Here is a 112,508-nt window from a genome sequence, read left to right as displayed (position 1 = left end):
GTCGACGTCCAGCAGGCACAGCCCGCACTCGCCCTTGCGGCAGTCGTACATGAGGTCGAGGCCGGCGCGCGTCAGCGCCTCGAGGACGGTCTCGTCGGCGCGGACGACCGTCTCCACCTGCCGCTGCGGCACGCTGACCACGAACTCCTCGGGCCGGAACCAGCCGCTGCTGCCGAAGGTCTCGAAGCGCAGGTTGACCGACGGCAGCGAGGCCGCCTCCCACTCCCGGCGTACGGCGTCCATCAGCCGGATCGGCCCGCACATGTAGAGCTCGGTGACCCCGCCCAGCGGATGCCGGACGACAGATCCCACCAGCTCGGCCACGTCCAGTGGCGTCTGCTCGGCGTCGACATGGACGACGAGCCGGTCCCCGTGGAGCTCGGCGAGCTCGTCGACGTACGCCATCCGCTCCCGGCTGCGTCCGACGTAGACGAGCGTGTAGTCGGCACCCAGGCCGCGCAGCACGCGCGCCATCGCCGCCACCGCGGTGATGCCGATGCCCCCGGCCAGTAGCACGTGCCGCGGGGCGGCCACGTTGAGCGGGAAGTTCTGCAGCGGCTGCGTCACCTCGAGCTCGTCCCCAGGGACGAGCGTGTGCATGAAGACCGAGCCCCCGCGGGACTGTGGTAGCCGGAGCACGCTGATCGTCAGCAGCGATCCCTCGTCGTCGGACTCGACGATCGAGTAGGACCGGACGTCGGTGGAGTCGCCCACGGGCACCCGCACGTCGAGGTGGCTGCCCGGCGCCGCCCGGCCGCGCGCGAGACGCTGGATCGTGATTCGCTGGACGTCCCGCGCCACCGGGGTGGTGGCGACGACCCGGCCGGTGCTCCAGTCGGGCTGGGCGCTGGTGGTCACCGCTGCGACCCGACCAGGACGCGACCCTCCGCCTCGAGCATCCGGTCGAGGATCCGGCGCACCCACATGCCGCCCGCGTCGATGTTGAGGCTGTAGAACTCGTGGTCCGGGTTCGCGTCGATCGCCGCCTGCTGGGCCGCCAGCATCGCCTCGTCCTCGGCGAACACGCGCCGCACGCCCTCGCGCAGCTGGGTGGTGATCAGCTGGCTGTCGAGCCGGTAGTTGCGCATGAACGCCCAGAAGTAGTGGGATCTGCGGTCGGTCTCCGGGGTGATCGTGTTCATCACGTAGCCGTTCACGCCGTGGCTCCGATCGCCGTCGGGCGCGCCGCTCCCTGCCGGTGCGACTCCGACGTCGATGCAGATCGTCGACGGGGCGTAGTAGTGGATGATCTGCCAGCGGTCGACCCGACCCTCGAAGTCTGGGAACCGGTCGCGGATGTTCTTGCGCCAGAACGGCGGCGGCACCACGTCGAGCATCCACCGCTCGACGGTCACGCTGCCGTCGTCCTCGACCCGGGTCCGGAACTCCGACTCGCTCAGCTCCTCCTGCCCGATGCTGCTGCCGTGCACGAACTCCTCGTGGGTGAGGTCCATCAGGTTGTCGAGGATCAGCTGGTAGTTGCAGGGGGCCTCGATGGTGAGCCCGTCGCCCGCCCAGCCGGGATCGTCCATCTGGTGCATGTCGGGGATCAGGTCGGGGTCGGCCATCGTGATGTCGCCGGGCCAGACCCAGAGGTAGCGGTACCGCTCGACGACGGGGTACGACGGCACCATCGCGCTCGGGTTGACCGTCTCCTGCGCCGGCATCGCCGTGCACCGGCCCGCCGAGTTGTAGCGCAGCCCGTGGTAGGGGCACTGCACCTCGTCGCCACCGACCAGCTTGCCCATCGAGAGCGGCGCGAGCCGGTGCCAGCAGGCATCGGCCAGCGCGACCGGTCGGCCGTCCTGGGTGCGGTACAGCGCCATCGGCTTGCCGGCGATCGTCCGCGACATCAGGCCCTTGTTGGTCACCTCGTGGTCCCACGCCGCGGCGTACCAGGCGTTCAGCGGGTGCGGGAAGATCTTCGCCGTCACCTTGCCGGTGGGCAGCAGCTCGGTCATCTCACACCGCCTCCGGCACCGCCGCGTGCAGCCGGCGGCGCAGGGCGTCGACCAGGTCGCCCAGGATCTTCTGGCAGATCGCGGTGTGCGAGAGCCAGGTGCACGCGTGGAAGGCACCGGGGTAGACGTGCAGCTCGGTCGGCACCCCGAACCACAGCAGCTGTTGGGCATAGGCGATGCCCTCGTCGCGGAGCGCGTCGAACTCGTAGGCCGTGACCAGCGCGGGCGGCAGCCCGGCGAGGTCCGTGGCCCGTGCCGGCGCGGCGTACGGCGAGACCAGGTCGGTCCCGCGCACCCCCGCCCCGAGGTAGCTGTCCCAGCTGATCTCGCCGTTCGCACGAGTGGTGATGGGCGTGCCCTCACCGAGGTTGCGCATCGACTCGGTCTCGAGCCGGTCGTCGATCTCCGGGATGCCCAGGAACTGCAGGCACAGGCGCGGGCCGCCGCGGTCTCGAGCCAGGAGGGCGACGCCTGCGGCCAGCCCGCCACCGGCACTCTCACCGCCGACCGCGATCCGCTCCGGGTCGACGCCCAGCTCCCCTGCGTTCTCCGCGACCCAGACCAGTGTGGCGTAGCAGTCCTCGAGCCCGGCGGGGAACGGGTGCTCCGGAGCCAGGCGGTAGTCGACGGAGAACACCACCGCGCCGACCTCGGCCGAGATCCGCCGGCAGTCGGCGTCGTACAGGTCGAGGCTGCCGACGACGAACCCGCCGCCGTGGAGGTAGACGAGCGCGGGGAGCGGGCCGTCGTGGTCGGCGGGCTGGTAGCGGCGGACCCGGACCGCGGGACCGCCCTCAGGCCCCGGCACCAGCAGCTCGTGGACGTCCAGGGGAACCGGCGGGTCGTACGGCGGCAGCGCGGCGACCAGCTCTGCCTCTCCCGCGCGTGCCGCAGGGATGTCGGCGAAGGACAGCTCGGCGAAGGCGGGGGCCCAGGGGGCCAGCTCGTGGTCGTAGGCGTGGGTCATCAGGATCAGCCCTTGTAGTAGCGGTGGACCATCTGCGCGATGCAGACCGGCTTGTCGGCGCCCTCGGCCCGCATGACGGTGTCGATGGTCGCCTGGATGCCGCCGCCGGCGACCTCTTCGGCGTCCGCGAGGGTCGCGCTGACCTGGATCCGCGACCCGGCCGGCACCGGTGCGGGGAACCGGACCTTGTTGAGGCCGTAGTTCACGGCCATGTCCATGTCCTCGATCACGAGGATCTGTGACCACAGCGGGATCAGCAGCGACAGCGTCAGGTAGCCGTGCGCGATCGGCCCGCCGAACGGACCGGTCTTCGCCCGCTCCACGTCGACGTGGATCCACTGGTGGTCGTCGGTGGCGTCGGCGAACAGGTTGATGCGCTCCTGGCTGACGTCGAGCCAGGGGCTGCTGCCGAGGTCCTCGCCGATCATCGTCAGCAGGTCCTTGGGGTGGGCGATCGTGGTCATGGGGCCTCCGTGGGTTCGGTGGTCGTGCTGGGGTGGACGGACAGGGTCAGTGGGGAGTGGGATGGTCGTGGCGGGCCTGCTCGCGGAGCACCGACCGCAGGACCTTGCCCGTGGCGTTGCGGGGCAGGTCGTCGCACAGCTCGACGTAGCGGGGGATCTTGTAGCGGGCGAGTCGCTGCTCGAGGTGCGCGCGCAGGGCGATCTCGTCGAGATCGGCGCCGGCACCGAGCACGACGTACGCGCAGCCGACCTCGCCCCACTTCGGGTCCGGCACGGCGACGACGGCGGCAGCCGTGACGTCGGCGAGCTCGGTGATCGCGGCCTCGACCTCGGCGGGGTAGATGTTCTCGCCGCCGGAGATGATCAGGTCCTTGACCCGGTCGACGACGTACGCCCAGCCGTCGTCCTCGATCCGCACGACGTCGCCCGAGCGGTACCAGCCCTCGGCGAGGACCTGGGCGGTCTCCTCCGGCCGGTTCCAGTAGCCGGCGAAAACGTTCGGCCCGCGCACCAGGAGCTCTCCCGGGCCCGGACCCGGTACGACCTCCCCGTCGACCTCGAGCCGGACGTCGGTGAAGAAGTGGGGGACGCCGGCCGACACCGGGCGCGCCAGGGCCCCGCGGGGAAGGGCCATGAACACGCCCGGTGCGGCCTCGGTCATCCCGTAGCCCTGCTGCAGGACGATCCCCCGGTCGAGCCACGCCTGGGCGACGTCCTCGGCGATCGAGGATCCGCCGTAGATCACGTAGCGCAGCGACGACAGGTCCGCCGACTCCCAGTCCGGGTGCTCGCACAGCATCTGCAGCATGGTCGGCACCGCGGAGAAGCACGTGGCCCGGCGTCGGGCGATCAGCGCGAGGAAGCCGCCGGCGTCGAACTTGGGCACGACGACGACGGTGCCGCCCTTGAGGAGGGTCGGCATCGAGACCTGGCCCAGCCCGGTGACGTGGAAGAGCGGTGCCACGCAGAGCGCGACGTCGGTGCTCAGCACGTCGATGTGAGCCAGCTGGTTCACCGTGTTCCAGGTGATGTTGGCGTGGGTGAGCACCGCGCCCTTGGGTCGACCGGTGGTCCCCGACGTGTAGAGGATCAGCACCGGGTCGTCGAGCTCGACCGGGTCCTGCGCGTCGATCGGGTCCAGCAACGGGGACCCGGCCGCGGACTCCGGCCGGCTGGAGGGCCGGAGGTCCGCGGCGGGCAGCACGTGGGCCACGCCGTGCTCCGTCGGCTCGGCCGCGGTCGCGAGCTCCGCGCACTCCGGTCCGTGGACGAGCACGTGGCTGCCGCTGTCGGCGAGCATGTAGCCGATCTCGGGCGGGGCCAGCCGGATGTTGAGCGAGACGAAGATCCCGCCGGCGCGGGCCGTCGCGAAGAAGCAGACCCAGGTGTCGATGCTGTTGGGCCCGAGGTAGGCGACCCGGGTACCGGCGGAGACACCGAGCTCGCGCAGGCGCGTCGCGGTGTGCTCGACGCGGGCGGCGAGCTCGGCGTAGGTGAGCTCCTCGTGCTCGGTGCCCAGCGCCACCGTCGCCGGGTTCATCCGCGCCCGGCGGGCGGGCCAGCTCCCGATGCCCGGCCCGATCACGGCGTCCCTCCCCCGACGTCCGAAGTCGTCAGCCCCAGCGCCGAGACCGCGTTGTCCTTGAGGATGAGCGGCCGCACGTCGTCCTTGATCTCGAGCTTTTCGAAGTCCGCCAGCCAGCGGTCCGGGGAGATCAGTGGGAAGTCCGAGCCGAAGAGCACCTTGTGCTTCAGCAGGCTGTTGGCGTACCTGACCAGCTGCGGCGGGAAGTACTTCGGCGACCAGCCCGAGAGGTCGATGTAGACCTTCGGCTTGTGCGAGGCGACGGCCAGCGCCTCGTCCTGCCAGGGGAAGGACGGATGGGCGATGACGATGGTCAGGTCCGGGAAGTCGACGGCCACGTCGTCGAGGTGCAAGGGATTGGAGTACTTCAGTCGGATCCCTCCCCCGCCGGACAGGCCGGAGCCGATGCCGGTCTGGCCGCTGTGGAAGAGGGCGGGTACGCCGTACTCCTCCAGCACCTCGTAGAGGGGGTACGCCGAGCGGTCGTTCGGGTAGAACGCCTGCACGCTGGGGTGGAACTTGAAGCCGCGCACCCCGAGCTCCTCGATCAGCCGCCGCGCCTCCGTCACGCCGGCCTTCCCCTTCGCCGGGTCGATGCTCGCGAACGGGATCAGCACGTCAGCGTTGCGGCGCGCGCCCTCGACGACTGCCTCGTTGGCGATCCGGGTGTGGCCCAGCGCGGCCTCGGCGTCGACGGTGAAGACGACCGCGGCCATCTGCCGCTCGCGGTAGTACGCCGCGAGCTGGTCCATCGTGGGCGGTCCGCCCCCGTCGACGCCGAAGTACTTGTCGGCGCCGGCGCGAAGCTTCTCCGGGAGCGAGAAGTGACCGCACCCGTCGGTCTCGGCGTGCGTGTGCACGTCGATCGCGGTGAGGGCCGCGACGTCGATGCGGGGGGTGTAGGGCTCGGGCACAGCGACGACCTAGGCCTCTTGGGGCTGGAGCTCGGGGAGCTTGGGCGCGGGGATGCCGAAGGTCTCCGGGACCTCCGCCACGGTGGACTCGAACGCCTCCGCGATCACGTCGGCGGACCAGCCGCCGTCGCGGAAGGCGCTGCGGATCTCGGTCGGGTGCGACCACAACGAGAGTCGGTCGCCGCCGATGCCGATGGCCTGGCCGGTGACGCCCGCCGACGCGTCCGAGGCCAGGTAGACGATCAGGCCTGCCACGTCCTCCGCCGTACCGAACGAGGCCGCCCGGCGGACCACGGACGGGACCGGGAGACCCTGCTCCATCCGCTCCACGTAGGGCGCGAGGAACGGGATGGTCTCGGTCATCGCGGTGGCGGCGTTCGGGATCACCGCGTTGACGGTGACACCGGCCCGGCCCAGCTCCATCGCCCATGTGCGGGCCATCGCGACGATGCCGGCCTTCGCGGCGGCGTAGTTGGTCTGGCCGAAGTTTCCGCGCTGACCGGCCGGCGAGCCGGCGAGGATCACCCGGCCACCCTCACCCTGGGCCCGGAAGTGCCGGGCCGCCTCGCGGACGCATGTGAAGGTGCCGCGGAGGTGGACCTGGATGACGGTGTCGAAGTCGTCGTCGCTCATGTTCCACAGCACGCGGTCGCGGAGCACGCCGGCGTTGGTCACCATCACGTCGAGCCGGCCGAACGTGTTGACGGCCCTGTCCACGAGCCGCTGCGCCGATTCGGTGGTGCCGACAGGAACCACCTCCGCGACGGCGCGCCCGCCCGCGGCCGTGATCGCGTCGACCACGGCGGCGGCCGTCTCGTCGTTCATGTCGTTGACGACGACGGCGGCGCCGGCGTCGGCGAGGGCCGTGGCGTACGCACGGCCGAGGCCCTGCCCGGCGCCGGTGACGACGGCGACCTTTCCGGTGATGTCCATGTGCTGTGTGCTCCTGGTGGTTGGGTTGTCGGTCGGTCAGCCGAAGGTCAGGACCGGCTTGATGGTGGCGCCGCTCCTGACGTCTTCGACCGCCTGCTGGATGTCGGCGAAGTCGTAGGTGGTGATCAGCTCCGCGAGCGGCAGCCGCCCGTCCGCGACCATGGCGGCCAGCACGGGGATGAAGGTCTGCGTCTCGCTGTCACCGAGGGTGATGCCGACGATGTGCTTGCCGCCGAGGAGGCCGTTGACCTCGAGCCCGACCTCGGTGCCGAACGGCGGAGCGCCGACGACGACCGCGGTGCCACGGGCGGCGAGGCTGTCGACGGCCTGGCGCAGCACCTTCACGTTGCCGGTCGTCTCGATGACGCCGTCGCAGCCGGAGCCGCCGGTGATCTCGGCGATCCGCTCCGGGTAGTCCTCCCGCGCGGCGTCGATGACGTGGGTTGCCCCGAGCTTGCGGGCCAGGTCGAGCCGGTGGGACACCACGTCGACGGCGACGATCCGGTGGGCCGGGGTCAGGGCCGCGGCCATCACGGCGGACAGTCCCACGGCGCCGGCACCGGCGACCACCACGGTGCTGCCCGGGCCGGGCTTCAGCACGTTCCACACCGCACCCACCCCGGTCTGCACTCCGCAGCCGAGCGGGGCGAGCGTCTCCAACGGAGCGGTCGGGTCCACCTTCACAACGCTCCGCTCGTCGGCGACGGCCATCCGGGCGAACGAGGACTGACCGAAGAAGTGGCTTCCGAGCGGATCGCCGCCACGGGTGATGGTGGCGGACCCGTCCCGGCGGACACCGCCGATCAGGTTGTCCGGCAGCCAGGTGGCGCAGTACGCGGGGTGCCCGCCCCGGCAGTTGCCGCAGCCGCCGCACGAGGTGAAGGACAGGAGGACGTGGTCACCGGGCGCCACCGAGGTGACGGACGACCCGACCCGTACGACGACGCCGGCTCCCTCGTGGCCGAGCACGCCCGGCAGCGGGAACGGGAGGCCGCCGGAGGCGACACCGAGGTCGGTGTGGCACAGGCCGGCTGCGGTGACCCGGACGAGGACCTCGTCGGCGCGGGGCTCGTCGAGCTCGACGTCGACGAGCGTGAACGGAGCGCCGCCGGACTCGACGACGGCGGCCTGGGTGGTGATGGTCATGGGTTGCTCCTGCTCGCTGCTACTGAGGCTCGGGAAGGGAGACGACGACGGACTTGATCTTGGTGTAGGCCTCGAGCGCCTCGGGGCCGTACTCACGGCCGAAGCCGGAGTCCTTGACACCACCGAAGGGAATGGCCGGGTCGAGCATCGCCCAGTCGTTGACCCACACGATCCCGGCGTCGAGGCGGGCCGCTACCCGGTGCGCACGCGTGACGTCGCGGGTCTGCAGGCCGGCCGCGAGACCATAGGGCGTGCTGTTGGCGAGGGCCACGGCCTCGTCCTCGTCGTCGAACGGCTGCACCGTGAGCACCGGCCCGAAGACCTCCTCGGCGATCACCCGCGAGTCGGTGGGCAGGTCTGCGATCACCGTCGGGCGGTAGTAGTAGCCGCCGTCGAGGTCGAGCCGCTCGCCGCCACAGATGATCCGGCCGCCCTCCTTGCGGGCGAGCTCGACGTACTCCTCGACCTTCTTCAGCTGCCGCTCGCCGGCCATCGGGCCGATCACCGTCGCCGGGTCGCGCGGGTCGCCGATCGGCACCGTGGGCACGGCCTGCTCGAGGATCCCGAGGACGGTGTCGTGCAGGGCACGCGCGACGAGCAGCCGCGGACCGGCCATGCAGAACTGGCCGGAGTTGAAGACGAACGCCTTGATCACCGCGCCGATGGCGACGTCGAGGTCGGCGTCGTCGAAGACGAGGTGGGCGGCGTTGCCGCCGAGCTCCATGGTGACGGGCTTGAGGTGCTCGCCGGCCACGCTGGCCGCGTGGCGGCCGATCGCTGTGGACCCGGTGAAGGCGATCTTGTCCACGCCGGAGTGGCGCAGCAGCGCGTCGCCGACGATCTGGCCGCTGCCCGTGACGACGTTGAGCACGCCGTCCGGGACGCCGGCGTCCTTGAGCAGCTCGGCCATGAACAGCGCGCTGAGCGGGGTGTCGTCGGCGGGCTTGTGGACCACGACGTTGCCGGCGGCCAGCGCCGCGGCGATCTTGGTGCTCGACAGGATCAGCGGGAAGTTGAAGGGCGTGATGGCGGCGACGACACCAACCGGCACCCGCGTCGTGTAGGCCAGCGATGGGATCGGCGTGGAGCGGGTGGCGCCGTCGATGCCCTGCGCGAGCGCCGCGCAGTACTCGTACTGCTGGGCCGCGGTCTCGACGTCGACCGCGCGGCACAGCGACACCGGCTTGCCGACGTCGCGGCTCTCGAGGGCGACCAGCTCGTCGGCACGCTCCCGGATCAGGTCGGCTGCCCGGTGCAGGATGCGCGCCCGGTCGCGGGCCGGCATCCGCTGCCAGGGACCGTGGTCGAACGCCTCACGGGCGTTGCGTACGGCGACGTCGACGTCCGTGGCATCGGCCTCCACCACGGTGGTGAGGATCGCGCCGGTGGCCGGGTCGACCACGTCGCGGCGCATGCCGGTGCTTCCGTCGCGCCACGCGCCACCGACGAACAGCTGTCGGGGCGGGAGCTGCAGTTCCTCGTTGCTCATCATTGCCATCCCAGGTTATCAGGGTTCCTGTCGAAAGATCAGTCTGATGTGGCGCGGGTCACCTTGTCAATGGTCCGCTCCAGCGAATCCGAGCTCGACCGACTGAAGCACGTTTTGCGCTCAACAGAGCAGGTGAGAGCCATCTGAAGAAGGCTGTTGACAGCCTGTGTGACCGGGGTCATACTCCTCCATCAGGAAACCTGACAAACAGGAACCCTGACAATCAGCCTTCCCGGCCATACCCCCAGAGGTCACCATGATCAGTACACGACTCACCGCCCTGACCGTCGCCGGAGCGCTCAGCCTGACGGCATGCGCCTCCGCCGACGGAGGGACCGACGGCTCGGGCCCGATCAAGATCGGCGTGGTCGTCCCGCTCACCGGTCCCTACTCGCCGCTCGGGACCGGCGACAAGGCAGCCATCGAGCAGGCGGTCGACGCCATCAACGACGCCGGCGGTGTCCTGGGGCGCGACCTCGAGGTGACCATCAAGGACGACAAGACCGACGTACCTCAGTCGGTGACCGAGTTCAACCAGCTGGCCGCCGACCCCAGCTACACCGCGATCCTCTCGTCGTCGTTCGTCTCGGCCTCGACCGCCGCCGGACCGAGCGCCGAGAGCAACAAGATCCCGACCATCGCACTGGGACCGGTCAGCGCCTTCGCCGACGGCAGCAACCCCTACGCGTTCACGGGCGTGGCGATCCCCGAGGTCTACGCCCAGGCGATGGTCGACTACCTGGCCGCCCAGGACTACGACACGATCGCCGTCGGCTACTCGGGCGACGACGTCTACGGCGAGCTCGGGAACGACGCCACGGTCGACGCTGCCGAGGAGGCCGGCATCGACGTGGTGCTCGACGAGTCGTTCGACCAGTCGGCGACCGACTTCACCCCGCTGGTCTCCAAGGTCAAGGACGCCGCTCCCGACGCGTTCCTCGTGTGGGGCGCCGGCCCGGCGCCGGTGATCATCACCCAGCAGTTCGCCGACAGCGGCATCCCGCTGCTGATGACCGGGGCCCAGGCCTCACAGCTGTACGTCGAGCCCGCCGGCGACGCCGCGGAGGGCGTGACCCTGACCAGCAGCATCGCCGTGCCGGGCCGCGAGCTGCCGGACGGCCCGCTCAAGGCCGTGATCGACGAGTTCACCGGACCCTGGTTGGAGGCGCAGGACACCTACCCGCCGCAGTTCGCGTTCGACGGCGTCACCGCCGTCCAGCTGCTCGCGGCAGCGATCGAGGAGGCCGGCTCGGCGGACCGCGAGGCGGTCCGCGACGCGCTGGAGTCGCTGGACGTGCTGACCCCGACCGGACGGTTCACGTTCTCCGCCGACGACCACGCCGGGCTGGACACTGATGCCGTCGCGATCGTCGAGGTCGTCGACGGCGACTTCAAGGCCACGCCGTACTCGCGGGACCGGTTCGAGACCGACCTCCCCGAGTGATCGGGCACTGAGACCGAGGACGGCCACCATGCTCACGATCGACCGCGTTTCACGCCGCTTCGGCGGCGTCTACGCCAACCAGGACGTCACGCTCGAGGTGGCCGAGGGAGAGCTGCGCGGGATCATCGGGCCCAATGGTGCGGGCAAGTCGACCCTCTTCAACCTGATCGCCGGCCACGCCCGGCCGGACAGCGGGGCGATCCGCCTGAAGGGCCGGAGGATCGACCGGCTGCCGGCACACGTCCGTGCCCGTCTGGGCATCGGCATCGTGTTCCAGGGCGCCCGGACCTTCGCCGGGATGAGCCTGCTGGAGAACGTGATGGTGGGCGCGCACTCCCGCACGCGAGCGGGACTGGTCGCGGCGGCCGTGCGGCCGCCGTCCCAGCGCCGCGAGGAGCGGCGGATCAAGAGCACGGCGGAGGAGTGCCTCGAACGGGTCGGGCTCCTGGAGTGGGCGTCGCGGCCGGCCGACGGGCTGCCGCTGGGTCAGCAGCGACGGCTCCAGGTCGCCCGGGCACTCGCGGGTGAGCCACGGCTGCTGCTGCTGGACGAGCCGGCCTCCGGCCTGCGGGCCCGGGAGCGTCAGGACCTCGCCCAGCTGATCCGCGACCTGGCACGGTCCGGCGTGACCGTCCTCCTGGTCGAGCACGACGTCGGGATGGTCACCTCGCTGAGCGAGCGGATCACCGTCCTGGACCTCGGCCGGGTGATCGCCGACGGCACCCCGGCCGAGGTCACGTCCGACCCGGCAGTCGTCAAGGCCTACCTCGGAACAGGAGCGGACCATGCTGCACATCGATGACCTCGTGGTCCGCTACGGGTCCGCGGTCGCGATCGACGGGCTGTCGCTCCACGTCGAAGCCGGCGAGATGGTCGCCCTGGTCGGGCCGAACGGCGCCGGCAAGTCGACCCTGATCAACACTGTCACCGGACTGCTGTCGCCGGCGTCGGGCTCGGTGCGCTGCGAGGGCCGGGTCGCCCAGGTCCCCGAGGGCCGGCAGATGTTCGCGGACATGACCGTCGAGGACAACCTGCTGCTCGGCGGGTGGTCGATCCGCAACCGCGACCTCAGCGAGGTGTTCGACCTGCTGCCGGACCTGGCCGGGATGAGGCGGCGCAAGGCGGGCCGCTTGTCCGGCGGCCAGCAGCAGATGGTCGCTGTCGGCCGCGCGCTGATGGCTCGTCCCGACCTGCTGGCCATCGACGAGCTCTCGCTGGGGCTGGCGCCCCTCGTCGTCGCCGAGCTGGCCGGGCACCTGCGGGTGCTCAACCGCGAGCGCGGCACCGCGGTCCTGCTCGTCGAGCAGGAGGTCGGGCTCGCGTTCGACGTCTGTGCTCGGGCCTGCGTGCTGGAGGCCGGCCGGGTGGTTGCGTCCGGCCCGTCGGCCAGTGTGGCCAAGAGCGACGCCGTGCGGCGCGCGTACTTCGGCGACCTCGGCCAGGAAGAGGCCGGGCAAGCAACCATGACGGAGGCAGTCACGTGAAGGAGCTCGTCACCTACCTGGTGTCCGGCATCGCCCTGGGCTCGTCGTTCGCCCTGATCGGGAGCGGCTTCGTCGTGGTCCACCGGGTCACCCGGGTGGTCAACTTCGCCCAGGGCTCGATCGCCGTCGTCGGCGGGATGCTCTCGGCGACGCTGCTGGGCGGCCGGCTGCCCCACGGCGTTGCTGAGCCTGCGGCGGTCGCGATCTGCGGGGTGGTGGGCCTGACGGTCGGGTTCCTGGCGCTCGGTCGTCGGGGAACGCCGCCGCTGATCTCCCTGATCGTCACGCTGGGCGTCTCGATGCTGATCTCCGCCGCGATCATCTGGCTGTGGGGTCAGGATCCCGTCTCGCCGCCCGGCCTCGACGGCTCGGCGACGCTCCTCGGCGCGACCGTGGAGCGCCAGCGCCTGCTGGTCGTCGGCGCGACCGTGCTGGCCTTCGCGGCGCTGGCCCTCTTCTTCTCCCGGTCCTATGTCGGCAAGGCGCTGACCGCCAGCGCGTCGAACCCCTTCGCTGCCCGCATGGTCGGCATCGACGTACGACGGATGGGGCTGCTCGCGTTCGCTCTGGCCGGCATGCTCGGCGGGCTGGCCGGGGTGCTGGTCGCACCGACGAACGCGGTGTCGTTCTACTCCGACCTCCCGCTGGCGCTCAGCGGCTTCGCCGCCGCCGTGTTCGGCGGGCTCGTCAGCCCGCTGCGCACTCTCGTCGGCGGGCTCGGGCTCGGCATCGCCGGCCAGCTGACCGCCGGCTACCTGAACGGGTCCTACCAGACAGAGGTGGCCCTGCTGCTCATGCTCGTGATCATGATCGCGCGCAGCAGCACCTTCGTGCACGAGGAGGCCAAGTGATCCGGCGCATCCCGCCCAAGGCGTACCTGACCGCGCTGGCCGGGGCGGCCGCGCTCGTCGCCCCGCTGGTGATGAACGACCTCACCTTCCTGATGCGGATGGTGCTCGCCGCCATCGTCGTCACCGGGTTGTCGCTGCTGATGGGCTACGCCGGCCAGGCGTCGCTCGGCCACGGTGCGTTCGTCGCTGCCGGCGCCCTGACCGTCGCGCTCGGGACCACCCGGATGGGTCTGCCGCCGCTGGCGGTGCTGCTCGCCGCGCCCTTCGTCGCCGGGGCGTTCGCACTCGTCGTCGGACCGCCGCTGCTGCGGCTGCGTGGGCACTACCTGGCGTTCGGCACCCTCGCCCTGCTGCTGATCGTGCAGACCGCCATGAGCGCGTTCGACGCCCTGGGCGGCGCGTTCGGCATCAGCGGCATCCCTCCGTTCGGGGTCGGCAACAGCATCTTCGTCGGCCAGCTGCCCTACGTGTACCTGGCGCTCGGCTGCCTCGGCCTGGTGCTGGTGCTCACCCACCGGATCGTGCACAGCCGGTTCGGTCGCGGGGTGCGCGCGTTCGCGGGGAGCGAGACCGCCGCAGGATCCGCAGGCGTCCCGGTGATGCGCAGCAAGGTGGCGATCTTCGCGATCTCGGGAATGTACGCCGGGCTGGCCGGTGCGCTCTCGGCGTTCTTCACGCCCTACGTGAGCTCCGACTCCTTCCCGGCCGTAGAGTCGTTCACCTACGTCATCATGGCCGTGGTCGGAGGACTCGGCACCGTTTGGGGAGGTGTGGCCGGAGCTGTGCTGGTCTCGACGCTTCTGCAGGTTCTCAACACGGTGAGCAGCCAGCCCGGGCTGCCTCCGACGACCGGGCCGATCATGCAGTACGCGACGTACGGCGCGCTGCTCGTCCTGGCGCTGCTGTTCATGCCACGCGGAGTGGTCCCGACGCTCGACGGCGCCTTCGACCGGCTGGCCGCGCGCCGACGGGCCGGTGAGCCCGCGTGAGCAGTCCCGCTCCGTCGCCCTCTCCCCGGCACGACCGCGACGTCACCCTGCTCTACCTGATCAAGCAGGTGGAGCTGGCCGTCCGGCAAGCCCTCGACGACGTGGTGGCCACCGCTGACCTGACCACGCTGCAGTACACCGCGCTGACCGTGCTGGAGCGGCACCCCGGCATCACGTCGGCCGAGCTGGCGCGCAACTCGTTCGTCCGCGCCCAGTCGATGGCCGAGATGGTGACCTACCTCCTCGGCCGCGACCTGGTCACCCGCGAGAGAGACGAGACCAACCGCAAGCAGTACCTGTTGTCGCTGAGCGCCGACGGCCAGCGGGTCCTCGACGAGCTCCACGAGGCGGTCGCCGACATCGAGTCCCGGATGCTCGAGGGGTTCGACACCGGGCAGACCGAGATCCTGCGCACCTACCTCGTGCGTTGCCGCCACGCGCTGAGCGGCGACACTCCCCGCTGATCCGCGACGTCAGGCACCGCCGCTGATGCTGCGGCCGATGCCGTGCGCGGCGACCCGGAGCGCCGCCACCAGACGGGGCCGGTCGCGGCGGAGGCTCGGCACCACGATGCCGAGGGCCGCCACGACGTCGGCCTCGTTGCGCCGGACAGGGACGGCGACCGAGCACGCGCCCAGCGTCATCTCCTCGACTGTCGTGGCATAGCCCTCGCTCCGCACCCGCTCGAGCTGGGCCCGGAGCCGGGCCGGTTGGGTGATCGTGTGCGGCGTGATCCGTTTGAGCGAGGACAGCACCTTCGCCTGGACCTGCTCCGGTGCGTGCGCCAGCAGCACCTTGCCCACGCCGGTCGGGTAGAGCGGCAGGCGGGAGCCGACCGTGCTGACTACCGGCACCGACCGCTGGCCGGAGAGCCGGTCCAGGTAGAGAACCTCGGTGCCGTCGCGCACGGCGAGGTGCACGGTCGCCAGGGTGGCGGCGTACAAGTCGTGCAGGAACGGCGAGGCCGCCTCGAGGAGTCCCGTCTGCACCGGGGCGAGCACGCCCAGCGACCAGAGCTGCCGGCCGACGACGTACTCCCCCGACGGCGTGCGCGCGAGCGCACCGTGCGCGGTGAGCTCGCCGATCAGGCGGTGCGCGGTCGGGACCGGGAGCTCGGCCCTGCGGGCCAGCTCGGTGAGGGTGAGCCGGCGATGGTTCTCGTCGAACGCGCCGAGCAGGGCGAGGACGCGGGAGACGACGGTCGCTCCGGGGCGGGACGTGTTGCCGGCCATCACCCTCCTTCCGCTCAGTGGAAGCCTAGTCTCGACCGGCCGCACCGCGCGAGGTTGGCTTCACCCATGGAGTCCCAGGAGCTGATCAGCAAGGAGATCGCCGACCTCCAGGACTCCCGGCCCGGGCTGGGCCAGCCGTTGCTCGACTTCGCGCCGTACCGCAGCGCGGTGCTGCGGCACCCCACCAAGGACCCCCGACCTGCCGACCCCGAGGGCGCGGAGCTGGTGGCTCCGGTATTCGGCCACTCCGACGTCGACCCGCTCGAGGCGGACCTGACCATCCAGTCGGGCCAGTCGGGGGGTGAGCCGATCGGCGAGCGGATCGTGGTCACCGGTCGTGTCGTCGACGGCGACGGCCGCCCGGTGCGCGGCCAGCTCGTCGAGATCTGGCAGGCGAACGCCGCGGGTCGCTACGTCCACCAGCGCGACCAGCACCCGGCGCCGATCGACCCCCACTTCACCGGGCTGGGCCGCTGCCTCACCGACGACGACGGCGGCTACCGGTTCACCACGATCAAGCCCGGGCCGTACCCGTGGCGCAACCACCGCAACGCCTGGCGGCCCGCCCACATCCACTTCTCCCTGTTCGGCACGGACTTCACGCAGCGGCTGATCACCCAGATGTACTTCCCGGGCGATCCGCTCTTCGCTCTGGACCCGATCTACCAGTCGATCACCGACGAGGCCGCGCGGGCGCGGCTGGTGGCGTCGTACGACCACCACTTGTCCGAGCACGAGTGGCTCCTGGGCTACCGGTGGGACATCGTGCTGACCGGGAGCCACGCCACCTACGTCGAGCCCGAGGACGGCGACGATGACTGACCTTGCGGCTGACCTCGCCCCCACTCCCGGCCAGACGATCGGCCCGTTCTTCCACTACGCGCTGCCCTACGCCCACGACCGCGAGCTGGTGCCACCCGGCCGGGCGGGCGCCGTACGGCTCCACGGCCACGTGTACGACGGCGCCGGCAACGGCGTGCCCGATGCGCTCGTGGAGATCAGGCACGCGGATCCGTCCGGTGCCGTTCCGGCCGTCGAGGGATCGATCCGCCGCGAGGGCGGCGCGTTCACCGGCTGGGGGCGCAGCACCACCGACCGGACCGGTCGCTACTGGTTCAGCACCCTGGAGCCCGGTCCGACCCGGGCCGGGGGCGCGGCCTGCTTCGCGGTCACCGTCTTCGCACGCGGACTGCTCAACCGGCTCTTCACCCGGGTCTACGTGCCGGGCGACGACGCGGCCCTGGCCGCGGAGCCGCTGCTGGCTGGACTGCCGGCGGACGAGCGCACGAGGCTGGTCGCCGTACGGGAGCCGGGCGGCGACCTCTGGTTCGACGTCCACCTCCAGGGCGAGCGGGAGACGGTCTTTCTCTCCTTCCCCCGCCACCGGGACTGCACGTGAGCGGCGCGGGGCTCCTGGAGCCGGGCGCCCACCGGGCGCGCGGCGTCGCCGACGACGCCGCAGTGCTCGCCGCGATGTTGCGGGTCGAGGTCGCCTGGATGCAGGCGCTGGCCGACTGTGGCGCCGCGAAGGCCGACCACGTCGACGCGGTCGCCCGCGCCGTGGACGGGTGGCAGCCGACCCTGGACCCGACCGAGGTCGAGGACGCCGGCAACCCGGTGCCGGCGCTCCTGCGCGCGCTCCGCGCCAGGGTCGACGACCGCGACGCCGCCCGCCTGCTGCACGCTGGTCTGACCAGCCAGGACGTGCTCGACTCGGCGCTGATGCTGCTCGTGCGGAACGCGTCGTACCGGCTGCGGGTCGACCTGGACCGTACGGCGCAGACGCTGGCCGGGCTGGCCGGGCAGCACCGGGGATCGCTGATGGCAGGCAGGACTCTGACGCAGTACGCCGTCCCCACCACCTTCGGGCTCAAGGCCGCCCAGTGGTTGACCGGCGTGCTGGACGCTGCCGACCACCTCGACGCCGTACGACGCGGGCTCCCGGTCCAGTGCGGCGGCGCGGCGGGGACGCTCTCGAGGGCCGCGGACCTGGTGCCCGACCCGGCTCGTGCCGCGGAGGCGCTGGCGGACCGCCTGGGACTGTCGTCGCCGGGCCTGCCCTGGCACACACGGCGGGCACCAGTGACCAGGGTCGGCGACGCACTGGTGGAGGTCCTCGACGCGCTCGGCGTCGTCGCGGCCGACGTGCTGACCCTGGGGCGTCCCGAGATCGGGGAGGTGCGGGAGGCGCCGGCGCGAGGCCGCGGCGGATCGTCCACCATGCCGCACAAGCAGAACCCCGTCCTCGCCACGCTCGTGAACGCCGCCGCCCTGCAGGCGCCGCAGCTGGGCGCGCAGCTCCACCTCTGTGCGAGCCAGGCCGTCGACGAGCGCCCGCCGGGGGCATGGCACGCGGAGTGGCCCGCCCTGCGCCGGCTGCTGAGCCTGAGCGTGGTGGCGACCGCCCAGGCCGCCGAGCTGGTCGCCGGGCTCCGGGTCGACACCGAGGCGATGGACCGCCGGGCCCGCGCCGCGGCCGACCTGCTCCTCTCCGAGCGCGGCGACGCGAGCACGGGCGACCCCGCTGCCTACCTGGGCGCGACCGCCACCTTCATCGACGCCGCCCTCGCCCTTTTCCGAGGAGGCCGCCGTGAAGCCTGACCTGACCTTCTCGCACCTCGCCGGTGGAGCGGAGCTGCCCCACCTGCTGGTGGTCGGGCCGTCCCTCGGCACCGCCGTGACCGCGCTGTGGGGCGAGTGCGCCTCTCTGCTCGGCGACCGCTTCGAGGTCGTCGGCTGGGACCTTCCCGGACACGGCAGCAGCCCGGCCGCCGCGGGACCATACTCGGTCGCCGACCTCTCCGACGTCGTCCGCGACCGGGCGGCAGAGCTGGCCGACGGCCGGCCCGCGACGTACGCCGGCGTCTCCCTCGGCGGCGTCGTCGGGTTCGAGCTGGCCGCCCGGCCGGGACCGTTCGCGGCAGTCGCGAGCATCGCGGCCACGCCTCGGATCGGCGAGCCCGGGGCGTGGCACGAGCGCGCCGCACTGGTGCGCCGGGCCGGGACACCGGCGCTGGTCGCAAGCTCCGCCACCCGCTGGTTCGCACCCGCCTTCACCGACCGGCGTCCCGAGGTCACGGCGGCGCTGCTGACGTCCCTGTCCCATGCGGACCCGCGCTCCTACGCCTGGGCCTGCGAGGCACTCGCGGCCCTCGAGCGCGCGGAGGTGACGGCTTCCCGACCGTTGGTACCGCTGCTGGTGCTGGCGGGCGAGCACGACGTGGTCGTGCCCCCCGCGGCTGCCGAGTCGGCCACCAGCTGGCCCCTTCGCGCGGACTTCGAGGTCCTGACCGGGTGCGGCCATCTCCCGCCCGCGGAGGACCCGGCGGCGACCGCCGCTGCGGTGGCGGGGTTCCTGGTCGGACAGGAGGCGGCCCGATGAGCGACGAGCGGCACGACGCCGGCATGGCGGTCCGCCGGGCGGTGCTCGGCGACGAGCACGTCGACCGCGCGGAGGCGACGAAGAACGCCTTCACCGAGGACTTCCAGGACCTGATCACCCGCTACGCCTGGGGGGAGATCTGGACCCGTCCCGGGCTCGACCGGCGGATGCGCAGCGCGATCACGCTCACCGCGCTCATCGCGAACGGCCACTGGGAGGAGCTCGAGATGCACGTCGCCGCCGCCCGCCGCAACGGACTCACCGTCGAGGAGATCGGCGAGGTCATCCTGCAGTCCGCCGTCTACTGCGGCGTCCCGGCCGCGAACCACGCGTTCGCCGTGGCGGGGAGAGTCATCGACGAGGAGGGACGCCGGTGACGGTCTCCGACGTGTTCGTGTACGACGCGGTGCGCACGCCGTTCGGGCGGTACGGCGGCGCGCTGGCCGGTGTCCGGCCGGACGACCTCGCCGCCCACGTGGTGAAGGCGCTGCTGGACCGCTCCCCCGGCCTCGACCCCGCCCGGGTCGACGAGGTCGTGCTCGGCAACGCCAACGGCGCCGGCGAGGAGAACCGCAACGTCGCCCGGATGGCCGGGCTGCTGGCAGGTCTGCCCACGTCGGTGCCGGCGACCACTGTCAACCGGCTCTGCGGCTCCAGCCTCGATGCTGCCGTCATCGGCTCGCGGCAGATTGCCGTCGGTGAGGCCGACGTGGTCGTGGTCGGCGGCGTGGAGTCGATGAGCCGCGCGCCCTGGGTGCTGCCCAAGCCCGAGAAGGCGTTCCCGACGACCGACGCGAAGCTGGTGTCGACCACGCTCGGCTGGCGCTTGGTGAACCCCGCGATGCCCGCCGAGTGGACGGTCTCGCTGGGTGAGGCCACCGAGCAGCTGCGGGAGCGCGAGGGCGTGTCACGGGAGGATCAGGACGCGTTCGCCCTCCGCTCGCACCGACGAGCCGCCGAGGCCTGGGACCGCGGGTTCTACGACGACCAGGTGGTCGCCGTACCCGGGGTCGACCTGGACCGGGACGAGTCGATCAGGGCCGACACCACGCTGGAGAAGCTCGCCCGCCTCCGGCCGGTGTTCCGCCCCGACGGGACGGTCACGGCCGGCAACGCCTCACCGCTGAACGACGGCGCGTCGGCGGCCGTGCTCGGAAGCGCGGCAGCTGAAAACCTCGTCGGCGGCGCACCGCTCGCCCGGATCGCCGGCCGCGGTGCAGCGGCGAACGAGCCGCAGGACTTCGGGTTCGCGCCGGTCGCGGCCGCCGACCTCGCTCTCGAGCGCGCCGGCGTCGCCTGGAGCGACGTCGGCGCGGTCGAGCTCAACGAGGCCTTCGCCGCGCAGTCGCTCGCCTGCATCAGGGCCTGGGACATCGACCCCGAGATCGTCAACCCCCACGGCGGAGCCGTCGCGATCGGGCACCCGCTCGGCGCGTCCGGCACACGGATCCTCGGCACCCTGGCCCGCTCGCTGGCGGAGTCGGGACAGCGCTGGGGCGTGGCCGCCATCTGCATCGGCGTCGGCCAGGGCCTGGCTGTCGTCCTCGAGAACGCAAGGACGTGAGCAGTTGAGCAAGGTGACCTTCCACGACACGACCCTGGAGGCGGTGGCGGGGATCCCCACCGGGGCCACGGTGATGGTCAGCGGGTTCGGGTCGGCCGGCCAGCCCGTCGAGCTGGTCGAGGCGCTGATCGAGAGCGCCGCCACCGAGCTCACGATCGTGAGCAACAACGCCGGCGGGGGCGACGTCGGCCTGGCCGCTCTCATCCGCGAGGGACGGGTGCGCAAGGTGGTCTGCTCGTTCCCGCGCCAGGTGGACTCCTGGCACTTCGACGAGGCCTACCGGGCCGGGCGTCTTGAGCTGGAGCTGGTGCCCCAGGGCAACCTGGCCGAGCGGATCCGCGCCGCCGGGGCGGGGATCGGCGCCTTCTTCACGCCCACCGGCTACGGCACCCCGTTGGCCGAGGGCAAGGAGACCCGTGTCATCGACGGGCGTGGCTACGTGCTCGAGCACCCGCTTCGCGCCGAGGTCGCCCTCGTGGCCGCCCACCGCTCCGACCGGCTGGGCAACCTCGTCTACCGCAAGACCGCACGCAACTTCGGGCCGATCATGGCCGCAGCCGCCGAGACGACGATCGTGCAGGTCGACGAGGTCGTCCCGACGGGGTCGCTCGACCCGGAGAACGTGGTGACCCCCTGCGTCTACGTCGACCACGTGGTGCGCGTCGACCGCGACCGCGCCTCCCTGATCGGAGCCTTCAAGTGAGCGCCACCTTCACCGGCATCGACCGGGACACGCTGGCGGGGATCGTGGCTGCCGATATCCCGGCCGGCTCGTTCGTGAACCTCGGCATCGGCTTGCCCACCAAGGTGTCGAACTTCCTGACTCCGGGCAGCGGGGTCCAGCTGCACACCGAGAACGGCATGCTCGGCATGGGCCCCGAGGCCCTCGGCGACGAGGTCGACCCCGACCTGGTCAACGCCGGGAAGGTCGCCGTGACCGAGCTGCCGGGTGCGTCGTACTTCCACCACGCCGACTCCTTCGCGATGATGCGCGGCGGCCACCTCGACATCTGCGTGCTCGGCGCCTACCAGGTCTCTGCGCGCGGCGACCTGGCCAACTGGCACACCGGCCGACCGGACGACATCCCCGCCGTCGGCGGCGCGATGGACCTCGCCATCGGGGCCAAGCAGACGTTCGTGATGATGAGCCTGCTGACACGGGACGGGAGCGCCAAGCTGGTTCCCGAGTGCAGCTATCCGCTGACCGGGCTGCAGTGCGTGAGCCGGGTCTACACCGACCTCGCCGTGTTCCTGATCGAGCCCGACGGTGTCGTCGTACGCGACCTGTTCGGGATCGGGTACGACGACCTGGCCGCCCTCGTGGACGTCCCGCTCGTCGACGGCACCGGACGCTGAAGGGCGGACCCATGCAACCTCACCTCACCCGCACCACCGTCGGCATCGTCGGCGGCGGTCCCGCTGGCCTGATGCTCTCCCACCTGCTCGCGCTCAGCGGCATCGACTCGGTGGTGGTCGACCATCGCACCCGGCTGGAGATCGAGAACACCGTGCGAGCCGGCATCCTCGAAGCCGGCACCGTCCGGCTGCTCGTCGACTCTGGGGTCTCGGACCGGGTTCACCGCGAAGGGCACGCGCACGGCGGAATCGCCCTGCGGTTCGGCGGAGACAGCCATCGGGTCGACTTCAAGGCTCTGGCCGGCGAGTCGGCCTGGCTCTATCCCCAGACCGACGTGTTCATCGACCTCGCGGACGCTCGCAGCCGCGATGCGGGCGACGTCCGGTTCGGCGTCCGCGACACCCGCGTCGTCGACGTGACCGGCCCGAGTCCGGGCATCGTCTTCACGGACTCCGACGGCGTTGCCCAGGAGGTGCGCTGCGACTACCTCGTCGGCGCCGACGGGTCGCGGTCGATCTGTCGACAGGAGGTGCCCGAGGTCCAGCGCCGGCACTACTTCCGCGAGTACCCGTTCGCGTGGTTCGGGATCCTCACCGAGGCCGCGCCGAGCGCGCCGGAGCTGGTCTACAGCCACTCCGAGCGGGGCTTCGCGCTGATCAGCCAGCGCACCGAGACCCTCCAGCGGATGTACTTCCAGTGCGACCCCGACGAGGACGTCGACCGGTGGTCGGAGGACCGGATCTGGGCCGAGCTCCAGGCCCGGGTCGCCGGCCCCGACGGGTTCACCCTCAACGAGGGACCGATCACCGACAAGGCGGTGCTCCGGTTCCGCAGCTTCGTCGCCGAGCCGATGCGCCACGACCGCCTCCTCCTGGCGGGGGACGCCGCGCACACCGTCCCGCCGACCGGCGCGAAGGGGCTCAACCTCGCCCTCGCGGACGTGCGCGTCCTCGCGGAGCTGCTCGAGCAGGCGGTGCGCAAGAACGACGCCGATGCGCTCGACAGCTACGGCCCGCGCGCCCTCGACCGCGTCTGGCGCGCGCAGCACTTCTCGTACTGGATGACGACGATGCTCCACACGCTGCCCGGCGCCACCGACTTCGACGTACGACGCCAGCTCGGCGAGCTCGCGTCCGTGGTGGGCTCCACCGCCGCCTCCACCTACCTCGCCGAGGGCTACACCGGCTGGCCGTCCGGAGCGGATTCGGCCGTGAGGGGTCTGCTGCACGAAGGCTAGGCCGCGTGGTGGGTGGCCGCCTACTGGCTTACCCGCAATCGCCAATATCGGGAGGGTAGTCGTCGTGCCAGGCGCGCAGTACGTGCACGCGTGACAACCTGCTCAGACGCCGACGTGCGATCAATCTTGCGAAGGTTCGAGGCGGGCCCGGAACCCGGTGATCAGTGCCTCGAGGCCCACCTCGAAGGCGTGGTCGGCCCGGCGAACGCCGGTGGGGAGCGCTGCCAGGCAGCGACTCAGGCCGGGGTGTTGCTCGCCGTCCACCTCGATCATCCCGTCGGGCATGACCAGGTCGAGGGCGGACCCGAGGAGGAAGCTCTCCACGGCGACGATCAGAGCGAGCACGTCGCGGTCGCGGAATCCGGCGCGGAGCAACGCGGCGACGGCCATCTCGTAGACGTCGACCACCTCGGGCATCCGCACCGGTGCTGTCGCGAGCATCCGGATCGCTTTGGGATGCTGGGCGAAGAGGTCTCGATACGTCCGCGCCCACCGGTCGAGTCCCTCGTCCCACGGCTCCGTCTCCAGCAGCCTGTGGTCCAGCTGCTGGACGACCTCCGCCCGCAGCAGCTCGATGATCTCGGCCTTGCCTTCGACGTGGTGGTAGAGCGACGAGGGACGCACCCGCAGCGCAGCTGCCAGCTCGGGCATCGTGAAGTCACCCTTCTCGTCGACCAGTGCGAGAGCGGCTCGAGCTATCCCATTGCGGTCGAGCAGACGCTCCGGGGGGCGGGGCATGCGTCCTCCTTGTCGTCACGGGCAGAGAGCGAGCTGGGCGGTCGTCAGACCAAACTTACCGAATCCGATTCGATAAATCTCTTGTGGTCTCGCCGCGCCGCCCTTTAGCATCCTCTAAACCGAATGACGTTCGGTAAGCGAGTGGAAGGCCCGACATGACTCACGGGACGCGCGTGTCGCCAACGGCGCACACCGCGCTCCCCCAACGACAACGAAAGGACCACCGATGAACGACCAGCACCACGCCTCCATCATCGATCTCGGCTTGTTCACCGGGTCTCCGCAGCACGAGAACTTCTGCCGCGTCCAGGACCTGATGCCGACTCGAGAGATGCCGGCCGCGAGGACGCCGGCGCCCTGGCAGGTCGGGCCGGACCTGCAGCTCCCGGACAAGTACGAGCTCGACGGCGCGACCCACCTGGTCGAGGACTTCCTCGTCGACACCGACACCTCCGCGCTGCTCGTCCTGAGAGACGGCCGGATCCGCTACGAGAGGTACCTCCTCACGGGCGGCGTCGACGTGCCGTGGCTGTCGATGTCGGTGGCGAAGAGCTTCATCTCCGCGCTCATCGGCATCGCCGTGGCGGAGGGACACCTTCGCAGCATCGAGGACCTGATCAGCGACTACGTGCCGGTGGAGCCCGGCTCGGCGTACGACGGCATCTCGATCAAGGATGTCCTGCGGATGTCGTCCGGCGCACGCTGGAACGAGGACTACAGCGACCCTCGCTCGGACATCATCCAGCTCGCGGTCACCCTCTCGACGGCTGGCGGCTCGCTCGACGACTTCGTCGGCCGAATGGCCCGCGAGAGCGCACCGGGAACCGTGTGCCGCTACAACTCCGGGGAGACCCAGGTGCTGGGCACCCTGCTCGCGCGGGCGACCGGGCGCTCGGTCTCGGCGTACATGCACGACAAGCTCGTCGAACCGCTCGGCTTCGAGTCAGCCGGCCGCTGGATCCTCGACCCTGCCGGCACCGAGATCGCGTTCGCCGGGCTCAACCTCACCGTCCGCGACTATGCGCGGCTGGGCGAGCTGTACCGCAACGGCGGCGCATGGCACGGCCAGCAGATCGTGCCCGCTGCATGGGTCCGTGACTCCGTCACTGTCGCTGAACCTCACCTGGCCCCAGGCAACGTCATCGTCGGCGACCACCCGACCGAGCTCGGCTACGGCTACCAGTGGTGGATCCCCGAAGGCGACCGCGGCGAGTTCGCAGCGATCGGCGTCTACAACCAGTTCGTGTACGTCGACCCTCCCAGCGCCACGACGATCGTCAAGCTCTCCGCCAACCACAGGTACGGGACCACGTCGGACGAGGCCATGAACAGAGAGAACGAGACCCTCGCGGTCCTCCGCACCATCGCTCAGGAGGCGAATCCTTATGACCACCCAACGCTCCTCCTTCATGCCCCGACGCACGCTCGCCGCGGTTGCTATCGCCGTGTCCCTCGGCGCTCTCAGCGTCGTGCCCGTCGGACCGGCACGCAGTGCGCACGCATCCGTCAACGTTCGGACGGACATCGATCTACCCAATCCGACCCAGCCGTCCGAGTTCGGCAGGCTGCTGCCTTCGACCCCGATCGCACCGGCGCGCGACGTCCGGCCGCTCCGCCGCAGTCACGAGCAGATACCCGCAACGGTGCCCTGGGGCCGCGGACAACGAAAGACGGTCGCTGACTTCCTCACGACCACCCACACCCGAGCATTCGTGGTGCTGCACCGCGGTCGTCTGGTGACCGAGTGGTACGACGCCCACACCGGACCCACGACGAAGCTGGCGTCCTGGTCGGTGGCCAAGGCGATGGCCGGCCTGCTGACCGGTCAGGCGATCACCGAGGGCCGTCTCACTCTCGACACCCGGGTCGTCACGGTCCTGCCGTGGCTGCGCGTCGAACACCCGGCAGACGGTGATCCCCGGTTCAACACCATCACGGTTCGCCACCTGCTCGACATGACCAGCGGCATCGATGCCGCCGAGGGATATCAGGTGAACCCGCTCGAGGACCCCACTGCCGTGCTCTCGATGCTCACCGGTACCTACCTGATGCTGGTCCACCCGAACATGCACAGCTTCGCGTCGAGCCACCGGCGCATGGTGTTCGACCCCGGCACCCGGGGTGAGTACGTCAGCTACAACACCCAGCTCTTGTCGATGGTGCTGAGCGAGGTGTTCGGCACCGACTACATCACCGCGTTCGTGAACCGTCTCTGGAGACCCGCAGGCGCCCAGTACCCGGCAACCTGGAACCTCGACCACGGCGGCGGTATCGCCAAGGCATTCTGCTGCCTCAACGCTACCGCCCGTGACTTTGCCCGCCTCGGACTCCTCGTCGCCGAGGCAGGCGGCCCAGGCTCCCGCGTCAGCAGAGCCTGGCTCGACCGGATCCTCACGCCGCAGCCGAAACCGCTCGGGGGCTGGCCGTACTCGACCCAGTTCTGGCACGTGCCCGGTGACCAACGCGGCAAGCGCGCGAACGATGTCAGCGCCATCGGCGTCTTCGGCCAGTACATCTACCTCAACCGGCGCACCCAGACCGTGATCGTCAAGCTCAGCGACCACGGCATCGAGGAGGACGAAGCCCTCACCTTCCGCGCCATGCGCTCCATCGCCCGGTCCTGGCGCCACTGAGCCGGAGCACCCCGCGGCGCCCAGGATCCTGGGATGGCCGACAACTCCGCGCATCGACCGGCCGTTCAATACCTGACCCGCCAAGGAGGTCGACCTGCGCTTCGGCCGCACGGCGTCGAGAGTCCGACCGATGCCGACTACAAAGGCTGCCGCTCAGCTCGGCACCCCACCCCGGGCCCGAATTACTGCGGCTCGTTCGCGCCGCGGCCAGCCACGCAACGATGCCCCGGCCGATCCTGCTGTTGCCCCAGCGTTGCCCCAGCCAGACCCACACCGAGGTGCTGGGAGGACTTCCCCGACGTTTCCGCAGGTCAGAGAGCCACAATGGGAGATTGGTCGCCGTTGGCCGTTTCCGACGACTTCTGGACCACACGCCGGCCCGCCGGCCCCGCTGTCGTCCCTGGCGCTTCAGCGCTCGACCAGTGTCACCTCGAACGAGTACGCCTCGGGCCGGTAGCAGTGGTCGCCGTACTCGATCGCACGCCCGGAGTCGGCGTAGGCCGTGCGCTGCATCGTCAGCACCGCGTCGTTCTTCCGGCCGCCGAGCAGCCGTGCCTCCTGCGTGGTCGCGCCGCGGGCGCCGATTCGCTGGCGGGCGACCTGGACGTGTGTCCCGGCGTCCCGGATGAGTTGGTAGAGCCCGCCGTTCTCGAGTTCCTCGTCGGTCGGCCTGATCACGTTCGCGGGCAGCCAGTTGCGCAGGACGGCGAGCGGCTTCTCGTCGGCGAGGCGGAGCCGCTCCAGGTGGAGCACCTCGTCGCCCTCGGCGAAGCCGAGCTCGTCGGCAACCTCGGCGGGGGCCGGCTCGACCTGGTTGACGAGTACCTTGGTGGCGGGCTTCTGTCCCGTGGCCCGGAGGTCGTCGAAGAGGCTGGTGAGCTCGAGCTCGCGCCGCACCCGGCCGTGGACGACCTGGGTCCCGACACCGCGCTTGCGGACGAGCAGACCCTTGTCGACGAGTTCCTGGATCGCGCGGCGCATCGTCGGCCGGCTGAGGCCGAGCTGGTCGGCGAGGGAGATCTCGTTGTCGAGCTTGAACCCGGGCGAGAGCTGACCGCTGCCGATCGCCTGCTCGAGCTGCTCGGCAACCTGGTAGTAGAGCGGCACCGGGCTACGTCGGTCCACCGTCAGCCGCAAACTTTCTGCCATGGCCTCATCCTAACCGGCGATCGACCGAATGACCGTAAGACAGAATGTTAGGACAAAGTATTGACACCCCACCGTCAGACGGCTAGAAAACGTCATGTAACCCCCATCACATCCGGAAAGGCCACCTCATGCGGATCGGATTCCTTGGCGTGGGGCGGATCGGCGCCAGCCACGCCGCCGTCGTGGCCCGGCACGAGGGGGTGACATCCTTGGTCGTCGCCGACGCCGACCCGGCTCGGGCGCGCTCTGTCGCCGAAGGGCTGGGAGCGGAGAGCATGACCGATGCGGCCGCGGTCCTCGCCGCTGACATTGACGCTGTCGTCATCGCGACCGCCACCGACAGCCACGCCGAGCTGATCGCCGCCGGCGCCCGTGCCAGAGTTCCCGTGTTCTGTGAGAAGCCGGTTGCACTCGACGTGCCCGGCACCCTCAGCGTGCTGGAAGAAGTGCGTGCGGCCGGCACCCCGGTGCAGATCGGTTTCCAGCGTCGGTTCGATGCCGGGTACGTCGCCGTCCGCGAGGCGCTGCGCACCGGCCGCTTGGGCGAGCTGCGCAGGGTGCACGCCGTCACAGCCGACCCGGCACCCCCGCATCCGTCGTACATCTCGACCAGCGGCGGGATCTACCGCGACTGCCTGATCCACGACTTCGACATCGTCCGCTGGGTGACCGGCCGCGAAGTGGTCGACGTCATCGCTCTCGGCGCCAACCGAGGTGCGACGTTCTTCGTCGAGGCCGGTGACGTCGACGAGACGGTAGCGATCCTGACCCTCGACGACGGCACCCTCGTGAGCCTGCAGGGCTCCCGCTACAACGGTGCCGGCTACGACGTGCGGATGGAGGTCGCCGGCACCGAGGGGACTATCGCGGTCGGGCTGGACGAGCGCGCAGCGCTCCGTTCGGCAGAGCCGGACGTGGACTTCCCTTCCGGCACACCCAACCCCACGTTCTGGGAGCGGTTCGCGGACGCCTACGTGGCGGAGATCAACGCCTTCGTCGAGGTGGTTAGGGGTGAGCGTCCGAGTCCGTGCTCGGTCGAGGAGGCACTGGAGGCGTTGTACGTCGCCGAAGCCGCAACCCGGTCGCGCCTGGAGGGCCGGCGGGTCGAGATCGCGGAGGTGCGCAAGTGACCACGCCAGTGCAGTCGCGGTTCGCCGGCGCCCCAATCTCCTGGGGCGTGTGCGAGGTGCCCGGGTGGGGACACCAGATGGCACCGGAGCGGGTGCTGCGCGAGATGGCCGACCTCGGCCTAGCGGCCACTGAGTTCGGGCCCGAGGGCTTCCTCCCGGACGACCCGCACCAGGCGGCCGACCTTCTCGCCGCCCACGGGATGAAGGCGGTCGGCGGGTTCGTCCCGGTCGTGCTCTTCGATGATTCCCACGATCCCCTTCCCCAGGTCGAGCGGGCGCTGGCCCACTTCCGGGCGGCGAGCGCGACCAGCCTGGTGCTGGCCGCCGCCTCCGGCGTGGACGGGTACGACGCCCGGCCGGTGCTCGATGAGACGCAGTGGGATGTCCTCCTCGCCAACCTCGACCGGATCCGCGATGTCGCCGGCGAGCAGGGGATCGAGGCCACTCTCCACCCCCACGTCGGGACGATGGTCGAGAACGCCGAGGAGGTCGACCGGGTGCTCACCGGATGCACGATCGGGCTCACCCTCGACACCGGCCACCTGCTGGTCGGGGGCGCCGATCCGGTCGAGCTCGCCCGGACGGCCACCGACCGGATCCGCCACACGCACCTCAAGGACGTCCGCGCCGATGTGGCCGAGCGCGTCCGCGCCCGCGAGCTGACCTACACCCGCGGAGTGCAGGAGGGCCTGTACGTGCCGCTCGGACAGGGCGACGTCGACGTCGCCACGATCGTCCGGACCCTCGAGGACTCCGGCTACCAGGGCTGGTACGTCATGGAGCAGGACACCATCCTCGACGGCGAGCCGCGGCCGGGCGCCGGTCCGGCCGCCGACGTCCGCGCTGGGCTGGAGTTCCTCACCAAGGTGGCCTCATGAACCACGAGGTGCTCACCATGGGCCGGGTCGGGGTGGACATCTACCCCGAGCAGATCGGCGTGCCGCTCGAGGATGTCGCCTCGTTCGCCAAGTACCTCGGCGGCAGCGCCACCAACGTCGCCGTGGCCGCCGCCCGCCACGGCCGGCGCAGCGCTGTCATCACGCGCACCGGTCAGGATCCGTTCGGCCGGTTCGTGCACAAGGCGCTCGCCGGCTACGGCGTGAGCGACGAGTTCGTCACGGCCGTGCCGACCTTGCCGACCCCCGTCACGTTCTGCGAGATCTTCCCGCCCGACGACTTCCCGCTGTACTTCTACCGGACGCCCACCGCGCCCGACCTTCAGATCCGGGCCGACGAGCTCGACCTCGACGCGATCCGCGATGCCGACCTGTTCTGGGTCACCGTCACCGGCCTGTGCCAGGAGCCGAGCCGGGAGGCGACGCTGACCGCGCTCGAGGCGCGGGGCCGCCGGGGAATCACGGTGCTCGACCTCGACTACCGGCCGATGTTCTGGGCCCGCCCCGAGGAGGCCACCGAGCAGGTCGCCCGCGCGCTCGAGCATGTCACCATCGCCGTCGGCAACCGCGAGGAGTGCGAGGTCGCGGTCGGCGAGACGCAGCCCGCGGCCGCGGCGGAGGCGCTGCGGGGACGCGGCGTCGATCTGGCCATCGTGAAGCAGGGGCCCAAGGGCGTGCTGGCCGTCGACGACCACGGGCAGGTCGACGTACCACCGGTCCCCGTCGAGGTGGTCAACGGCCTCGGGGCCGGAGACGCCTTCGGTGGCGCGCTCTGCCACGGCCTGCTCTCCGGGTGGGAGCTGGGCCGGACCATCCGGTTCGCCAACGCGGCCGGGGCGATCGTCGCCGGCCAGCTGGCGTGCTCGGACGCCATGCCGACGACCAGTGAGGTCGACGCCGTTCTCGGGGAGGTTCTTGATGCCTGACTACTTGACCGCTACCGGAGAGGAGCTGGTGCGGGCGATGACGTCCACCCGGCTCCAGGACCCCGGGGCGATCCCGGCCGCAGCCGCCCGGCGCAAGCGCCGCGCTTCGCTGGTCGGCGAGAGCGGGCGGCTGATGATCATCGCGGCCGACCATCCGGCCCGGGGCGCGCTGCGGGTGGGTGAGGACCCGCTCGCGATGGCCGACCGCGGGGACCTGCTGCGCCGGCTCGCGGTCGCCCTCGACCGCCCTGGCGTCGATGGCTTCCTCGGCACGGCCGACATGGTGGAAGACCTGCTGCTGATGGGAGCGCTCGACGACAAGGTCGTCCTCGGCTCGATGAACCGCGGCGGCCTCGCCGGGACGGCGTTCGAGATCGACGACCGGATGACGGCGTACGACGCCGCAACCATCGCCGCGATGGGGTACGACGGCGGCAAGATGCTCACCCGCATCGACCCGGACGACCCCGCGACCGTGGCAACCCTCGAGGCATGCGCCCGCGCCGTCACCGAGCTGGCGGCGCACCACCTGATGGCCATGGTGGAGCCGTTCATCTCGCACCGCGTCGGCGGCCGGGTGCGCAACGACCTGAGCCCCGAGGCCGTGATCCGGTCGGCCACCGTGGCGGCCGGGCTCGGCGCGACGTCGGCGCACACCTGGCTCAAGCTGCCGGTGGTGGACGACATGGAACGGGTCGCCGCGGCCACCACGCTGCCGGTGCTGCTGCTCGGCGGTGAGGCAAGCGTCGACCAGCCGGAGACGTTCGAGCGGTGGCAGCGCGCGCTCAAGCAGCCCACGGTCGTGGGCATGATCGTCGGCCGGGCCCTGCTCTACCCGCCGGACGGCGACGTTGCCGCGGCGGTCGATCGGACGGTGGGCCTGCTGTGAAGCCGCGCCATCTTCCTTCTGTGGTCGAGGTGAGTCCCGCCGACGCGGGGTGGACCTACAGCGGCCTGCGCGTGGTCTCGCTGGCGCCGGGCGAGCGGCACACGCTCGCCACGGGCGAGGAGGAGATGCTGGTGCTGCCGCTGTCGGGCGGCTGCGTCGTGGAGTGCGACGGCGAGGTCGTCGAGCTCGAGGGACGTGCCAGCGTGTTCAGCCGGGTCAGCGACTTCGCCTACCTCCCCCGCGACTCCGAGGTGACCGTCAGCTCGGCCGCCGGCGGCCGGTTCGCGCTCCCGTCCGCACGGTGCGAACGCCGGCTTCTGTTCCGGTACGCGAAGGCGGAGGACGTCTCCGTCGAGCTCCGCGGCGCCGGCAGCTGCAGCCGTCAGGTCAACAACGTCGCCGCGGCGCACACGTTCGAGTGCGACCGCCTGATCGTGGTCGAGGTGCTCACGCCGGCAGGCAACTGGTCGTCGTACCCGCCCCACAAGCACGACGAGGACCGGCCAGGCGCCGAGAGCGTGCTGGAGGAGATCTACTACTTCGAGGTCGACGAGGGGCCGGACGGGCCGGGGGTCGGCTACCAGCGGGTGTACGGCACCGACGACCGTCCGGCGGACCTGCTCGCCGAGGTACGGACCGGCGACGTCGTCACCATCCCGCACGGCTGGCACGGACCGTCGATGGCGGCGCCCGGCTACGACCTGTACTACCTGAACGTGATGGCAGGCCCAGGCGCCGAGCGCGCCTGGCTGATCTGTGACGACCCGGCCCATGCCTGGGTGCGGAGCACCTGGGACGACGCGGCGGTCGACCCGCGCCTCCCCCTGACCACGACCGACGAGAGGAGCACGCGATGAGCGGCACGGTCCGGCTGACCGTCGCGCAGGCACTGGTGCGCTTCCTGGGCGTCCAGTACTCGGAGCGCGACGGGGTCGAGCACCGCCTGGTCGAGGGCTGCTTCGGGATCTTCGGCCACGGCAACCTCGCGGGCGTCGGCGAGGCGCTGCTCGAGGAGGAGCTGCGCGCACCCGGCCGACTGCCGTACTGGACCGGTCGCAACGAGCAGGGCATGGTGCACGCCGCCGTGGGCTACGCCCGGATGCGCAACCGGCTCTCAACGCTCGCGTGTACGGCGTCCATCGGCCCGGGCGCGACCAACATGGTCACCGGCGCCGCGCTCGCCACGATCAACCGGATCCCCGTGCTGCTCCTCCCCGGTGACGTGTTCGCGACCCGGGTGGCGTCCCCGGTGCTCCAGGAGCTCGAGCTGCCATCCAGCGGCGACGTCTCGGTCAACGACGCGTTCCGTCCGGTGTCGAGGTACTTCGACCGGGTGTGGCGCCCCGAGCAGCTGCCGTCGGCTCTGCTGGGCGCGATGCGGGTGTTGGCCGACCCGGTCGAGACCGGCGCGGTCACGCTCGCCCTGCCGCAGGACGTGCAGGCGGAGGCGTACGACTGGCCGGTGGAGCTGTTCGAGAGGCGAGTGTGGCACGTGGCTCGGCCGCAGCCCGAGGCCGCGCTGGTGGCCCGCGCCGTCGAGCTGCTGCGCGGCGCCCGCCGGCCGCTGATCGTCTCCGGCGGCGGGACCATCTACGCCGAGGCGACCGAGGAGCTGCGTGCCTTCGCCGAGGCGTCCGGCATCCCGGTTGCCGAGACCCAGGCCGGCAAGGGATCCCTGCCCTACGACCATCCGCTGGCACTCGGGGCGGTCGGTGCGACCGGCACCACCGCAGCCAACACGATCGCTCGTGAAGCGGACGTCGTCCTCGGGATAGGGACCCGCTACAGCGACTTCACCACCGCCTCGCGCAGCATCTTCGCCGACCCCGACGTCGCATTCGTCAACCTCAACGTCGCGAGCCTGGACGGGCACAAGCAGGCCGGACTGCCGCTGGTGGGAGACGCCCGCGAGGGCCTGAGGGCACTCACCGAGGCCCTCGCGGGTCACCAGACCGACGGCGACTACCGCGACCGGGTGCGCTCGCTGGCGGCGGACTGGGACGCCACTGTCGAGCGTGCCTACCACCTGGGCCACGGACCGCTGCCTGCGCAGTCGGAGGTCATCGGCGCCGTCAACGCCGCCGCCGACCCCCGCGACGTGGTCGTGTGCGCGGCCGGCTCGATGCCCGGCGACCTGCACAAGCTGTGGCGCACCCGGGACCCGAAGGGCTACCACGTCGAGTACGGCTTCTCGTGCATGGGCTATGAGATCGCCGGCGGACTCGGAGTCCGGATGGCTGCGCCCGACCGCGACGTGTTCGTCATGGTCGGTGACGGCTCCTACTTGATGATGGCCTCGGAGCTGGTCACGGCGGTCCAGGAGAACGTCAAGATCATCGTGGTCCTCGTGCAGAACCACGGGTTCGCCTCGATCGGCGCGCTCTCGGAGTCGCTCGGCTCCCAGCGCTACGGGACGGCGTACCGCCGTCGCAACCCGGCGACCGGGCGGCTCGACGGCGACAAGCTGCCGATCGACCTCGCGGCCAACGCGGAGAGCCTGGGCGCCCAGGTGCTCACCGCCAGCAGCATCGACGAGCTGCACCAAGCGCTGCGCAAGGCGAAGTCGCACGCGACCGGCCCCGTCGTGATCCACGTCGAGACCGACCCGTTGGTGCCCGCACCGAGCAGCGATGCCTGGTGGGACGTCCCGGTCGCCGAGGTCTCCGGGCTCGAGTCCACGACTGAGGCCCGAGCCCGTTACGACGCCGCGAAGCGTGATCAGCGGCGTCACCTCTGACCCACCCACTGCAGCACGAAGGAAGAGAACCCTGTGAGGACGATCGAACACTGGATCGGCGGCACCCGGAGCTCAGCTGGCTCGAGCCGCACCAGCCCGGTCTGGAATCCCGCGACCGGAGAGGAGCAGGCCGAGGTACTGCTCGCCTCAGCGGCGGACGTGGACCACGCTATCGCGGTGGCACGTGGTGCCTTCGACACCTGGTCGCAGAGCTCGCTGAGCGCCCGCACGAAGATCCTGTTCCGGTTCCAGCACCTGGTCGAGGCCAACCTGGACCGGCTGGCCGAGGCGATCACCGACGAGCACGGCAAGGTGCTGTCCGACGCTCGCGGCGAGGTGCAGCGCGGCCTGGAGGTCGTCGAGTTCGCATGCGGCATCCCGCAGCTGCTCAAGGGCGACTACTCCGACCAGGTGTCGACCGGCGTGGACGTGTTCTCCTTCCGCGAGCCGCTCGGCGTGGTCGCCGGGATCACGCCGTTCAACTTCCCGGCGATGGTGCCGATGTGGATGTTCCCGGTGGCGATCGCGTGCGGCAACACGTTCGTGCTCAAGCCCAGCGAGCGGGATCCTTCGGCGTCCGTCCTGCTCGCGGAGCTGTGGGCCGAAGCGGGGTTGCCGGAGGGCGTGTTCAACGTCGTGCACGGTGACAAGGAGGCGGTCGACGCGATCCTGGACCACCCCGACGTCGCCGCGGTGTCGTTCGTGGGCTCGACCCCGATCGCCCGCTACATCCACCAACGCGCCACCGAGAACGGCAAGCGGGTTCAGGCCCTCGGCGGGGCGAAGAACCACGCGATCGTGCTTCCGGACGCCGACCTCGACTTCGCCTCCGACCACCTGGTGGCTGCGGCGTTCGGGTCGGCGGGCGAGCGGTGCATGGCGATCTCGGCCGCGGTGGCGGTGGGCCGCACCGGCGACGCGTTGGTCGAGGCCGTGAACGCCAAGGCGCGTGCGGTGGTCGTCGGCTCGGGCCGGGACGCAGCGAGTGAGATGGGCCCGGTGGTCACTCCGGCCGCCCGCGAGCGGATCGTCGGCCTGATCGACGCCGGCGAGCGTCAGGGCGGGCGGGTCACGGTCGACGGGCGTCGTCTCGTCGTACCCGGCCACGAGGACGGGTTCTTCGTCGGGCCGACGGTGATCGACGGCGTGACGCCGCAGATGGACTGCTACACCGAGGAGATCTTCGGCCCGGTGCTGTCGGTGCTGCGCAGCGACGACGTCGACGAGGCGATCGCCCTGATCAACGCCAATCCCTATGGCAACGGCACGGCGATCTTCACCTCCAGCGGCGAGGCCGCGCGGCGGTTCCAGCGCGGCGTCAAGGTCGGGATGATCGGCGTCAACGTCCCCGTCCCCGTTCCGATGGCGTACTACTCCTTCGGCGGGTGGAAGGACTCCCTCTTCGGCGACAAGCACGTGCACGGCCCCGAGGGCGTTTCGTTCTACACCCGCGCCAAGGTGGTCACCTCACGCTGGCCCCACGTCGAGAACCCGATCGGCGCAAGCTTCCACTTCCCCACGAACGCCTGACCGGGCACGTCGTCCGACCGGGTCCGCAGAGAAAGGCACCACACATGAGGCACAGAAGGATCACCATCACCGGGCTGGCCGCGTCGGCCCTGTTGCTCGCCGCGTGCAGCGGCACCGGCAAGGAGGAGAGCGGGGCCCCGACGGACACGTCGGACCTCACCTACGCGGTCATCACCCACAGCGGTCCTGGCGATGCGTTCTGGGACCGGGTGAAGTCCGGCGCGGAACGCGCGGGTGACGACTACGGTGTCTCGGTCGAGTACTCAGCCGATCCCGATCCCTCCAAGCAGTCCGAGCTCATCGACGCCGCCGTCGCCGACGACGTCGACGGCATCGTCGTCTCGATGGCCAACCCGGACGGTCTCCAAGACAGCATCGAGGCGGCCGTGGAGGCGGGTGTCCCGGTCGTGACGATCAACTCCGGCTACGACCAGTGGCAGGACTTCGGAGCCATCACCCACGTCGGTCAGAGCGAGACGATTGCCGGCCATTCGGTCGGCGAGCGGCTCAAGGACGAGGGCTTCAGCAACATCCTCTGCGTCATCCAGGAGGCCGGAAACATCGCTCTCGAGGAGCGGTGTGCCGCGGTCGCCGAGACCGCCGGCGGGAATGTGGAGAACCTGCAGGTCGACGGCACCGACGAGAACGCCGTGACCTCGACGATCACGTCCAAGCTGCAGTCCGACGACTCGATCGACGTCGTGCTCACTCTCGGTGGTCAGTACGGCATCAACGCGGTGGCGGCCGTCGACCAGGCTGGCAGCGACGCCCAGGTCGCGACCTTCGACCTGAGCGAGGACGTCATCAACGAGATCAAGGCCGGCAACATCCTGTTCGCCGTCGACCAGCAGCCCTACGTGCAGGGCTACATCGGCGTCACCTCGCTCTACCTGAAGTCGATCAACGGCAACGACGTCGGGGGCGGCCAGGCCATCAACTCCGGCCCGGCGTTCATCACCCCCGACAATGCCGACGCGGTGCTCGATTTCGCCAAGAACGGCACCCGCTGAGTGGGGCGTGGGGCCTGCCGATTCGGGCGGGCCCCACCCCGGCTTCCAGGAAAGGAACCAGCACATGACAACCACTGCGGTCGCGGACGAACGCGTCGTCCGCACGTCTCCTGTCGCCAGCGTGATGAAGCGCCCCGAGATCGGCGCGCTCCTTGCAGCGGTCGCGATCTTCGCGTTCTTCGCCCTCACGACCGACACCTTCGCCACCGCTCAGGGAGCCAGCACCTGGCTGGACTCGGCCTCGACGATCGGCATCATGGCCGTCGCGGTCTCGCTTCTCATGATCGGCGGCGAGTTCGACCTCTCCGCCGGGGCGATCACCGGTTTCACCGGTCTGGTGGTCGGCGTCCTGACGACCGAGTACGGCCTGAACATCTGGGCCGCGATCCTCGTCTCGCTCGGCCTCGCTCTCGGGGTCGGCTTCCTCAACGGCCTGATGGTGATGAAGACGGGACTCCCGAGCTTCATCGTCACCCTCGGCACGTTCTTCGTGCTGCAGGGCATCGACCTCGCCGGGACGAAGGCGCTGATCGGCCAGGTCGCCATCCAGGGCATGCGCAACGTCCCGTACTACGACCAGCCCCAGAAGCTGTTCGGGTCGTCCTTCGAGCTGGCCGGCGGCACGGTCGTCGTCTCGATCCTCTGGTGGATCGCGGTCACCGCTGTCGCGACGTGGGTGCTGCTCCGTACCCGTGTCGGCAACTGGGTCTTCGCCGTGGGCGGGGCCAAGCAGTCCGCTCGGCAGGTCGGCGTGCCCGTCGTGGGCACCAAGATCGGGTTGTTCATGACGACCGCGGGCTGCGGCTGGCTGGTCGGGATGCTGCTGCTGTTCAGCAGCTCCACGGTGCAGAGCAACACCGGCGTGGGCCAGGAGTTCATCTACATCATCTGCGCCGTCGTCGGTGGCTGCCTGCTCACGGGTGGTTACGGCTCGGCGATCGGCGCGGCGTTCGGTGCGCTGATCTACGGCATGGCCAACCAGGGCATCGTCTACGCCGGCTGGGACAACAACTGGCTGAAGGCGTTCCTCGGCGCGATGCTGCTGGGGGCGGTCCTGCTCAACGAATGGGTGCGCAAGAGGGCGGAGGAGTCACGATGAGCGACGACGAGAAGGTGAGCGCGACGGGCAAGCGGATCGGCAGGGTCGCCCGCGAGTACGCGACGCAACAGGCCAAGGAAGCGGCGCGCCGCAAGGAGCAGGAAGCGGCCGAGACCCCGATCACCGCCGACGGTCCGGCGATTCCCCCGCGGGGAACCCCGATCATCGAGGTGACCGACATCGGCAAGTCCTACGGCCGGGTGATCGCGCTGAAGGACGTGACGACGTCGGTCAAGGCAGGCGAGGTCACCTGCGTCCTGGGTGACAACGGTGCCGGCAAGTCGACGTTCATCAAGATCCTCGCCGGGGCGCACCAGCACACGGAGGGCAAGTTCCTCGTCGACGGCGAGGAGCGCCACCTGTCCAGCCCGCGCGACGCCCTGGCGCTGGGGATCGCGACCGTCTACCAGGACCTTGCCGTGGTTCCCCTGATGCCGGTGTGGCGCAACTTCTTCCTCGGCTCGGAGCCGGTGAAGGGCATCTGGCCGGCCCGACGGCTGGACGTCGAGTTCATGAAGAAGACGACCCGCAGCGAGCTGCTCGCGATGGGCATCGACCTGCGCGACGTGGACCAGCCGATCGGCACCCTCTCGGGTGGTGAGCGGCAATGCGTCGCCATCGCGCGGGCCGTCTACTTCGGGGCCCGGGTGCTGATCCTGGACGAGCCGACCGCTGCGCTCGGGGTCAAGCAGTCCGGTGTGGTGCTCAAGTACATCGCCAAGGCCCGCGACCGCGGTCTGGGCGTCGTGTTCATCACCCACAACCCGCACCACGCCTATCCCGTCGGAGACCGGTTCATGCTCTTGAGGCGCGGTCGCAGCATGGGCGACTTCCCGAAGTCGGAGCTGACCGTGCAGGACCTGACGTCGATGATGGCCGGCGGCGCGGAGCTGGAGTCCCTGGCACACGAGCTGGAGCGCACCATGGGTGCCGACAGCGAGGTGGTCGCCGACCTCAAGGCCGAAGCCGAGGCGGAGGCGAGGTGACCGTCCGTATTGCCCTGGTGGGCGCCGGTCGCATCGGCGCCCACCACGCGGAGCTCATCGCCCGGCACGTCCCGGGCGCCTCCCTTGCCGCCGTCGTCGATCCGAGGCCCGGCGTCGCGTTCGCCCTGGCGGAACCACTCGGCACGCGCGCCGAGACGGAGACCGCCTCGGTGTTGGAGCCGACCGACGTCGACGCGGTCGTGATCGCGGCATCTTCCGTCGCCCACGCCGGTCTGGTCCGGGCGGCGGCCGAGGCCGGCAAACACGTCTTCTGCGAGAAGCCGGCCGGGATGAGCCTGGCCGAGATCGACGCAGGACGGAAGGCGACAGCGGCAGCTGGCGTGGCGTTCCAGGTGGGCTTCAACCGCCGTTTCGCACCCGACTTCGCGGCAGCGCACGACGCGATCACGACGGGTCGGCTCGGCGACGTACGGCTGATGCGCTCACTCACCCGGGACCCGGGCAGCGGCCTGGCCGACCCAGGTGCGATCCCGCCGTGGACGATCTTCACCCAGACGCTCATCCACGACTTCGACACCCTCAACTGGCTGAACCCTGGAGCCCGGGCCGTCGACGTCTCCGCGACGGCCGACGCCCTGATCGCGCCGGAGTTCAAGGACGCGGGCCTGCTCGACACAGCCGTGGTCGTCATCCGCTACGACAACGGCGCGATCGCCACCGCCGAGGCGAACTTCGCGGCGACGTACGGCTACGACGTCCGCGGCGAAGTCTTCGGCTCGCGCGGAATGGTCACCATCGGCGACGGCTCCAGCACCTCGATGCGCCTGCACGACGCCGCAGGCCGGCTCGCGTCGACCGCGCGGAGCGACACCGAGCTGCTCCGGGAGGCTTACCTCGGGGAGTTCGGCGAGTTCGTGGCGGCGATCGAGGAGGGCCGTGCGCCGCGCGTCGGCGGCGACGAGGCGTGGGCCGCTTTCGCCATCGCCGAGGCCGCGATCGAGTCCTTCCGCACGGGTGGGCGCGCCGAGGTCGCCGTACCCGTAACGTCTGACGGACGAGGAGCTTCTCGATGACCTTCACCCTGGCGGTGTGCTCGGAGATGGTCTACCTCGACGAGCCGCACCTCGACCGCGTCAAGCGCATCCACGACGCCGGTTTCGCGGTCGAGATCTGGGACTGGACGGCCAAGGACGCCGCAGCACTGGCAGCGACCGGTGCGCGGTTCACGTCGATGACGGGGTATGTCAGCGGCGACCTGACCAGCCCCGACGGGACCGCTGCGCTGCTCGCCTCGGCGGCGGAGTCGGTCGAGTTCGCCCGCCGGATCGGGTCACCCGCGCTGAACCTGCACGGGACCGGCCTCGGGGAGGGCGGACTGCCTCTCCGACCCGTCGAGGTCGTGACGGGCGAGATGTGGCTGGCCGCGCTGCGCACGCTCGAGCGGGTCGCGGAGCTCGGGCAGCAGCACGGGATGACGTTCGTGCTCGAGAACCTCAACACCGAGGTGGATCACCCGGGGACGCCGTTCGCTCGCGCGGCGGACACGCTCGCGCTGGTGCGGGCGGTCGGGAGTCCGCACCTGCGGATGAACCTCGACCTCTACCACGCCCAGATCGGCGAGGGGAACCTGATCGAGCTGATCCGCCGGGCGGCGCCGTACATCGGTGAGGTGCAGGTCGCGGACGTGCCTGGACGCTGCGAGCCGGGGACCGGCGAGGTCGCCTGGCCGGCGGTCGCCCGGACGCTCGCGGAGGCTGGATACGACGGCGTGGTGGCGTTGGAGGCCTTCGCCAGCAGGCCCGGCTTGGCCGGCTCCGACACGGCCCTCGCCGCGTTTCGAGATGCGTTCACGGTGTGACGCGCGTCCACCCGGACACGATCGATGTCCCGGCCGAGCTCGCGGCTGACTCGCTCCGAGCGCCGCTCGTGGCAGCCGCACCGGCGACTCTCGGCGCTCCTCAACCGCCAGAGCTTCGAGGACTGGAAGCCGACGATCGAACGCAACCTGGATCGCCTCAGCAGGCGGGTCACAGGTCAGCCGCACGAACGCAATCTCGACCGCTGGCGACAACTGGTCGACCGCGGCGACCTGCCGGGCCTGCATCGCGTGCTGACCGGTCTCGACCGCGACTCGATCGAGATGAGGGACGTCTCCCCCATGTCCGGACTGCTTCCTGACGACCAGCGCCGTGAAGCCCTGAAGGCGGCAGGCTGATGCGGCGCGATCAGCTGGAGCACGCGATCCGGACGGCCTGCCAGATCATCCAGCAGCCCGAGGTCATCGTGGTCGGCTCCCAGGCCGTCTTGGGCACGTACGACGAGTCGCAGCTCCCCGCTGCGGCGGCGATGTCGATCGAGGTGGACATCCTTCCGATCGCCGACAGCAACGAGGAGACGGCTCGACTGGCCGACCTGATCGAGGGCGTGGCTAATGATGATCTCCAGCGAAAATCCCAAGGCCACCGAGCGAGCACTCGCCTGGCTCAACTCGACACACAGAAGATCCGCCGGGCGGACTCTGGACTGACATGGGCAGAACGCCCGTAGATCGTCGCTCCAAGCCGGACGCGGTCGGACACCGGCGCGGCTGCAGGTCCGGCGCACGCGCTCGCACACCGAGAACCAGCAAGGGATCTGAACCAGCTAGGAGCGCCCGGCACGTACTCGAGGGTTCCGAGATGCTCAACACGGAGGTGGAAGCCGATTGCTGCACTCTCCTTGCCGAGGTTCTCCCCCGCCAAAGTTCAATGGGGAGAGTGCAACAGCGCTCGACGAGGAGGCCGCGTTGCGGGGCTCTGCTCACCGTCCCTGGACTCGAACCGTAGCGGCTGACTCACCCGGGAGGGCCTGTCGCCTGATCGTGCAGCAGACCCCAGCTCTGAGCGTGGCGTTGGCAAGGTCGGGGCCATCGCGACGGTCGGTGCGATCTAGAAAGTGCCGCCTGTCTAGGTGAATCTAGGTCGTGCGCTCGGGACTGGCCTTCAGCAAGGTGCATCAGCTTCTGTGTCAGTCGGGGTCCTCTATGCCTATGGTGCTCTGCGGCTCGCGGAGCGTCAGCGGCCTCAGCACGGAGCTGCCCATCGCCAGTTCCTTGGGTGTGGGGCATCGGTCCTCACCTCATGGGGGTGTCACGGGCGCTGAATGGCTCGGAATGGCACGCGACTCGCTCCCGTGTGAGCGCCATTTGGCGAGGAGTCCGTGTCGGGGGCTGAGCAGGTAGACCAGGAAGAACGCCGATCCCTGCACCACGACCACGAGCCCGCCGGAGGCCGCGTCGATCCAGTAGCTGAGGTAGATGCCGGCGACCGAGCATGCCACTGACGTGACAGGTGCGATGAGCAGCATCCGACGGAATCGGTCGGTGAGGAGGTAGGCGGTCGCTCCAGGGATGATGAGCATGGCCACCACCAGGACCACTCCTACGACCTGGAGGGACACCACTGCGGTCAGTGCGAGCATGCCCAGGAGCAGCGACCGTAGACGTCGGGTAGAGATGCCCAGTGCATGGCAGTGGATGGGGTCGAAGGCGTACAGCGTCAGGTCACGCCTTTTCAGGAGCAGGACCACCAGTCCGACGGCAGCCAGGCCAGCGACCTGGGCGAGGTCCGTCTCGGAGACACCAAGAATGTTGCCGAAGATGATGTGGTTGAGGTCGGTCTGGCTCGGCGTGACCGAGATCAGGACCAGCCCGAGCGCGAACAACGTGGTGAAGACGATCCCGATGGCCGCGTCCTCCTTGACGCGGCTGGTTGCGGAGATTGCCCCGATGGCGACGACCGCCAGTACGCCGAACCCGAGCGCGCCGATCACGAACGGGATGCCGGCGATGTAGGCGATGACCACGCCGGGAAGGACGGCGTGCGACACCGCGTCGCCCATGAGGGACCATCCGACCAGGACCAGCCAGCACGACAGCACGGCGCACAGGACCGCCGCGATGATCGTGGTCACCAGCGCGCGGACCATGAACTCGTACTGAAGCGGCTCCAAGATGAGATCAAGGAGATCCGGGTCGGCGCTCACGCCACACCGTCCAGGCTGGCGACGGCGGTCAAGCTGTGCGTCTCGAGCCCGAAGGCCCGGGCCAGTTGATGGGGCTGGAGCACATCCTCGACCGTTCCGTGGAGCAGCACATGACCCTTAAGAAGGACGGCCTCGTCAGCGAGCTGCGGAAGGCCGTGCAGGTCGTGCGTGGAGGTGAAGATCGTGCGACCGTCGGCGGCGAGTTCCCTCAGCAGTCGCGTGATGGTGGCCTCGGAGCGCTTGTCCACTCCGGCGAACGGCTCGTCGAGCAGGAGGACGTGAGCACCTTGGGCGATCCCTCGAGCGACGAACGCGCGCTTCTTCTGCCCGCCTGAGAGCTGGCCGATCTGCCGGTCGGCGAGGTCGGTCAGCTCTACCTGCGCGAGGGCGTCTGCCACTGCGGCGTGGTCGGCCCGGCGTGGCCGGCGTGTGAAGCCTTGATGGCCATAGCGACCCAGCATCACCACGTCACGCACCGACGTGGGGAAGGTCCAGTCCACGGCTTCGTTCTGAGGGACGTAGCTGATGAGGCCGCGACGACGCGCGGCGCCGGGAGTGAGGCCGCCGATCCTGACCTCGCCGGAGTGGGGCCGGACCAGCCCCATGATCGCCTTGAACAGGGTCGACTTTCCTGAGCCGTTCATGCCGATCAGGGCTGTCACGCGGCCGGCGTCGACGCGTAGTGTCACGCCGTCGAGGGCCGGTACCGCGCCGTAGCGAACGCCCAGGTCGTGGGCCTCGATCGCGGAAATCACGAGCCGCCTCCTGTTAGCGCCTCGACAATGGTGTCCGCGTCGTGGCGGAGAAGGTCGAGGTACGTCGGTACGGGCCCGTCGGCCTCGGAGAGCGAGTCCACGTACAAGGTTCCTCCGAAGGTTGCTCCGGTTGCGTCCACGACCTGCTGCATGGGCTCGCTCGACACCGTCGATTCGCAGAACACGGCTGGCACGTCGTTGGTCTCGACGAACTGGATGGCGGAGGTGATCTGTTGCGGCGTGGCCTGCTGCTCGGCATTGACCGGCCAGATGTACTTCTCCGTCATTCCTGTGTCGCGTGCGAGGTAGGAGAACGCTCCTTCGCAGGACACCAGGGCACGCTCGTTGTCAGGCAAGGACTCCAGCTTCGCGACCATCTCGCGGTGCACGTCCTGCAGCTTGCGCTTGTAGGTCTCTCCGTTGGCGGCGAACTCCTGCGCGTGGGCCGGCGCCAGCTCGGAGAATGCGTCGACCATGTTGTCGACGTAGATGCGGGCGTTGAGTGCACTCATCCAGGCGTGTGGGTTGGGCTTGCCCGCGTAGGCGTCCGCGGCGATGTCGATGGCATCGACGCCCTCCGAGACGACCACGTGCGGGACGTCGGCCGATTCGACGAACTGCGCGAACCAGGCCTCCAGGTTCAGCCCGTTGTCCAGGATGAGGTCGGCCTCCGACGCCTTGGCGACATCGCGTGGCGTCGGCTCGTAGCCGTGGATCTCCGCGCCGACCTTGGTGAGCGACTCCACGCGTAGGTGGTCACCCGCTACGTTCTCCGCGATGTCCTCGAGCACCGTGAAGGTGGTGAGCACCACCGGCCGGCCGTCTCCATCGTCGGAAAGGCGGTCAGCGAACGAACTGCACCCGGAGGACGTCAGCAGGAGCAGCACCGCGAAGGGGGCTGATCGGCTCCGGCGCCCGATCCGCCGAGTGGACATGGCCTCTCCCTGTGCGTGAGGGAGTGGCTGCTGGGGGTCGAAAACGTTTCGAACGGGGTCGACCCTGCCCACGACGCCGAATACTCCCAACATCGGCCGCCGCCCCATCGGTGCGCTGCTACCGGGCTGCATGGTCGGCCTCGCTCACCTGATCGTGGTGATGCGCGGTGCCGGTAACGCCCGCGGCGACGACCAGCGGAAGTGCTAGCGCAACAGCACCCGCAACCCAGCGCCGCACGCCTGGGCCCCCTCGTTCGCGGTTGCGGCTAGTCAACAACAGCCCCGGCGCGGCCGCGGCCACCATCCGCGAGACGACCCCCAGGAGGACGGGCCCGAGGTTGCCGACGAGACCGGTGGGAAGGAGCCGGCCGGTGGCGTCATACCTCATTGAGGCCGCCATCATGACGGGCGTCCGGCTGTGCTGATCGAGGCGACCACGCGGCCACGAATGACACCGACGAGCGTTCCGCTCAAGGAGTGGACCTCCCCCGCTGCGCGGACTGACATGACACCGGTATCGGTGGAGAACTGCTCGACGTCCAGCTCCGTGCCCGGCCCGATGCCGAGATGAGCCAACCGGCGAAGTGCCGCGCCGTCATGGTCGGACACCCGCTGCACCAGGAACTGGTCTCCGGGAACGGCGCTCGCGAGAGGCAGCTCCTGGTTCTCCAGGTGCAGCCCTGTCTTCGCAGGGATCGGGTCGCCGTGGGGGTCCCGGTCCGGAAAGCCAAGAGCCGCGTCGATAAGGTCCTCGACCCGCTCGCTCAGCCTGTGCTCGAGCACCTCGGCTTCAGCATGCACCTCGTCCCAGCCAAGCCCGAGGGCTTGATGCAGGAAGGTCTCGAGCAACCGATGGCGCCGTACGACGCTGCGGGCATGGGTCATACCGTGCTCGGTGAGCAGGACATGTCCCCACGTGGCCTGCTGGATGAGGTCGCCTACTCGTAGTCGGCCGATCATGGCCGACACCGACGGTGCAGCCACGTGCAGGCGCTCCGCGATGGCCGCGGTGCTGGCTGGCTCACCACTTGCTGTCAGCGTGAAGATCGCCTTCAGGTAGTTCTCCACCGTCTCGGTGTGCTCGATTGCGCAACAGGGACGGCTCATAGAATGTGTGTGGGCTCCGGACATGGCCCGAGATTAGGGCCGTCTAATTCGCATTCCTGTCGCAATTTGAGACCGACGTTTCAACGACGCGGCGGAATCAGTTTCAGCCGTCGCCGACACCGGTCGATCGCACAACACGGCGTGTCCCCTGGTTGCGTGGTATCTCCAGCCATGCGATGAAATTGGGGGCGTCAAACTCTGCGCTCTGTCTCAATGTGAGGTGGATTAGCGTCATCACGACATCAGGCAGAGGACACTCCCCATACCTACCGCGACTATCGCGAGGACAAAGGCCATCGTTGCGAACTTCTTGCCGACGTAGCAGGAAGCGCCGATGATGCCCCAGCCGATCAGCGGTTGTGCGTGCGACCGGCTTGCGGCATGGGGCGGCCGATTAGGTGCGATCCAATTGAGGCACAGCCCGCGCGCAACGAAAATGGCGATGAATACACTCCCAACGAGCGCTAACACATTGCCGAACTCGAGAGCGGTCATCATCAGCTTCCTTCAGAAATTGACGAACGGCCGGACCCCTGCCGCGTATCCGCGCGCAGTGACCGACCGTTCGGGTGGTGCAGCTTCGGTCAGTAGATGTTGGACGGGCGGACCATTCCCTCGGCGAGGTCACCGAAGCCGGGCGCCATGATGGCCCCCGGATTGCCCATGACTTCCTCGACGATCGCGGTCTCGGTCGTGATGAGGAGCGCGGCGATCGACGCCGCGCTCTCCAGGGCCGCGCGGGCTACCTTGAGCGGGTCCATCACGCCCTCGTCGAACATGTCACCGTACTGCCCGGTCAGCGCGTTGAAACCGTGTCCGAGCGGGAGCGACGCGACCACATCGACGACCTCTTCGCCCTCGTAGCCCGCGTTGATGGCAATCCAACGCAGTGGCTCCGGCAGAGCGCGAGCGACGACGTCTCGGCCGATCGCCTCGTCCCCGGTCAGCTCGATCTTGTTGATTACTCGGTGTGCCTGTGCCAGGGCCGTGCCGCCGCCGGCCACCAAGCCGTCTTCGAGAGCCGCTCGCGTCGCCGCGAGAGCGTCTTCGACACGCAGCATCCGTTCCTTCAGCTCGACGCTGGTCGCGCCTCCGACCCGGATGACGGCAACTCGTCCGGTGAGCCGCGCGATGCGCAGTTGCAGGCTGTCCTGGTCTGCGTCGATCCGCGCCCGCTCGACCTGGGTCTCCAGCTGTGCGATCCGTGCTTCGACCGAGGACTCGTCGCCGTGGCCTCCGACGATGGTCGTCTCGTTCTCGGTCACGGTGATCCGGTCGCAGGATCCGAGATGCTCGAGCGTGACCTCGGAGAGCTCGATGCCGGTGTCCTTGGCGATGACATGGCCGCCCAGAGCGACCGCAAGATCCTGCAGCTCCGCCACCCTTCGGTGACCGAAGCCGGGTGCACGGACGACGACCGACTGCATCGTCTTGTGCATGTTCCCGCCGACCAGCAGCTGCAGCGCGGGGCCGTCAACGTCCTCGGCGAGCACCACGAGCGGCCGGCCTGCGCGCTTGGCCGTCTCGATGGTCGGCATGATCTCCTGGACCTGGCTGATCTTCTTGTTCGTCAGCAGGATGACCGGGTTCTCGTGCACCGCCTCCATGCGCTCTGGGTCGGTGACCATGTAGCCGGAGATGTAGCCATGGTCGAACTCGATGCCGTCGACGACGTTGACCGACATGCCCAAAGTGTCGGACTCCTCGGTCGTCACGATGCCGGACTTCCCGACCCGGGTCACCGCCTCGGCGATGATCTGGCCGATGGTCTCGTCGTCGCTGGCGGCGAGGGTGGCCACGCGCTCGAGCTCGCGTTGGCCGGCGACCTGTGCCGACTGGCGCTTCAACGAGTCGACGACGACCGGAATGGTTCGCTCGATGCCGCGGCGCAGGCGCATCGGGTTGGCCCCGGCCTCTACTGCACGCATTCCCTCACGGACCATGGCCTGGGCGAGGACGGTGGCGGTCGTCGTGCCATCACCGACCACCCCGTTGGTCTTCATCGCGACTTCCTTCACCAGCTGGGCGCCCATGTTGGCGAAGGGCTCCCTGAGCTGGATCTCGCGCGCAATCGTCACGCCGTCATTGGTGATCGTGGGAGGTCCGGTGAGCTTTTCGAGCACCGCGTTGCGGCCCTTCGGGCCGAGCGTGACCTTGACCGCGTCGGCCAGGGCGTTGACCCCGGACTCCAACAGTCGTCGTGCGTCCTCGTTGAACCGCAGTTCCTTTGCCATGGTGAGCAACCCTTCACGTTTGTCTGAAATCGGTCTGTTGTTGGGGTGTTGCGGTGATGCGGTGGTGCGTGCTCCGGTCAGGGGACGAGAATCGCCCGGCCCCTGACCAGGCCGTTGTCGAGATCGTCGAGCGCCTGCTGGAAGTCCTCGAGCGCGTACTTCGTGGTGTGAAGCTTCACGCTGCCCCGGGCCGCGAGGACCATCAGCTCCTGCAGGTCGTTGTACGACCCGACCAGGTTCCCGATGAAGTTGATCTCGGTTGAGATCACGTCGATGGTCGGCACGTCGATGTTCTCGCCGTAACCGACCACGTAGTAGTTGCCTGCGCGGCGCAGCATCGCGATGCCCTGGGCGGTGGCGCCGCCCTCGCCGACGAAGTCCACGACTGCCTCGGCGCCGTGCCCCCCGGTGAGCTCCAGAACCTTCTCCACTTGGTGGCCGTCCGCCAGGATGGTGACGTCGGCACCGATCTCCCGGGCGAGATCGAGAGCCGCCTGGTTGCGGTCGACGACGACCAGGGTGACGGCAGAGATCGCCTTCATCACCTGGATGCCGATGTGGCCCAAGCCGCCGGCCCCGATCATGACGCAGACGTCACCGGGACGCGTGGCCCCCGCCGCTTTCGCAGCTGCGTGATAGGCAGTCAGGCCGGCGTCCGCGAGCGCGGCCACGTCCGCCGGCTCAAGGCCGGGGTCGATCTTGACAACGCTGCGGGCGCTGGTGAGCAGATACTGGGCATACCCGCCATGGACGTCGATGCCCGGGAACTGGCTGTTCTCGCAGTGGACGTCGTCCCCAAACCGGCACGCACGACACAGCCCACAGGTGATGAGCGGGTGCACGATCACCTTGTCCCCGTCCGCCACGTTGGTGACGGCATCACCTGTGGCGTGAACCCAGCCGGCGTTCTCGTGGCCGATCGTGTAGGGGAGCTCGACCCCTGTCTTCGCCTCCCACTGCCCCTCCAGCACGTGCAGGTCGGTGCGGCAAACACCAGCCCCGCCGATCTTGACGATCACATCGAGCGGGCCCTGGACCGTCGGCTCTGGGATCTCATTCAGCTGCAGCTTGGTGTGGTAGCCGATGACCTGTACTGCCTTCATGCCGTCCTCCTCGTGTTCGTGATGTGCAGGTCGAGCGACTCTTCGTCCTCGTAGCGGGTGGCCAGCAGTCCGCGACAGAAGTGACCGTTTCCGTCGATGGAGATCCGGACCGACTTGGCGAACCGCAGCCGCATCGGCACCTCATCGGGAGGCACGGGCGTGCCGTGCTCGTCAACGAAGACAGGCAGGTCGAGGCCGATGCCGAGGCCGATGGCCGCGCGTCGGCGCAGGAGCGCCTCCCTGGCGCGGCCAGCTGGCAGGTTGCGCAAGCGCAGACGATAGATGTCGGACACCGCCAGGCTCGTCGTCTTGAGCTGCATCTCGATGCAGCGCTCCATGGCGGCGAGGTGTGCCTTCCGCTGGAAGGTCAGTCGCAGCTCGTCGAGGCTGTCCTCGGCCTCGACACCGAACGTCCCGCGGTAGCCGGCGTCCGCCTCGAGCCCTGCGTTGATCTTGTCCGAGTCGTGGTGGTCGTCGAGCAGGACCCGGACCGCCCTGATGTCCTCCACGGACCGAAGCGCATCGACCGCGTCGGAGGCCATCAGATAGGCGAAATTCGGCGAGCAGAACGAGGTCGGCAACCGGAGGTGCACGGTGACTCCGCTGTCGTCGATGGCGACCGAACGAACGAAACCGAGATCGGTGATCGGCTCGTCCAGCTCGGGGTCGACCACAGTCCCCAAGGCCGTCAGAATGGCTGTCTCGAGAGTCGTGTCGACGCAGACGGCGACGGCCGTCATGACGCCACTGCCTCCTTCGCGCCGGCCGCCACCTCGACACCGGGGTCGGCAGCAGAAGTAGGAAGCCTGAGGCTCTCGGGAACGTTCAGGTCGTAGAGAGCTGCCGCATTGAGCCCGAGAATCTTCTTCTTCTGCTCGATGGTGATCGGCGCGTACTCCGTCATGTCCTCCGGGATCTGGAAGTCCACGAACTTCTCGATCAGCCACTTCGGCGTCCACAGCGCATAGTCGCTGGCGAAGAGGATCTTGTCCTCGCCGATCCAGTAGAGGAGTTCGCCGATGATCTGGGCGAAGTAGCGCGGGCGCGTGTGGATGAAGGGCATCGCCACGGCCAGTCCGCCGTAGACGTTGGACTCCTGGGTCGCGATCCAGCAGAAGTCCTCGAGGCGGGGCAGTCCCACGTGCTCGACGATGAAGTTCAGGTCAAGGTAGTCGGTGGCCACCTTGTCCACGTCTGCGACGTCGAAGGCGTCGCGGTCCAGGGGCCGGATCGTCGGACCCTTGTGCACGTGGATGTTCGTGATCCCGAGCTCGATGCACTCCTCGAGGTAGCGGCGCGACCACTTGTCGTCAAGCTTGTACCCGCGGGAGTCGCCGTGCCACTCCGCTGTGTACAGCTTGACGCCCCTGAGCTGCATCCGCTCGGCGTCCTTGCGCAGCTGCACAAGGCCGGCCTCCTCGTGACGAGGATCGTAGGCGTGGTTGTAGGTGAGCCGGTCCGGGTTGTTCTTCGTCAGCGCGAAGGCGTCCTCGGTCTGGCCAAAACCGTTGTGGTAGAAGTCCGAGAGCAGCGTGGCCTGGAAGATCGCGTGGTCGGCGTATCCCTCGTTGAAGACGTCCTTCATCAGCCGGTCGGCACCGTAGTAGGTGTAGGTGTCGTAGTCCCACACGACCTCCTCCGGACTGAGGTTCTTGTGGTAGTCGTAGAAGCAGTCGATGAACTGCTTACCCTGGAGGTTCTTCAGGTTCGACTCGCGGCCGTCCCACAGGTGAATGTGGGCGTCGCAGATGTAGTAGTCCTCGCCGTCCTTGCTGTACATGCCGTGCCTCGCTTCTGCTCGTCTGTTGCGGTCTGTCGTGGTCTGTTGTAGAAGTCCCGCCCGGGGCCACAGACCCGGGCCCCGGGCGGGACGGTCGTGGCGACTCAGCTCGCGGTGAGGTCGAAACCGATGAACTCGGCTGCGTCCTCAGGACTCGCGAACAACATGGTCTTCTCGTCGAGGTGGACCATCCGCCCGTAGTGGGTGGAACTGATCTCCTCGAAGGTCGAGCCGTCGAACTCGACGCCGAGGGCCTCGGTGAGCTCGTCGTAGTCGAACTCCAAGAGCCGGACGCCGTCGACGCGGATCATCGACGGGTACTCGGTCAGCTCGACGCCCTCCTTGTTCCCCATCACCTCCGCGACGACTCGGCCGATCGGGGTGTTCATCAGGGTGACGCCACACATGTTGGAGAACTCTGTGGCGGATCCGAACTGCATGGCGGTCACTGGTCAAGCTCCTTGGGGATGTCGAGCCCGAGGTCCTCGAGCACGAATGAGAATTTCGACTTGGCGTTCTCGAGGCTGGTCGCGAAGGTGACCGCCTTCTCGGCGGGCTGCGACCAGATCGGCTGGAGCGCCCGGACGGCCTCGAGGCACCGCGGCACCCAGGTGCTCATCCACTGGCCGAACAGCTCCTTGTTGGCCGCGCCGTGCTCCTCGTCCTGGGTGAGCAATCGGAAGAGCGCCCGCGTGTATCCGAGGTCGCGGTCGTAGTCGTGCTCGCCGGTACCGACGATCGTGGGCGTGATGTAGTCGCCGTTGCGGGCCGAGATCTGCATGACGAGCTCGGTCCGGAAGAGTGAGCCGACGAGCTGCTCGAAGATGATGTTCGTGGCGAACAGCAGCTCCGCCCAGTCACCCACGGCCGTGAGCTGCTCGACGACCTTTCGGGTCGGCTGCCACTCCGGCGCCTCCTGCCACACGGCACGGTGCGCCGCTCCGTCGAACTCGACGTCGGCTTCGGAAAGGTCCAGGTTGAACAGCGCGAGGTCCTGCGCGAAGCGCATCTTGTGGGCCGCGTTGACTGCGACGGCTGTGTTGATCATGTTGCTGGGGCCGGAACGCTGGACTGCGGTGAACACGTGTAGGGCCAGACCGTTCTCGGCGTGCATCCACGCACCGACGTTCCGTTCGATGAACTTCAACCACGAGGTGTTCCAGTTGTCGTAGACGCTGGCACGCTTGGCGTTCTTGAGGCACAGCTCGACCTGGTGGACGACCGCAGAGTTGTTGCGGTAGATCGACTGCTCCCACTCCTCATTCGGATCGAGGAAGGCGTGCCAGTTCGACGACTTCGCCTTCGTCCACTCCTGCGGGTAGCCGCCCGGGCCATCGCCGAAGCCGTAGATCCAACCCTGCGTCAGGTGGCGCTCCGGGTCGGGCTGCACGTCGACAGTGACGTCTTCGTACATCGTGGCCCGCAGCTTCGCCGGCTTGTAGTAGTTGTAGGTCCGGCTCTTCGAGCTGGGGAAGGTGAGCGCTCCCGCTTCCGAGTCCGTGAACTCGATCTTGGGAAAGCTGCGTTCCTTCTGGTCGGTGATGTCCGCCATGGGTGTCAACTCCTGCGTGGATGGGTTGGGATGGGTTGCTGCTCAGTCCGCGGTGAGCGGGCTGGTGAACGAGTCGTAGAAGACCTGGTCTGCCGGAACGCCTTGCTGATCGAGGAAGACCAGTGCGGCATCCACCATCGGCGGCGGACCGCACAGGTAGACCTCGGCCTTCGCCAGCGCCTCCTCGTGACGGGCGACCACGTCGGTTACGTTGCCGGGCTCGGCCCGGAAACCCAGCGAGGTCGGGTCCTCCGGCATCGACTCAGAGAGACAGACCGTGAACTCGAAGTCCCGGAGCTTCTCCCCGAGCGACGTGATCAGATCGACGTAGAACACGTCGTCTGGTGTCCGGGCTCCGTAGTAGAACCGCACCGGACGAGTGCTGCCCGTCTCGTTCAGGTGCTTGAGCAGGGACAGGATCGGAGCCATGCCGGCTCCCCCGCCGATGCACACGACCGGGAGGACGTGCGCGTCCTTGAGGGTGAACGAGCCGTAGGGTCCGGTGATGTCCACCCGGTCCCCGACTGCCAGGCCGTCGTCGAGGAGCGCGGCGAACCGGCCCCCCGGGTACTTCTTGATGAGGAACTCGACCTCGCCGGGAGTCGACTGGGTGCTCGCCATCGAGAATGAGCGGTGCTCGTCGGTGCCCGGAATCGTGATATCGGCGTACTGCCCCGGCTTGAACTCGTACGACGCCGGCTGGACCGCCGTCAGGCGCAGGGACACGATGTCACGCGTCATCGCTTCGATGGCGGTGACTCGGGTCTGCACGTCCTGGATCGGCACCCCGCCCAGCAACTCGTCCTCGTCGAAGTTGAGCAGCTCGATCGTGCAGTCGCTGAAGGCGTGCGAGCGGCAGAGCAGCACGTAGCCCTCGTCGACCTCGGCGTCGTTGCAGGCGAACGTCGAGTAGCGCTCCATCTGGATCTCGCCATCCAGCACGTAGGACTTGCAAGCCGAGCACTGGCCCTCACGGCACCCGTGCATCAAGTGGATGCCCTGCCGAAAGGCCGCGTCGAGGATGTTCTCGTCCTCGCCGACCTCCATTTCGATGTCGACCGGGTCAAACCTGATCGTGTGCTTGTCAGACACCCGGGCCCTCCTTCGTGGATGAGTGGTAGGACCCGGTGGCGTCGCCCCGCGGAACGACGCCACCGGATCATGAAGAGGTCAGGAGCTGGACTTGGTGCCGTTCGCCATGTAGTCCGCGATGTGCGCTACGCGCTCTTCGTCGGACATCTGGTTGAGAAGCACGTTCGGGCTCATGAAGTGGTTGCCGCGGACGTCGTCCAGGGTCCACATCTTCTTGGGATCATCGAGCTGCAGGTGCGGTTGACCGATGAGGGTCTTGCCGTCGTCGCGCACGTAGCCGAGGTCCTGGACGATGTCGGCGAGATCCTTGTCGTGGTGCAACGTCTCCCACTCACGGAACCCGGTGAGCCGGCCCATGTTGGGCGTGGGCCGGCCCTCGTACTCGGGCCGGAATGCCACCGCGTCGGTCCAGTAGCAGGTCTCCGAGCAGTACGTCCGCCACTGGTCGTCGACCTTCTCGGTGACCATGTCCTCGCGGATGAGGGCCGGAACCATGCAGGTCCAGCAGCGGTGCGGGTACTGGTAGCCAACGTCCTCGAATGCGATTGGCTTGTTGTTGCCCGGGTGGGCGAGCCGGCTGTACTCCTCCCACCACTTGCCGTACTTGGAGTACCAGCCCGGGTACTTGTCCTCGAACCACTCGAAGTCCGTGTCGGTCATGGCGTCGATCCGCCAGTAGTTGACCGGCCATCCCGTGGCGAAGAACCGTGCCACTTCGTGCACGTAGCCCTTGTTGACGATCCGGTTCCATGCTTCCTCCACGAGGTCGTGGGGGATGGTGAGGCCGTACTTCTCCAGCGGGATGAGGTAGCTGCGGTAGTAGTCGTCGTAGATCCACCGACGCCACATCTCCGCGTAGCTCTCCCGGTCCTTGCGGCGGTCCTTCGTGCCGTACTCGATGAAGGTGCCGATGGCGGCATCCACCACACAGTGGTTGTTCCACCACGCGTAGCGCATGTCGCGCTCGAGAAGCGGACGGTTGCGCTCGTCGGCCAGGGCCATCAGCAAGATGGAGTAGCCGTTGGAGATGTGGCGCGACTCATCGGACTGCACCGAGTGGAAGACCGTCGGCAGCAGGTAGTCACCGTTGGCCGCCGCCTCGTCGGGCATGGCCACGAACAGGGTGTTCGTGAACGCCGTCTCGGCCACCACCGTGAGGTAGATGTTCGCCGCCGTGATGGCATCACCGGTGATGAAGCCTTCACCGAACTGGCGCCCGATGGTGCCCGCGTAGTTGTTCGCGAACGCCTTCTCTGTCATGTCGAACCCGGCGGGGTCGATGTAGTTGTTCATGTAGAGCTTCTTGAGGTTCATCTGGATCGTCGAGTGACGGACCTCGTCGATCATCTGCACCGCAAGACCGTTGTGGATCTCGGGGTTCGGGACCGCGTCGATAGCCATCGGCATCGCACGGGCCGCCGAGATCTCCGGGAACGGGATGATGGACAGGAACAGCTTCTGCCACTCCAGCCAGCGCTGCTGAACCTGGCGAAACATGTTGCCCCGGATGGCGCCGTCCATGGCGCCGTAGACTCGGTTGTCCTTCTCTTCCTCCATCGGGAAGTAGGACCGCATGATCTGCTTCAGCGGGTCCTTCTTCGGCGCCTTCTCGAACGTGTAGTCAGTACCGAAACGAGTGGCAGGGGTCGCGAAGGTCGGTTCCCAGGTCAGTTCGCTGATCTTCGCGTGGGCTTTGGTGAGACTCTGGCGGCTCAAGGTTGCCTCCTTGGTCGGGGCCGGTGAGGTCACTGATCAAACTCGGCTCCGATCCAGCGGCCGGTCTCAATGTGAGACGTCAGTCACATCGCACGAATCTAAGGTCGGATTCGTGATGGAAACCCGTTCGTACATCCACGTCTCCTGGCAGCGGTCGAAGGAATCCCTGGTCGACATCGACCATCCGGACCCGACCTTTGTGGACGCGATCGACCGCGACTCATTGCTCCTGCGCGCCGCGCGCCCTGTGCTGTCCTCGCTCGCTGCCGAGCTCGCCAATGAGCCGGTCTGCCTGATCCTCACCGACAGCCACGGCGTCGTCCTGCTGCGCAGCGGTGGCGACAATGCGCTGATCGGCGCGCTCGACGCCGTCCGTCTGGCACCCGGTTTCCGCTACAGCGAGTCGGACGTCGGCACCAACGGCATCGGCACCGCCCTCGAGATCGGCGGGCCGATCCTGATCAATGGGCACGAGCACTACACCGGCAACCTGCGACGGTTCTCGTGCGCCGGCGCCCTCGTAACCCATCCCGTCAGCGGGGCCCTGCTCGGCGTCATCGACATCACCACCAAGGCCGAGAACACCAACCCCCTCCTGCTCTCCTTCGCAAAGCTCGCCGCTCGGCGGATCCAGGAACGGATCCTCGAAGAGGCCAACGAGCTCGACGCGGCGCTGCTCGGCGGCTACTACTCGGCCTGCAGGCACTCCGGCGGACCGGTGATCGCGGTCGGAAAGGAGGTGTTCATGATGAACTCGATTGCCCAACAGCACTTCGACGCCGGCGACCAGGCAGCGCTGCTCGACCAGACCAGGGAAACGATTGGTCGCATCGACCCGTGCACCCTGCTCGCCGACCTGCCGAGCGGTGTCGTTGCACGCCTGACCTACCAGCCGACGTTCGTGGGCGAGGCACTGGCCGGCGGAATCATCCGGGTCAAGCCGCAGGGCGCTCCGCGCACCAGCGAGACCCACGGTCCGGCCCTGCCGGGACTCGCCGGCACGAGCGCTGCATGGCGCCGGATCAGCCACGAGGTCAGCACCGCTGTCTCGCGGACCGAGTGGGTGCTGCTGCAGGGGGAGGAGGGCGCCGGGAAGCTGGCCCTCATCGTCGCAGCCCATGACTCCGTTGCCCGGGACCATCGCTTGGCCATCGCGGACGCGAGCGCTGACGACCTCGTCGAGCAGGTGACCGCCGACCTCGAGGGTGGCGCCGACATAGTCATCCGGCACGCCCATCTGCTGTCCAACGAGCAGCTGGACGATCTCGTCGAGCTGTTCCAGCGCGTCCAGGACAGCTCCGTAGCCCGAGACCCTTGGGTCGCCCTGACCACTTACCCGGACGACGGAAATCCCGAGGTCGGCGCGCACCTGCTGCACTTCTTCCCGCGCACGGTCTCCGTCCCGCCCCTACGGCACCACGTCGAGGACCTTCCTGCCCTGGTGCGATCGTTGCTCAATCGCGCCGGCGCCACCGACCTGGTCCTGTCGAAGCCAGCCCTGAACCAACTGATGCGCCTGCCATGGCCGGGGAACGTGTCCCACCTGCGCCAGACGCTGCACGCGATCTGCCGCACCCGGCGCTCCGGAATCGTCGACATGGCCGACCTGCCGGCGGAGTGTCGGGCGACGTCGCGGCGCAGCCTGACGCGCCTGGAGACACTGGAGCGCGACGCAATCATCGAGGCGCTCAAGGTCCACGGCGGCGACAAGGCCGCCGCATCGGAGTCTCTCGGGATGTCACGCGCGACGATCTACCGTCGGATCCGCGAGTACGGGATCGTCAACTGACCGGCCAGGATCCTTGTCCCTGACCGGTCACTGTTGGCGGCTCAGCTCTGATCTACCGAGAGCTCGCCGAGCTCGGACCAGTCAACGCCCGGAACGTCGAAGTTCACGATCCGCGGCGTCTCCACCAGGTGGGGTGGCAGCGTCATGCGAGCGTCCTTGAAGTGCTGCGAGCCGACGTGCTGGCCGCCTGCTTCGGGATCGCGGAAGGCCTCGACCAGGACGTACTCGGTCGGGTCGTCCAGGCTGCGCGACCAGTCGAACCAGAGGCAGCCCTCCTCGGCGCGCGTGGCCTCGGTGAACGCACCGACGATCTCGGGCCAGCGCTCGGCATCTGCGGGACGGACGCGGAACTTGGCGGTGATGAAGATCATTCCCCCAGCCAAGCACGCAGGCCGACCCCACTCGATCTCGATCTGAGACGTGCGCGTTCCGCAGGAGCGGTGCCTCACCAAGCGACGGCAGGGTTGAGCAGGTTGTGGGGGTCGAGTGCCGCCTTGATGGCGGTCTGCACGGCGTGCGAAGTCGGGTCGAGCTCGCGAACTAGCCACGCCCGCTTGAGCCGACCGGTGCCGTGCTCTCCCGTGATCGTCCCGCCGAGGTCCAGCGCCTTCTGTGTGATCGCGTCGAACGCCGCCAATGCCGCGGCCCTGCTCACCGGATCAGCGTCGTCAAAGATGACGGTGGGGTGCAGGTTTCCGTCCCCAGCGTGGCCGAAGACGCCGATCACGATGCCGAACTGATGGCTGATGTCCTCGATCGCCCCAATCAGGTCGACGATCCGGGACCGTGGCACGGCGACATCGTCCAGCAGCCAGTCGCCGAGGCGCTCGAGGGCAGGCAGGGCAAGTCGTCGGGCTTCCAGGAGGAGAGCGGCCTCTGTCGGGTCGGAGCTTCGCGCCACATCGAGGGCACCGCACTGCTGACAGATGTCCTCGATCAGGGTCAGCAGATCTGTCGCGTCCCGGTCGTCACTCTGGACCAGGAGCAGGGCAGCCACACCCCGCCCCAGCCCCATGTGCGACATTTCGTCGACCGCCTGCACGGTCGTGCGGTCGAGGATCTCCATCAACGACGGCGTCAAGCCGGCTCGGATCACGCCCGCGACCGCGGCACCGGCGTCGCTCAGGCCAGCGAACGACGCCACCAGCGTCTGCGCCGCGGGCGGCCCGGGAACCAGCCGGACGGTGATCTCCGTGATCACTCCGAGCGTGCCTTCGGAGCCGACGAAGAGCCGAGTGAGGTCGTAGCCCGCGACGCCCTTGACGGTGCGACGTCCCGTACGCATCACCCGCCCGTCGGCAAGGACGACCTCGAGCCCGATCACGAAGTCCCCGGTCACGCCGTACTTGATGCAACACATCCCACCGGCGTTGGTCGAGACGTTGCCGCCGACGGTGCACATCTCCACGCTTCCCGGATCGGGCGGGTAAAGTAGGCCGACGGCGCTGGCAGCGGCGCGCAGGCTCGCGGTGATCACCCCGGGCTGCACCACCGCGAGCCGGTCCTCCGCGTCTATCTCGAGGATCTCGTTCATCCGGTGCAGCGACAGCACGACGCAGCCGGGCGAGGCATTCGCCGCGCCGCTGAGACCGCTGCCCGCACCCCGCGCGACCGTCGGTATCCCGAGCTCGTGCAGCACCTTGAGAGAGCGCGAGACCTCGTCGGTCGTGCGGGGCATCACAACGGCGAGGGGGAGGCAGAAGTCGGTCAACCTCGACTGGTCCCGGGCGTAGGAGGCGATCACGTCGGGGTCCGCCACCACGATGTCGGCGGGAAGGAGCTCCTCCAGCACCCGGAGGGCGTCTTGCTCGCTCGTCGTCATCGCTATCCCCCACCTCCTCAGGGATCAGCGCGTGCGCTGTGTACGGCGTCGTATGGAGCTGTTGCTTGTCAGCTCGCGGAGTCATCCTGGGCAACGATGCGCCACGGCGGGACGAAGCCCTCGCCGATCCGCTTGTCCCAGGAACGGAACGACGCTAATACGCCGTCCGAGGTCTCTGCGTTGGTCTGGTTCTCCGGTCCGGACGCGATGGCGAGCAGCCCGTAGTAGAAGAGCGAACGCACCTGGGCCTCGGGGCCTTCCTTGTGCTGTTCGAGCTCGCCCACGGCGGCGGGGAGGAATCTCTTCACCAGCCTTTGCGCTCCGAGCCCACCGCTGCTTGCGAGTCGGTGAGCACCGTCCACCACCGCTTCACGTGCTGAGGTCGTCGTCTCGTACACGTTCCCGGATTCGAGCTCGGCGCCCACCACCGGCGCGTCCGCAACGGCGCGCAGCAGCAGGCTGGCGATCGTCACGGCATGCTCCATCGTGTACGGCGGCTCAGGGGCTTCCGGTCCGAGGAGATGAATGGCCAGTCCATCGAGATACAACAGCTCCATCGCAGGCATGGCGTCGGTCGTGAGCTGGCTCAGGCCGGCAACCGCCAGTCCCTGCCAGTCGGCAGTGGTCGTGTTCATGGCGTGACTCCATTCTGCGTCGCCAAGGCGGACGGGCATATTGACTGAACTGACGTGTTCACGGCGCCGTGCTCAGCGGGCACCCGTGCACGTGGTCGACGGGTACGGCGTCGTTCCACTCGGCAAGACAGATGCGACACAGGCGAACTCCCGGGCCTCGCTCGATCGAACGAATCACGGGCTCACCCCCTGCCAGCGCATTCTGCGCGAACGTGAAGATGCTGAACTCGTCTTCGGACATGTCCTCGCGCGGCTGGTCGACCAGCGTGCGGATCCGACTCAACGCGTAGCGCATCCAGGCCTCGCCGGTCACTGCCTCGCTGGTCACTCGTCGTCGGATTCGTCGCCGTGCCTGTCGACGACCCACGAGCCGTTTGATGCCAGGTGGACCTTCCCGCCCCAGTCTTCCGAGTCCCAGTCGATCATCGTCTTCCCCGTTCAGAGATGGGTGCGACGGTTGCTGTTCGCCAGGACCGCCGGTGATGCAATGACTCCATTCGACCGCTGTTCCGGCTCGCCGCGGGTCTCGATCTGAGACGTCCGTGATGGCCGTGGCGGCGGGTACGTGAACGCCGTTCTCCGACGTCCACGCACCCGGTCGTTCGTCCGGCCTCACTCACGCAGATGGCGCGGGTGTGGTCTCCGTTCGGCTCGGAGCCGGGAACACAGCCGCGAGAAAGCCCGCGACCTTTGTGGAGACCACTCCCAGCAGGACACCGCACAGGAGGGTGGCCGTGCACGAGAGGAATACCCATTCGATCGGCGTGGACAAGACCCCACCGAACGCGCCGCTGCCTGCGGTCGCGGGATCGCCGAGGGCATCGACGCTGTTGCCGACTCCGCCGCCGCCTTCCGCCCAGCCGTCCAGGCCAGTAGCGATCCACCAGAACACGATCGTGGCGAAGCCACCGAAGGTTCCGGGGATGAAGTACCAGTCACCGAGGCTGCCCGACGCGGTGACGATCAGCGCGAGAACTCCGGCCGTTGCAGCAATGCCCCAGAAGTCCGGCAGGTCGGCAACTGTCGGTGAGATCCACATGAGCAGGAGCCCGCTGAAGGCTCCGATCACCGAGGCAACGGCCACCTTGCCCGCCGCGGCTCGGTCGGCACCGGCAGCGAAGAACATCGCCCAGGAGACGAATGCTGCCGGTGGAATCAGGTGGAAGTTGTGCGGGAGCGACAGGCCGATCCCCAGGTCGCCATCACTGAACCAGTGGAAGCTGAAGTTGAGCGACACCTCCAGCCAGAGGAAGGCCAGCAGGCCTACGGCGACGCTGAGCGGCAACAGGGACTTCAGTCGCTGGGTCATGTGCGTGTTCCTTTGTCGAGACGATCCGACGAGCGGTCGCGCTCGTCGGGACAAGGCACGAAGCCGGTCGGAGGGCACGCGGGTCTTGACGCCGCGTCGACCGCTGTCGTGGCTGTCTTGCCGCGTCCCATTCGAGTCAGAACGGGTAGTGTGAGGTGTCTCACTTTGAGAAACTGACGGAGCGCACGGTGACAACAGACTCAGATGAGTGGGCCGTCGCGATTGAACGAGCTCGCGACCGCCTGCTGTCGGGCGCAGCGGTGTCACCCCAGGCATATGGGCCGCGCGACGAGATTCTTGCATCGTGGCGACGCTCCTACGACGACGGTGCCGGCGCGGACGAAATCAGCGCGCCGTACGACGCGAACCTCAACCTCGCCACGAAGCTCGTGAAAGCTGCCACCCCGGTGATCCAGCGGGTGCAGGAGGACATCATGGGCAGCCCGATAACGGTGATCCTGGCGGACAGCAGAGGCAAGATCCTCCTTCGCCGGTCGGGCGAGCGCCAGTTGGCGTCTGCCCTCGATCGGGTCCAGCTGGCACCCGGTTTCAACTACTCCGAGAAGTACGTCGGGACCAACGGGATCGGGACCGCCCTCGAAGGCCGGACCACCTCGCTGGTGCACGGAGTGGAGCACTTCAACGAAGTGCTCCGCACCTACGCGTGTGTGGGCGTTCCGCTGCGCGATCCCAACACCCACCGCATTCTCGGCGTCCTGGACATCACCACGTGGTCAGAACTGGCGAGCCCGGCGCTCACGGCGCTGGTCCGCCAAGCCGGTAGCGTCATCGAGGAAGGCCTCCTCGAGCTCAGCGGGCGCGGCGCGAAGGCCCTTATGGAGGAATACCTCCATGCGTCGCGCGTGCGCGGATCACACGTCCTCGCGGTCAGTGCCGAGGCACTGCTCGCCGCACCTACGGTCACCTCGCTGCTGGGCGACATGCGGCGCGACGACCTCTGGCCCTTGGCCCAAGAAGCCCTGGCGGCGGCCGAGCGGAACGACGTTCCCATCGTGCTTTCGAACGGCACGCAGACGTCCTTGCAGATGAGAGCGGTCTCGCGTGAGGGCCAGCTCGTCGGAGCGATCATCGAAGTCGTCCCGACGGAGAGGCTCCAATCCACCGCTGCCGCAGCGCCCCGCCAAGCAGCACCTGTCGCGGGCTTTGATGGACTCAGCCCGGCCACGATGGGCGCCGCAGTACTGGTGAGCCGTCATGCCGATGAGCGTCAGCCCGTGTGCCTGATCGGCGAAGGCGGCGTCGGCAAACAGATGACGGTCCGAGCCGTCGCGTCGCAGCACTTCCCGGCACGCAACCTGATCGTGGTCGACGAGGCGGAGACGCCACGCAGCGGGTCCGAGATTGTCACTGCCGTTCTGGAGGACCTGCGCCGCGGTTCGCCGGTCCTGGTCAAACGTGCGGAGATGCTCGCCGACGGAGTCCTCGCGAACCTGATGTCGACCGTCACCCGGCACGAAGAGCCCCTACCGGGCTGGCTCGCATTCAGTTTGCGGACGACCGCTGCCGAGGGCCAGGACCAGGCGACGTCCGCGCTGAGGGCCGCGCGCGTGCCCTTCGTTGCCGTGCCTCCCCTGCGGACGCGCGTCTCGGACCTTGAGAAGATCATCCCCGCGATGATCCGTCGCCACGCAGGGCGTCGACACGTCACTGCCACGCCGGCGCTGGTCTCGCGGCTCACACGACAAACGTGGCCGGGCAACCTCACCGAGGTCGACGGCGTCATCAAGCAAATGGTCAGGGAAGCCCGGGGCGACACGCTGGACGAGGCCGACCTGCCACCGGAACGCGGCGGGGGACTCAGGCGACACCTGACGCCGATCGAGTGGCTGACCCGGGAAGCCATCGTCGAAGCACTGCGGGCCAACGGCGGCGCCAAGGACAAGGCGGCCGAGTCATTGGGAATCTCCCGAGCATCGATATACCGCAAGATCAAGACCCTGGAGATCGACGTCGAAGCGATTGTCCCTGGCTGAGATAGTCCGGCCACGCTCCGACCTGATCCAACTCATTGCTGACCCCGAGCGAAATCCACGCACGCAGGAAGGTTGCCGACGCGGAACTCACCGAGATGTTCCAAACGTCGTAGCCCGCTGCACTTGGAAAGTCGGGCGACCAACCTGACCATGGACGTTGTCGGTCTGCGCGCTCATCGGTGCGGGGCTCAGGCGGGTTATCGCAACACCTCCGCTTGGCCACAGCTCGGCCTGAACCTGCTGTTGCCAAGTTGTTGCCACCACGGATGTCGAGACGGGCACCACGCAGTCCGACCTGTCACGGCTCAGCGGCGTGCGCCATCCGAGCATCAGCGGCTTCCTCTCCGGCAGGGTCGACCTCAGCGACGACCAGCTCGACCGGTTGCTGTCATGCATGGGCTTCCGCCTCGAGGTCGTACGACGGCCCGTCGTCCCGCAGCTGACTCGCTCCGAGCGCCGCTCGTGGCAGCTGCACCGGCGACTCTCGGCGCTCCTCAACCGCCAGAGCTTCAAGGACTGGAAGCCAACGATCGAACGCAACCTCGATCGCCTCAGCAAGCGGGTCACAGGTCAGCCGCACGAACGCAATCTCGACCGCTGGCGACAACTGGTCGACCGCGGCGACCTGCCGGGCCTGCATCGCGTGCTGACCGGTCTCGACCGCGACTCGATCGAGATGAGGGACGTCTCCCCCATGTCCGGACTGCTTCCTGACGACCAGCGCCGTGAAGTCCTGAAGGCGGCAGGCTGATGCGGCGCGATCAGCTGGAGCACGCGATCCGGACGGCCTGCCAGATCATCCAGCAGCCCGAGGTCATCGTGGTCGGCTCCCAGGCCGTCTTGGGCACGTACGACGAGTCGCAGCTCCCCGCTGCGGCGATGTCGATCGAGGTGGACAAACTTCCGATCGCGGCTCCAGGCCCCGTCGCCGATGACGGCGGACTCCCGCGTCAGTCTGTCACCAGTTCGTGAGGCAGACCCCGCGACTCGGATGGAGTCTTGGCGCTCTGGACCGGCGGTGATTGACGACGGCGGCGGATGCCGTTGTTGGTGAGACCGACAGCGATCAGTAGTGCGGCGCCGTTGAACAGGTCGGAGAGCCAGAAGGGCGCACCTGTCAGTTCGAGCCCCCTTCACGCCGACCGCGAGAGTGAAACCGCCAGGACCGTGCCCCAGACGTTGACGCGGCCAGGCTTGATCTGAGTCGAGCCGAGAAACGCTGCCGCGAAGGCCGGCAGCAGATAGGCGGGACCGGTACGTCTCGAGGGCGACGTCTACCAAGCCCCGGGAGCCGGACGCCTGGTCACTCCGCTCCGCGGCCGGCTTGAGCAGAGGCAGCGATATCTTGGCTGCTCGGCCCGCGGAACGAGTTGATGACGTCCTTCAGCCCCCGATTCACGATGCTCTGACGCACCTCAAGGACGGCGGGACTGAGGTGCAGGAGTGCGTCCATCTCCGCCCCGGCCATTGCCGCGGTCCGTGTCCCCATGGCCTCCATGGCCCGATTGATTGACGCCTTCTTCAGGGCCAGGACATCCGAGGGCACCAGCGCGATCCGCGCGGCGAGCGCTCGAACCGTGTCCAGGAGTGCGTCGGAGGGAACCGCGTGGTTTGCCCAACCCCACTCCACAGCGGTGCGCCCGTCGATCGTGTTGCCGGGAAGGAAGGCCAACTCCTTCGCCCTCTTCGGTCCCACGAGCGGAGCCCACATAGGAGCTATATAGCCGCCACCGAGCGGTATCGCCGGCTCTCCGATGCTCGCGTCGTCGGTCACGATAGTGATGTCGCAGTAGACGCACATCTGGGTGGCTCCGGCCAGACAGTACCCATGGACCGCAGCAATCACCGGCTTGGGATGGTCCCAGATCGCCAACCATCGGTCGATGTTCCCGCGCAGGCGCGCCCGGTCACCGACAGGGTCAGCGACACGGGGTGCGCCGACCTGGCCGATGTCGTATCCCGAGGAGAAGCCACGGCCCTCCCCGCGAATCGCCAGGACCGGCCCTCCCTCCTCGCGGAGCGATTCAAGAGCGTCGCTGAACTCATCGAGCATCCTCGTCGAAAGCGCATTCGCATGCTCCGGACGGTCGAGCACGATCCATGACAACGGCCCGTCGTGTTCGACGCGGACCGACGATCCATCGGGCATGGGCACTCCTCACGCGTTAGCTGACTTGCTGGCCGCCCCGGGGGACCCGCTCGAGCGTAGGCATTGCGGGGCGCCATGGTCAACTGTAACGTTGACGACAGCCGCACTTCGGCAGAACCCGTACGATCTGCCAGTCCCGGCAGCAGGCAGGAAGGACCGCGGTGCCCACCACGAACAACACCAGTCGGATTTCCCAGCGACGCAAGGCGGCGATTGCCGAAGGAGGTCCCGAGTACGCCGCAAAGCGCGCCAAGCTCGTCCAGACGGCGGCCGTGGTCTTCCGAGAGAAGGGGTACACGACCGCCACGCTCAACGACGTCGCCGAACGGTTCGGCACGGACCGCGCCTCGCTCTACTACTACGTCGGCAGCAAGGAGGATCTCCTCTACGAATGCATCTCCACGGTGCTCGACGCCAACCTCGAACAGGGCCGCAGGATCGCCGCGGGGCCGGGCACCGTTCGCGAGAAGCTCACCGAACTGGTAACCCTCACGCTGAAGTCCTACGAGGAGCACTATCCCTACGCGTTCGTGTACATCCAGGAGGACATGAGCCACATTGCCGGTAGATCGACCGAGTGGGCCGAGGAACTGGTGGGCAAGACCCACGAGTTCGAGAGGCTGGCCTTCGACCTCGTGAGCGCGGGTATCCAGGCAGGTGAGTTTCGTTCGGACCTGCCGACGGGCCTGGTCACCAATGGCCTCTTCGGGATGATGAACTGGACGCACCGGTGGTTCGTCCCTGGCCACAGCAAGCACGACGCCGCCGAGATCGCCGGGACGTTCCTGTCCATCTTCCTGGACGGCATGGCCCGTACCTGAGGCCCAGCAAGATCGGCGCCCAGATTCTTGATGGCCGCCCCGCGGTGGGCCGGAGCCCGAGGAGAGTCGTGGCCGCCTGGCTGCCACAGCACAGCCTCCCATCTCGGGCGGTTGTCAACATCCACGGTGACACACTTCAACCGCACATGTCAACAGAATCGTTGATCGTCAACTCGAGCGTTGACAGAGGTGATGTTCGTGTGCGACCTTGTTTCACAGAGGTGGAACGACGCTGAGGTGGTGAGCGCAAATGGCCGCTCCGATTGAGTTGGAGAGCTGGACTGAGGTTTCCCCTTTAGGGGACCTCCTCGTCCGGGCTTTCAGGATCGCCCCCACGCGCGCCGCGCTGGTGATCCCGGATCATCGCTGGACCTACGCCGACCTATACGACCGCGCGCTCCAGGTTGCTCGTGGACTGCTCGGCCTTGGCGTCCGCCGAGGAGATTCAGTCGGCATCCTGGCGCACAACGGCATCGAGATCGCGGAAGGGATTTTCGGCGCTGGCCTCATGGGCGCGGTAGCCGTGCCGATCAACGCCCGACACCGCAGGAGCGAGGTCAGCTACATCGCAGCGAACGCACAACTCGCCGCCATCCTGACCGTAGGCTCGGCCCCTGGCGACTACACAGACTTCCCCCGCCTGCTAGCCGAGTCCCTTCTCGGCCTGGAGGAATCCAGTCGCCCGGACCGCCTGACTCTCCCCGAACACCGGGAACTACGTGCGGTCATCTCGCTCTCCGGGGAAGGACGCCATGGACTGCTGAGTCGCAGCGAGTTCAACGCGGTCGCGGCAACCGTCCCCGTGGAAGCCGTTCACGAGCAGCGCTTCAGGATTCGACTGCAGGACCCGGCCTTGATGCTCTACACCTCAGGTACAACGGCGGACCCCAAGGGCTGCGTCCTCAACCACGAAGCGGTCGTCAGGGGCACCGTCCAACGCGCCCGACACAGGTACAACGGCGACGTCACCTGGGGAGCGGGACCGCTCTTCCACGTGGGCTGCCTAAGCCCCTTCATCGGCTCCGTCGGCAACGCCGGGACTTACGTTACGGATGTGTACTTCGAGGCTGGACGAGCGATTCGACTCCTCGTGGAGGAGAAAGTCAGCGTTGCCTTCCCGTGGTTCCCCGCACTGATCCAGCCGGTCCTGGACCACCCCGACTTCGATGCGTCAGCGATGGGCTCCCTCCGGTCGATCTTGGTCATCGGCCCACGTCCCCTGATCGAGCGAGTCCAGGCCACCTTCCCGGGGGCCGAGATGCTGGCTGCCTGCGGCATGACCGAAACGGCGGGCATCTATGCCCTGTCAACGCCGGATGAGACTGTGGCCGAACGCAGCCAGGGGCAGGGCAAGGCGGTGCCAGGGATCGAATTGCGGATCGTCGACATCGTTACTGGCGAGGACATCACGGATCAGTCGATGGGCGAGATTCTCGTACGCGGCCACTGTGTGATGTCGGAGTACTACCGGGATCCCGAGAAGACGGCTTCCGCGCTCGACGCCGACGGCTGGCTGCACACCGGCGATCTGTACAGTCGGACTGCGGATGGCCGGCTTGTCTTCCACGGTCGCCTGAAAGACATGCTGAAGGTAGGCGGCGAGAACGTCGCCACCATCGAGATCGAGTCGTTCCTGTGCCGCCATCCGGCCGTCAAGATGGCCTCCGTGGTAGGCAGGCCAGACGCTCGTCTGGATGAGGTACCCGTAGCCTTCGTCGAGGTTTTCGATGGAGAGCACCTTACGGAGCAGGAGCTCATCGACTTCTGCGACGGCGAGATCTCGCGCTACAAGGTACCTAGGGAGATCCTGTTCCTTAAGGCCGAGGAATGGCCGATGTCGACCACGAAGATTGACAAGCGGGGCCTGCGCGCCCGCCTCGAGGAGTCAACCCGACCGTGAGCGGTCCCGGTCGCCCGAAGTGCCGAGGGAGGGGTACGGCGGTGCCTGTATTGCGGCGTGGCGAATCGAGAACCGGTACTGACAGCTGGTCCGATCGAGCATCCGAGACGGGGCTCACCGCCAGGTTCGACCCTGACCCAGTGAAATTCCTGCCACGCGTGTCGGCAATAGCCACCAAGCCCCTTGGTGAGGCGGCGCCACCGCCCTCGACTCACCCACCAGGACAGAGGACGTCTTGGTGGGTGAGTCGACCGCCTTCCTCACCGACGCCGTCTTCCTGCACCCGACGCCAACGACGAGCGGGCGTCAGAACCCTGCGAGTGGCAGCAAGCTGACCCCGCATCCGGCGTCAAGGAGTGGAGGTACGCGTCTCGACGGTGGCCGGGCGCACCGTGTAGTTCTCGAGGTCGGTCCGGTTCGTCATCTCCCAGTACTCGAGGTTGAGGAACGGCATCACGAAGACGACCCTCCCCCGCGAGTTCCGGTAGTAGGTCGACATGCCGGGGTGCGTCCAGACAGTGCGCTCATGAAGGTCGTCAACCATCTGGTTGTACCGCTCGTTCGCTTCGTGGGTGGCGTCGAGTGCTCCCAGGCCCTGGTTGAACATGTCCTCCATCAGGCCGCGGAGATAGCGCATCTGCACCTCCATGAAATACATGAAGCTGCCGCTGCCGGGAAATGAGTTAGGCCCGCCGAGCATGAAGAAGTTGGGGAAGTCCGGAACGGACATCCCGAGATACGCCCGCGGGTTGTCCTCCTCCCACACGTCACGCAGCCGCACCTCGTCGACGCCGTACACGTCGATGGACTGCAGGAATTTGGCCGCCTCGAAGCCCGTTGCCCAGATGATGACGTCGAAGTCACGATGCTCGCCGTCTGCTGTCACCAAGCCCTTCTGGGTGACCTCCGCGACCGCCTCGGTCACGAGCTCGACGTTGTCGCGGCGAAGCGTCTGGTACCACCCGTTGTCGAGCAGGATGCGCTTGCCGAAGGGGGGGTAGTCCGGAAGCACTTTGGGCAGCAGATCCTCCCGACCAGCCAGCTGTTCCTCGATGTACTTGGTGAAGAACACTCGGTGACCGTCGTTTCGCGCGTTCACGGCGCGCTGCGGATGCGGCCAGTCCGGGTCAACCCGCAGCGCCTCGATGACCTTGTCCCCGAACTGCCAGAAGAGGCGAAGCCAGTACCAACCGCGGTACAAGGTGCACGACTGCAGCAGGAGCCGGAGCTCTCGGGGGATCCGCGCCTGGAACTTGTCGAACGGCGCCACCCATTGCGGGGATCGCTGGAAGATCGTCAGGCTTTCTACCTTGTCGGCGATGGCGGGCGCGATCTGCATCGAGCTGGCGCCGGTGCCGACGATCGCGACCCGCTTGTCTGCAGGGTCGAATTCGCTAGGCCACTCCGCGGAGTGAAATGACTTCCCCTCAAAGGTGCCCATCCCGGGGATGTCAAGCATCCGGGGGCGATTGAGGACACCGACGGCGCTGATGAGCACGGTGCACCGCAGCTTCTCCTCGCGCCCTTGCTCATTGCGCACCGTAAGCTCCCAGGCGCCTTCGGCCTCGAGGAAACGCGCAGTGAGCACCTCGACCCCGAACCGGATCCGGTCGCGCACACCAAGGTGCTCGATGACCTGGTGGAAGTAGTGCTGGATGTTGTCCCTGAGTTCGAAGTGCTTCGTCCAGTCGTTCTGGGCGAACGAGAACGAGTAGAGGTGGCTGGGAGTGTCGACGCCGCAGCCGGGGTAGGTGTTCTGCCACCAGTTGCCGCCGGAGTCGGGCTGCTTCTCGAGAATGACGTAGTCCACGCCCATTTCCTCGAGTTGGTGCGCGCCCGCGATGCCTGCCACTCCCGCACCGATCAGTACAACTTTGAAGTCCTTCGGGGGCGGGACCGCTTCGTGATCGGTTCGATCCTGGGTGACTCGACGTGCGAACTCACTGCTGAGCATTTCACCGTAGCCGTCGGGAATCTCCTCGCCCATGCATACCGACATCATGCGCGTGAACAGGGCGGGCGACGGGGTGGGGATGGCGGGGTGCCGACCTTCCTGCAGACCGCGGATGGCCTGGACCGCAGCCTCGCGGATCGTCTCCTGGACGTCCTCAGCGAGCCCGCCGGAGTCGTGATCCCCTAGCCCCTTGCCGCGCGTGGGCTGGAAGGGGGGCTCCAGCCAGGCCTCGTCACCTGTCATCTGGAAGACGAGCATGAGCAGCGCAGGGACGTTCGCAATCGACACGGCCGTGCGGATCTCGTCAGCAGTCAGGCGGACGCCCTCCCGGATCAACCCGCCCGTGCGCTCGGTCTCCTCTAGTGCATGCACTGTCAGTCCTCTCAGCGACCCGTCCACACGGGCGCGCGCTTTTCCTGGAACGCCCGGCGGCCCTCCTGGACGTCGTACGAGGTGGCGTACGCCTCGATTGGTTCGTACCTGGTGTTCAAGGCCACCTCGAGCGAATGGGCCAGACCCACATGGGCAGCGAGCTTGGCGGCCTGGGCGGCCAGTGGCGATACCCCTGCGAGCTTCTTCGCCCACCGTTCGGCGGCGTTTCCCAGCTCAGGCAGGGAGACGACCTCGTTGACAAGCCCATGGCGCAAGGCCTCGTCGGCCGGCAACCGGTCGCCCGTCAGTATCAGGGCCATGGCGATGTGGTGCGGCAGCTGCCGCACGGCTCGATGCACGACGCCGCACTCACCGATGATCCCGGCCTTGACTTCGGGGAGTCCGAACTGTGCGTTGTCTGCGGCGACGACCACGTCGCCGCACATCGCCAGCTCGAAGCCTCCGCCGAGTGCGTAGCCTTGGACGGCCACCACCAGCGGCTTCGACAGTGTCCGAACCGGGCCGCCGATCCCCGTCAGTCCGCCTCCTAGCGCGAGGCGTGAGGCGTCCGCGTCGGTGCCCCCGCTGATGTCGGCGCCGGCGCAGAACGCCTTCTCGCCTGATGCGGACAGCACGGCGACCCAGATGTCTGGATCTGTGTCGATCGTGTCCCACACCTTGGCCAACTCGACGTCGAGCTCATGCGAGATCGAGTTCAGGGCCTTCGGCCTGTTCAGGGTGACGAATGCGATGTGGTCGCGAGTTTCGACCAGCAGTTCATCGCTCACGGTCGGGTTCCTCTCGAGTGGGTTGTTTGTCACGCCTGGGTTCGGCGCGGGATGGGGTTCAGCGCGTCGCCCTTGGCGTGATAGGACTCGGTGCCCACGGTCTTGAGCTCCCGGCGCTTGATGCGCCAGCCATCAGCAGTGCGCACGACGATGTCGTGGTACTGGCCCATGAGGATCCCGTCCGCCCGCTCCCGGTTGTACCTGTGCCACGCGTAGAGCTGAGAACGAACCCGGGCCTCGTCCTCGCTGATGAAGTCGATGACGACGTTGGAGACGTGGTGGCTGGTACCGGCGAAGAAGGCACCCACACCGAACTTCTCGTTCTCCAGCGTCCCCTGGTACGCCTCGATGCCGTCGGCACCGTGGTCAGACCCGTAGGCGATGTGGCAATCCTCGGTGAACAGCTCGGTGAGGCTCTTGATCTCGTTGTGGTCGAGAAAGTGCGCGTACTCGAACAGCACACGCTTGATGTCGGCCTCGTCGATGAGTCGCTGCACTGATGCCAGCACGTTCGCCTGTTCGACCTTCATGGGAAGTCCTTCCGGGGATGCGTTGATGTTGATTCAGTCTACGTCCGCGTTGACTGAGTCGTCAACACGCATGTAGACGCGTCCCAGCGTGATCGCCCGCTGAGATCTGCGACGGCGGAGAGGCCCTAACCGAAGGTGGCGACCAGGCGACCGACGACCTCACCGCGCTCGAGCTTGCCGATTCCATCGCCGATGTCCTCAAAGCCGATCGCGGTGATCCGGGAAGCGATCCGACGGGCGGCGACCAGCTCAAGCACCGCGGCACAGTCCTCCTTAGTGCCGGCCTGCGACCCGATCAGCTCGACCTCGTTCAGCGTCAGGGCCTGAAGGTCGATCTCTGCTCGCGCAAGCCCCAACCCGACGAGGATCACGCGACCACCGCGGCGGACAGCATGGATGGCGCCGTCGGTCGTGGTCCCGAAGCCCGCGAAGTCGACGACCACGTCGAACTCCAGGTCGCGCAAGTCATTGATGTCGCTGACGACCGCGTCGACACCGAGGGATCGCGCGAAGTCGTGGACCCGCTCGTTCTTCTCCGCGACGTGGACGGTGGCCCCGAGGGCGAGCGCGATCTGTGCGCCGACCGAGCCAAGCCCCCCGAGCCCGACGACCGCCACGCGTGTGCCGGCGCCGACCTGCCCCTGGATCGCGACGGCGTGGTAGGAGGTGAGACCGGCATCGGTGGCTGCGGCCGCTTGGTCGAACGGCACGCCATCGGGCATGGGGACGACGAGCCGGGCCGGCACGGCGACAAAATCGGCGAAGCCACCGTCCATGGACGTCCCGGGGCCTTCGATCGCCGCGGGAATGACGACCTGTTGGCCGACTTCGAACTCTTCCACGTTGGCACCGACCGTAGCCACGATGCCGGCGATCTCATGACCCAGCGTGATGGGCCGGAACGGGAGGAGCGGGGTCAGGGTGCCGTCGAGAAAGCCAATGTCGCTGTGACACAGTCCGGCGGCCCGGACCTGCACAACGATCTCGCCGGCGGTCGGGGTCGGGGCTGGTACCTCCCGCAGGCTGAGGGGTTCTCCGACCTCGGTGAACTGCCATGCACGCATCGTCATCTCCGCTTCTTGAGGGGCGGCCTACGCCGGGCGGCGCATGACCCGGAACAGATACCTGACGTCACTGCCGCCCGGCGAGCTCAGCGCCCCCCATGTGTGCGGTGACTTCCTTCGCAGCAGTCACGAGCCGATCGCCGTAGCGAAGGACCTCCGCTCCCGAGAGCTCACGCGGAAGCTGGTAGAGGCTCAGCACCACGGTGACGTCGCCGCTCTCCTCGAACACAGGTGCGGTGATCAACCGGACACTGTACGTCGCATCTGGATCGATCATTCCCGGCTCGTAGTTGTCCAAGCGCAAGCCCCTGGTCGCGTCGTTGACCTCGGCGATCTTCTCAGCGGTGGCGTCCAGCAGCGGAAGGTCGGCCACCGCACGCTCGAATCGAACCTGCTCCGGGCTCCGCAGGACCAATGACCACCCGCGATTGCGGACGCGCGTGACCATCTCAGACAACTGGCTCGCGCTGATGGCCTCATCTGCACGGTCGATCCAACGCTGGATCTCGCGCTCGCCGCGCCATGCGATCAAAGGCATGGCAAGCGGAGGCCGGAACGGCATGCGCTGCCCGAGTCGGAGATAGAACGGCGAGCTGATGCCAGTCGCCTGGCTGCTGCCGACCAACACCAACTGGTCACCGATCGAGGTCGACGCCAGCACCTCTACCCCGAGGTCGTCTGCCGCCGCCTGCATGGCAGGGAAGGCCTGGTCGACGATGCGCAGGGGGTGATAGAGGTCCGCTTCAGCAGGGGCGGCGAGGGAGGTAGAGGCAAATCGGCCGTACCCGCCACGCAGAAAGATCAACGGTGAGTCGCGGTGGTCGGCGCGCAGTGAGTCGACCGCGCCGACAACAATGAAGTGGTCCCCGGCATCGTGGATGTCACTAATGGTGCAGTCGATCCAGCCGATGGCGCCGGCCAGGTGAGGAGTGCCGAGCGCCGACTCCTGCCAGCGCAGCCGCGCAAACTTGTCAACACCCTTCAACGACAGCTGACGGCAGACGTCCTCCTGGTTGGCAGTGAGGATGTTGGCGCAGAACCGGCCCGACTCACGGATCTTGGGAAACGTGCTGGAGGACTTGTCCGGCAGGAAGGCCACGAGCGGAGGATCAAGCGAGACGGAGATAAACGACCCCACGGTCATCCCGGTGGGTTGACCGTCGACGTCCATCGCAGTGATCGCGACGACGGCAGTGGGAACGTTACCGAGCACGTCACGGAAGTAGCGAGAGTTGTTCGCACTCTCGTAACGCGGATCGCTGGTGGCCACGTCAGTTCCTCCGGTCGCCGTGTCAACGTTCATGTAGATTGACTGTAGGCGTGACTCCGGTCGCTGTCAACTGCAGTGTTGACCGGGCGTGCTCCCGCCGACTGGCCCTCCGGGATCACCCGCCCGAAGCACATCATCGAGCCACGCAACCCGCCCGCAGAACCTCCGGAGACTGGATCGCCGGACCCACCGGTAGGCATCGTGCTCCCAGTTGAGCTCGAGCCGCCTCCGGGTCGTATCGGCCCTGAAGGTGTGGACAACCCACAGCACCTCACCGTCGAGCAGTTCGAGGGCCGGGCCCTGCTCGAACGCTGTGAGGTCGGCGATTCCAAGCCCGGTCTCCTCGTAGAGCTCGACGAGAGCTTGGCGCCGCGGCGCCCCGGCCGCATCCGGATCGTCGAGATACCCGGTGACGCAGTGCCACAGTCCGCGATCGTGATCCACCAGATTGCTGCGTTTGAAGAGGGCGAGGCGTTCTCGCCACGAGAGCACCACCGCCACGACGTCCTTGCGGACTGCCACACCGCGGCACACTGACGCTGCGGCACTTCCCTCGCTGGCCAACCCGGCCATGTCCGTCTCCTGTTGAAGCCTTCTCAGGTTCGTCGAGCGGCATCCACGAAGGGCCGCACTCAGGTGGTGAGTGCGACCCTTTGTGGCGTGACCCCCCTCGACGGGTCAGTGCGCCAGCATGCCGGCGTCGACAAGGTGCTCCGCGCCGGTGATATAGGAGGAAGCGTCCGAAGCAAGAAAGAGCACCAGCTCGGTCACTTCCTCCGGTTCGGCGATGCGCCCCAGCGGGATGTCCCGGAGCGCGTCCCCCCCGCCCTCGTCCGTGGCCTCCACCATCATCGGCGTCATGATGAAGCCCGGGTGCACGGAGTTCACACGGATGTTGTTGCGGCCGTACTCCATCGCCGTGGCCTTGGTCATTCCTCGAACGGCGAACTTCGAGGCGACGTAGGCGAGGCTCGGGAACCCGTAGTTCGCGGCAATGCCGGCGATCGACGAGATGTTCACAATCGAGCCTCTTGAGGCCTTGAGCATCGACGGAAGGACGTGCTTCATGCCGAGGAACACGGAGTGTTGGTTGACAGCACAGACGGCGAGGTAGGCGTCCTCCTCCAGCTTCTCGGTGGTGGCGATCGGCCCCAGGATGCCTGCGTTGTTGACCAGGACGTCCACGGGTCCGAACTTCTCCTCGGCCAGCGACACGACCTGCCGCCAGCCATCTGCGGAGGTCACGTCGTGCTCGACTGCGATGGCATTCTCGCCACACTCGGCCGCAAGCTTCTCGATCGCCTCGAGGTTGATGTCAGTCATCACAACGCGCGCGCCCTCCTGGGCGAATCTGCGCGCATGGGACTCGCCCATGCCGCGGCCCGCGCCGGTCACAACGGCGACCTTGCCTGCCAGTCTTCCTTCGTTCATGTCAACTCCCGGATCAGGTGTAAAAGGTGTCGTAGGCGTGTTTGGTGTCCAGGAACTCCTTGACCTTCTGGACCTTCCCGTCCCGGATCACGAACAGGTAGTGGTAGTCACACCCGTACGTCTTGCCGTTCTTGAGCTCTGCGAACGATTCGGCCTCGGCGGCGACCCTGTTTCCCTCCGCGGTCATCTCCTTCGGAGTGAGCGCCAAGGCCCCATTGGTGTACACCTGCGTCACCCCGGACAACAGCTGACCGAGCGCGGCCTTGTCGTAGGAGCCGGACATGCCCTCGATCTTGCCGGAGATCCAGTACTCCGCGTCGTCGGTCAGGCAAGCCAGGATCTTGTCCACATCGCCGGTGGAGAACGCCGCCATGAAGTCGCGTACGACCTGCTTGTTGGCCTCCAGCTGATCGTGGGTACTCATGACGCCGCCGCTACCTTTTCCGGCAGGGCGATCTTGGGCGCCACCTCGTTCGCGATGAGCTCCAGGGACTCGAACCACGGGGTCGGGTTGTCGATGTAGTCGTGAGACTCGACCTGGAGCGTGCCCCAGCCGCCGGTGAACTCGAACAGCTTGTTCATCTTCTCGACAACGGTCTCCGGGGAGCCAACGATCCAGACGTTGTCGCACATCCACTCGAGGTTGACGTCGGACATCTCGGCGCCCGCGTCCTTCACGAAACCCTCAATCATGCCGAACCGCTCCCAGATCGGCATCAGGTAACGCTCGAAGCAGTAGCCGATGCCACCCTCGAGCGCGAGCTTGCGCGCTTCCTTGTCGGTCTCGGCGACGAAGACGGTCTGAGAGACGTGGTAGCGCGAACGGTCCGGCACGTGGCTGTTCTCCAGGGCCGCCTTCTCGTAGGTCTCCCAGTGCGTCTTGAGGATCGAAGATCCCGAGTAGATCGACACCGGCTTGAAGCCCCGCTCGCCCGCGAACCGGATGGAGGGCGAGTTCGGGCTGAGCCCCGTGACGGCGATGTCCAGCTTGCCGCCGTAGGGGCTGTAGTCCGCGAGCTTGTGCTGGTCGTCGTCGTGGCCATCCTCGACTTCCTCGGGGTAGCCAGCCGACCAGTACTTGCCCTCCATGAAGAAAGGCTCGCGCTTCCAGACCTTCTCCATGATGTCGAGCGCCTCTCGAACCATCTCGTTAAGAGACTGGCTGTCGGCATCCCTGATGCCATGCACGTACGACGACTGTGGATAGGCGCCAGCGCCGACGCCAAGGAAATACCGGCCTTCCAGGATCTGCGAGAGCCAGCCGACCTGGATCGCGAGCCCTGCAGGGTGGTGTTGGGGCAGCAGGTGCGCCATCGGCGCGAACTTGATGCGCTCAGTCTGGGCCGCTGCTGCCGCGATCACGAGCTCGGGGTTCGGGATGCACTCCCACTTCTGGGTGGCGTGCTCCGCGACCATCATGGAGTCGAAGCCCCGCTTGTCGGCCTCGCGAGCGTTCGCCAGCGCCCAGTCGAACGTCTCTCGACTCGTCCGCTCTGGGCGCATGTACGGGATGTGGATGAGACCGGATTCCATGAGTGTTTCTCCTCGTCCGATTGGTGTTGTGGTCCTGCTCACAGAGTCGCAGGGATAAGCCGGCCTGTCAACGTCAACGCTGACGTTGCTTGACTTAGCTGCGCTCCTTCCACCAAAGGTCGACGCCACGGCACGGTGGTCCGCCGCGCGGTCGCCGACGGCTGGCCCCGGCCAAGCTGCCGCGAATGCCGTCGTCACGCTCGCCCGCGCTACCCGCTTGTGGTTGACCCGCTCCCCCAAGGTTTGGATTCAAGCGTGACCAAGACCAGGGTCAGGCCCCGATCGACGCCTTCCCCCGACCCGGCGCCTCCAGAGGTGGCGCGACGCGACCACCCCTCGACGGTAAATTCTCAACGTCAACGTTGACATGGAATGAGCTGCTGCCTATGCTCCGAAGTTATGTCGGTCATCACACCTTCAGTAGGGGTGCGAATGTAAGTTCACGCCGCAGGGTTCCAAGGGAAATCACTTAGCTGAAGTCGCAGTTGGTGAGTGCGGTATTCAAGACCAAGTTCTCCGCATCCAGTGGCGCGACGCGGCTAGAACCTTCGCCTGGGTCGGGGGCGAGGCGAAGGTCGTGTCTGCTCATTAGCTCGTATCAAACTGTCTCCATTCCCCTCTCTTGGACCGTACTGGCGAGTACAACCAATTAGTAGCTGCTACCCCTAGTACACAGTCCATTCGGTTCAATGACTGATCAGTCAATCGAGAGGCCGGCTCAAGTCGAAAGAGCCCACAGAATTTCAGGAAGGCGTCAAGTCTCATGCTCCAGATTCACGCGAACTCCGCGTTCACAAAAGTTGCAGCGATCGTCACCGTTGCCGCGGCGGCAGCTGCGCTGACGAGTTGTAATCGCGACGACGTCGCCTCTGCGAGGGGCGACACGCCACAGGCCAATATTGACAAGGCCCAAGCGGCGGTCGATGAAGCACTTCAGCCGCCCGATAAGATCACCCAGACACAGCCTCTTCCGGAGGCGCCCGAAAAGGGTGGCAGGGTGGTAGTAACCACCGACGGCCTGCCTGACTCCCTTCGGATCAACGAGGGTGTGGAGCAAGCGGCCGAGGCGGTCGGCTGGGAGTTTGTGTCCGTACCCAAGGACGCGGCTAACCCCGCCTCCCTTCAGTCCTCGCTCATGAACGCGTTGGCCGAGAACCCCACTGTTGTCACCGAGTCGGGAAACCCTCAATCACAATTCAGCGAATCGGTGCTGAACGCGTATGCCAAGGCCGACGTGCCTATCGTGTTGGATAGCACGCATCCGGTGGAAGCGACTGACGTGATCATCGGCTCATCCGAGAACATCCCCGACGGCTATGAGTACAACAAGGCGCTGGGTAAGACTCTGGCGGACTGGTTCATCGCGGACTCTGAGGGCCAAGGGACCGCAATCATCGAAAACGTGTCTGGATATCCGAGCTTGACCGGCGTGCCCGATGGTTTCAAGGCCGAGGTTGACGCTCTTTGCCCCGGCTGCCATGTGAAGGTGGTCGATGTGAGCCTCGCCGACTTGGGGGCGGGCAAGCTCCAGGACACAGTTATCAGCGCGATTCGGCGTGAGAACGCAGATTACGTCTTCTTTGACAATGGAGCGTTCGCGACCGGCATCAACAGCCAGATGCGGGCGGCAGGACTTGGTGACGTCAAGATCGGCGGCGTCTCTCCGCAGGCGGAGTCGATTCAAGCTCTGAAGGACGGCACTCAGCATGCCTGGATGGGGATTGGGTTCAATTACGTTGGGTGGGCCGCGATGGATTTGGTTTTCCGGCACCTCCAGGGTGTAGATCTCACCACCAACAACGCGGTGCAGCCCACGCAGCTCCTTACGAAAGACAATGCAGAGGAGGGCCTGTGGGAGCTTCCCAGCGACGGCCTCGAACAATTCAAGGTGTTGTGGCAGGTCAGTGAGGCGGGCGAGCAATGATCATCGATCGAGCGCGGAAGGTCCTGCCACCAGGCGTTCCGCTCACAGCGTCAGTGCCCGGGAAGTGGCACGCCGGCTAGGCCGGCCACCACGAGGGAGTGATGACATGAATCGGGACCTGCCTCGCGGCAAGGGCACCGTGGACGCTCAGGCCCCACTGGCAGCAGGAGGGCCCTTCGCGTTAGAGGTGAGGCACCTCTCGAAGTCCTTCGCAGGCAAGACAGTGCTCCGTGACTTCACCCTGAGCCTGAGGCCTGGAGAGATCCACGTGCTGCTCGGAGCCAACGGCTCAGGCAAGTCGACGCTGATCAAGGCACTCGCTGGGTACCACGAGCCCGACGCGGGCGCCTGGGTAAGCGTCGGGGGAATGGAGCTGCCGTTCGGTTCACCGAGCACGTCCTACCGGCTCGGGTGTCGCTTTGTTCACCAGGACCTGGGCCTGATCCAGTCCATGTCGGCGCTGGACAACATCTTCCTGACAAGTGGGTTTCCGACGAAGGGGGGCGCCGTCGATCGCCGTGAGGCCAGGCGGCAGGCGCGCGCCGCGCTGGACAGAATCGGTCTGGACATCGATCTCACCAGTGTGGTCTCGTCATTCGGTCCCGCAGAGCAGACGGCGTTAGCCATCGCGCGCGCGCTGTTGGCCCACGGCGGCCCTCCGCCCTCTCTATTGGTGCTGGACGAGCCGACGGCTTCACTTCCTGGACACGAAGTCCAGACCTTGCTTGACACGCTGCGCACGACAGCGGCGGCCGGGGTGGCCATTGTTTATGTCACACATCACCTGGACGAGATCCCAGCGTTTGCTCACCGAGTCAGCGTCCTGCGTGAGGGGCGATTGATCGATACCTGGGACGCCGATGCCGTCGACCGCCAAGAGTTGGTGACGCACTTGATCGGCTCTGAACTTGTGGCTGAGCTCGTGGGCGCCAAAGAAGCGCAAGCGCAACGCCGCGTGGACAATCACACCGAACCGATCCTGTCTGTCCGGGGGGTCCGCTTCCGGCAACTCGTCGATCTCACGCTCGACGTGTGGCCCGGCGAGATCGTTGGAATGTACGGACTTACGGGTTCCGGTCGCGAGGACGCACTCGCAGTCATCTTTGGCTCCAAGTCCCGGGACGGCGGCACGGTGAGGGCGCATGGTCACGACTTGCCGCCCGGTCGCCCTATCGAGTCCATTAGAAAGGCGATCGGCTACCTGCCAGCGGACCGTAAGGTACTCAGCGGCATCATGGATATGTCCGCCCGTCAGAACATGACTCTTGTGAATGTGCGCCCGTTCTGGCGTTGGGGGCTGCTCCGTTCTAAACCTGAATTGAGCGAGGTTGCCAAGTGGTTCACGAACTTGGGCATTCGCCCTGCGGACGGTGAATCCGCTCCACTTAGCACGTTTAGCGGCGGCAACCAGCAGAAGGTCCTTTTGGCCAAGTGGCTGCGGCAAGAACCCCAAGTGCTCCTCCTGGATGAGCCAACCCAAGGTGTCGATGTCGGAGCCAAGGTGGAGGTGCATCGACAGGTCCAGCATGCCGCTCAGGCAGGGACCGCAGTCGTGGTGAGCTCCACAGATGTCGAGGAGCTCGCGGCGATCTGCACAAAGGTCTTGATCATCCGTAACGGAAGAGTCGTTGACGAACTTGTAGGCCCAAGGGTCACCGTTCCCGAGATTAACCGTAGTTTCCATGCAGAAGCGCCAATGGATGAGTTAGTGGTGAATAATGCGCAAGTCGATTCCTAATCTAGGTATGGACCGCTTTAGCGGTATCTACCTCGGTATACTCTTTATCCTCATTTTCACGATCGCGACGCCACTTTTCCTCACGGAATCGACGTTCCATGTAATTGCCTCGAGTCAGGCAGTCGCAGGCATGATCGCGATAGCCGTCCTCATCCCGATGATATGCGGCCAGTTTGACCTCTCAGTGGGCGCTAACGCGAACTTCGCCGGATTAGTCGCCGTCGTGCTGCTCAACGACGGCTGGTCTTTCCTTGCTGCCTTTTTGGCTAGTGTTGCTCTCGGTTTGTTCGTGGGGTTTGTAAACGGTTTTATCGTCGTGCGCCTCAAGGTCAGCTCTTTCATTGCGACGCTTGGCGTTTCGTCGATACTCACGGCATTGGCCGTTATTGTTACTGAGTCGATCGTTCCCCCTCCTCCATCGTCGCAGGCGTGGACGAAAATGACGCAGTTTGAGGTCGGTGGCTTCCAGATTATTATCGTGTACTTGTTCGTGTTGGCTCTGCTCGTCTGGTGGATGCTTGAGTGGACTCCAGCCGGTCGTTATCTTCGGGCAATTGGTGGAAACACCGAGGCCTCTCGTCTGGCCGGTGTGCACGTGGATCGGTGGGCATGGATCTCGCTCGTTCTTGCCGGAGGCATCTCCGGGCTTGGCGGGGTTCTCTACACCTCCCTCACGGGTCCCTCGTTCACTTTCGGAGCCACCCTCTTGCTTCCCGCGTTCGCGGCCGTATTTCTCGGGTCAACCCAGTTGCAGCCCGGCAGGTTCAATGTGTGGGGCACTCTGATCGCGATCTTCGTTCTCGCGATCGGTGTACAGGGACTGCAGTTGCTTTCCAGCGTTCTGTGGCTGAGCGCGATGTTCAACGGAGTCGCGCTGATCGCAGCCGTGGCGCTCGCGGTCAATAGGACTTCTCGAGCCAATCCCCGCCCGTCTCGCCTCCGCCTTAACCAAACTGATGAGGACGCCGTCATCAACGCCGCATCAGGCACCGTCGGCCAGGAAGGCAGCAAGCAGCCGGCAGTGTGAGCGGTGCCCGACCCGCTGCACTAACGAGGGCACAGTCGTGGGCGCCGGGTCCGCTTAGGAGACGAAGGACCCGTGCCGCAGGGCGACCCGCGCTTGACCCCTCCGTGGCGCGTCGAAGTGCAGCAGATGCCGTCCAGGGTCGTCGATCAGCTGCACGGCAAGCTCAAGCGCCGTCAGCTGCTGAACCGGTGACGCCTCGATCCAGGCGATCACGGTGAGTTTGCTCGGAACATCCGCTGTGCAGAGTTCGATCGCAAGAGTAGACGGAGCGCCTGATGACGCTCGCGGTACGCGGCGACGACAGTGACCTCGTGCATCCAGCGCTCACGGGTGCACACGTCCGATGGCGGCTCGTCGAGTCGGCGTACCCAGGGGTCGCGACGGCGTACGGCGTCTTCTCCCAGAGTCACGACCCGCATTCGGATCAGGTCCTCACGTTCGCCGACCGCTCTCGCGTACTCCGCCTTCATCGGGCCGCGGGCAGCAGGGATGAACCCGGCGATCCGGTCTTGCCTGCAGCCAGCCTTGCGATCGCCAGCGGAGCCGACGTCAAGGTCGTCCAGCAGATGCTCGGCCACAGGCTGTCGTCAACTTCCCAAGCTGGACCTGCTGTGGCCCAACGGCATCTCAGAGGGTTGACGCCCCTGGCGCCCGGCCGGCGTTTCCGCAGGTGAGAGCCGCTTTTCGTACTTGCACCCCCGACCGGATTCGAACCGGCGCTACCGCCGTGAAAGGGCGGGGTCCTGGGCCGCTAGACGACGGGGGCCCGCTGCCGCCGGCACCGCCGGTTGCAGCCCGGACAGCATAGTGGCGGAGCCCCTCCCCGGGCCTAACCGAGACCGCCACTTTCGTACGACGGGCATCGCTCCGGTATTGTGTGCGACTGCTCGGGCAGGTAGCTCAGTTGGTACGAGCGATCGCCTGAAAAGTGATAGGTCGGCGGTTCGACCCCGCCCCTGCCCACCGAGCGAACGCAGGTCATCGACCTGCAAGAACACCCCCGCCGGAGACCGGCGGGGGTGTTCTGCATCTCAGGCAAGCCGCGCCGATCAGCCCCGGGCGAGCCAGGGCGTGAACTCGCGGCGGTCGCCCACCCAGTCGGTCAGGCCGTGGCGAGTGCCGTCGGTGCGGGTGCCCGAGGCGCGGACCGCGACGCGGACCTCCTCGGGGTTGCCGAGGGCGGCGCGCGAGACGATGAGCTGGACGCGGTCGCGCCGGTAGCTGACCCGCAGGGTGTAGTCGCCGTGCTCGACCGGGTCGCCCCACTGGCCGGCGTGGAAGCCCTCCGTCTCGACGAGCACGTAGTCGGTGCCCTCGAAGTAACCGCCGGTGAAGACGTACTCGGGGCCGCGGTCGGCGGGGTCGGTGTCGAAGAAGACGGACCCGCCGGACCCGGTGGCAGGATCCCGACGCAGGTTGGAGTGGATGGTCGTCACGCGGACGTTCTCGTCGCCGTTGCGGAACTGCAGGGCGAGGATGTCGGAGCCGTGGTGGGTGTCGACCGGGTCGTCGATGCCGAACTGGTCGGCGTGCGCCGGACCGGCGAGGCCGAGGGTGGCGGCGGCGGCCAGGGCGGCGGCGGTCGTGGCGATGGCGGTGCGCATGTTCTTCTCTCTCCTGTGAGTGGTGGTGGCCTCGCGATCACGGGTCGCCGTGTCGGGCACGCCAGGAGGACGCCAACTCCGTCGAGAAGGTTGCAATTGATCGCGGCGTCGTGACGACGACGCCGAGGATGCTGCCGGACTCAGTCGCCAGACGCGGGGAGGTCGCCCTCGATCTCGTCGCCGGGGGGCCCGTCCTCGGCGGTCTCGGGCGGGCCCTCGGTCTCGGTCTCCTCCTCGTCGGTCGCCGCCATGATCTGGGCGATCCGGGCGCGGTCGGCGACGGACGGATAGCCCCAGCCGGGCTCATAGCCGTAGATCTGGTCGAGCAGCCGTGCGTCAGAGATCGTGTCGACGATCTCGACCGCGCGCGGCCCGATCAGCGCGGGGTGCGGCACGCCGCAGGTCTCGGCCACCTTCAGCAGGTCGCGGCGCAGCGTGCGGATGTAGTTCGCGACCCGCTTGCCCTTCGCGACCGGGTCGAGCCCGCGGGTCAGCCACGGGTTCTGGGTGGCGACGCCGGTCGGGCAGCCGCCGGTGTGGCAGCGCTGGGCCTGGATGCAGCCGGCGGCGAGCATCGCCTCCCGGCCGACGTTGACCAGGTCGGCGCCGAGGGCGAAGGCCACCACGGCGTTGTCGGGCAGCCCGAGCTTCCCGGCGCCGATGAAACTGACGTCCTCATGCAGCCCCCGCCGGGCGAACTCGCCGTATGCACGGGCGAAGCCGAGCCGGAAGGGCTGTGCCACCGCGTCGGTGAAGATCAACGGGGACGCGCCGGTGCCGCCCTCGCCGCCGTCGATGGTGACGAAGTCGACCCCTCGGTCGCCGCGCGCCATCAGGTCGGTCAGCTTCTGCCAGAACCCGAGGTCGCCGACGGCGCTCTTGATCCCCACCGGCAGTCCCGTCGCCTCGGCGAGCATCTCGACGAAGTCGAGCATCGAGTCCGCGTCGCTGAACTCGGCGTGCCGCGAGGGACTGAGACAGTCACGGCCGACGGGGACGCCGCGGGTCTCTGCGATCTCCGGGGAGACCTTCGCCGCGGGCAGCACGCCGCCGAGTCCCGGCTTCGCCCCCTGGCTGAGCTTGATCTCGAGCGCCCGGATGGGGGAAGCAGCGACGAGCTCCTGGAGTCGCGGGAGGCTGAACCGGCCGTCCTCGTCGCGGCAGCCGAAGTACGCCGTACCGATCTGGAAGACCAGCTCACCGCCGTGCCGGTGGTACGGCGACACCCCGCCCTCCCCCGTGTTGTGCAGGCAGCCCGCGTCCGCTGCACCGCGGTTGATCGCCTCGATCGCCCTGCCGGACAGCGAGCCGAAGCTCATCGCCGAGACGTTGACGACCGACTCCGGGCGGAAGGCGTGGCGGCGGCCCCGCGGCCCGCCGAGCACCTTCGCCGAGGGCAGCCGAGCCTCCTGACCGACGGCACCGTGCGTGGGGTACTCGTCGCTGAACGTCCGGTGGTTGACGATCACGTTGCCCGCCGTGCGCTCGAAGTCGTTGTCGGTGCCGAACCCGAAGTAGTTGTTCTGCAGCTTTGCCGATGCGTAGACCCAGCGCCGCTGGTCCCGGCTGAACGGGCGCTCCTCGTCGTTCCCCGCCACGATGTACTGCCGCAGCTCGGGGCCGATCGTCTCCAAGAGGTACCGGGCGTGCCCGACCACCGGGAAGTTGCGCAGGATGGCGTGCTCCCGCTGGAGCAGGTCCCGGGCCGCGACGACCCCGAGAGCCGCGAGCGGAGCGAGGGCAAAGGACTTCCTCATGGGTGCACCGGTACCCAACGCCGAGCGGGGTACCGCGGCACCGGGTCAGACGTGGCCGGCCAGCTGCGCCATCCGGGCCTCGAGCGCGGCAAGGTAGGCGTCGCGCCGCTTGGCCGTCACGGGGCTGCCCTGGGCGGGGTGGCTGCAGGCGGGGAGCACGTCGACCGAGAGCTTGGCGCCACCTGCCAGCGCGCGGAGCTCGTCGAGACGGTCGCCGAACGGCGTGCCGCTGCCGGGCGAGTAGGAGCGCACCACCTCGTCGACGTCGTCCGGGTAGAGGTCGACCTTGGTCACGACCACGATCAGCCACGTGGGCTGGCTGCGGCGGACGGCCATCGAGGCGATCCGGTGCGCGGTCACCGTCCAGTCCTCGAGCTCCCGCTGGCGCTGGTCCTCCCGCGCCGCCTCGACGTTGCCCGTCGTCCCGGCCGGCCGGCGGCCGGTGGCGAAGCCGTTGGCCACGACGTGCAGCACGCCGTCGACCGGGTCGTCGTGGAAGACCTCGTCCAGCGCCCCGAGGCGGGTCGCCGCGTTCTCGCCCGGGACCACCCGGAACCGGAAGCCCCGGATCCGCCGGTCGCGGCGTACCCGTCGCTCCATCACGGCCGAGCCGGACTCCGGCACGCCGCCGGGACGGGGCCGGCCGCTCAGGTGGTCGACCAGCTCGGTCTTGCCGACGCCCGTCATCCCGGTGACGGCCACCGTCGGATAGCGGTGCTGGAACACACCGGTCAGCCGTTCCCGGCCCCGGCCGATCGCGGCAGGTACGCCGCGCAGGCCCGTTCGCCGTGGTCGCAGGTCGGTCATCCAGGCTCCCGTGGTCGGCTTCGAGGTGCTGCGCCGAAAGTACCCGAGGACCGTGCCCCGAGGACGCGACGGTCGTTAGGGAGTCCAGATACGTGCGGACGATCAGGAGGACGCGACCATGGGCTCAACCTTCTTGGTTCTCTACGCCAGCGTGATGCTCGCGGTGTCGATCGGCATGACCGCGTGGCGGCTGTCGGCCGCTCACGGGAAGGTCGCCGGACAGGTCGACGGGATGCTCGGCACCTGCCTGGTCGGGTCGGGCGCGCTCTACGTGGCGGCCATCCTCCCCGGCGCCCAGCTGCCCTGACGGTCTAGGTGGCGGAATGGCTCTGCGACTCACCGGTGTCACGCCGTCCCCACTGCTCAACCAACCGGCCTTCGCCGCGGACGGGTCCGAGGCGCGGCTGCGGACCTACAGCGGCGATATCACGATCGCCCAGGACTCCGGCGTGATCATGTACCGCGCCGGCCAGGTCGACGCGATGCCCATGAGCTTCGTCCCGCCGGATGCCGAGCCGCTGAAGGCCGGGGTGGAGCCGGCGCTGGCAGCGGAGGTCACGATCGCTCAGATCCTGACGACGGGGAGCGTCGAGCACTTCAGCGGCGCCGGTGCCGCCGGGGTGAGCGTGGCACTGCAGCCCGACCAGAACGACGCTGCGTGGTGCTGGCCGCACCTGTCCTTCCAGGCGCTCGGCACCCGGCCGATGGTGCTGCGCTACCGGTTGACGGTGCTGACCTCGCTCTCCCGGGCGGCCGGCGACGTGCCGTGACTCACGCATCCGATTCCGATAAACGGCAGGTGAACGGGGGATCGACAGCGTAAATTTCGTTTGTGTTGTCGTTTCCCCTCCTCCGCTGGCTCTGGGCGACCGCTGCGGTCGTCATCGCCGGGCACGTGGTCTCCCTTGTCGTCTGGCCCGAGTACGTGATCCGGGACAACAGCATCCCGCGGCAGTTCGACCTCAACGGCGAGGGCAACTTCGCATCCTGGTTCCAGTCGTTCCCGCTCCTCATCTGCGCGCTGCTGACGCTCCTCATCGCTGCCCACTACCGCGGCCAGCTGTCGCCGCTGGCCGGCCGCTGGGTCGCCGCGTCGGCGCTGTTCCTGTTCATGGCGGTCGACGAGGCCTCGCAGCTGCACGACCTGTTCACCGGTCCGCTGCGCGGGGGGCTGGAGATCGACTTCGGAGTCTTCTACTTCGCCTGGCTGCTGCCGGCGGTGTGCTTCCTCGCGTTCTGCGCGTGGTACTTCGCACCCCTGGCGCTCTCGCTCCCCGGCGTCGCGCGCAACCGGCTGCTCGGCGCCCTGGCGGTCTACTTCGGCGGCGCCATCGTGGTGGAGATGATCAGCGGGTTCGCGGTGGAGCACGGCCGGCGGTCCACGCCGTACCTCGCCGTCCTGACGTTCGAGGAGATCTGCGAGCTCGCCGGTGTGCTCCTGGTCGTCGGAGCCCTGGTCGCGCTGCTCCGGACGGTCCAGCCGCGGACCACCATCGCCCTGCTCTCGGACGGCGGCACGATCGGGCTCACTCCCGGCGCACCCGCGTCCCTCCCGACGGAACCGAGGGCCGAGCAGCTACCCTGACCCAGAACAAGAACACGTTCTACTAAGGGAGCAGTCATGGCAGCCGACCGGGATCAGGTCCTCGAGACCATCCAGAGCTACGTGGACCTCGTCGGCAAGGGCACCGCCGACGACATCCTGGCGCTGTACGCCGAAGGCGCGACGGTCGAGGACCCGGTCGGCACCGAGGTGCGGACGACTCGGGAGTCGATCCGCGAGTTCTACGCGGCCATCGAGCCGCTCGAGCAGGAGAGCCGACTGGTGTCCGCACGCGTCGCCGGTAACGAGGCAGCCTTCCAGTTCGAGCTGATCACCCGGGTCGGTGAGCAGACCTACACGCTCGCCCCGATCGACGTGATGACCTTCGACGACGCCGCGAAGATCACGACCATGCGGGCGTTCTGGAGCAACGCCGACATGGATATCAGCGGCTGACAGGTTCCGCCGCTCGGCGGTATGCGGCCCGGCCGGGTGGGGTAACGGCCGCTGATGACGACCACGCTCCAGGCGGCACCATGAGCACCCATCGCCGTACCGTCCGGGCCTCGGCCGATCGGGTCTGGGCGGTGCTGTCGGACGGCTGGCTCTATCCACTGTTCGTCGTCGGCGCCTCACGGATGCGCGACGTCGATGCCGGTTGGCCGGCAGCCGGCTCGCGCCTCCACCACTCGGTCGGCGTCTGGCCCGCCCTGATCGACGACACGACCTCCGTGGTCGCGTGCGACCCGCCGACCGTGCTGCGCCTGCGCGCCCGGGCGTGGCCGACCGGCGAGGCCGACGTGACCTTCCGGCTGGAGCCGCGTGGGGAGGACACCGAGGTGGTGATCGAGGAGGACGCCGCGGTCGGACTCGCCCGGATGATCCCCAAGCCCGTACGGGATCCCCTGCTGACGTGGCGCAACAGCGAGACGCTTCGCCGTCTGGCCCTCCTCGCCGAGCGGCGCGCCGCCCCGCTCTAGCCGCGCCGACGGGATCGGATCGCGCCGCCGCGTGGGCGTACCGGCGTCAACGTCCTATCGTTGGACACATCGGCGGGCACCACCCCCGCACGCCGGTGACAACCCCGCCACACCACCCCCGTGGCTGAACAAGAAAGCGGCTTCTCATGTCCGAGCGCAGCAGCACCCCGACCCTGCCCGACGTACCCGCCACCGACCTCCTCGAGCACGGTCTCGAGCACGAGCAGGTCGTCTTCGCCACCGATCCGGCCAGCGGCCTCCGCGCGATCATCGCGATCCACTCCACCGCCCTCGGACCCTCGCTCGGTGGCACCCGCTTCCACCCCTACCCCTCGACCGCAGCCGCGCTCGCCGACGTGCTGGCGCTGTCCCGGGGCATGTCCTACAAGGCCGCGGTCGCCGGGCTCGATCTCGGTGGCGGCAAGGCAGTGATCATCGGCGACCCGGCGAAGCACAAGACCGAGGCCCTGTTGCGTGCCTACGGCCGGTTCGTGGAGTCCCTCGGCGGGCGCTACATCACCGCGTGCGACGTCGGGACGTTCAGCGAGGACATGGACGTGGTGGCGCGCGAGTCCTCCCACGTCACCGGTCGCACCGAGGCACACGGCGGTGCGGGCGACAGCAGCGTTCTGACGGCGTACGGCGTCTTCTGCGGCCTGCGTGCCGCCGCCGAGTCGGTCTGGGGCGACGCCGACCCGGCTGACGTGCTGACCGGGCGGACCGTCGGCGTGGCGGGTGTGGGCAAGGTCGGGCGCCATCTCGTCACCCACCTGGTCGACGCCGGGGCCGACGTGGTGATCACCGACGTGACCCCGGCCGCGATCGACCGGGTCCGCGACGAGCACCCGGGCGTCCGGGTCGCGGAGTCGACCGAGGCGATGGTGGCCGCACCCCTCGACATCTACGCCCCCTGCGCGCTCGGCGGCGCGCTGACCGACGCTGTCGTCGGCGAGCTGACGGCGCGCATCGTCTGCGGCGCTGCCAACAACCAGCTCGCGCACCCCGGCGTCGAGAAGCTCGTCGAGGACCGCGGCATCGTCTACGCCCCCGACTACGTCGTCAACGCCGGCGGCCTGATCCAGGTCGCTGACGAGTTCGAGGGCTTCAGCTTCGAGCGTGCCCGGCTGCGGTCAGCGCGCATCTACGACACCACCCGCGCGATCCTCGAGCGCGCCAAGACCGACGGCGTGCCGACGGCCACCGCGGCCGACCGGATCGCCGAGCAACGGATGCTCGAGGTCGGCCGGCTGCGGGGCATCTGGTTGGGCTGACGGCGCGGCGCACCACTCAGGGCGACCCGGCCGTGGTGATCATGGCCGGGTCGTCTGTCCCGTCAGGGGCGAGAGGTCAGTCGCGCTGAGGGCCGGTGTAATCCGACCACTTGTCGAGTTCTTCGACATCCACCGCTTCGGACTCGCCCTCGTCGCCATGGAGCTCTCGCGCCAGGGCACTGAGGTCGGTCTCGTGAGTGCGGTACTTCAGGTCGCGCGCGACCTTCGTCTGCTTCGCTTTAGCTCGGCCGCGGCCCATAGGGTCCAGCCCCCTCGCACACTTGGCCGGGACGCGCGGCGCCCCGGACTACTGATACATAGTCTTCGTGGGGCCAACGCTACCTGCTGGGTGGGTGTTCCCGCACACCGAGATGCCATCTCGGCGCGGAATGTCTCCCAGATCACCAACCGGGGTGCTGGCCCTCCAGCCTGACAGTGCCCTTCAGATCCGGATCGACGTCGACCTCGCCGGCCACCCAGGCGTCGATCCCGAAGTCCGCCAACCGGGCCAGCGCAGCGTCGACGGAGTCCGGGGCGGTCAGGGCGACCATGCCGACGCCGCAGTTGAGCGTGGCCTCCAGGTCGGCCTGCGACACGTCGCCGAGGGTGCGGACCACGTCGAAGACGGGTGCGGGCTGCCAGGTGGCGCGGTCGAGGGTCGCGCGCAGTTCGGGGGGCATCACCCGGGCCAGGTTGTTGGCCAGCCCGCCCCCGGTGACGTGTGCCATCGCGTGGGTCCGGGTCTCGCGGGCCAGCGCGAGACCGGCCTTCGTGTAGATCCGGGTGGGCTCGAGCAGCTCCTCGCCGAGCGTCCGGCCGAGGTCGTCGACGTGCCGGTCGACGGTCCAGCCGGCCTGCGTGAAGAAGACGTGCCGCGCCAGGGAGTAGCCGTTGGAGTGCAGGCCGCTGGACGCCATGGCGATCACCACGTCGCCGGGCCGCACCCGGCCCGGCCCGAGGAGGGCGTCGGCCTCGACCACGCCGGTGGTGGCGCCGGCGACGTCGTACTCGTCAGGCGCCAGCAGGCCGGGGTGCTCGGCGGTCTCCCCGCCGACGAGGGCGCAGCCGGCCTCCACGCACGCCTCCGCGATGCCCTTGACGATGGCCGCGATCCGCTCGGGCACGACCTTGCCCGTGGCGATGTAGTCGGTCATGAAGAGCGGCTCGGCACCGCACACGACGAGGTCGTCGACGACCATGCCGACCAGGTCGAAGCCGATCGTGTCGTGCTTGGCCATCATCTGCGCCACGGCGACCTTGGTGCCGACGCCGTCGGTGGAGGTCGCCAGCAGCGGCCGCTTGTACGACGTCAGCGCGCTCGCGTCGAACAGGCCGGCGAAGCCACCGAGACCGCCCAGCATCTCCGGGCGCCGTGCCTTCTCGACCCAGACCTTCATCAGGTCGACGGCCCGGTCGGCGGCGTCGATGTCGACGCCGGCGCGGGCGTACGCCCCAGAGCTGGACTGGTCTGCTGAGTCGGCCGGGTTGGGCAAGGCGCGGATCCTTACGGGTTGTTGTAGACGGGCAGCGCCTCGCCGTGGACGTTCGACGTGAGCGTCGCCTCGAGGAGGTGCTTGCCGAGCAGGTTCTCGTCGGGGAGCGCGATCGGGTACTCGCCGGTGAAGCAGGCGGTGCACAGGCTCTGCTGCTCCTGGCCGGTCGCCTCCACCATCCCCTCGAGCGAGATGTAGCCGAGGCTGTCGGCGCCGACGCTCGAGGCGATCTCGTCGACGTCGAGCCCGTTGGCGATGAGCTCGGCGCGGGTGGCGAAGTCGATGCCGTAGAAGCACGGCCACTTCACCGGCGGGCTCGAGATCCGCACGTGGACCTCGGCCGCACCCGCCTCGCGGAGCATCCGGATCTGGGCCCGCTGGGTGTTGCCGCGGACGATCGAGTCGTCGACGACCACGATCCGCTTGCCGCGGATCATGTGCTCGAGAGCGTTGAGCTTGAGCCGGATGCCGAGCTGGCGGAGGGTCTGGCTGGGCTGGATGAAGGTGCGTCCGACGTAGGCGTTCTTGACGAAGCCCTGGCCGAACGGGATCCCGCTCTCCAGCGCGTAGCCGGAGGCCGCGGGCGTGCCGGACTCGGGCACCGGGATGACCAGGTCGGCCTCGACCGGGAACTCCCTGGCCAGCCGCCGCCCCATCTCGACCCGTCCCTCGTGGACGCTACGACCGGCGATCGTGGCGTCGGGGCGGGCGAGGTAGACGTACTCGAACACGCAGCCCTTGCGCCGCGGCTCGGCGAACTTGTGGGAGCGCAGGCCGCCCTCGTTGATCACGAGCAGCTCGCCGGGCTCGACCTCGCGGACCACGCTGGCACCGATCGTGGCGAGCGCAGCGCTCTCGCTCGCGACGACCCAGCCGCGGTCGAGGCGGCCCAGGACGAGCGGGCGGATGCCCTCGGGGTCGCGCGCGGCGTACAGCGTGTCCTCGTTCATGAAGACGAAGCAGAACGCGCCGTCGACCTTGGGCAGCAGCTCGAGCGCCCGGGCCTCGAGGGACTGGTCGGGGTGGTGGGCGAGGAGCGCGGTCACCAGGCCGGTGTCGTTGGTCTCGGCCTCGAGGTTGCGCGCGTGGATGTCGAGCTCACCCTCGTCGCTCGGCAGGTCGGCGACCATCTCGGCGAGCGCGGCGGTGTTGATCAGGTTGCCGTTGTGACCGAGCGCGATCGAGCCGTGCTCGGTGGGACGGAACGTCGGCTGCGCGTTCTGCCAGGTGCTCGCACCGGTGGTGGAGTAGCGGCAGTGGCCGACGGCGAGGTGGCCGGCGAACGACTCGAGCGTGTTCTCGTCGAACACCTGGGAGACCAGGCCCATGTCCTTGTAGACGAGGATCTGGCGCCCGTTGCTCACCGAGATGCCCGCTGACTCCTGGCCGCGGTGCTGGAGCGCGTAGAGGCCGAAATAGGTGAGCTTCGCAACGTCCTCACCGGGGGCCCAGACGCCGAATACGCCGCACACGTGCTGGAGTCTAACGACCGGACGGCCTCATCCCCGCTTCGGCGCACGCGTGGGATGGACCACGCCTTGACGAATCAGGCGCCGAGGTTCCTCAGCAGCAGCGCCTCGGCGACCAGGACCTTCTCGAACTCGGCCAGGTGGAGGCCCTCGTTGGCGCCGTGCGCGCGGGTGTCGGGGTCCTCGACGCCGGTGACCAGCACGCTCGCGCTGGGCATCGCGTCGAGGAACTCCGCAATGAACGGGATGGACCCGCCGACGCCCATGTCGACCGGCTCGGTGCCGCCCCAGGCCTCGGCGAAGGCCGAGCGGGCTGCGTCGTACGCCGGGCCGGTGACGTCGAGCGCGATCGGCTCGCCGGTGTCGACGACCTCGATCGACAGCTGCGCGCCCCACGGGACGTGCTTCTCGAGGTGCTGCTGGAGGCAGGCGACGGCGTTCGCGGACGTCTCCCCCGGCGCGGTGCGGAGCGCGAGCCGGGCGCGCGCGGCCGGGATCAGGGTGTTGGAGGAGCCGTCGACCTTGGGGGCGTCGAGGCCGATGACCGAGAGCGCCGGCTGGGTCCACAGCCGCTCGACCTTCGGGCCGGAGCCGATCCACTCGACGCCGGGCCCGACGCCGGACTCGGTGCGGAGCCGCTCCTCCGGGTAGTCGACGTCAGCGGCGGGCCCGCTCACCAGGCCCTCGACGGCCAGGTTGCCGTCGTCGTCGTGCAGGGAGGCGATCAGCCGCGCGAGGGTCATGACGGCGTCGGGCACCAGCCCGCCCCACATGCCCTGGTGGACGGCGTGGGTGAGGGTGCGCACCTCGACGTTGACCCGGACCAGGCCCCGCAGGCTGGTCGTCAGCGCCGGGACGCCGATGTCCCAGTTGCCGGAGTCGGCGATGATGATGACGTCGGCACGGAGGTCGTCGAGGTACTGCTCGAGCAGCTGCGGGAGGGTCGCGCTGGCGACCTCCTCCTCGCCCTCGATGAAGAGCCGGACCGTGACCGGCAGCTCGTCACCGAGCACCCGGAGCGCGGCGATGTGGGTCATGATCCCGGCCTTGTCGTCGGCCGCGCCGCGGCCGTAGAGGCGCCCGTCGCGCTCGGTCGGCTCCCACGGCGGGCTGTCCCAGTCGGCGGGGTCGTTCTCGGGCTGCACGTCGTGGTGGGCGTAGAGGAGTACGACGGGAGCCCCCTCGGGACCGCGCTTCTCGCCGATCACCGCGGGCGGCGCGCCGTCGTACGCGCGGACGATGCGGGCGTCGACGCCCTCGGCCCGGAACAGCGCCGCGGTGGCCTGCGCGCTGCGCTCGACCTCGTCCAGCCGCTCGGGGTCCGCGCTCACCGACTGGATCCGGACCAGGTCCTCGAGATCCTTGCGAACGCCCGGGAGCACGCTGGCGACCCGGGTCCGGATTTCGTCACTCGCCATCGTCATGGCGTCACGTTAACCGAGGGGGAGGTACGGCGAGAGGTCGGTGCGCTCGCCACTGGCCTGCGCCCGGCCGCTCGCGAGGGCGTCGGCCCAGGCGAGCTCACCGGTGGCGAGCGCGACCCAGGTCTCGGCGTCCGTCTCGATCACCGCGGGCGGCGTGCCGCGGGTGTGCCGGACGCCCTCGATCACCTGCACGGCGGCGAAGGGCGGCACCCGCACCTCAACCGACCGGCCCGGCGCCCGCTCCTCGAGGAGGGCGAGGAAGTGCTTGGTCAGCAGCCGCAGCTCGGCGCGGTCCGCCGTACCCCCGGAGACGCCGGCCAACGCCCGGGAGACGTCCACAGGATCGGCAGGACGCAGTCGGGAGGGCACGGGAGCGAGCCTACAAAGGGGACGTCCGCAACAATGGGCAGCATGCAGGCGCGCGCAGTCATCGGCTCGTTCGTCCTCGTGCTGACCTCGCTGCTCGCAGCGTGCAACGAGGAATCGCAGGCCCCCGAGGCCGGCGACGTCATCCAGGCCCGGGCGGACAACCAGTTCGAGGACGGCCAGGAGGCCGACGTGGCACTCCCGACCGGTCGGCTGCTGATCCACGCCGCCGAGCCCGTCGACAGCGCAACAGCCGACGAGACCCGCATCCGGGAGGAGGTCGACGCCCCGGCGGGGACGGTCCTGGTGCCGATCACCTGGCAGTACGACCCCTGGAGCTCGGACCGGCTCGACGGCATCTTCGCCACCAACCAGACGCCGATCGTCGAGCTGGTGACCGACGACGAGCAGTACCGACTGCGCCCGCCCGACCCGGCGGCGGAGGGTGGCGAGTCCTTCTACGTCGTCGTCGACGGCAACGCCGAGGAGCGGTCGCTGGAGATCGAGTTCGACGGCGTCACCCAGTCGATCGACCTCGAGACCGGATCGCGCGACGAGGACCGGGCGGCCCCGCTCTACGACATCGAGGACGAGAAGCTGCGCAAGAAGCCGTGCGACGAGGCGGATTGGTTCGACACCCGCACCGTCAACGCCGAGTTCATCTGCGACCTGGTCGGGCCGGTGCTGACGCCGTACGCCGCCGGCGAGTGGGCCCCCGAGGGCAGCATGTGGCTCGCCCTGACCGTGTCGACGGAGCTGGGCGTCTATGCAGAGACCGACCTGTTCGGGAGCGGCGCTCGCTACGCCGGCCGGAACGCCAAGCTGAAGGCCGAGATCGACGGCGAGGAGCCCGCGTACCGGCTGTCGACCGAGGACGAGAGCGACCAGTGCCCGAGCGGCTTCGGCTGCAATGCCGCCGCCCACGTGGTCTTCGAGGTTCCGGAGGACGACGTCGAGCAGGGTCCGCTCGTCGTCAAGCTCACCTACAAGCTGACGATGCTCAACAGCTGGGGAACCTGGGACGGACGGGAACGGCTCACCGTGACCGCTGACGAGAAGCTCAAGCTGTGGGAGACGGAGAAGAAGAAGAAGGACGCCGAGGACTGAGCACCTCGGCGACGGCTGACAGGCCGGCGGCGACCTCGGCGAACGAGGTGCTCAACGGAGACAGGCCGACCCGCAGGCTGTGCGGCGGACGGAAGTCCGGAATCACGCCGCGACGCCACAGCTCGGCGGTCACCTGACGAAAGTCCGGGTGGTCCAGGGTGACGTGGCTGCCGCGCACCCGGGGGTCGCGCGGCGAGGCGAGGCGGACGCCGTACGGCGACAGCAGCGCGTCGGCTGCCTCGACCGCGAAGCCGGTCAGGGCAACCGACTTCCGGCGGACGGCGGGCATCCCGGCCTCGTCGATCAGCGCCAGCATGTCCCGCATCGGCAGCATCCCGACGATCGGCGGGGTGCCGCTGAGGAGCTGGCGGATGCCGTCGTCCGGCTGGTAGCGCTCGGCCATCGCGAACACGTCGGCAGCGCCCATCCAGCCCTGGACGGGTTGCCGGAGCCGGCCGTGGTGGCGCTGCGCGAGGTAGGCGAACGCGGGCGCCCCGGGCCCGCCGTTGAGGTACTTGTAGGTGCAGCCGACGGCCAGGTCGACCTGGTGCTCGTCGAGGGCGACCTCGACCGAGCCGACCGAGTGGCAGAGGTCCCAGAGCACGAGCGCGCCGGCCTGGTGGGCGATCTCGGTGATGGCGCGGACGTCGGCGATCTGCCCCGAGCGATAGGCGACGTGGCTCAGCAGGACCAGCGCCGTACGCTCCGAGACGGCCGCCCGGACCTGCTCTGGCGTGACACCTGCGTCGGGGTCGGGACGGATCCAGCTCAGCTCGAGGCCGCGCTCGGCCGCCACGCCCTCGACGACGAACCGGTCGGTCGGGAAGTTGTCGGTGTCGATGACGATCCCGGTCCGGCCCGGCTCCGCACCGACCTGGGCGTCGACCGCGGCCCGCACCAGCTTGTAGAGCAGCACCGTCGTCGAGTCCGCGACCACGGTCTGGCCGGGCGCCGCGCCGAGGCACACCCGGCCGATGGTGTCGCCGAGCTCGGTCGGGGCGGCCATCCAGCCCTCGTCCCAGCCGCGGATCAGTCGGTCGCCCCAGGGCCCGTCGACGAACCCGGCGAGTCGCTCGCGGGTGGCGCGGAGGGGTCGACCGAGCGAGTTGCCGTCGAGGTAGGCGATCACTTCGCCGGTCGTGACGAAGGCGTCGCGGTACGACGCGAGCGGGTCGGCGGCGTCCAGCGCGGCTGCCCGGGCAGCCCAGTCGACTCCGTCGGTCACGACGTGCCGATCGTGGTGCGCACCGTGATCAGCTCCGGGAAGAAGGTGAGGTCGAGCGCGCGGCGGAGGAACGCGACGCCGGACGAGCCGCCCGTGCCCGGCTTGAACCCGATGGTGCGCTGCACGGTCCGGAGGTGGCGGAACCGCCACAGCTGGAACGCGTCCTCGAGGTCGACGAGGTCCTCGGAGGTCTCGTAGAGGTCCCAGTGCCCGGTGGTGTCCTCGTAGACCTCGCGGAACACGGGCACCAGCTCGGGCTGCTCCACCCACGGCCGGCTCACGTCGCGCTCGAGCACGGTCGCCGGGACCGGGAGCCCGCGGCGGGCGACGAGCCGCAGGAACGCGTCGTAGACGGTGTGCGTCTCCAGCACCTCGGTCAGGAAGGTGTGCGCGGTGGGGTTGCCGGCGAACACCTTCAGCACCTGGGCGTTCTTGTTGCCGAGCAGGAACTCGACGGCGCGGTACTGCACCGACTGGAAGCCCGATGCGGGACCGAGCACGTGTCGGAACTCGGCGTACTCGCTCGGGGTCAGCGTCGCGAGCACGGACCACTGCTCGGTGATGGTCCGCAGGATGTGCTTGACCCGCGCCAGGCTCTTGCGCGCCCGGGCGAGGTCGTCCGTGTCGAGGAACCCACGCGCTCCCACGAGCTCGTGCACCATCAGCTTCAACCACAGCTCGGTGGTCTGGTGCTGGATGACGAAGAGCAGCTCGTCGGGGTGCTGCGGGTCGCTCAGCGGGTGCTGCGCCGAGAGCAGGGTGTCGAGGTGGAGGTAGCCCGCGTAGTCGAGCTCCTGGGTGAAGTCCGTGCGCACACCCGGCTCGAGCGGTCGGTAGCCCTCCTCGATCGACACGCGCTCACCGTATCTCGCGGTCAGCGGACGCCGTCGATGATCGAGCGCACCGCCGCCCAGGCGGGGTGGGACCCGTCGACGACGCCGAAGTGGCCGCCGGTGACCTCCACCAGCTCGGCCGTCGCGCCGGCAGCGCTGGCGCGCGCGACGTAGTCGGTGGACTGGCTGAACGGCACGACGTCGTCGTCGGGGGCGTGCACGCACCAGACGGGTACGTCGAGCGGCAGCTGCTGGGTCGGGTCCAGCGCCGCGTCCTCGGGCCCCGGGGTGTGGCCGAGGAACGCCTCCACCGCGCCGTCGCCGAGCCGGTCGCGCGACGCAGCGACCAGGTCCATCACCGGCGCCTGGCCGACGACGTGGGTGAGGGGCACCAGCGGCGGGCCCCAGGGCGCGTGTCGTCCGCGACCGGCCGCCCAGGCCACGAGGTGACCGCCCGCCGAGTGGCCGAGCCCGACCACCCGGTCGAGCGCTCGCCGCGGCAGCAGGCCGTCGTCGGCGAGCCGCGCGAGGTGGTCGATGCCGGTCGCGATGTCGTCGAACGTGGCCGGGACGCCCCCGCCGCCGCCCGGTCCCGGGCCGACCCGGCGATACTCCAGGTTCCAGGTCACCCAGCCACGCTCGGTGAGGTCACGGGCCAGCGGCTGTCCGAGCGACAGGTCGTACCGCGACCGCCAGAAGCCGCCGTGCACCACGACGACGACGCCGCGCGGCTCCCCGGCGGGGACCCGCAGCTCTCCGAACTGGTTGGGGTCCTCGCCGTAGGCCTGGCGCACCTCCATCGGACGCCGCGCTCAGGAGCCGAGGGCCGCCGGCAGGGTCGATGTCCAGGCGGACCGGAGCTCGTCCAGGGGCAGGTCGAACGCCCCCTCCACCACCAGTGCGTCGCCGCCGGTCGTCCCGATCTCGGCCATCGGCACGTCGTGGCGGGCGCAGAGCGCACGGAGCTCCTCGAGCCCCTCCGCCGGCACGGTCACGATCGCGCGGGCAGCCGACTCGGAGAAGAGGCCGACGAAGGCACTGGCGGCGACACCCTCGAGCGTGATCGTGGCACCGACCCCCTCGCCGAGGCAGGACTCGGCCAGCGCCTGGGCGAGTCCGCCGTCGGAGAGGTCGTGTGCGCTGGTGGCGACGCCGACCAGGTCGGCGAGCAGCCGGGCCAGGTCGCGCTCGGCGGCCAGGTCGACCTGCGGCGGCCGGCCGCCGAGGTGGCCGTGGACGACGTGGGCCCACTCGCTGCCGGACAGCTCCTCACGGGTGGTGCCGAGCAGCACCACGCGCTCGTCCGCCCCCGGGAACGACGTGGGCGTGCGGCGTCGTACGTCATCGATCACGCCGAGCACCGCGACCACCGGGGTGGGCAGGATCGCCGTATCGCCGGTCTGGTTGTAGAGGCTCACGTTGCCGCCCGTCACCGGGATGCCGAGCTCGACGCAGGCGTCCTTGAGGCCACGGCAGGCCTCGGCGAACTGCCACATCACGCCGGTGTCCTCGGGCGACCCGAAGTTGAGGCAGTCGCTGACCGCGAGCGGCCGGGCGCCGCCGGTGGCGACGTTGCGGTAGGCCTCGGCGAGCGCGAGCTGGGCGCCGGCGTACGGGTCGAGCTTGGCGAACCGGCCGTTGCAGTCGGTCGCGACGGAGACGCCGAGGTGGGTGTCCTCGTCGACCCGGATCATGCCGCTGTCGGCCGGCTGCGCGAGGACGGTGTTGCCCTGCACGTAGCGGTCGTACTGGTCGGTGATCCAGGACTTGTCGCAGAGGTTGGGGCTGGCCACCAGCCGGAGCAGCGTCTCGCGGAGCTCGTCGCCGGAGCTGGGCCGCGGGAGCGCCTCGGCGCCGTCGGCCTGGAGGGCGTCCTGCCAGTCCGGGCGCTCGAACGGGCGCTCGTAGACGGGGCCGTCGTGGGCGACCGTCCGCGGGGGTACGTCGACGACGGTCTCGCCGTGCCAGGTGATCTCGAGCCGGCCGCTGTCGGTGACCTCGCCGATGACGACGGCCTCGACGTCCCACTTCGCGCAGATCGCCATGAAGCCGTCGACGTCGCCGGGCTCGACGACCGCCATCATCCGCTCCTGGCTCTCGCTCATGAGGATCTCCTCGGGAGCGAGCGTGGAGTCGCGCAACGGCACCCGGTCGAGCTCGCAACGCATGCCGCCGTCGCCGGCCGAGGCGAGCTCGGAGGTCGCGCAGGACAGGCCCGCGCCGCCGAGGTCCTGGATGCCGGCGACCACGCCGGCCTGGAAGAGCTCGAGCGTGCACTCGATGAGCAGCTTCTCCATGAACGGGTCGCCGACCTGGACGCTGGGCCGCTTGGCCGGGCCGTCCGCGTCGAAGGTCTCGCTGGCCAGCACGGACACGCCGCCGATGCCGTCGCCGCCGGTGCGGGCGCCGTACAGGATCACCTTGTTGCCCGTGCCGGACGCCTTGGCCAGGTGCAGGTCCTCGTGCCGCAGCACGCCCACGCACAGGGCGTTGACCAGCGGGTTGCCGAGATAGGTCGCGTCGAAGACCGCCTCGCCGCCGATGTTGGGCAGTCCGAGGCAGTTGCCGTAGCCGCCCACGCCGGCCACGATCCCGGGCAGCACCCGGTGCGTGTCCTCGGCGTCGAGCGGGCCGAACCGCAGCGGGTCCATCACGGCCACCGGCCGGGCGCCCATGGCGAGGATGTCGCGGACGATGCCGCCGACGCCGGTCGCGGCGCCCTGGTAGGGCTCGACGTACGACGGGTGGTTGTGGCTCTCGACCTTGAAGGTCACGGCGTAGCCCTGGCCGATGTCGATCACGCCGGCGTTCTCGCCGATGCCGGCCAGCATCTTGCCGACCGGGGTCTCCTGGGGAATCTCGCCGAACTGCTTCAGGTGCACCTTGGACGACTTGTAGGAGCAGTGCTCGCTCCACATGACCGAGTACATCGCCAGCTCCGAGCTGGTCGGGCGACGACCGAGGATCTCGCGGATCCGGTCGTACTCGTCGGCCTTGAGCCCCAGGTCAGCCCACGGCTGCTCGCGGTCGGGGTCGGTCGCAGCGAGGGAGACGGTGTCCAGCACGGCGCAAATCTATCGGTCTCTCACCGCACGGTTAGGTTTGCCCCCATGCGGCAGACGTCCCCGATCAGGCCGAGCGCGACGGCGGCGACGTTGGCTCTGGTCGCGCTCGTCGTCGCCATCGCCGCCGGCGGACTGTGGTGGGTGCGGCACCAGGACGAACCGGCCGGGGCTGGCGGGGGCACGACCAGCACCTCCGGCACCGGCGGCACCGACGAACCGCGGGATCGCGGAGGCAACGGCGGCAGCGACGGCACTGGTGACGGCGGAGGCCGCGGCGACGGGTCGGACGCCAACCCCGGGCTCGGGGAGGCAGCCGAGGAGATCGCCGGCCAGGACTTCCCGGACGACCCGCGGGTCGTGGTGATCTCCGTCGACGGGCTCGGGTCGCTGTGGGTGTCCAAGGAGTCGACGCCGGCGCTGGCGGACCTGCTGGCCCAGGGCGCCGGCACCCTCAACGCGCGCACCGAGGTGGAGAAGACGGTGACCCTGCCGAACCACACCGGGATGGTCACCGGGCTGCGGGTCGACGCCAGCCAGGGCGGCCACGGCGTCACGTGGAACTACACCTCGCACCAGTCGGTCGCGCCGGGCACCGAGTCGGTCTTCTCGACCATCGACGACGCGGGCGGCGAGAGCGCGGTGTTCGCCGGCAAGGAGAAGTTCGAGATGTGGGGCCGAGCCTGGCCGCGGGCGATCGACCAGCTCGTGATCAACCCGAGGCAGCCCGCGCTGGTGACCGCTGCGATCACCGACCTGCACAAGCAGGAGCACGACCTGGTGTTCCTCCACCTGGCCGGACCGGACTCCGCGGGGCACAAGAAGGGCTGGGGCAGCGCGTCGTACCTCACTGCGGTCGCGCGGGCCGACGCCGACGTCGACAGGGTCGTGTCCGCGATCGTCGCCGACCCCGAGCTGGCGGCGGAGACGGTCGTGATCGTGACCGCGGACCACGGCGGCCTACCGGGCACGAGAACCCACAGCGACCGCACGCGACCGGAGAACTACACGGTCCCGTTCGTCGTCTGGGGCCCGGGCATCACCCCGGGTGACCTCTACGCGCTGAACCCCGACTACCGCGATCCCGGCGACGGGCAGCCCGGGTACGGCGGTCCGCAGCCGGTGCGCAACGGCGACGTCGCCAACCTGGTCACGGACCTGCTCGGCCTCGGCGCCGTGCGCGGAAGCGAGTTCGACCTCGCGCACGACCTGGACGTGGAGCAGCTCGAGTAGCGCGTCACTCCCGTTCGCCGCGCAGCTGACGGAACGGGCGGGCCTCGAGCAGGTCGACCGCGGCGAGGTACTGCGCCTCGTCCGCGGCATAGATCGTCACCGACCAGACAGCCGTCGAGTCGGCGTAGTAGACGGCGACCTTGTAGCCCACGTCGGAGGCGCGGGACTCCACGCGCGCAGCGGTCAGGTCGCCGCGGCCCCCGGGAGAGGCGATCGTGGCGACGGTGTTGCCGCCGTAGTAGGTCTCCAGCGCCGCCCGTGAGCGCCACTCGCTGTAGTGGAACCGCACGGGGTCACCGTCGACGAGCGGCGAGCAGTCGACCTCGGCCGCCCGCTGGACGCCCACGCTCGGGGAACAGGTGCTCTCGTCCGAGGACGGGAACACCCATGCGAGCCCGGCCGCCCCGCTCGGCGGTGCGCAGTCCACGAGCCGGGTGACGGGCGGGCCTCCGTGCCAGCAGCGGTACGACGCGGGCTCGGCGCTCTCCGACTCCGTCGCCGTCGTGGTCGCAGTGGTCGCCTCGCCTTGGGTCGTCGTGTCGGTCGTCGTGTCGGTCGTCGCGTCGACCCCGTCGCCGCGGTCCTCCGCCGAGGTGTCCGACGCCCGGTCGTCGTCATCGCTGCCGAAGAGGAGGACGACGCCGCCGGCTCCGATCAGCGCGGCGACCACTGCTGCCACGGCGAGCAGGAGGACCGGTGTCCGTCGGCGGTTGCGCCGGCCGTCGTCGTAGGCCGGGAGCGGCGGCTGGGGCACCGGGGCCGGTTGCTGCGGGGGCACGGCGGCGTACGCCGGGACGGGCGGAGGCGGCTGCTGGCCTCCCGGTGCCGGGCGCGTGGTCGACGGGTCGTCGGCGAACAGCGGACCGGTCACGCGCGCCGGGGGGTGATAGGCCGGCGGCGGCTCGACCCCGGGCCGGGTCGCAGCAGCCAGATCGCCGCCGCAGTTCCCGCAGAACCGCTGGTCAGCGTGGACGCTCGGGGTTCCGCAGTGCGAACAGTTCATGGTGGCGGCACTCTATTCGAGGGAATCGGTCAGTAGTCGTAGTCGTCGCTGCCGTCGAACTCGTCCTCGAGCGCGTCGATGATCTCGTCGACCATGTCGTCGCTGAAGTTCTCGATCGCGAGTCCGGCGTACTCGACCAAGGTCGCCGTCGGGTCGACCTGGTAGCCCCCGTCGACCTCGGTGACCACGAAGAAGAACTCGTCGATGCCGAGGTCGGCGGCGTACTCCTCGTCGCTGAGGCAGCCGCCCTCCTCGTACTCACCGTTCTCGTAGGCGTCGACGCAGTCGCCGTCGATCTCGACCGAGCCCGAGTCGTCGTCGTAGTCGTCCTCCCACGCGGTCCCGGAGAAGGTGCCCTCTTCGATGACCACCTTCACCTTGCCGTCGTCCAGGTCCTCCGTCTCGAGCTCGAGGTCGGTCGCGTCGACGGTGAGGCCGATCTCCTCGCCCCAATTGGCCTCGTCCTGGAGACCCTCGATGACGGGGACGTAGGGCCGCAGCGGCCGGACCAGGTCCTCCGGGAGGTTGGCGAGGACCTCCTCCGCGTCGCCGGCGTTGACGGCCTCGACGAGGTTCTCGATCACCTCCTCCGGGTCGTCACCGATGATCGCCTCGACGTCCTCTCCGGCCAGGTCCCAGTCGGGGTCCTCGAGCGAGATGTCCTCGTAGTCAGCCTGCTCCTCGCCGTCCTGGTAGGCGTAGTGGGCGATCGTGCCGAACATGGTGACGTACCACCGGCCGCCGATCTTGACCGTGGTCACCGACGGCTCCTCGCCGTCGAACAGCTCCTCGAGGTCGCCGGACTCCGACTCCTCCTCGCTCGCGTCGGCCAGGAAGTCGAGGCGCTCGGGCAGCTCGTCCGGGTCCCAGCTCACGTCGTACGTGCCGTCGACCAGGGTCACGAGCGCCAGGTCGTCCCCAAGCTCGTCCACCTCCCACTCGAGGTCGGACAGCTCGACGTCGAGGGCCTCGGTGACGCCGTCACCTTCGACCAGGTCCTCGTCCTCGGCGCGGTCGCGGGCGGCGGCGTACACGTCGTCGATGCCCTCGACCTCGGCCGGGCTCACCATGTCGAGCACGCCGACCGCGTCCTGGTCGGCGGCCGCGAGCACGAGGTTCTCGGCCGCCTCCTCGGGCGATCCGGCGCCGCCGCGCGGCCAGAAGAAGTGCCAGCCGACGAACCCCGCGGCGATCATCGCAACGACCAGACCGACGATCGCGACGATCTTGCCGGCCGCCGCACCGCCGCCGTTGCCTCCGTTGCCTCCGTTGCCGACGACCGATGCGTACGGCGCTCCGGGCGGCTGTGCTGTGGGGTGCCACTGAGCCGGAGGGGCCGGTGGCGGCGGGGTCGTCGGCATTGGCATGGTCGGCGGTGGCCCGGTGGGCGGGGGCGTGGTGGGCATCGTCCACTGGTCGGAGGCCTGCGCCGGCTCGTGCGGCATGCCGCACGAACGGCAGAACCGGTCGGTCTCGCTCGCCCGTTGCGCACCGCATGACGTGCAGAAACCCATGTGGAACTCCTTGCTGAGGTGGGCGGCCCCGCGCCGCACCTGAATGGCTGCGAAGCCTAGTCCGGCGCCGGGCCCGACCTGGGTCGAATCCGCGACTTCACGGCCGGGATCGCGGTCGCAACGGCAGCAGCGACCGCAGCAGCGACGCCTGCCAGTGCGACCCAGGCTCCCGGGCCGGCGGCACCGGCGTCGACCCCGGTCAGCCGCCAACCGATGCCCACGGACGCCACGGACCCGAGCACGAGCGCCGCGCCCCGGACGACCGATGCCGCGCGCCCGGCGAACCCGACCACCCCGATCACCACGATCCCGGCCAAGGAGGGCACGAGCAGCACGACGGCCACCGACGAGGGCATGACCGCGTCGACCGTGCCGCGACGGATCAGCTCGACCGCGTCGAGGAGTGACGCCGAGGACAGTGCACCGGTGCTCGTCCACGGGAGCAGGAGCGCGAGCAGCCAGCAGGTCCCGGCCACGGCCGAGGCGAGCAGAACCACGAGCCTGGCCACGGCAGAACCGTATCGGTCTGCGCAGCGAACTACAGGTTTGTAGTTCATGGTCATCCCTGTTACCAGTGTGATCAGCGTGGTTATCGTGATGCGCCAGCCTCACGCACGAACCCCTTCACCACTGGAGTTGAGATGTTTGCCCGGTCCACCGTCACTGCTCTCGCCCTGGCGATCGTGACGGTCCTCGCGCCGTTCCGACCCGCCGCTGCCGAGCCGAACCCGGTCACGCCCGGCGACTTCCGCGGCTTCGGCTTCGACCAGTGCCTGGCGCCCACGCAGAAGGCGATGGATGCCTGGCTCAACCACTCGCCGTTCCTCTCCGTCGGCATCTACATCTCCGGCAACTCCCGCGCCTGCCGCAGCCAGCCCAACCTCACCCCCACGTGGATCCGCACCCAGCTCCGCAAGGGCTGGCGGCTGCTGCCGATCACGCTGGGTCCCCAGGCGTCGTGCAGCGACCGGTTCCCGCGGTACGACGACGACCCGGTGATCAACGCCCGCCCCGGGCGCAACGACCGCTTCCCGTACGCACGGCGCCAGGGTCGCGCCGAGGCGGCGAAGGCGGTCGAGGCGGCGAAGGCGCTGGGCATCGTGCCGCGCAGCACGCTCTGGTACGACCTCGAGGCCTTCGACGACAGCAACTACCGGTGTCGCGAGTCGGCGCTGGCGTTCCTCAGCGCGTGGACGAACAAGCTCCACGCCCTCAACTACGTCTCCGGCGTGTACTCGAGCGCCGGCTCGGGCATCGAGGTGCTCGACGACGCCCGGGTCGAGCGGCCGGGTGCCTACACGCTGCCCGACATGATCTGGATCGCGCGCTGGGACGGCGTGGCGAACACCTCCACGTCGTACATCCGTGACGACGGGTGGCGCCCCGGCGGCCGGGTGAAGCAGTACCAGGGCGGCCACAACGAGACCTGGGGCGGCGTCACCATCAACATCGACCGCAACTTCCTCGACGTCGGCCGCGGGCGGTTCGCGGCTCCGGAGCAGCACTGCGGCGGCGTCGACCTCGACTTCGAGCTGTTCCCGGCCCTCCGCGAGCCGGACGCCGGCTACACGCCGGCCCCCAACAAGGTGAAGGCGCTGCAGTGCCTGCTCCTGGAGCGCGGCCACTACGGCGGCAAGCTGTCGGGCAGCTACAACGCGGCGACGATCGAGGCGGTCCAGTCGTGGCAGCAGAGCCGCGGGTTCGCGGTCAGCACGACCTGGAGCGCGGCCAACTGGGTCGGAATCCTCGCCCAGGGCGCGGAGTACGCGCAGAAGATCGGCTCCACCGGCCTCCATGTCCGCCGGGTGCAGCGCGCCCTCAACGCCGCCGACCCGTCCCTGCAGCGCAGGGTGACCGGCATCTTCCGCCGTACGACGGCCGCCGACGTCCGCGCCTACCAGCGGCGGGTCGGGCTCAAGGCCACCGGCATCGTCAACCCCGCCACCTGGACGAAGATGCGGGCCGGGCGGGGCTGAGGCCCCCTCGCGGGCGGATCAGCCGCCGACGGGCGGTCCGGCCAGGAGCGCGATGCCGGTGAGCGCCGCGACGGCGACGACGAAGCCGACGATCGCCTGCCGGTGATGACGCAGCAGCCAGCAGACGGCGCGCTGGGCGGCGGTGTCGCTGTCGTGCCGGGAGTGCCAGTGGTCGTCGAGCCCGCCGCGCTTCTCGACGTGGCGGTCGAACCAGACCGTCATCAGTGGCGGGACCGAGGAGGCCAGGCCGAGCAGCAGGCGGCCGCGCGACCACTGCTGGTCGATCGCGACCACGACGGTCACCAGGCAGTAGCCGATGAACGCGACGCCGTGGATCGGGCCGGCGACCTGCACGCCGACCTCGGTCGTGCCGACGACGTACTTCACGAACATGCCCGCCAGCAGGCAGGCCCAGGTGATCGCCTCGGTGAGGGCGAGGGTGCGGAAGACGTTGCGGGGGGTCATCGCGATGATCAGGCGAACGTCGCGGCGGCCAGCGAGGTGAAGAACCCGAGCCCGTCGGTGCCGGAGCCGGTGAGCTCCTCGACGGCGTGCTCGGGGTGCGGCATCAGGCCGACCACGTTGCCGCGATCGTTGGTGATGCCGGCGATGTCGTTGAGCGACCCGTTGGGGTTGACCTCGAGGTAGCGGGCGACGACCTGCCCCTCCCCCTCGATCCGGGCGAGCGTGTCGGCGTCCGCGACGAAGCCGCCCTCGCCGTTCTTGAGCACGATGGTGATCTCGGCGCCCTCGTCGTACGACGACGTCCACGCGGTCCGGTTGTTCTCGATCCGCAGCACCTGGTCACGGCACACGAACTTGCGGTGGTCGTTGCGGATCAGCGCACCGGGCAGCAGGTGGGACTCGCACAGGATCTGGAAGCCGTTGCAGATGCCCAGCACGGGCAGGCCGTTGCCGGCCGCGCGGACCACCTCCGCCATCACCGGCGCGAACCGGGAGATGGCGCCACAACGCAGGTAGTCGCCGTACGAGAAGCCGCCGGGGAGCACGACCGCGTCGACGCCCTTCAGGTCAGCGTCGGCGTGCCACAGGGCGACCGCCTCGTTGCCGCCGATCCGGACCGCGCGCTGCGCGTCGACGTCGTCGAGGGAGCCGGGGAAGGTGACGACCCCGACCTTCACTGCTCGACCGTCACGGCGTAGTTCTCGATGACCGGGTTCGACAGCAGCGTCTCCGCCATCTTCTCGACCTCGGCGAGCACCTCAGGGGTGACCTCGCCGGAGAACTCCAGCTCGAAGCGCTTGCCCTGACGGACGTCGCTCACGCCGGTGAAGCCGAGTCGCGGCAGTGCCCCGAGCACCGCCTTGCCCTGCGGGTCGAGGATCTCGGGCTTCGGCATGACAGCTACGACGACTCGGGCCACGGGGCAGAGTCTAGAAGGTCTCGCCGGTCAGCAGCTCATAGGCCTCGAGGTAGCGGTTGCGGGTGCGCTCGATGACCTCGGGCGGCAGGGGCGGCGGGGCCTCGCCGGAGGTCCGGTCCCAGCCGGAGCCGGGCGACAGCGCCCAGTTGCGCACGATCTGCTTGTCGTACGACGGCTGCGCGCGGCCGGGCTGCCACTCGGCGGCGGGCCAGTAGCGGGAGGAGTCGGGGGTGAGGACCTCGTCGGCGAGCACGATCTCGCCGTCGCGGTCGCCGAACTCGAGCTTGGTGTCGGCCAGGATGATCCCCCGCTCGCGGGCGATCCCCTCCGCCTTGGAGTAGACCGCCAGCGTCAGGTCCCGCAGCGCCGCGGCCACCTCCGCGCCGACCGTGTCGACGACCGCGTCGAACGAGACGTTCTCGTCGTGGTCGCCGAGGTCGGCCTTGGTGGCGGGCGTGAAGATCGGCTCCGGCAACCGGCTCCCGTCGACGAGTCCTGCCGGCAACGGGACGCCACAGACCTCACCGGTCGCGTCGTAGTCGAGCAGGCCGGAGCCGGTGAGGTAGCCGCGGGCGACGCACTCGACGGGGTACATCGCCAGGTTGTCGCAGATGACCGAGCGGCCGGCCACCGAGGGTGGAAGGTCGGTCGACGCTGCGCTGACAATGTGGTGGGGGACCACGTCCGCGAGCTGCTCGAACCACCACAGCGACATCCGGGTCAGGATCTCGCCCTTGTCCGGGATCGTCGTCTCGAGCACGTAGTCGAAGATCGACAGCCGGTCGCTCGCCACCATCAGCAGCTTGCCGGCGTACGGCCCCTCGGTCAGCTCGTAGAGGTCGCGCACCTTGCCGGAGTGGACATGGCGGGCGCCAGGCAGCACGGGCGCGGGCGGGATGTTGGCGAGCGTCACGAACGACAGCCTAGGGACCGCCGCGGTCACTCAGCCAACGGCGGGCCGGACGACCGCGTCGTACTCGGCGAGGCTCACCCACTGCAGCGACTCGACCAGCGCCCGGAACTCCGCCGGCCCGAGCGAGCTGGTCTCGAGGAGCAGCCCGGGACCCCCGTTCTGGACCGGGGAGGTGAACAGCACCTGGTAGTCCTTGCCCTGCTCGGTGAACCCGGTCAGCCGGCCCACGAGGCCGAGGATGTCGATCCGCTCACCCCGGCGCTGGTAGCGGTCGTACGCGAACGGCTCGGCCTCGGTCTGCACCCAGGTCAGGTGCACCTCGGCATCGCCGGGGCCGGTCCAGTCGAGGTCCATGTTGTAGACGCCGTCGACCTCCCACCCGTTCGCGGTGATGAGCACCGGTCGCGGCGGCCGCTGGTAGCGCTCGTCCTCGACGACGTCACCAGGCTGCTGCTCCTCGAGGATCACGGTTTCGCACTTCTTGAACTCGGGGCCGTCCGTCGCGGGCGGCGTCGCCCCCTCCGCGTAGCTGACGACGCAGGTGTCCTGCCCCTTCCCGGTCGGCGTCCCCGCAGGCTCGCTCGTCGACGCGACCGGCGCGCTCGGGTCCGAGCCGAAGCCCGACTCGCGCGGGGCGATGTCCGGGTCGTCGCCGGTCGTGAGCGCCCAGGCGCCGCCGGCGACCGCGACCACGGCGGCCGCGGCGGCGAGGGGCACCAGCAGCCCGCGAGAGGTCCGTTGGGTGGTGGACGTGCTCGTCATGATCTCCTCCAGGAGCTCGGCCCGGCCCTCGGCGATGGGCAGGCCGGCGACGCCCTGGTCGGTGATCTTGCGGTGCGGGCTCATGCCGGTCCCTCCTTCGAGGAGACGGGAAGCGGTGTGCTGGGGAGATGTCCGGCCGGGCCGGGATCGTTGCCGAGGACCTGCCGGAGGCGTGCCTTCGCCCGCGACAGACGGGGTCGTACGACGGCGCCGGGCAGCCCGAGCACCTCGGAGATCTCGCGCGGCTCCAGGCCCTCCCACAGGTGCAGCTGCAGGATCTCCTCGTCGCGGGCGCTCAGCCGGGCCATCGCCGCGGTCACGTCGGCGCGGTGCACGACCTCGTCGGCGAGGTCCGCCACGGCACGCGTCAGCTGGACCCGGAGCCGCTCGCCGAGGGCCGCACGCCGGCCGTCGCCGCGCCGGTGGTTCGCGAGGGTCCGGCGCGCGACGCCGTACAACCACGGACGCGCAGCGTCGCCGCCCGGGACGTGGGACAACCGCCGCCAGGCCACGAGGAACGTGTCCGCCGTGACGTCCGCGGCGTCCTCGGGACGGTCGGTACGGCGCAGCGCGAAGCCCAGCACAGCGTCGAAGTGCGCGCTGTACAGGCGTCGGAACGTCTCGTCCTGAGCGTCGAGGTGGCCCATGCCCCTCCCATGTCCGGCTCGGGCCCGATCGTTGCACGGGGCCGGACGTTTCTGCCCCGAACCGTGGTGGCACAGTTTGCGCCATGCCGGAGTCTGCCGAAGAGGTCTACCAGCGGATCGTCGCCACCACCGGCGACGGGGGTCGGTTGCCGATGCCCCCGTCGGGCGAGTGGGACATCTTCCCGTGGGAGGTCGTCGACGGCGCTCTCGCACCGAAGGTGATCCAGCCGCCGGCCGACGAGCCGGGCCGGTACGGGGAGGACCCCGCCAAGCCCTGCGGCCAGTGCGTCGACGGGATCGTCGCCGACCGGATCGTGTGGGAGGACGAGCACTGGGTGCTCACCCACCCGGGCCAGCCCACCGGCCTGCCGCTGGTGCTGATGCTGCACACCCGCGAGCACGAGGACTTCGGCCAGCTCGACGACGAGATCGCCTCGCAGTTCGGGCGGATCAGCAACCGGCTGGTGCGGATCATCGAGCACCTGCCCAACATCGGCCGCGTGCACGTCAGCCGCTGGGGCGACGGCGGCGCCCACTTCCACGTCTGGTTCTTCGCGCGGACCAAGGGCCTGATGCCGGTCCTCGGCTCCCCCGCCGCCGAGTGGGACGACATCATCCCGCCCGGTAGCGAGACCGTCTGGCGCCAGGACCTGCACACCGTCGCCACCAAGCTCTCCAACTGGGGCGGCGACGCCCGGGCCTGAGCCGGCCTGGCAGTCCGTCAGCGTCGGGGGCAGTTCCGGCTCGCGGTGCCGTCCTCGACGGCTTCGGCGTAGGTGTCCAGGAGGCCTTGGACGATGCTCGAGAGCTCGTCGTACAGCGGCCACTGGTCGACCGCCTCCAGCTCCTCGAGGGCGTGGGAGCGAGCGGCCGGGTCGCCGTCGTCGTACTCCGCCACCCAGGCGCAGGCTGCCAGGAACGCAGCCTCCATCTGCACGGTGCCGCTCGACACGAAGTCGGACCAGCGCGGTGCGGGGGTTTCGAAGCCGTCCGGCAACCGAGTCCCCGCGAAGGCGTCGTCGGTGGCCGCGGCGATGTCGTCCCCGAAGACCACATCGGGTGGCGCCCAGGCCCGGAAGCCGGCGAGGTCCGTCAGGTCGACCGAGGCGACCAGCGCGCGCCACTCGTCCTCGGCGAGGGTGCCGGGGCCGTAGCCCGCGCCGATGATCAGCACGTACTGCCCGTTCTCGACCGGGGTGATCGCCGACCAGTGCGTGACGCATCCGGTCGTGCACTCACCGGTACCGGCTCCGGGCTTCTCGACGAGCGCCCAGACCCGGGCCTCTCGACCGTCGACGTCGATCGTCCCGGCCCGGTGGCCACCCTGGGTGGTCTCCTCGGTCACGATGGCGTCGTAGTCCTCGGCGTCCCTGATCTCGATGTCGAACTGCATGCCGACGGAATCGCCTTCGTACTGCATCTCTCGGCCGTAGCCGAGGTGCACGATCGGCCGCGAGCTGACGCCGCCGTACTCCCAACCGTCGGGCAGCGTCCCCCGCGCGACGGGGTAGAGCCGGCCGTCCGCAGGGGCCGACGGCCCGGTCGACGCGATCTGCGGCGACGACGGGCCCTCGGCCGGCGGCGTGGCCGGGTCGTCCTTGCCGAGCCACACCGGCAGCGCCACGATCGCGGCGACGCTGGCGGCGGCGACACCGACCAGGACCGCCGTACGACGCCGCGGGCGATCTGCGAGCTGGCGGACCTCCGCGTCGACGGGAGTGCTGACGATCGCGGTCAGGAGGTCGCTCCGTGACCGGTCCAGGGGCAGCTGGTCGACCTGCTCGTCGGTGATCGGGTTCATCGCTGGGGCTCCTGCGTCTCGTGGACTTCCTGGGCTTCGCGGACACCTCGGACGTGTCCGGGCGGCGTCGGTTCGTGACCGGTGACCTCGCGGAGCCGCGCGCGGGCCCGACTCAGTCGTTTGCGGACGACGACCGCGGACAACCCGAGCACCTCTGCGATCTCGCGGGGCTCCAGCTCCTCCCACGTCGCGAGCCGCAGCACCTCCCGGTCCCGCGCGGCGAGGTCCGCGATCCCGGCTGCGGCGTCGATCCGCGCGACGGCCGCATCGGCGTGGTCGGGCACGGCACCGGCGAGCTCCTGGCGGAGCGCGGTGGAGAGGTCGTCGCGGCGACGCGTTCCCCGGCGCTGGTTGGCCAGCGTGCGGCGGGCGACGCCGTACAACCAGAGCCTGGTCGCCGGCGGCTCGGGCACCTCGGGCAGGCGGCGCCACACGACGAGGAACACCTCGGCAGTCACGTCGGCGGCGTCGTCGGACGACGCGCGGCGCAGCGCGTAGCCGAGAACAGTGGAGAAGTGCTCGGCGTAGATCCGCCGGAAGCGGTCTTCGCGCATCGTGTCAGCCGGGTCGGCCCCGTGATGGCCCATGCCAGTCCCCTGTCCGGGAGGGGCGCCATCGTGACACAGCTCTTCGCCGGCGTAGCCCGTACCAGCGCACGGCGGCGTCGTACTCCGCGGGGCCGGACGGTCACGAACGCGCCCGTCGGCCAGAACGCGGTCCGGCCGGTCGTTCCGGCGTTGGCGCTCCAGGCGGAGCACGGCTTCACCGTGACGCCGTGGCACCTCTCCGGCACCTCGTCGCTCACGCCGACGCCGAGCCCTCAGGGCCCGGACCCGCACCGGGAGCGGGCCACCGGGTTCGACACCTGGAGCGCCGCCGGTGTCGAGTCGATGGTCGTCGTGCCGCGAGCGAGTACCCACCTGGAGTTCACCGACATCCCGCTCGTGCTGCCCGCCAGCCGCTACGGGCAGGCGCTCAGCAGCGTCTACACGCAGGCCTGGCTCGGCCACTACCTCAAGGGCGACACCGCCGCAGGCGCGCTGCTGCGCACCTCGTTCCGCTACCTCGAGCCGGCCGGCGGAGGGCGGTGGACGCCCGTGCAGCTGTCGCGCGGCGAGCTGCTGCTGAACGACTCCTACCCGCGGTCGTTGTCCGGGTAGTAGATCTCGCCGACGATGTCTCCGGGGCCTTGGAGGGGTTGGAATCTTCGGGTGCCGGTGGTGGTGACGAGGCGGCCGAGGCCGTGGGGTGTGGTCCACCGGTAGGTGCCGAGGCCGAGCTGGCGTAGCTGGTAGCCCTGGTGG

General features: G+C 68.9%; 114 protein-coding genes and 2 tRNA genes (1 of these 116 running past the window's edge). 52 read left to right on the top strand and 64 right to left on the bottom strand.

The genetic code is table 11. The features are described 5' to 3' along the window. The 9 genes in view from D0Z08_RS21765 to D0Z08_RS21725 are tightly spaced (at most 46 nt apart) and all read right to left on the bottom strand, a layout consistent with a single transcriptional unit that may run on beyond the window. On the bottom strand, positions 1–858 hold the 5' portion of the coding sequence (locus D0Z08_RS21765) for a PDR/VanB family oxidoreductase (protein ID WP_118927365.1). The gene continues 147 nt to the left of window position 1, outside the view; the window shows 858 of its 1,005 coding nt (coding positions 1–858); it begins with the start codon at positions 856–858; its stop codon lies off the left edge, out of view. Then, a complete protein-coding gene (locus D0Z08_RS21760) occupies positions 855–1,961 on the bottom strand; it encodes an aromatic ring-hydroxylating dioxygenase subunit alpha (protein WP_118927364.1) in 1,107 nt (368 codons plus the stop codon). The genes D0Z08_RS21765 and D0Z08_RS21760 overlap by 4 nt, the downstream gene beginning before the upstream one ends. 1 nt (position 1,962) lies before the next feature. Then, complete coding sequence (locus D0Z08_RS21755) at positions 1,963–2,928, bottom strand: alpha/beta hydrolase (protein ID WP_118927363.1); 966 nt, start codon at positions 2,926–2,928, stop codon at positions 1,963–1,965. Between the two features lie 5 nt (positions 2,929–2,933). Then, positions 2,934–3,392 carry a MaoC family dehydratase gene (locus D0Z08_RS21750; RefSeq protein ID WP_118927362.1) on the bottom strand — a complete coding sequence of 153 codons (459 nt, stop codon included), beginning with the start codon at positions 3,390–3,392 and terminating at the stop codon, positions 2,934–2,936. A 46-nt stretch (positions 3,393–3,438) separates the two neighbouring features. Continuing rightward, positions 3,439–4,977: an acyl-CoA synthetase gene (locus D0Z08_RS21745; protein ID WP_220454289.1), complete on the bottom strand. Its 1,539-nt coding sequence runs from the start codon at positions 4,975–4,977 to the stop codon at positions 3,439–3,441. Continuing rightward, positions 4,974–5,891 (bottom strand): amidohydrolase family protein, encoded by a 918-nt coding sequence (locus tag D0Z08_RS21740; RefSeq protein ID WP_281271765.1) that lies wholly within the window; start codon positions 5,889–5,891, stop codon positions 4,974–4,976. Before D0Z08_RS21740 ends, D0Z08_RS21745 begins: the two co-directional genes overlap by 4 nt. Before the next feature lie 9 nt (positions 5,892–5,900). Next, positions 5,901–6,824, bottom strand: coding sequence for an SDR family NAD(P)-dependent oxidoreductase (locus D0Z08_RS21735; protein ID WP_118927361.1), 924 nt, complete (start codon positions 6,822–6,824; stop codon positions 5,901–5,903). Between the two features lie 36 nt (positions 6,825–6,860). Continuing rightward, on the bottom strand, positions 6,861–7,970 hold the full coding sequence (locus D0Z08_RS21730; RefSeq protein WP_118927360.1) for an NAD(P)-dependent alcohol dehydrogenase: 1,110 nt from the start codon (positions 7,968–7,970) through the stop codon (positions 6,861–6,863). Between the two features lie 19 nt (positions 7,971–7,989). Beyond that, complete coding sequence (locus D0Z08_RS21725; RefSeq protein WP_245994291.1) at positions 7,990–9,462, bottom strand: aldehyde dehydrogenase family protein; 1,473 nt, start codon at positions 9,460–9,462, stop codon at positions 7,990–7,992. A 253-nt stretch (positions 9,463–9,715) separates the two neighbouring features. Here D0Z08_RS21725 and D0Z08_RS21720 point away from each other — a divergent pair, with 253 nt between their 5' ends. Genes D0Z08_RS21720 through D0Z08_RS21695 form a run of 6 tightly spaced genes read left to right on the top strand, consistent with a single transcriptional unit; the run spans position 9,716 to position 14,691 of the window. After that, on the top strand, positions 9,716–10,903 hold the full coding sequence (locus D0Z08_RS21720; protein WP_118927359.1) for an ABC transporter substrate-binding protein: 1,188 nt from the start codon (positions 9,716–9,718) through the stop codon (positions 10,901–10,903). A 28-nt stretch (positions 10,904–10,931) separates the two neighbouring features. Continuing rightward, positions 10,932–11,705: an ABC transporter ATP-binding protein gene (locus D0Z08_RS21715; protein ID WP_118927358.1), complete on the top strand. Its 774-nt coding sequence runs from the start codon at positions 10,932–10,934 to the stop codon at positions 11,703–11,705. Beyond that, entirely contained in the window at positions 11,689–12,387 is a 699-nt protein-coding gene (locus D0Z08_RS21710) for an ABC transporter ATP-binding protein (protein WP_118927357.1), read from the top strand. Before D0Z08_RS21715 ends, D0Z08_RS21710 begins: the two co-directional genes overlap by 17 nt. After that, entirely contained in the window at positions 12,384–13,238 is an 855-nt protein-coding gene (locus tag D0Z08_RS21705) for a branched-chain amino acid ABC transporter permease (protein ID WP_118927356.1), read from the top strand. Before D0Z08_RS21710 ends, D0Z08_RS21705 begins: the two co-directional genes overlap by 4 nt. Then, on the top strand, positions 13,235–14,227 hold the full coding sequence (locus D0Z08_RS21700) for a branched-chain amino acid ABC transporter permease (protein ID WP_220454288.1): 993 nt from the start codon (positions 13,235–13,237) through the stop codon (positions 14,225–14,227). Before D0Z08_RS21705 ends, D0Z08_RS21700 begins: the two co-directional genes overlap by 4 nt. Next, positions 14,224–14,691: a MarR family winged helix-turn-helix transcriptional regulator gene (locus tag D0Z08_RS21695; protein ID WP_220454287.1), complete on the top strand. Its 468-nt coding sequence runs from the start codon at positions 14,224–14,226 to the stop codon at positions 14,689–14,691. Before D0Z08_RS21700 ends, D0Z08_RS21695 begins: the two co-directional genes overlap by 4 nt. 9 nt (positions 14,692–14,700) lie before the next feature. Here D0Z08_RS21695 and D0Z08_RS21690 read toward each other — a convergent pair whose 3' ends face one another. Next, a complete protein-coding gene (locus D0Z08_RS21690; RefSeq protein ID WP_118927355.1) occupies positions 14,701–15,459 on the bottom strand; it encodes an IclR family transcriptional regulator in 759 nt (252 codons plus the stop codon). Positions 15,460–15,525: 66 nt separating this feature from the next. Between D0Z08_RS21690 and pcaH the strand changes: the two genes are divergently transcribed. The 9 genes from pcaH to D0Z08_RS21645 are packed head-to-tail and all read left to right on the top strand — an operon-like array spanning position 15,526 to position 22,999. Further along, complete coding sequence (gene pcaH, locus D0Z08_RS21685; protein WP_118927354.1) at positions 15,526–16,281, top strand: protocatechuate 3,4-dioxygenase subunit beta; 756 nt, start codon at positions 15,526–15,528, stop codon at positions 16,279–16,281. Continuing rightward, complete coding sequence (gene pcaG / locus D0Z08_RS21680; RefSeq protein WP_118927353.1) at positions 16,274–16,858, top strand: protocatechuate 3,4-dioxygenase subunit alpha; 585 nt, start codon at positions 16,274–16,276, stop codon at positions 16,856–16,858. Before pcaH ends, pcaG begins: the two co-directional genes overlap by 8 nt. Then, positions 16,855–18,060: a lyase family protein gene (locus D0Z08_RS21675; RefSeq protein WP_245994289.1), complete on the top strand. Its 1,206-nt coding sequence runs from the start codon at positions 16,855–16,857 to the stop codon at positions 18,058–18,060. Before pcaG ends, D0Z08_RS21675 begins: the two co-directional genes overlap by 4 nt. Beyond that, entirely contained in the window at positions 18,050–18,841 is a 792-nt protein-coding gene (locus D0Z08_RS21670) for an alpha/beta fold hydrolase (RefSeq protein WP_182481420.1), read from the top strand. The genes D0Z08_RS21675 and D0Z08_RS21670 overlap by 11 nt, the downstream gene beginning before the upstream one ends. Next, positions 18,838–19,218 carry a 4-carboxymuconolactone decarboxylase gene (gene pcaC / locus D0Z08_RS21665; protein WP_118927351.1) on the top strand — a complete coding sequence of 127 codons (381 nt, stop codon included), beginning with the start codon at positions 18,838–18,840 and terminating at the stop codon, positions 19,216–19,218. The genes D0Z08_RS21670 and pcaC overlap by 4 nt, the downstream gene beginning before the upstream one ends. Next, positions 19,215–20,405: a thiolase family protein gene (locus D0Z08_RS21660; protein ID WP_118927350.1), complete on the top strand. Its 1,191-nt coding sequence runs from the start codon at positions 19,215–19,217 to the stop codon at positions 20,403–20,405. Before pcaC ends, D0Z08_RS21660 begins: the two co-directional genes overlap by 4 nt. Positions 20,406–20,418: 13 nt before the next feature. Then, complete coding sequence (locus D0Z08_RS21655; RefSeq protein ID WP_245994295.1) at positions 20,419–21,108, top strand: 3-oxoacid CoA-transferase subunit A; 690 nt, start codon at positions 20,419–20,421, stop codon at positions 21,106–21,108. Next, the gene (locus D0Z08_RS21650; protein ID WP_118927349.1) at positions 21,105–21,761 is read left to right on the top strand and encodes a 3-oxoacid CoA-transferase subunit B; all 657 of its coding nucleotides are present in this window, start codon (positions 21,105–21,107) and stop codon (positions 21,759–21,761) included. Before D0Z08_RS21655 ends, D0Z08_RS21650 begins: the two co-directional genes overlap by 4 nt. 11 nt (positions 21,762–21,772) lie before the next feature. Next, the gene (locus D0Z08_RS21645; RefSeq protein ID WP_118927348.1) at positions 21,773–22,999 is read left to right on the top strand and encodes a 4-hydroxybenzoate 3-monooxygenase; all 1,227 of its coding nucleotides are present in this window, start codon (positions 21,773–21,775) and stop codon (positions 22,997–22,999) included. Between the two features lie 120 nt (positions 23,000–23,119). Here the strand turns inward: D0Z08_RS21645 and D0Z08_RS21640 are convergent, their stop codons facing one another. Then, positions 23,120–23,737: a TetR/AcrR family transcriptional regulator gene (locus tag D0Z08_RS21640; RefSeq protein WP_118927347.1), complete on the bottom strand. Its 618-nt coding sequence runs from the start codon at positions 23,735–23,737 to the stop codon at positions 23,120–23,122. A gap of 226 nt (positions 23,738–23,963) precedes the next feature. On the opposite strand from D0Z08_RS21640, the gene D0Z08_RS21635 reads away from it, so the two are divergent. Together D0Z08_RS21635 and D0Z08_RS21630 are read left to right on the top strand one after the other, a co-directional pair. After that, a complete protein-coding gene (locus D0Z08_RS21635) occupies positions 23,964–25,418 on the top strand; it encodes a serine hydrolase domain-containing protein (RefSeq protein WP_118927346.1) in 1,455 nt (484 codons plus the stop codon). Then, the gene (locus D0Z08_RS21630) at positions 25,381–26,370 is read left to right on the top strand and encodes a serine hydrolase domain-containing protein (RefSeq protein ID WP_245994286.1); all 990 of its coding nucleotides are present in this window, start codon (positions 25,381–25,383) and stop codon (positions 26,368–26,370) included. Before D0Z08_RS21635 ends, D0Z08_RS21630 begins: the two co-directional genes overlap by 38 nt. A 408-nt stretch (positions 26,371–26,778) precedes the next feature. On the opposite strand, the gene D0Z08_RS21625 is transcribed toward D0Z08_RS21630, so the two are convergent. Further along, entirely contained in the window at positions 26,779–27,519 is a 741-nt protein-coding gene (locus D0Z08_RS21625) for a GntR family transcriptional regulator (protein WP_118927344.1), read from the bottom strand. Between the two features lie 128 nt (positions 27,520–27,647). Between D0Z08_RS21625 and D0Z08_RS21620 the strand changes: the two genes are divergently transcribed. The 14 genes from D0Z08_RS21620 to D0Z08_RS32705 all read left to right on the top strand — a co-directional run bounded on the left by D0Z08_RS21620 (position 27,648) and on the right by D0Z08_RS32705 (position 41,230). Further along, complete coding sequence (locus D0Z08_RS21620; protein ID WP_118927343.1) at positions 27,648–28,649, top strand: Gfo/Idh/MocA family protein; 1,002 nt, start codon at positions 27,648–27,650, stop codon at positions 28,647–28,649. After that, a complete protein-coding gene (locus tag D0Z08_RS21615; RefSeq protein WP_245994284.1) occupies positions 28,646–29,527 on the top strand; it encodes a sugar phosphate isomerase/epimerase family protein in 882 nt (293 codons plus the stop codon). Before D0Z08_RS21620 ends, D0Z08_RS21615 begins: the two co-directional genes overlap by 4 nt. After that, positions 29,524–30,471, top strand: a complete 948-nt coding sequence (gene iolC, locus D0Z08_RS21610) for a 5-dehydro-2-deoxygluconokinase (protein ID WP_118927341.1) — start codon at positions 29,524–29,526, stop codon at positions 30,469–30,471. Before D0Z08_RS21615 ends, iolC begins: the two co-directional genes overlap by 4 nt. After that, positions 30,464–31,360: a Cgl0159 family (beta/alpha)8-fold protein gene (locus D0Z08_RS21605; RefSeq protein WP_118927340.1), complete on the top strand. Its 897-nt coding sequence runs from the start codon at positions 30,464–30,466 to the stop codon at positions 31,358–31,360. The genes iolC and D0Z08_RS21605 overlap by 8 nt, the downstream gene beginning before the upstream one ends. A gap of 20 nt (positions 31,361–31,380) precedes the next feature. Beyond that, on the top strand, positions 31,381–32,217 hold the full coding sequence (iolB, locus tag D0Z08_RS21600; RefSeq protein WP_425454070.1) for a 5-deoxy-glucuronate isomerase: 837 nt from the start codon (positions 31,381–31,383) through the stop codon (positions 32,215–32,217). Further along, positions 32,214–34,097 (top strand): 3D-(3,5/4)-trihydroxycyclohexane-1,2-dione acylhydrolase (decyclizing), encoded by a 1,884-nt coding sequence (gene iolD, locus D0Z08_RS21595; RefSeq protein WP_118927338.1) that lies wholly within the window; start codon positions 32,214–32,216, stop codon positions 34,095–34,097. The genes iolB and iolD overlap by 4 nt, the downstream gene beginning before the upstream one ends. Positions 34,098–34,130: 33 nt before the next feature. Further along, positions 34,131–35,627, top strand: a complete 1,497-nt coding sequence (locus tag D0Z08_RS21590) for a CoA-acylating methylmalonate-semialdehyde dehydrogenase (protein ID WP_118927337.1) — start codon at positions 34,131–34,133, stop codon at positions 35,625–35,627. Between the two features lie 44 nt (positions 35,628–35,671). After that, complete coding sequence (locus tag D0Z08_RS21585) at positions 35,672–36,637, top strand: sugar ABC transporter substrate-binding protein (RefSeq protein WP_118927336.1); 966 nt, start codon at positions 35,672–35,674, stop codon at positions 36,635–36,637. 64 nt (positions 36,638–36,701) lie between these two features. Further along, positions 36,702–37,736, top strand: coding sequence for an ABC transporter permease (locus tag D0Z08_RS21580; protein WP_118927335.1), 1,035 nt, complete (start codon positions 36,702–36,704; stop codon positions 37,734–37,736). Next, on the top strand, positions 37,733–38,722 hold the full coding sequence (locus D0Z08_RS21575) for an ATP-binding cassette domain-containing protein (RefSeq protein ID WP_118927334.1): 990 nt from the start codon (positions 37,733–37,735) through the stop codon (positions 38,720–38,722). Before D0Z08_RS21580 ends, D0Z08_RS21575 begins: the two co-directional genes overlap by 4 nt. Continuing rightward, a complete protein-coding gene (locus D0Z08_RS21570; protein ID WP_118927333.1) occupies positions 38,719–39,756 on the top strand; it encodes a Gfo/Idh/MocA family oxidoreductase in 1,038 nt (345 codons plus the stop codon). The genes D0Z08_RS21575 and D0Z08_RS21570 overlap by 4 nt, the downstream gene beginning before the upstream one ends. Continuing rightward, the gene (locus D0Z08_RS21565; RefSeq protein ID WP_118927332.1) at positions 39,753–40,541 is read left to right on the top strand and encodes a TIM barrel protein; all 789 of its coding nucleotides are present in this window, start codon (positions 39,753–39,755) and stop codon (positions 40,539–40,541) included. The genes D0Z08_RS21570 and D0Z08_RS21565 overlap by 4 nt, the downstream gene beginning before the upstream one ends. Before the next feature lie 24 nt (positions 40,542–40,565). Continuing rightward, the gene (locus D0Z08_RS21560; RefSeq protein WP_220454286.1) at positions 40,566–40,898 is read left to right on the top strand and encodes a hypothetical protein; all 333 of its coding nucleotides are present in this window, start codon (positions 40,566–40,568) and stop codon (positions 40,896–40,898) included. Continuing rightward, positions 40,898–41,230: a hypothetical protein gene (locus tag D0Z08_RS32705; RefSeq protein ID WP_220454285.1), complete on the top strand. Its 333-nt coding sequence runs from the start codon at positions 40,898–40,900 to the stop codon at positions 41,228–41,230. Before D0Z08_RS21560 ends, D0Z08_RS32705 begins: the two co-directional genes overlap by 1 nt. A gap of 570 nt (positions 41,231–41,800) precedes the next feature. Here the strand turns inward: D0Z08_RS32705 and D0Z08_RS21550 are convergent. From D0Z08_RS21550 to D0Z08_RS21485, 13 genes are all read right to left on the bottom strand, one after another. Next, complete coding sequence (locus tag D0Z08_RS21550; RefSeq protein WP_245994280.1) at positions 41,801–42,706, bottom strand: metal ABC transporter permease; 906 nt, start codon at positions 42,704–42,706, stop codon at positions 41,801–41,803. Beyond that, the gene (locus tag D0Z08_RS21545) at positions 42,703–43,461 is read right to left on the bottom strand and encodes a metal ABC transporter ATP-binding protein (RefSeq protein WP_220454284.1); all 759 of its coding nucleotides are present in this window, start codon (positions 43,459–43,461) and stop codon (positions 42,703–42,705) included. Before D0Z08_RS21545 ends, D0Z08_RS21550 begins: the two co-directional genes overlap by 4 nt. Further along, positions 43,458–44,273, bottom strand: a complete 816-nt coding sequence (locus D0Z08_RS21540) for a metal ABC transporter substrate-binding protein (protein ID WP_245994278.1) — start codon at positions 44,271–44,273, stop codon at positions 43,458–43,460. The genes D0Z08_RS21545 and D0Z08_RS21540 overlap by 4 nt, the downstream gene beginning before the upstream one ends. Before the next feature lie 522 nt (positions 44,274–44,795). Further along, complete coding sequence (locus D0Z08_RS21530; RefSeq protein WP_182481418.1) at positions 44,796–45,503, bottom strand: metal-dependent transcriptional regulator; 708 nt, start codon at positions 45,501–45,503, stop codon at positions 44,796–44,798. Positions 45,504–45,737: 234 nt separating this feature from the next. Then, positions 45,738–46,001 carry a hypothetical protein gene (locus tag D0Z08_RS21525; RefSeq protein WP_118927328.1) on the bottom strand — a complete coding sequence of 88 codons (264 nt, stop codon included), beginning with the start codon at positions 45,999–46,001 and terminating at the stop codon, positions 45,738–45,740. 86 nt (positions 46,002–46,087) lie between these two features. After that, positions 46,088–47,737, bottom strand: a complete 1,650-nt coding sequence (gene groL, locus D0Z08_RS21520; RefSeq protein ID WP_118927383.1) for a chaperonin GroEL — start codon at positions 47,735–47,737, stop codon at positions 46,088–46,090. A gap of 77 nt (positions 47,738–47,814) precedes the next feature. Next, positions 47,815–48,840, bottom strand: a complete 1,026-nt coding sequence (locus D0Z08_RS21515) for an NAD(P)-dependent alcohol dehydrogenase (protein ID WP_118927327.1) — start codon at positions 48,838–48,840, stop codon at positions 47,815–47,817. Beyond that, positions 48,837–49,580: an iron-sulfur cluster assembly protein gene (locus tag D0Z08_RS21510; protein ID WP_118927326.1), complete on the bottom strand. Its 744-nt coding sequence runs from the start codon at positions 49,578–49,580 to the stop codon at positions 48,837–48,839. Before D0Z08_RS21510 ends, D0Z08_RS21515 begins: the two co-directional genes overlap by 4 nt. Then, positions 49,577–50,620 (bottom strand): amidohydrolase family protein, encoded by a 1,044-nt coding sequence (locus tag D0Z08_RS21505; protein ID WP_118927325.1) that lies wholly within the window; start codon positions 50,618–50,620, stop codon positions 49,577–49,579. Before D0Z08_RS21505 ends, D0Z08_RS21510 begins: the two co-directional genes overlap by 4 nt. A 104-nt stretch (positions 50,621–50,724) precedes the next feature. Then, a complete protein-coding gene (gene mimD, locus D0Z08_RS21500; protein ID WP_182481423.1) occupies positions 50,725–51,060 on the bottom strand; it encodes a propane 2-monooxygenase effector subunit MimD in 336 nt (111 codons plus the stop codon). Positions 51,061–51,065: 5 nt separating this feature from the next. Then, positions 51,066–52,172: an aromatic/alkene monooxygenase hydroxylase subunit beta gene (locus tag D0Z08_RS21495; RefSeq protein ID WP_118927323.1), complete on the bottom strand. Its 1,107-nt coding sequence runs from the start codon at positions 52,170–52,172 to the stop codon at positions 51,066–51,068. Between the two features lie 42 nt (positions 52,173–52,214). Further along, positions 52,215–53,264, bottom strand: coding sequence for an FAD-binding oxidoreductase (locus D0Z08_RS21490; RefSeq protein ID WP_118927322.1), 1,050 nt, complete (start codon positions 53,262–53,264; stop codon positions 52,215–52,217). Between the two features lie 78 nt (positions 53,265–53,342). Beyond that, positions 53,343–54,980, bottom strand: coding sequence for a ferritin family protein (locus D0Z08_RS21485; RefSeq protein WP_118927321.1), 1,638 nt, complete (start codon positions 54,978–54,980; stop codon positions 53,343–53,345). Positions 54,981–55,095: 115 nt separating this feature from the next. Here D0Z08_RS21485 and D0Z08_RS21480 point away from each other — a divergent pair, with 115 nt between their 5' ends. Then, positions 55,096–56,769, top strand: coding sequence for a sigma-54-dependent Fis family transcriptional regulator (locus D0Z08_RS21480; RefSeq protein WP_118927320.1), 1,674 nt, complete (start codon positions 55,096–55,098; stop codon positions 56,767–56,769). A gap of 41 nt (positions 56,770–56,810) precedes the next feature. Here the strand turns inward: D0Z08_RS21480 and D0Z08_RS21475 are convergent, their stop codons facing one another. The 5 genes from D0Z08_RS21475 to D0Z08_RS21455 form a co-directional block, all read right to left on the bottom strand. Then, on the bottom strand, positions 56,811–57,140 hold the full coding sequence (locus tag D0Z08_RS21475) for a putative quinol monooxygenase (protein WP_118927319.1): 330 nt from the start codon (positions 57,138–57,140) through the stop codon (positions 56,811–56,813). Positions 57,141–57,214: 74 nt separating this feature from the next. After that, the gene (locus D0Z08_RS21470; protein ID WP_118927318.1) at positions 57,215–58,591 is read right to left on the bottom strand and encodes an FAD-binding oxidoreductase; all 1,377 of its coding nucleotides are present in this window, start codon (positions 58,589–58,591) and stop codon (positions 57,215–57,217) included. A 68-nt stretch (positions 58,592–58,659) separates the two neighbouring features. Continuing rightward, on the bottom strand, positions 58,660–59,226 hold the full coding sequence (locus D0Z08_RS21465) for a hypothetical protein (RefSeq protein WP_118927317.1): 567 nt from the start codon (positions 59,224–59,226) through the stop codon (positions 58,660–58,662). Between the two features lie 58 nt (positions 59,227–59,284). Next, positions 59,285–59,554, bottom strand: a complete 270-nt coding sequence (locus D0Z08_RS21460; RefSeq protein WP_118927316.1) for a hypothetical protein — start codon at positions 59,552–59,554, stop codon at positions 59,285–59,287. A 288-nt stretch (positions 59,555–59,842) separates the two neighbouring features. Further along, on the bottom strand, positions 59,843–60,535 hold the full coding sequence (locus tag D0Z08_RS21455; protein WP_118927315.1) for a DUF1097 family protein: 693 nt from the start codon (positions 60,533–60,535) through the stop codon (positions 59,843–59,845). A 155-nt stretch (positions 60,536–60,690) separates the two neighbouring features. Between D0Z08_RS21455 and D0Z08_RS21450 the strand changes: the two genes are divergently transcribed. The 3 genes from D0Z08_RS21450 (at position 60,691) to D0Z08_RS21440 (ending at position 63,501) form a co-directional block, all read left to right on the top strand. Further along, entirely contained in the window at positions 60,691–62,529 is a 1,839-nt protein-coding gene (locus tag D0Z08_RS21450) for a sigma-54-dependent Fis family transcriptional regulator (RefSeq protein WP_147381499.1), read from the top strand. A gap of 313 nt (positions 62,530–62,842) precedes the next feature. Next, a complete protein-coding gene (locus D0Z08_RS21445; protein WP_245994277.1) occupies positions 62,843–63,280 on the top strand; it encodes an XRE family transcriptional regulator in 438 nt (145 codons plus the stop codon). Beyond that, a complete protein-coding gene (locus tag D0Z08_RS21440) occupies positions 63,280–63,501 on the top strand; it encodes a hypothetical protein (protein ID WP_118927312.1) in 222 nt (73 codons plus the stop codon). The genes D0Z08_RS21445 and D0Z08_RS21440 overlap by 1 nt, the downstream gene beginning before the upstream one ends. A 331-nt stretch (positions 63,502–63,832) precedes the next feature. Here D0Z08_RS21440 and D0Z08_RS21435 read toward each other — a convergent pair whose 3' ends face one another. Beyond that, positions 63,833–64,678: an enoyl-CoA hydratase/isomerase family protein gene (locus D0Z08_RS21435; protein WP_118927311.1), complete on the bottom strand. Its 846-nt coding sequence runs from the start codon at positions 64,676–64,678 to the stop codon at positions 63,833–63,835. A gap of 161 nt (positions 64,679–64,839) precedes the next feature. On the opposite strand from D0Z08_RS21435, the gene D0Z08_RS21430 reads away from it, so the two are divergent. Together D0Z08_RS21430 and D0Z08_RS21425 are read left to right on the top strand one after the other, a co-directional pair. Then, positions 64,840–65,499, top strand: coding sequence for a TetR/AcrR family transcriptional regulator (locus tag D0Z08_RS21430; RefSeq protein ID WP_182481417.1), 660 nt, complete (start codon positions 64,840–64,842; stop codon positions 65,497–65,499). A 250-nt stretch (positions 65,500–65,749) separates the two neighbouring features. Continuing rightward, complete coding sequence (locus D0Z08_RS21425) at positions 65,750–67,399, top strand: class I adenylate-forming enzyme family protein (RefSeq protein WP_118927309.1); 1,650 nt, start codon at positions 65,750–65,752, stop codon at positions 67,397–67,399. 349 nt (positions 67,400–67,748) lie between these two features. On the opposite strand, the gene D0Z08_RS21420 is transcribed toward D0Z08_RS21425, so the two are convergent. The 9 genes from D0Z08_RS21420 to D0Z08_RS21380 all read right to left on the bottom strand — a co-directional run bounded on the left by D0Z08_RS21420 (position 67,749) and on the right by D0Z08_RS21380 (position 76,539). Next, positions 67,749–69,752: a flavin-containing monooxygenase gene (locus D0Z08_RS21420; protein WP_220454282.1), complete on the bottom strand. Its 2,004-nt coding sequence runs from the start codon at positions 69,750–69,752 to the stop codon at positions 67,749–67,751. Continuing rightward, on the bottom strand, positions 69,737–70,513 hold the full coding sequence (locus tag D0Z08_RS21415; RefSeq protein ID WP_118927308.1) for an enoyl-CoA hydratase-related protein: 777 nt from the start codon (positions 70,511–70,513) through the stop codon (positions 69,737–69,739). The genes D0Z08_RS21420 and D0Z08_RS21415 overlap by 16 nt, the downstream gene beginning before the upstream one ends. Before the next feature lie 29 nt (positions 70,514–70,542). Next, entirely contained in the window at positions 70,543–71,043 is a 501-nt protein-coding gene (locus D0Z08_RS21410; RefSeq protein ID WP_118927307.1) for a nuclear transport factor 2 family protein, read from the bottom strand. Between the two features lie 125 nt (positions 71,044–71,168). Continuing rightward, complete coding sequence (locus D0Z08_RS21405) at positions 71,169–72,113, bottom strand: zinc-binding dehydrogenase (RefSeq protein ID WP_220454281.1); 945 nt, start codon at positions 72,111–72,113, stop codon at positions 71,169–71,171. A gap of 61 nt (positions 72,114–72,174) precedes the next feature. Beyond that, entirely contained in the window at positions 72,175–73,410 is a 1,236-nt protein-coding gene (locus tag D0Z08_RS21400) for a flavin reductase family protein (RefSeq protein WP_118927306.1), read from the bottom strand. A gap of 33 nt (positions 73,411–73,443) precedes the next feature. After that, positions 73,444–73,950, bottom strand: coding sequence for an NUDIX domain-containing protein (locus D0Z08_RS31720; protein ID WP_182481416.1), 507 nt, complete (start codon positions 73,948–73,950; stop codon positions 73,444–73,446). Between the two features lie 105 nt (positions 73,951–74,055). Beyond that, positions 74,056–74,808, bottom strand: coding sequence for an SDR family NAD(P)-dependent oxidoreductase (locus D0Z08_RS21390; protein WP_118927304.1), 753 nt, complete (start codon positions 74,806–74,808; stop codon positions 74,056–74,058). A gap of 13 nt (positions 74,809–74,821) precedes the next feature. Beyond that, on the bottom strand, positions 74,822–75,232 hold the full coding sequence (locus D0Z08_RS21385; RefSeq protein ID WP_118927303.1) for a nuclear transport factor 2 family protein: 411 nt from the start codon (positions 75,230–75,232) through the stop codon (positions 74,822–74,824). Then, positions 75,229–76,539, bottom strand: a complete 1,311-nt coding sequence (locus tag D0Z08_RS21380; RefSeq protein ID WP_220454280.1) for an LLM class flavin-dependent oxidoreductase — start codon at positions 76,537–76,539, stop codon at positions 75,229–75,231. Before D0Z08_RS21380 ends, D0Z08_RS21385 begins: the two co-directional genes overlap by 4 nt. Positions 76,540–77,104: 565 nt before the next feature. Between D0Z08_RS21380 and D0Z08_RS21375 the strand changes: the two genes are divergently transcribed. The 3 genes from D0Z08_RS21375 (at position 77,105) to D0Z08_RS21365 (ending at position 81,030) form a co-directional block, all read left to right on the top strand. Beyond that, positions 77,105–78,265 (top strand): sugar ABC transporter substrate-binding protein, encoded by a 1,161-nt coding sequence (locus tag D0Z08_RS21375; RefSeq protein WP_118927301.1) that lies wholly within the window; start codon positions 77,105–77,107, stop codon positions 78,263–78,265. 106 nt (positions 78,266–78,371) lie between these two features. Next, positions 78,372–80,003, top strand: a complete 1,632-nt coding sequence (locus D0Z08_RS21370) for a sugar ABC transporter ATP-binding protein (RefSeq protein ID WP_118927300.1) — start codon at positions 78,372–78,374, stop codon at positions 80,001–80,003. Further along, positions 79,984–81,030: an ABC transporter permease gene (locus D0Z08_RS21365; RefSeq protein WP_118927299.1), complete on the top strand. Its 1,047-nt coding sequence runs from the start codon at positions 79,984–79,986 to the stop codon at positions 81,028–81,030. Before D0Z08_RS21370 ends, D0Z08_RS21365 begins: the two co-directional genes overlap by 20 nt. Positions 81,031–81,723: 693 nt before the next feature. Here the strand turns inward: D0Z08_RS21365 and D0Z08_RS21355 are convergent. After that, positions 81,724–81,796 (bottom strand) — tRNA-Glu (locus D0Z08_RS21355). A gap of 123 nt (positions 81,797–81,919) precedes the next feature. On the opposite strand from D0Z08_RS21355, the gene D0Z08_RS21350 reads away from it, so the two are divergent. Continuing rightward, a tRNA-Phe gene (locus tag D0Z08_RS21350) sits at positions 81,920–81,993 on the top strand. Between the two features lie 86 nt (positions 81,994–82,079). Here the strand turns inward: D0Z08_RS21350 and D0Z08_RS21345 are convergent. The 3 genes from D0Z08_RS21345 to D0Z08_RS21335 all read right to left on the bottom strand — a co-directional run bounded on the left by D0Z08_RS21345 (position 82,080) and on the right by D0Z08_RS21335 (position 85,198). Continuing rightward, positions 82,080–82,634, bottom strand: coding sequence for a hypothetical protein (locus tag D0Z08_RS21345; protein ID WP_118927298.1), 555 nt, complete (start codon positions 82,632–82,634; stop codon positions 82,080–82,082). Between the two features lie 140 nt (positions 82,635–82,774). Beyond that, positions 82,775–84,391 carry an FMN-binding glutamate synthase family protein gene (locus D0Z08_RS21340; protein ID WP_118927297.1) on the bottom strand — a complete coding sequence of 539 codons (1,617 nt, stop codon included), beginning with the start codon at positions 84,389–84,391 and terminating at the stop codon, positions 82,775–82,777. Positions 84,392–84,436: 45 nt separating this feature from the next. Continuing rightward, on the bottom strand, positions 84,437–85,198 hold the full coding sequence (locus D0Z08_RS21335; protein WP_118927296.1) for a GTPase domain-containing protein: 762 nt from the start codon (positions 85,196–85,198) through the stop codon (positions 84,437–84,439). 118 nt (positions 85,199–85,316) lie between these two features. Here D0Z08_RS21335 and D0Z08_RS21330 point away from each other — a divergent pair, with 118 nt between their 5' ends. The 6 genes from D0Z08_RS21330 (at position 85,317) to D0Z08_RS21305 (ending at position 88,992) form a co-directional block, all read left to right on the top strand. Further along, positions 85,317–85,505 (top strand): hypothetical protein, encoded by a 189-nt coding sequence (locus D0Z08_RS21330; RefSeq protein WP_118927295.1) that lies wholly within the window; start codon positions 85,317–85,319, stop codon positions 85,503–85,505. Positions 85,506–85,521: 16 nt separating this feature from the next. After that, a complete protein-coding gene (locus D0Z08_RS21325; RefSeq protein ID WP_118927294.1) occupies positions 85,522–85,968 on the top strand; it encodes a hypothetical protein in 447 nt (148 codons plus the stop codon). Positions 85,969–86,030: 62 nt separating this feature from the next. Beyond that, complete coding sequence (locus D0Z08_RS21320; protein ID WP_118927293.1) at positions 86,031–86,783, top strand: hypothetical protein; 753 nt, start codon at positions 86,031–86,033, stop codon at positions 86,781–86,783. Between the two features lie 36 nt (positions 86,784–86,819). Next, positions 86,820–87,197: a nuclear transport factor 2 family protein gene (locus D0Z08_RS21315; RefSeq protein WP_118927292.1), complete on the top strand. Its 378-nt coding sequence runs from the start codon at positions 86,820–86,822 to the stop codon at positions 87,195–87,197. 80 nt (positions 87,198–87,277) lie between these two features. Then, complete coding sequence (locus D0Z08_RS21310; RefSeq protein ID WP_118927291.1) at positions 87,278–87,721, top strand: SRPBCC family protein; 444 nt, start codon at positions 87,278–87,280, stop codon at positions 87,719–87,721. Between the two features lie 146 nt (positions 87,722–87,867). Next, the gene (locus D0Z08_RS21305) at positions 87,868–88,992 is read left to right on the top strand and encodes a Glu/Leu/Phe/Val family dehydrogenase (protein ID WP_118927290.1); all 1,125 of its coding nucleotides are present in this window, start codon (positions 87,868–87,870) and stop codon (positions 88,990–88,992) included. A gap of 76 nt (positions 88,993–89,068) precedes the next feature. On the opposite strand, the gene D0Z08_RS21300 is transcribed toward D0Z08_RS21305, so the two are convergent. From D0Z08_RS21300 to D0Z08_RS21280, 5 genes are all read right to left on the bottom strand, one after another. Continuing rightward, positions 89,069–89,251, bottom strand: a complete 183-nt coding sequence (locus D0Z08_RS21300; RefSeq protein WP_118927289.1) for a DUF3073 domain-containing protein — start codon at positions 89,249–89,251, stop codon at positions 89,069–89,071. Between the two features lie 142 nt (positions 89,252–89,393). Next, positions 89,394–90,485, bottom strand: coding sequence for a phosphoribosylformylglycinamidine cyclo-ligase (gene purM, locus D0Z08_RS21295; RefSeq protein ID WP_118927288.1), 1,092 nt, complete (start codon positions 90,483–90,485; stop codon positions 89,394–89,396). 11 nt (positions 90,486–90,496) lie between these two features. Continuing rightward, a complete protein-coding gene (gene purF / locus D0Z08_RS21290; RefSeq protein ID WP_118927287.1) occupies positions 90,497–91,957 on the bottom strand; it encodes an amidophosphoribosyltransferase in 1,461 nt (486 codons plus the stop codon). 74 nt (positions 91,958–92,031) lie between these two features. Next, positions 92,032–93,378, bottom strand: coding sequence for a dipeptidase (locus D0Z08_RS21285; RefSeq protein ID WP_118927286.1), 1,347 nt, complete (start codon positions 93,376–93,378; stop codon positions 92,032–92,034). Between the two features lie 9 nt (positions 93,379–93,387). Next, the gene (locus D0Z08_RS21280; protein WP_118927285.1) at positions 93,388–93,747 is read right to left on the bottom strand and encodes a sterol carrier family protein; all 360 of its coding nucleotides are present in this window, start codon (positions 93,745–93,747) and stop codon (positions 93,388–93,390) included. Between the two features lie 42 nt (positions 93,748–93,789). Here D0Z08_RS21280 and D0Z08_RS21275 point away from each other — a divergent pair, with 42 nt between their 5' ends. Beyond that, the gene (locus D0Z08_RS21275; protein WP_147381497.1) at positions 93,790–94,851 is read left to right on the top strand and encodes a hypothetical protein; all 1,062 of its coding nucleotides are present in this window, start codon (positions 93,790–93,792) and stop codon (positions 94,849–94,851) included. Here D0Z08_RS21275 and D0Z08_RS21270 read toward each other — a convergent pair. The 4 genes from D0Z08_RS21270 to purL are packed head-to-tail and all read right to left on the bottom strand — an operon-like array spanning position 94,805 to position 99,974. Beyond that, positions 94,805–96,076: a kynureninase gene (locus D0Z08_RS21270; RefSeq protein WP_118927283.1), complete on the bottom strand. Its 1,272-nt coding sequence runs from the start codon at positions 96,074–96,076 to the stop codon at positions 94,805–94,807. The genes D0Z08_RS21275 and D0Z08_RS21270 overlap by 47 nt on opposite strands. Beyond that, positions 96,073–96,930 carry a tryptophan 2,3-dioxygenase gene (locus D0Z08_RS21265; protein ID WP_118927282.1) on the bottom strand — a complete coding sequence of 286 codons (858 nt, stop codon included), beginning with the start codon at positions 96,928–96,930 and terminating at the stop codon, positions 96,073–96,075. The genes D0Z08_RS21270 and D0Z08_RS21265 overlap by 4 nt, the downstream gene beginning before the upstream one ends. 20 nt (positions 96,931–96,950) lie before the next feature. Then, the gene (locus tag D0Z08_RS21260; protein ID WP_118927281.1) at positions 96,951–97,709 is read right to left on the bottom strand and encodes an alpha/beta hydrolase; all 759 of its coding nucleotides are present in this window, start codon (positions 97,707–97,709) and stop codon (positions 96,951–96,953) included. 12 nt (positions 97,710–97,721) lie between these two features. Further along, on the bottom strand, positions 97,722–99,974 hold the full coding sequence (gene purL, locus D0Z08_RS21255; RefSeq protein WP_118927280.1) for a phosphoribosylformylglycinamidine synthase subunit PurL: 2,253 nt from the start codon (positions 99,972–99,974) through the stop codon (positions 97,722–97,724). Positions 99,975–100,019: 45 nt separating this feature from the next. On the opposite strand from purL, the gene D0Z08_RS21250 reads away from it, so the two are divergent. Beyond that, positions 100,020–101,204, top strand: coding sequence for an alkaline phosphatase family protein (locus tag D0Z08_RS21250; protein WP_118927279.1), 1,185 nt, complete (start codon positions 100,020–100,022; stop codon positions 101,202–101,204). 4 nt (positions 101,205–101,208) lie between these two features. Here the strand turns inward: D0Z08_RS21250 and D0Z08_RS21245 are convergent, their stop codons facing one another. Genes D0Z08_RS21245 through D0Z08_RS21230 form a run of 3 tightly spaced genes read right to left on the bottom strand, consistent with a single transcriptional unit; the run spans position 101,209 to position 104,230 of the window. Beyond that, a complete protein-coding gene (locus D0Z08_RS21245) occupies positions 101,209–102,207 on the bottom strand; it encodes a zinc ribbon domain-containing protein (RefSeq protein ID WP_147381496.1) in 999 nt (332 codons plus the stop codon). 29 nt (positions 102,208–102,236) lie between these two features. Further along, on the bottom strand, positions 102,237–103,721 hold the full coding sequence (locus D0Z08_RS21240) for a zinc ribbon domain-containing protein (RefSeq protein WP_147381495.1): 1,485 nt from the start codon (positions 103,719–103,721) through the stop codon (positions 102,237–102,239). A gap of 56 nt (positions 103,722–103,777) precedes the next feature. Beyond that, positions 103,778–104,230 (bottom strand): hypothetical protein, encoded by a 453-nt coding sequence (locus tag D0Z08_RS21230; RefSeq protein WP_118927275.1) that lies wholly within the window; start codon positions 104,228–104,230, stop codon positions 103,778–103,780. A 132-nt stretch (positions 104,231–104,362) separates the two neighbouring features. Between D0Z08_RS21230 and D0Z08_RS21225 the strand changes: the two genes are divergently transcribed. Continuing rightward, a complete protein-coding gene (locus tag D0Z08_RS21225; protein WP_118927274.1) occupies positions 104,363–105,697 on the top strand; it encodes a glycoside hydrolase domain-containing protein in 1,335 nt (444 codons plus the stop codon). A gap of 18 nt (positions 105,698–105,715) precedes the next feature. Here D0Z08_RS21225 and D0Z08_RS21220 read toward each other — a convergent pair whose 3' ends face one another. From D0Z08_RS21220 to D0Z08_RS21195, 6 genes are read right to left on the bottom strand one after another with little or no spacing between them, the layout of a single operon-like run. Beyond that, positions 105,716–106,162 carry a DUF3817 domain-containing protein gene (locus D0Z08_RS21220; RefSeq protein ID WP_118927273.1) on the bottom strand — a complete coding sequence of 149 codons (447 nt, stop codon included), beginning with the start codon at positions 106,160–106,162 and terminating at the stop codon, positions 105,716–105,718. 8 nt (positions 106,163–106,170) lie between these two features. Beyond that, positions 106,171–106,839, bottom strand: coding sequence for a phosphoribosylformylglycinamidine synthase subunit PurQ (gene purQ / locus D0Z08_RS21215; protein WP_118927272.1), 669 nt, complete (start codon positions 106,837–106,839; stop codon positions 106,171–106,173). Further along, the gene (purS, locus tag D0Z08_RS21210; RefSeq protein ID WP_118927271.1) at positions 106,836–107,081 is read right to left on the bottom strand and encodes a phosphoribosylformylglycinamidine synthase subunit PurS; all 246 of its coding nucleotides are present in this window, start codon (positions 107,079–107,081) and stop codon (positions 106,836–106,838) included. Before purS ends, purQ begins: the two co-directional genes overlap by 4 nt. Before the next feature lie 10 nt (positions 107,082–107,091). Further along, on the bottom strand, positions 107,092–107,994 hold the full coding sequence (locus D0Z08_RS21205) for a phosphoribosylaminoimidazolesuccinocarboxamide synthase (RefSeq protein WP_182481415.1): 903 nt from the start codon (positions 107,992–107,994) through the stop codon (positions 107,092–107,094). Positions 107,995–108,024: 30 nt separating this feature from the next. Beyond that, complete coding sequence (locus D0Z08_RS21200) at positions 108,025–108,840, bottom strand: hypothetical protein (protein ID WP_118927270.1); 816 nt, start codon at positions 108,838–108,840, stop codon at positions 108,025–108,027. Then, complete coding sequence (locus tag D0Z08_RS21195; RefSeq protein WP_118927269.1) at positions 108,837–109,403, bottom strand: RNA polymerase sigma factor; 567 nt, start codon at positions 109,401–109,403, stop codon at positions 108,837–108,839. The genes D0Z08_RS21200 and D0Z08_RS21195 overlap by 4 nt, the downstream gene beginning before the upstream one ends. Before the next feature lie 83 nt (positions 109,404–109,486). On the opposite strand from D0Z08_RS21195, the gene D0Z08_RS21190 reads away from it, so the two are divergent. Next, positions 109,487–110,107, top strand: a complete 621-nt coding sequence (locus tag D0Z08_RS21190; protein WP_118927268.1) for an HIT family protein — start codon at positions 109,487–109,489, stop codon at positions 110,105–110,107. Positions 110,108–110,124: 17 nt separating this feature from the next. On the opposite strand, the gene D0Z08_RS21185 is transcribed toward D0Z08_RS21190, so the two are convergent. Together D0Z08_RS21185 and D0Z08_RS21180 are read right to left on the bottom strand one after the other, a co-directional pair. After that, complete coding sequence (locus D0Z08_RS21185; protein ID WP_118927267.1) at positions 110,125–111,204, bottom strand: hypothetical protein; 1,080 nt, start codon at positions 111,202–111,204, stop codon at positions 110,125–110,127. Further along, entirely contained in the window at positions 111,201–111,791 is a 591-nt protein-coding gene (locus D0Z08_RS21180) for an RNA polymerase sigma factor (protein WP_245994275.1), read from the bottom strand. The genes D0Z08_RS21185 and D0Z08_RS21180 overlap by 4 nt, the downstream gene beginning before the upstream one ends. Before the next feature lie 30 nt (positions 111,792–111,821). On the opposite strand from D0Z08_RS21180, the gene D0Z08_RS21175 reads away from it, so the two are divergent. Then, positions 111,822–112,364, top strand: coding sequence for a hypothetical protein (locus D0Z08_RS21175; RefSeq protein WP_182481414.1), 543 nt, complete (start codon positions 111,822–111,824; stop codon positions 112,362–112,364). The last annotated feature ends 144 nt before the right edge of the window (positions 112,365–112,508 follow it).

This window comes from Nocardioides immobilis (genome assembly GCF_003515065.1).
In the GTDB taxonomy this organism is placed as follows: domain Bacteria; phylum Actinomycetota; class Actinomycetes; order Propionibacteriales; family Nocardioidaceae; genus Nocardioides; species Nocardioides immobilis.
Note: the sequence above shows the minus strand (reverse complement) of the source record. Positions and strands in the feature narration are given on the sequence as shown.

Coding starts and splice junctions, on each gene's coding strand:
- D0Z08_RS21760 (WP_118927364.1), bottom strand. CDS start 1,961: ATGACCGAGCTGCTGCCCACCGGCAAGGTGACGGCGAAGATCTTCCCG.
- D0Z08_RS21755 (WP_118927363.1), bottom strand. CDS start 2,928: ATGACCCACGCCTACGACCACGAGCTGGCCCCCTGGGCCCCCGCCTTC.
- D0Z08_RS21750 (WP_118927362.1), bottom strand. CDS start 3,392: ATGACCACGATCGCCCACCCCAAGGACCTGCTGACGATGATCGGCGAG.
- D0Z08_RS21735 (WP_118927361.1), bottom strand. CDS start 6,824: ATGGACATCACCGGAAAGGTCGCCGTCGTCACCGGCGCCGGGCAGGGC.
- D0Z08_RS21730 (WP_118927360.1), bottom strand. CDS start 7,970: ATGACCATCACCACCCAGGCCGCCGTCGTCGAGTCCGGCGGCGCTCCG.
- D0Z08_RS21725 (WP_245994291.1), bottom strand. CDS start 9,462: ATGATGAGCAACGAGGAACTGCAGCTCCCGCCCCGACAGCTGTTCGTC.
- D0Z08_RS21720 (WP_118927359.1), top strand. CDS start 9,716: ATGATCAGTACACGACTCACCGCCCTGACCGTCGCCGGAGCGCTCAGC.
- D0Z08_RS21715 (WP_118927358.1), top strand. CDS start 10,932: ATGCTCACGATCGACCGCGTTTCACGCCGCTTCGGCGGCGTCTACGCC.
- D0Z08_RS21710 (WP_118927357.1), top strand. CDS start 11,689: ATGCTGCACATCGATGACCTCGTGGTCCGCTACGGGTCCGCGGTCGCG.
- D0Z08_RS21690 (WP_118927355.1), bottom strand. CDS start 15,459: ATGGCCGGCAACACGTCCCGCCCCGGAGCGACCGTCGTCTCCCGCGTC.
- pcaH (WP_118927354.1), top strand. CDS start 15,526: ATGGAGTCCCAGGAGCTGATCAGCAAGGAGATCGCCGACCTCCAGGAC.
- pcaG (WP_118927353.1), top strand. CDS start 16,274: ATGACTGACCTTGCGGCTGACCTCGCCCCCACTCCCGGCCAGACGATC.
- pcaC (WP_118927351.1), top strand. CDS start 18,838: ATGAGCGACGAGCGGCACGACGCCGGCATGGCGGTCCGCCGGGCGGTG.
- D0Z08_RS21645 (WP_118927348.1), top strand. CDS start 21,773: ATGCAACCTCACCTCACCCGCACCACCGTCGGCATCGTCGGCGGCGGT.
- D0Z08_RS21640 (WP_118927347.1), bottom strand. CDS start 23,737: ATGCCCCGCCCCCCGGAGCGTCTGCTCGACCGCAATGGGATAGCTCGA.
- D0Z08_RS21635 (WP_118927346.1), top strand. CDS start 23,964: ATGAACGACCAGCACCACGCCTCCATCATCGATCTCGGCTTGTTCACC.
- D0Z08_RS21625 (WP_118927344.1), bottom strand. CDS start 27,519: ATGGCAGAAAGTTTGCGGCTGACGGTGGACCGACGTAGCCCGGTGCCG.
- D0Z08_RS21620 (WP_118927343.1), top strand. CDS start 27,648: ATGCGGATCGGATTCCTTGGCGTGGGGCGGATCGGCGCCAGCCACGCC.
- iolC (WP_118927341.1), top strand. CDS start 29,524: ATGAACCACGAGGTGCTCACCATGGGCCGGGTCGGGGTGGACATCTAC.
- D0Z08_RS21605 (WP_118927340.1), top strand. CDS start 30,464: ATGCCTGACTACTTGACCGCTACCGGAGAGGAGCTGGTGCGGGCGATG.
- iolD (WP_118927338.1), top strand. CDS start 32,214: ATGAGCGGCACGGTCCGGCTGACCGTCGCGCAGGCACTGGTGCGCTTC.
- D0Z08_RS21585 (WP_118927336.1), top strand. CDS start 35,672: ATGAGGCACAGAAGGATCACCATCACCGGGCTGGCCGCGTCGGCCCTG.
- D0Z08_RS21580 (WP_118927335.1), top strand. CDS start 36,702: ATGACAACCACTGCGGTCGCGGACGAACGCGTCGTCCGCACGTCTCCT.
- D0Z08_RS21575 (WP_118927334.1), top strand. CDS start 37,733: ATGAGCGACGACGAGAAGGTGAGCGCGACGGGCAAGCGGATCGGCAGG.
- D0Z08_RS21565 (WP_118927332.1), top strand. CDS start 39,753: ATGACCTTCACCCTGGCGGTGTGCTCGGAGATGGTCTACCTCGACGAG.
- D0Z08_RS21560 (WP_220454286.1), top strand. CDS start 40,566: ATGTCCCGGCCGAGCTCGCGGCTGACTCGCTCCGAGCGCCGCTCGTGG.
- D0Z08_RS32705 (WP_220454285.1), top strand. CDS start 40,898: ATGCGGCGCGATCAGCTGGAGCACGCGATCCGGACGGCCTGCCAGATC.
- D0Z08_RS21530 (WP_182481418.1), bottom strand. CDS start 45,503: ATGAGCCGTCCCTGTTGCGCAATCGAGCACACCGAGACGGTGGAGAAC.
- D0Z08_RS21525 (WP_118927328.1), bottom strand. CDS start 46,001: ATGATGACCGCTCTCGAGTTCGGCAATGTGTTAGCGCTCGTTGGGAGT.
- groL (WP_118927383.1), bottom strand. CDS start 47,737: ATGGCAAAGGAACTGCGGTTCAACGAGGACGCACGACGACTGTTGGAG.
- D0Z08_RS21515 (WP_118927327.1), bottom strand. CDS start 48,840: ATGAAGGCAGTACAGGTCATCGGCTACCACACCAAGCTGCAGCTGAAT.
- D0Z08_RS21510 (WP_118927326.1), bottom strand. CDS start 49,580: ATGACGGCCGTCGCCGTCTGCGTCGACACGACTCTCGAGACAGCCATT.
- D0Z08_RS21505 (WP_118927325.1), bottom strand. CDS start 50,620: ATGTACAGCAAGGACGGCGAGGACTACTACATCTGCGACGCCCACATT.
- mimD (WP_182481423.1), bottom strand. CDS start 51,060: ATGCAGTTCGGATCCGCCACAGAGTTCTCCAACATGTGTGGCGTCACC.
- D0Z08_RS21495 (WP_118927323.1), bottom strand. CDS start 52,172: ATGGCGGACATCACCGACCAGAAGGAACGCAGCTTTCCCAAGATCGAG.
- D0Z08_RS21480 (WP_118927320.1), top strand. CDS start 55,096: ATGGAAACCCGTTCGTACATCCACGTCTCCTGGCAGCGGTCGAAGGAA.
- D0Z08_RS21475 (WP_118927319.1), bottom strand. CDS start 57,140: ATGATCTTCATCACCGCCAAGTTCCGCGTCCGTCCCGCAGATGCCGAG.
- D0Z08_RS21470 (WP_118927318.1), bottom strand. CDS start 58,591: ATGACGACGAGCGAGCAAGACGCCCTCCGGGTGCTGGAGGAGCTCCTT.
- D0Z08_RS21465 (WP_118927317.1), bottom strand. CDS start 59,226: ATGAACACGACCACTGCCGACTGGCAGGGACTGGCGGTTGCCGGCCTG.
- D0Z08_RS21455 (WP_118927315.1), bottom strand. CDS start 60,535: ATGACCCAGCGACTGAAGTCCCTGTTGCCGCTCAGCGTCGCCGTAGGC.
- D0Z08_RS21440 (WP_118927312.1), top strand. CDS start 63,280: ATGCGGCGCGATCAGCTGGAGCACGCGATCCGGACGGCCTGCCAGATC.
- D0Z08_RS21435 (WP_118927311.1), bottom strand. CDS start 64,678: ATGCCCGATGGATCGTCGGTCCGCGTCGAACACGACGGGCCGTTGTCA.
- D0Z08_RS21425 (WP_118927309.1), top strand. CDS start 65,750: ATGGCCGCTCCGATTGAGTTGGAGAGCTGGACTGAGGTTTCCCCTTTA.
- D0Z08_RS21410 (WP_118927307.1), bottom strand. CDS start 71,043: ATGAAGGTCGAACAGGCGAACGTGCTGGCATCAGTGCAGCGACTCATC.
- D0Z08_RS21405 (WP_220454281.1), bottom strand. CDS start 72,113: ATGACGATGCGTGCATGGCAGTTCACCGAGGTCGGAGAACCCCTCAGC.
- D0Z08_RS21400 (WP_118927306.1), bottom strand. CDS start 73,410: ATGAACGTTGACACGGCGACCGGAGGAACTGACGTGGCCACCAGCGAT.
- D0Z08_RS31720 (WP_182481416.1), bottom strand. CDS start 73,950: ATGGCCGGGTTGGCCAGCGAGGGAAGTGCCGCAGCGTCAGTGTGCCGC.
- D0Z08_RS21390 (WP_118927304.1), bottom strand. CDS start 74,808: ATGAACGAAGGAAGACTGGCAGGCAAGGTCGCCGTTGTGACCGGCGCG.
- D0Z08_RS21385 (WP_118927303.1), bottom strand. CDS start 75,232: ATGAGTACCCACGATCAGCTGGAGGCCAACAAGCAGGTCGTACGCGAC.
- D0Z08_RS21375 (WP_118927301.1), top strand. CDS start 77,105: ATGCTCCAGATTCACGCGAACTCCGCGTTCACAAAAGTTGCAGCGATC.
- D0Z08_RS21370 (WP_118927300.1), top strand. CDS start 78,372: ATGAATCGGGACCTGCCTCGCGGCAAGGGCACCGTGGACGCTCAGGCC.
- D0Z08_RS21365 (WP_118927299.1), top strand. CDS start 79,984: ATGCGCAAGTCGATTCCTAATCTAGGTATGGACCGCTTTAGCGGTATC.
- D0Z08_RS21345 (WP_118927298.1), bottom strand. CDS start 82,634: ATGCGCACCGCCATCGCCACGACCGCCGCCGCCCTGGCCGCCGCCGCC.
- D0Z08_RS21340 (WP_118927297.1), bottom strand. CDS start 84,391: ATGAGGAAGTCCTTTGCCCTCGCTCCGCTCGCGGCTCTCGGGGTCGTC.
- D0Z08_RS21335 (WP_118927296.1), bottom strand. CDS start 85,198: ATGACCGACCTGCGACCACGGCGAACGGGCCTGCGCGGCGTACCTGCC.
- D0Z08_RS21330 (WP_118927295.1), top strand. CDS start 85,317: ATGGGCTCAACCTTCTTGGTTCTCTACGCCAGCGTGATGCTCGCGGTG.
- D0Z08_RS21325 (WP_118927294.1), top strand. CDS start 85,522: ATGGCTCTGCGACTCACCGGTGTCACGCCGTCCCCACTGCTCAACCAA.
- D0Z08_RS21315 (WP_118927292.1), top strand. CDS start 86,820: ATGGCAGCCGACCGGGATCAGGTCCTCGAGACCATCCAGAGCTACGTG.
- D0Z08_RS21310 (WP_118927291.1), top strand. CDS start 87,278: ATGAGCACCCATCGCCGTACCGTCCGGGCCTCGGCCGATCGGGTCTGG.
- D0Z08_RS21305 (WP_118927290.1), top strand. CDS start 87,868: ATGTCCGAGCGCAGCAGCACCCCGACCCTGCCCGACGTACCCGCCACC.
- D0Z08_RS21300 (WP_118927289.1), bottom strand. CDS start 89,251: ATGGGCCGCGGCCGAGCTAAAGCGAAGCAGACGAAGGTCGCGCGCGAC.
- D0Z08_RS21285 (WP_118927286.1), bottom strand. CDS start 93,378: ATGACGATGGCGAGTGACGAAATCCGGACCCGGGTCGCCAGCGTGCTC.
- D0Z08_RS21275 (WP_147381497.1), top strand. CDS start 93,790: ATGCAGGCGCGCGCAGTCATCGGCTCGTTCGTCCTCGTGCTGACCTCG.
- D0Z08_RS21260 (WP_118927281.1), bottom strand. CDS start 97,709: ATGGAGGTGCGCCAGGCCTACGGCGAGGACCCCAACCAGTTCGGAGAG.
- D0Z08_RS21250 (WP_118927279.1), top strand. CDS start 100,020: ATGCGGCAGACGTCCCCGATCAGGCCGAGCGCGACGGCGGCGACGTTG.
- D0Z08_RS21245 (WP_147381496.1), bottom strand. CDS start 102,207: ATGAACTGTTCGCACTGCGGAACCCCGAGCGTCCACGCTGACCAGCGG.
- D0Z08_RS21240 (WP_147381495.1), bottom strand. CDS start 103,721: ATGGGTTTCTGCACGTCATGCGGTGCGCAACGGGCGAGCGAGACCGAC.
- D0Z08_RS21225 (WP_118927274.1), top strand. CDS start 104,363: ATGTTTGCCCGGTCCACCGTCACTGCTCTCGCCCTGGCGATCGTGACG.
- D0Z08_RS21220 (WP_118927273.1), bottom strand. CDS start 106,162: ATGACCCCCCGCAACGTCTTCCGCACCCTCGCCCTCACCGAGGCGATC.
- D0Z08_RS21200 (WP_118927270.1), bottom strand. CDS start 108,840: ATGAGCCCGCACCGCAAGATCACCGACCAGGGCGTCGCCGGCCTGCCC.
- D0Z08_RS21195 (WP_118927269.1), bottom strand. CDS start 109,403: ATGGGCCACCTCGACGCTCAGGACGAGACGTTCCGACGCCTGTACAGC.
- D0Z08_RS21190 (WP_118927268.1), top strand. CDS start 109,487: ATGCCGGAGTCTGCCGAAGAGGTCTACCAGCGGATCGTCGCCACCACC.
- D0Z08_RS21185 (WP_118927267.1), bottom strand. CDS start 111,204: ATGAACCCGATCACCGACGAGCAGGTCGACCAGCTGCCCCTGGACCGG.
- D0Z08_RS21180 (WP_245994275.1), bottom strand. CDS start 111,791: ATGGGCCATCACGGGGCCGACCCGGCTGACACGATGCGCGAAGACCGC.